82 protein-coding genes, 4 tRNA genes and 2 pseudogenes (1 of these 88 cut by a window edge) are annotated in these 85,482 nt (G+C 47.0%); 6 read left to right on the plus strand and 82 right to left on the minus strand.

All coding sequences use genetic code 11. The features are described 5' to 3' along the window. Positions 1-998 carry the 3' end of a pyruvate carboxylase gene (locus OCV31_RS00570; protein WP_148471602.1) on the plus strand. The gene continues 2,443 nt to the left of window position 1, outside the view, so only the last 998 of its 3,441 coding nucleotides appear in the window; the start codon falls outside the window, past its left edge; the stop codon is at positions 996-998. A gap of 83 nt (positions 999-1,081) precedes the next feature. Here OCV31_RS00570 and OCV31_RS00575 read toward each other — a convergent pair whose 3' ends face one another. From OCV31_RS00575 to OCV31_RS09730, 32 genes and pseudogenes are all read right to left on the minus strand, one after another. Beyond that, a complete protein-coding gene (locus tag OCV31_RS00575) occupies positions 1,082-2,506 on the minus strand; it encodes a sensor histidine kinase (protein ID WP_267303713.1) in 1,425 nt (474 codons plus the stop codon). Further along, positions 2,503-3,180 (minus strand): response regulator transcription factor, encoded by a 678-nt coding sequence (locus OCV31_RS00580; protein ID WP_148471604.1) that lies wholly within the window; start codon positions 3,178-3,180, stop codon positions 2,503-2,505. Before OCV31_RS00580 ends, OCV31_RS00575 begins: the two co-directional genes overlap by 4 nt. A gap of 41 nt (positions 3,181-3,221) precedes the next feature. Then, positions 3,222-4,943, minus strand: a complete 1,722-nt coding sequence (locus tag OCV31_RS00585; RefSeq protein ID WP_148471606.1) for a sensor histidine kinase — start codon at positions 4,941-4,943, stop codon at positions 3,222-3,224. Further along, a complete protein-coding gene (locus OCV31_RS00590; RefSeq protein ID WP_148471608.1) occupies positions 4,940-5,617 on the minus strand; it encodes a response regulator transcription factor in 678 nt (225 codons plus the stop codon). Before OCV31_RS00590 ends, OCV31_RS00585 begins: the two co-directional genes overlap by 4 nt. Before the next feature lies 1 nt (position 5,618). Then, complete coding sequence (gene phoU / locus OCV31_RS00595; RefSeq protein ID WP_148471610.1) at positions 5,619-6,290, minus strand: phosphate signaling complex protein PhoU; 672 nt, start codon at positions 6,288-6,290, stop codon at positions 5,619-5,621. Positions 6,291-6,302: 12 nt separating this feature from the next. After that, positions 6,303-7,061: a phosphate ABC transporter ATP-binding protein PstB gene (gene pstB / locus OCV31_RS00600; RefSeq protein ID WP_148471612.1), complete on the minus strand. Its 759-nt coding sequence runs from the start codon at positions 7,059-7,061 to the stop codon at positions 6,303-6,305. Next, a complete protein-coding gene (gene pstA / locus OCV31_RS00605; RefSeq protein WP_148471614.1) occupies positions 7,062-7,880 on the minus strand; it encodes a phosphate ABC transporter permease PstA in 819 nt (272 codons plus the stop codon). It abuts the gene before it with no gap. Then, positions 7,880-8,737, minus strand: coding sequence for a phosphate ABC transporter permease subunit PstC (gene pstC, locus OCV31_RS00610; RefSeq protein ID WP_148471617.1), 858 nt, complete (start codon positions 8,735-8,737; stop codon positions 7,880-7,882). The genes pstA and pstC overlap by 1 nt, the downstream gene beginning before the upstream one ends. 115 nt (positions 8,738-8,852) lie before the next feature. Next, positions 8,853-9,806: a substrate-binding domain-containing protein gene (locus OCV31_RS00615; protein WP_148471619.1), complete on the minus strand. Its 954-nt coding sequence runs from the start codon at positions 9,804-9,806 to the stop codon at positions 8,853-8,855. A gap of 113 nt (positions 9,807-9,919) precedes the next feature. Further along, positions 9,920-10,378: a glutathione peroxidase gene (locus OCV31_RS00620; RefSeq protein WP_148471621.1), complete on the minus strand. Its 459-nt coding sequence runs from the start codon at positions 10,376-10,378 to the stop codon at positions 9,920-9,922. 178 nt (positions 10,379-10,556) lie between these two features. Then, positions 10,557-10,955 (minus strand): hypothetical protein, encoded by a 399-nt coding sequence (locus OCV31_RS00625; protein WP_148471623.1) that lies wholly within the window; start codon positions 10,953-10,955, stop codon positions 10,557-10,559. 259 nt (positions 10,956-11,214) lie between these two features. Further along, positions 11,215-11,763 (minus strand): helix-turn-helix domain-containing protein, encoded by a 549-nt coding sequence (locus OCV31_RS00630; RefSeq protein ID WP_148471624.1) that lies wholly within the window; start codon positions 11,761-11,763, stop codon positions 11,215-11,217. A gap of 204 nt (positions 11,764-11,967) precedes the next feature. Beyond that, positions 11,968-13,689: an ABC transporter ATP-binding protein gene (locus OCV31_RS00635; protein WP_148471626.1), complete on the minus strand. Its 1,722-nt coding sequence runs from the start codon at positions 13,687-13,689 to the stop codon at positions 11,968-11,970. A gap of 1 nt (position 13,690) precedes the next feature. Beyond that, a complete protein-coding gene (locus OCV31_RS00640) occupies positions 13,691-15,430 on the minus strand; it encodes an ABC transporter ATP-binding protein (protein WP_148471628.1) in 1,740 nt (579 codons plus the stop codon). Next, positions 15,423-16,892: an energy-coupling factor ABC transporter ATP-binding protein gene (locus OCV31_RS00645; RefSeq protein WP_148471630.1), complete on the minus strand. Its 1,470-nt coding sequence runs from the start codon at positions 16,890-16,892 to the stop codon at positions 15,423-15,425. Before OCV31_RS00645 ends, OCV31_RS00640 begins: the two co-directional genes overlap by 8 nt. Then, positions 16,889-17,563 carry an energy-coupling factor transporter transmembrane component T family protein gene (locus OCV31_RS00650; RefSeq protein ID WP_148471632.1) on the minus strand — a complete coding sequence of 225 codons (675 nt, stop codon included), beginning with the start codon at positions 17,561-17,563 and terminating at the stop codon, positions 16,889-16,891. Before OCV31_RS00650 ends, OCV31_RS00645 begins: the two co-directional genes overlap by 4 nt. Then, on the minus strand, positions 17,563-18,156 hold the full coding sequence (locus OCV31_RS00655; RefSeq protein ID WP_148471634.1) for an MptD family putative ECF transporter S component: 594 nt from the start codon (positions 18,154-18,156) through the stop codon (positions 17,563-17,565). Before OCV31_RS00655 ends, OCV31_RS00650 begins: the two co-directional genes overlap by 1 nt. A gap of 67 nt (positions 18,157-18,223) precedes the next feature. Next, positions 18,224-19,201 (minus strand): helix-turn-helix domain-containing protein, encoded by a 978-nt coding sequence (locus OCV31_RS00660; RefSeq protein ID WP_148471636.1) that lies wholly within the window; start codon positions 19,199-19,201, stop codon positions 18,224-18,226. A 5-nt stretch (positions 19,202-19,206) separates the two neighbouring features. Further along, a complete protein-coding gene (locus tag OCV31_RS00665) occupies positions 19,207-19,434 on the minus strand; it encodes a helix-turn-helix transcriptional regulator (RefSeq protein WP_148471638.1) in 228 nt (75 codons plus the stop codon). A gap of 295 nt (positions 19,435-19,729) precedes the next feature. Continuing rightward, on the minus strand, positions 19,730-20,659 hold the full coding sequence (locus OCV31_RS00670; RefSeq protein ID WP_394800623.1) for an IS3 family transposase: 930 nt from the start codon (positions 20,657-20,659) through the stop codon (positions 19,730-19,732). Next, on the minus strand, positions 20,572-21,156 hold the full coding sequence (locus OCV31_RS09725; RefSeq protein WP_394800619.1) for a transposase: 585 nt from the start codon (positions 21,154-21,156) through the stop codon (positions 20,572-20,574). The genes OCV31_RS00670 and OCV31_RS09725 overlap by 88 nt, the downstream gene beginning before the upstream one ends. A 230-nt stretch (positions 21,157-21,386) precedes the next feature. Continuing rightward, a complete protein-coding gene (locus OCV31_RS00675; RefSeq protein WP_148471640.1) occupies positions 21,387-22,721 on the minus strand; it encodes an MATE family efflux transporter in 1,335 nt (444 codons plus the stop codon). Between the two features lie 27 nt (positions 22,722-22,748). Continuing rightward, positions 22,749-24,203, minus strand: coding sequence for an ABC transporter ATP-binding protein (locus OCV31_RS00680; RefSeq protein ID WP_148471642.1), 1,455 nt, complete (start codon positions 24,201-24,203; stop codon positions 22,749-22,751). An 11-nt stretch (positions 24,204-24,214) separates the two neighbouring features. Further along, positions 24,215-24,940 (minus strand): energy-coupling factor transporter transmembrane component T, encoded by a 726-nt coding sequence (locus OCV31_RS00685; RefSeq protein WP_148471644.1) that lies wholly within the window; start codon positions 24,938-24,940, stop codon positions 24,215-24,217. Further along, positions 24,940-25,521 carry an MptD family putative ECF transporter S component gene (locus tag OCV31_RS00690; protein ID WP_148471646.1) on the minus strand — a complete coding sequence of 194 codons (582 nt, stop codon included), beginning with the start codon at positions 25,519-25,521 and terminating at the stop codon, positions 24,940-24,942. Before OCV31_RS00690 ends, OCV31_RS00685 begins: the two co-directional genes overlap by 1 nt. Beyond that, entirely contained in the window at positions 25,487-27,271 is a 1,785-nt protein-coding gene (locus OCV31_RS00695) for an ABC transporter ATP-binding protein (RefSeq protein WP_148471648.1), read from the minus strand. Before OCV31_RS00695 ends, OCV31_RS00690 begins: the two co-directional genes overlap by 35 nt. After that, positions 27,272-28,990, minus strand: a complete 1,719-nt coding sequence (locus tag OCV31_RS00700; protein ID WP_267303724.1) for an ABC transporter ATP-binding protein — start codon at positions 28,988-28,990, stop codon at positions 27,272-27,274. A gap of 4 nt (positions 28,991-28,994) precedes the next feature. After that, positions 28,995-29,594 (minus strand): TetR/AcrR family transcriptional regulator, encoded by a 600-nt coding sequence (locus tag OCV31_RS00705; protein WP_267303714.1) that lies wholly within the window; start codon positions 29,592-29,594, stop codon positions 28,995-28,997. A gap of 250 nt (positions 29,595-29,844) precedes the next feature. Then, positions 29,845-30,114 carry a hypothetical protein gene (locus OCV31_RS00710; protein ID WP_431833751.1) on the minus strand — a complete coding sequence of 90 codons (270 nt, stop codon included), beginning with the start codon at positions 30,112-30,114 and terminating at the stop codon, positions 29,845-29,847. 201 nt (positions 30,115-30,315) lie between these two features. Beyond that, on the minus strand, positions 30,316-30,783 hold the full coding sequence (locus OCV31_RS00715) for a TetR/AcrR family transcriptional regulator (RefSeq protein WP_267303715.1): 468 nt from the start codon (positions 30,781-30,783) through the stop codon (positions 30,316-30,318). A 62-nt stretch (positions 30,784-30,845) separates the two neighbouring features. Continuing rightward, positions 30,846-31,190: pseudogene (locus OCV31_RS00720) on the minus strand (IS3 family transposase); the annotation flags it as partial. Between the two features lie 70 nt (positions 31,191-31,260). Beyond that, a pseudogene (locus OCV31_RS09730) lies at positions 31,261-31,404 on the minus strand (helix-turn-helix domain-containing protein); the annotation flags it as partial. Between the two features lie 499 nt (positions 31,405-31,903). Here OCV31_RS09730 and OCV31_RS00725 point away from each other — a divergent pair. Next, positions 31,904-33,178, plus strand: coding sequence for an ISL3 family transposase (locus tag OCV31_RS00725; protein WP_148471656.1), 1,275 nt, complete (start codon positions 31,904-31,906; stop codon positions 33,176-33,178). Positions 33,179-33,299: 121 nt separating this feature from the next. Here the strand turns inward: OCV31_RS00725 and nifJ are convergent, their stop codons facing one another. The 38 genes from nifJ to polA all read right to left on the minus strand — a co-directional run bounded on the left by nifJ (position 33,300) and on the right by polA (position 69,525). Continuing rightward, a complete protein-coding gene (gene nifJ / locus OCV31_RS00730) occupies positions 33,300-36,824 on the minus strand; it encodes a pyruvate:ferredoxin (flavodoxin) oxidoreductase (RefSeq protein WP_148471658.1) in 3,525 nt (1,174 codons plus the stop codon). Positions 36,825-36,978: 154 nt separating this feature from the next. After that, a complete protein-coding gene (gene hprK, locus OCV31_RS00735; protein WP_148471660.1) occupies positions 36,979-37,923 on the minus strand; it encodes an HPr(Ser) kinase/phosphatase in 945 nt (314 codons plus the stop codon). Continuing rightward, a complete protein-coding gene (uvrC, locus tag OCV31_RS00740) occupies positions 37,913-39,778 on the minus strand; it encodes an excinuclease ABC subunit UvrC (protein ID WP_148471662.1) in 1,866 nt (621 codons plus the stop codon). Before uvrC ends, hprK begins: the two co-directional genes overlap by 11 nt. A gap of 46 nt (positions 39,779-39,824) precedes the next feature. Continuing rightward, on the minus strand, positions 39,825-40,439 hold the full coding sequence (locus OCV31_RS00745) for a ComEA family DNA-binding protein (RefSeq protein WP_148471664.1): 615 nt from the start codon (positions 40,437-40,439) through the stop codon (positions 39,825-39,827). A 16-nt stretch (positions 40,440-40,455) separates the two neighbouring features. Beyond that, positions 40,456-40,830: a RidA family protein gene (locus OCV31_RS00750; protein ID WP_148471667.1), complete on the minus strand. Its 375-nt coding sequence runs from the start codon at positions 40,828-40,830 to the stop codon at positions 40,456-40,458. Continuing rightward, a complete protein-coding gene (gene rsfS, locus OCV31_RS00755) occupies positions 40,827-41,183 on the minus strand; it encodes a ribosome silencing factor (protein ID WP_148471669.1) in 357 nt (118 codons plus the stop codon). The genes OCV31_RS00750 and rsfS overlap by 4 nt, the downstream gene beginning before the upstream one ends. 29 nt (positions 41,184-41,212) lie before the next feature. Beyond that, positions 41,213-42,106: an LCP family protein gene (locus tag OCV31_RS00760; protein WP_148471671.1), complete on the minus strand. Its 894-nt coding sequence runs from the start codon at positions 42,104-42,106 to the stop codon at positions 41,213-41,215. Positions 42,107-42,108: 2 nt separating this feature from the next. Continuing rightward, positions 42,109-42,666 carry a bis(5'-nucleosyl)-tetraphosphatase (symmetrical) YqeK gene (yqeK, locus tag OCV31_RS00765; protein ID WP_148471673.1) on the minus strand — a complete coding sequence of 186 codons (558 nt, stop codon included), beginning with the start codon at positions 42,664-42,666 and terminating at the stop codon, positions 42,109-42,111. After that, a complete protein-coding gene (gene nadD, locus OCV31_RS00770) occupies positions 42,663-43,271 on the minus strand; it encodes a nicotinate-nucleotide adenylyltransferase (protein ID WP_148471675.1) in 609 nt (202 codons plus the stop codon). The genes yqeK and nadD overlap by 4 nt, the downstream gene beginning before the upstream one ends. A gap of 2 nt (positions 43,272-43,273) precedes the next feature. Further along, positions 43,274-43,564 carry a ribosome assembly RNA-binding protein YhbY gene (gene yhbY, locus OCV31_RS00775; RefSeq protein ID WP_148471677.1) on the minus strand — a complete coding sequence of 97 codons (291 nt, stop codon included), beginning with the start codon at positions 43,562-43,564 and terminating at the stop codon, positions 43,274-43,276. A gap of 7 nt (positions 43,565-43,571) precedes the next feature. After that, complete coding sequence (gene obgE, locus OCV31_RS00780; RefSeq protein ID WP_148471679.1) at positions 43,572-44,843, minus strand: GTPase ObgE; 1,272 nt, start codon at positions 44,841-44,843, stop codon at positions 43,572-43,574. A gap of 112 nt (positions 44,844-44,955) precedes the next feature. Further along, on the minus strand, positions 44,956-45,246 hold the full coding sequence (rpmA, locus tag OCV31_RS00785; RefSeq protein WP_108830854.1) for a 50S ribosomal protein L27: 291 nt from the start codon (positions 45,244-45,246) through the stop codon (positions 44,956-44,958). Further along, a complete protein-coding gene (locus tag OCV31_RS00790; RefSeq protein ID WP_148471681.1) occupies positions 45,247-45,576 on the minus strand; it encodes a ribosomal-processing cysteine protease Prp in 330 nt (109 codons plus the stop codon). After that, positions 45,576-45,884 carry a 50S ribosomal protein L21 gene (gene rplU, locus OCV31_RS00795; protein ID WP_108830856.1) on the minus strand — a complete coding sequence of 103 codons (309 nt, stop codon included), beginning with the start codon at positions 45,882-45,884 and terminating at the stop codon, positions 45,576-45,578. The genes OCV31_RS00790 and rplU overlap by 1 nt, the downstream gene beginning before the upstream one ends. A gap of 100 nt (positions 45,885-45,984) precedes the next feature. After that, positions 45,985-47,166 (minus strand): ribonuclease E/G, encoded by a 1,182-nt coding sequence (locus OCV31_RS00800; RefSeq protein WP_148471683.1) that lies wholly within the window; start codon positions 47,164-47,166, stop codon positions 45,985-45,987. Next, complete coding sequence (locus tag OCV31_RS00805; protein ID WP_148471686.1) at positions 47,150-47,833, minus strand: TIGR03936 family radical SAM-associated protein; 684 nt, start codon at positions 47,831-47,833, stop codon at positions 47,150-47,152. Before OCV31_RS00805 ends, OCV31_RS00800 begins: the two co-directional genes overlap by 17 nt. Beyond that, positions 47,811-49,664, minus strand: coding sequence for a TIGR03960 family B12-binding radical SAM protein (locus OCV31_RS00810; protein ID WP_148471688.1), 1,854 nt, complete (start codon positions 49,662-49,664; stop codon positions 47,811-47,813). The genes OCV31_RS00805 and OCV31_RS00810 overlap by 23 nt, the downstream gene beginning before the upstream one ends. Before the next feature lie 25 nt (positions 49,665-49,689). Beyond that, a complete protein-coding gene (locus OCV31_RS00815; RefSeq protein WP_148471691.1) occupies positions 49,690-50,334 on the minus strand; it encodes a hypothetical protein in 645 nt (214 codons plus the stop codon). A gap of 2 nt (positions 50,335-50,336) precedes the next feature. Beyond that, positions 50,337-53,561, minus strand: coding sequence for a penicillin-binding transpeptidase domain-containing protein (locus tag OCV31_RS00820; protein ID WP_148471693.1), 3,225 nt, complete (start codon positions 53,559-53,561; stop codon positions 50,337-50,339). Next, on the minus strand, positions 53,554-54,048 hold the full coding sequence (locus OCV31_RS00825) for a hypothetical protein (protein WP_148471695.1): 495 nt from the start codon (positions 54,046-54,048) through the stop codon (positions 53,554-53,556). Before OCV31_RS00825 ends, OCV31_RS00820 begins: the two co-directional genes overlap by 8 nt. Further along, positions 54,045-54,884, minus strand: coding sequence for a rod shape-determining protein MreC (gene mreC / locus OCV31_RS00830; RefSeq protein ID WP_148471697.1), 840 nt, complete (start codon positions 54,882-54,884; stop codon positions 54,045-54,047). Before mreC ends, OCV31_RS00825 begins: the two co-directional genes overlap by 4 nt. A 3-nt stretch (positions 54,885-54,887) precedes the next feature. Beyond that, positions 54,888-55,601, minus strand: a complete 714-nt coding sequence (radC, locus tag OCV31_RS00835) for a RadC family protein (protein WP_148471699.1) — start codon at positions 55,599-55,601, stop codon at positions 54,888-54,890. Beyond that, the gene (locus OCV31_RS00840) at positions 55,591-56,157 is read right to left on the minus strand and encodes a Maf family protein (protein WP_148471701.1); all 567 of its coding nucleotides are present in this window, start codon (positions 56,155-56,157) and stop codon (positions 55,591-55,593) included. Before OCV31_RS00840 ends, radC begins: the two co-directional genes overlap by 11 nt. Continuing rightward, on the minus strand, positions 56,154-56,657 hold the full coding sequence (locus OCV31_RS00845; RefSeq protein WP_148471703.1) for a Gx transporter family protein: 504 nt from the start codon (positions 56,655-56,657) through the stop codon (positions 56,154-56,156). Before OCV31_RS00845 ends, OCV31_RS00840 begins: the two co-directional genes overlap by 4 nt. A 2-nt stretch (positions 56,658-56,659) precedes the next feature. Next, positions 56,660-57,037, minus strand: coding sequence for a NusG domain II-containing protein (locus OCV31_RS00850; protein ID WP_148471705.1), 378 nt, complete (start codon positions 57,035-57,037; stop codon positions 56,660-56,662). A 339-nt stretch (positions 57,038-57,376) separates the two neighbouring features. Next, the gene (gene rnfB, locus OCV31_RS00855; protein WP_148471707.1) at positions 57,377-58,306 is read right to left on the minus strand and encodes an RnfABCDGE type electron transport complex subunit B; all 930 of its coding nucleotides are present in this window, start codon (positions 58,304-58,306) and stop codon (positions 57,377-57,379) included. A 12-nt stretch (positions 58,307-58,318) separates the two neighbouring features. After that, positions 58,319-58,894 (minus strand): electron transport complex subunit RsxA, encoded by a 576-nt coding sequence (rsxA, locus tag OCV31_RS00860; RefSeq protein WP_148471709.1) that lies wholly within the window; start codon positions 58,892-58,894, stop codon positions 58,319-58,321. 11 nt (positions 58,895-58,905) lie between these two features. Beyond that, positions 58,906-59,499 (minus strand): electron transport complex subunit RsxE, encoded by a 594-nt coding sequence (gene rsxE / locus OCV31_RS00865; protein WP_148471711.1) that lies wholly within the window; start codon positions 59,497-59,499, stop codon positions 58,906-58,908. A 9-nt stretch (positions 59,500-59,508) separates the two neighbouring features. After that, positions 59,509-60,090: an RnfABCDGE type electron transport complex subunit G gene (locus tag OCV31_RS00870; protein WP_148471713.1), complete on the minus strand. Its 582-nt coding sequence runs from the start codon at positions 60,088-60,090 to the stop codon at positions 59,509-59,511. Beyond that, positions 60,091-61,083, minus strand: a complete 993-nt coding sequence (locus tag OCV31_RS00875) for an RnfABCDGE type electron transport complex subunit D (protein WP_148471715.1) — start codon at positions 61,081-61,083, stop codon at positions 60,091-60,093. 12 nt (positions 61,084-61,095) lie between these two features. After that, positions 61,096-62,421: an electron transport complex subunit RsxC gene (rsxC, locus tag OCV31_RS00880; protein WP_148471717.1), complete on the minus strand. Its 1,326-nt coding sequence runs from the start codon at positions 62,419-62,421 to the stop codon at positions 61,096-61,098. Between the two features lie 255 nt (positions 62,422-62,676). After that, a complete protein-coding gene (locus OCV31_RS00885) occupies positions 62,677-62,889 on the minus strand; it encodes an acetyl-CoA carboxylase biotin carboxyl carrier protein subunit (RefSeq protein ID WP_148471719.1) in 213 nt (70 codons plus the stop codon). Then, positions 62,886-64,130, minus strand: a complete 1,245-nt coding sequence (locus OCV31_RS00890; RefSeq protein ID WP_148471721.1) for a carboxyl transferase domain-containing protein — start codon at positions 64,128-64,130, stop codon at positions 62,886-62,888. The genes OCV31_RS00885 and OCV31_RS00890 overlap by 4 nt, the downstream gene beginning before the upstream one ends. A 65-nt stretch (positions 64,131-64,195) precedes the next feature. Continuing rightward, positions 64,196-64,282, minus strand: a tRNA-Leu gene (locus OCV31_RS00895). Positions 64,283-64,391: 109 nt separating this feature from the next. Next, positions 64,392-64,478: transfer RNA gene (locus OCV31_RS00900), tRNA-Leu, on the minus strand. 134 nt (positions 64,479-64,612) lie between these two features. Then, on the minus strand, positions 64,613-66,304 hold the full coding sequence (locus OCV31_RS00905; RefSeq protein ID WP_148471723.1) for an ABC transporter substrate-binding protein: 1,692 nt from the start codon (positions 66,302-66,304) through the stop codon (positions 64,613-64,615). Then, positions 66,291-66,902: a dephospho-CoA kinase gene (gene coaE, locus OCV31_RS00910; protein WP_148471725.1), complete on the minus strand. Its 612-nt coding sequence runs from the start codon at positions 66,900-66,902 to the stop codon at positions 66,291-66,293. Before coaE ends, OCV31_RS00905 begins: the two co-directional genes overlap by 14 nt. Next, positions 66,889-69,525, minus strand: a complete 2,637-nt coding sequence (polA, locus tag OCV31_RS00915; RefSeq protein ID WP_148471727.1) for a DNA polymerase I — start codon at positions 69,523-69,525, stop codon at positions 66,889-66,891. The genes coaE and polA overlap by 14 nt, the downstream gene beginning before the upstream one ends. Positions 69,526-69,877: 352 nt before the next feature. Between polA and OCV31_RS00920 the strand changes: the two genes are divergently transcribed. Together OCV31_RS00920 and OCV31_RS00925 are read left to right on the plus strand one after the other, a co-directional pair. Further along, complete coding sequence (locus OCV31_RS00920) at positions 69,878-70,333, plus strand: Ltp family lipoprotein (RefSeq protein WP_148471729.1); 456 nt, start codon at positions 69,878-69,880, stop codon at positions 70,331-70,333. Positions 70,334-70,665: 332 nt separating this feature from the next. Then, positions 70,666-71,784, plus strand: coding sequence for a Fic family protein (locus OCV31_RS00925; protein ID WP_267303716.1), 1,119 nt, complete (start codon positions 70,666-70,668; stop codon positions 71,782-71,784). 234 nt (positions 71,785-72,018) lie between these two features. Here OCV31_RS00925 and OCV31_RS00930 read toward each other — a convergent pair. The 3 genes from OCV31_RS00930 to OCV31_RS00940 all read right to left on the minus strand — a co-directional run bounded on the left by OCV31_RS00930 (position 72,019) and on the right by OCV31_RS00940 (position 75,388). Then, positions 72,019-72,105, minus strand: a tRNA-Leu gene (locus OCV31_RS00930). Between the two features lie 54 nt (positions 72,106-72,159). Beyond that, positions 72,160-73,503 carry an aminopeptidase gene (locus OCV31_RS00935; protein WP_148471731.1) on the minus strand — a complete coding sequence of 448 codons (1,344 nt, stop codon included), beginning with the start codon at positions 73,501-73,503 and terminating at the stop codon, positions 72,160-72,162. 34 nt (positions 73,504-73,537) lie between these two features. Continuing rightward, on the minus strand, positions 73,538-75,388 hold the full coding sequence (locus tag OCV31_RS00940; RefSeq protein WP_148471733.1) for an acyltransferase family protein: 1,851 nt from the start codon (positions 75,386-75,388) through the stop codon (positions 73,538-73,540). A 151-nt stretch (positions 75,389-75,539) separates the two neighbouring features. On the opposite strand from OCV31_RS00940, the gene OCV31_RS00945 reads away from it, so the two are divergent. After that, positions 75,540-75,615 (plus strand) — tRNA-Lys (locus OCV31_RS00945). 68 nt (positions 75,616-75,683) lie between these two features. Here the strand turns inward: OCV31_RS00945 and OCV31_RS00950 are convergent. The 5 genes from OCV31_RS00950 to OCV31_RS00970 form a co-directional block, all read right to left on the minus strand. After that, a complete protein-coding gene (locus OCV31_RS00950) occupies positions 75,684-76,064 on the minus strand; it encodes a helix-turn-helix transcriptional regulator (protein WP_148471735.1) in 381 nt (126 codons plus the stop codon). After that, positions 76,061-78,430: a glycogen/starch/alpha-glucan phosphorylase gene (locus tag OCV31_RS00955; protein ID WP_267303717.1), complete on the minus strand. Its 2,370-nt coding sequence runs from the start codon at positions 78,428-78,430 to the stop codon at positions 76,061-76,063. The genes OCV31_RS00950 and OCV31_RS00955 overlap by 4 nt, the downstream gene beginning before the upstream one ends. Further along, a complete protein-coding gene (locus OCV31_RS00960) occupies positions 78,430-79,788 on the minus strand; it encodes a 4-alpha-glucanotransferase (protein WP_267303718.1) in 1,359 nt (452 codons plus the stop codon). The genes OCV31_RS00955 and OCV31_RS00960 overlap by 1 nt, the downstream gene beginning before the upstream one ends. Before the next feature lie 74 nt (positions 79,789-79,862). Further along, positions 79,863-81,767, minus strand: coding sequence for an ATP-dependent zinc metalloprotease FtsH (ftsH, locus tag OCV31_RS00965; protein ID WP_148471741.1), 1,905 nt, complete (start codon positions 81,765-81,767; stop codon positions 79,863-79,865). A gap of 38 nt (positions 81,768-81,805) precedes the next feature. Next, entirely contained in the window at positions 81,806-81,961 is a 156-nt protein-coding gene (locus OCV31_RS00970) for a hypothetical protein (protein WP_267303719.1), read from the minus strand. Between the two features lie 50 nt (positions 81,962-82,011). On the opposite strand from OCV31_RS00970, the gene OCV31_RS00975 reads away from it, so the two are divergent. Beyond that, complete coding sequence (locus OCV31_RS00975; RefSeq protein WP_148471743.1) at positions 82,012-82,659, plus strand: GerMN domain-containing protein; 648 nt, start codon at positions 82,012-82,014, stop codon at positions 82,657-82,659. Positions 82,660-82,772: 113 nt separating this feature from the next. Here the strand turns inward: OCV31_RS00975 and OCV31_RS00980 are convergent, their stop codons facing one another. The 4 genes from OCV31_RS00980 to OCV31_RS00995 form a co-directional block, all read right to left on the minus strand. Further along, positions 82,773-83,243 carry a hypothetical protein gene (locus tag OCV31_RS00980; protein WP_148471744.1) on the minus strand — a complete coding sequence of 157 codons (471 nt, stop codon included), beginning with the start codon at positions 83,241-83,243 and terminating at the stop codon, positions 82,773-82,775. 102 nt (positions 83,244-83,345) lie between these two features. Further along, a complete protein-coding gene (locus tag OCV31_RS00985; protein ID WP_148471745.1) occupies positions 83,346-84,422 on the minus strand; it encodes a sensor histidine kinase in 1,077 nt (358 codons plus the stop codon). Beyond that, a complete protein-coding gene (gene vanR, locus OCV31_RS00990; protein ID WP_148471746.1) occupies positions 84,406-85,098 on the minus strand; it encodes a VanR-ABDEGLN family response regulator transcription factor in 693 nt (230 codons plus the stop codon). Before vanR ends, OCV31_RS00985 begins: the two co-directional genes overlap by 17 nt. Positions 85,099-85,277: 179 nt before the next feature. Then, the coding region (locus OCV31_RS00995; RefSeq protein WP_148471747.1) for a transposase at positions 85,278-85,482 on the minus strand (205 nt) is incomplete at its 5' end.

Here is an 85,482-nt window from a genome sequence, read left to right on the forward strand (position 1 = left end):
CGGATCTCAAGAGCGGTACCACGGAAATCTACAAATACGAAATTCCCGGCGGCCAATACTCCAACTTGAAACCCCAAGTCGAAAGCTTCGGCCTGGGCCACAAGTTCAAGGAAGTGAAGGAGATGTACAAAGACGTCAACCAAATGGTCGGCGACATCATCAAGGTTACGCCGTCTTCGAAAATGGTCGGTGACATGTCCATCTTCATGGTTCAAAACGAATTGACCCCTGAAAATATTTACGAAAAAGGCGCCAATCTGGACTACCCGGATTCCGTCGTCACCTACTTTAAGGGCATGATGGGCCAACCTTACGGCGGCTTCCCGGAAAAATTGCAAAAAATCGTCTTAAAAGACGAAAAACCCATTACCGTTCGTCCGGGCAAACTCTTGGATCCCGAGGATTACGAAGCGGACAAGGCCCACTTAAAAGAAATTATGGGCCACGAACCCACGGAACGCGACGTTACCAGCTACTCCCTCTACCCCAAGGTCTTTGACGAATACGCCAAGAACTTCAGCAAATACGATCAACTCTGGCGCATGGGTTCGGATATTTTCTTCCACGGTCTGCAAGAAGGCGAAACCGCCGAAGTGGCCGTCGGCGAAGGCAAGAAAATGATCGTCACCTTAGTCGAAGTGGGTCGCCTGAAAGAAGACGGCACACGCACCGTGACCTTCGATATTAACGGCTCCAGACGCAGCGTCGACATTACGGACAACACCCGCCCCATGCCCACCACCGGCGGCAGCGGCATCTTAATGGCTGATGAAAGCAATCCTCTGGAAGTCGGCGCCTCCATCCCCGGCACCGTTGCGAAAATCAACGTGGCCGTCGGCGACGAAGTAAAGGAATCACAACCCCTCCTCGTCTTGGAAGCCATGAAAATGGAAACCAACATTATCTCCCCCATGGACGGCATTGTGGAACACATTTCCGTCAAAGAGGGCGACAGCGTCGAAAGCGGTCAATTGGTTCTGGAATTAAAAGAAAAATAAATTTGTTTCGCAAGCAAATACAAGAGCCCCCGAAAAATCGGGGGCTTTTCTCATGGAAAAAGCAGCGACATTGAGGCCGCTCTTTATTCTATTTCTTCTGTTTTCTTCGGGCATTTAAAATAAAAGGTGCTGCCGTCGCCGAGTTTCGACTTCACGCCGTAGGTAAAGCCGTGAAGATCCAAAATGTTTTTGCAGATAAACAGACCCAGACCCGTGCCCACCACTTGCCGCTCGTGATTGTCCCGGCCGCGGTAGAATCTGTCCCATATCTTGTCTTGATCCCCATCCGCCATGCCTCGGCCGTAGTCCCGAACGCAGTAGGTGATTTGATCCTTCTGCTCGATCATGTAAATGTCGATCTGTTTTTTGTCCGTGGAGTAGTTTACCGCATTGGTAATAAAATTATAGATGACCTGACGCATTTTGTTTTCGTCGCATACCACCGATCCCTTCCCGTGAATGAGAAAGGTGTAGCCGGTGCGCTCCAGATTTTTAAAGCGGCAAAGCACATCTTCCGTCAGCGCCTTTAAATCCACCGCATCCAAATTCAGCTGCCCCAAGCCCGATTCCACACGGGAAAGATCCAACAGGTCGTTAACGAAGTGGGTAAGGTAGTCCGCTTCTTCGATAATGGTCTGTACGTGTTTGTCTCGAAGTTCTTTATTGTCTCCGGAAATGTCGCGAATCATTTCGCCGTAGGATTTAATGACCGTAAGCGGCGTCTTGAAATCGTGGCTCACGTTGGCGATAAGGTCTTTGCGCATTTCCAGGGCATCGGTTAATTCGCCGGTGGCGTAGTTCAAGGTGCGGGCCAAGTCGTTGATCTCCGTGTAGTCCTGTTCTTTAAACTGCACGTCGTAATTCCCCTGGCCCAGGGCTCTGGCGGTCTTCGCCATGTCTGACAAAGGGCGGGCCAGACGGGAGCTCAGATACAAGGACAGGATAAAGGCCACCATGAGGGAAATAATGCTTACGATAATCAGCTGATCCTTCAGTATTTCCACCGTGGAATCCACGGGATCCACATTGGCGGAGACGGCGAGGAAGTACTTCTGCCCCGCCTCTTCCCCCAGATAAGATACGTATAAAATCGTGGAGGCATTTTCGTTTTTGTAATCAGCCACGTAGGTTTCTTCCGTCTTGTCGTTCTTTAAGAGGGGCTGAAAGTAAGTAAAGAAATCGTCGCCGCTAATGGTGGGTTGGTAAATGTAATCCAGGGGATTTAGGGGAAAGACCAAACCGCCCCGATCGTTGTACACCTGAAGGCTCAGGTTTTTTTCGAAGCTGTAACGCAACAAGGTATCTTCGAAATCTTCCTTGCCGAAGAGGCGGGTCACGGTGCGGCCGACTTTTTCCGTGTCGCGGATTTTCATGGACTTGTAAAAAGAATTGATAAATACGATTTGCAACAGCCACAAAAGGAGCAAGATAAATAAGGCCATACCGGAAAAGTACAGCCAAAATTTTACGCGGATGCTCTTTTGATCCACGATGGTATCCCGTGTCACGATTCGTCCTCGCCGACAAATTTATAGCCCACGCCGCGCACGGTGACGATGTAGCGGCGATAGGGTTCGATGCTGTTTCGAAGCATTTTAATGTGGGTGTCCACGGTGCGGTCGTCGCCGTAAAAATCGTAGCCCCACACTTTATTTAAGAGCTTCTCCCGGCTCAAGGCGATGTTTTCGTTTTCGGCGATAAAAACCAAGAGGTCGAATTCCTTCGGCGTCATTTCCACGGGCTCGCCGTCTACGTAGACTTCCCTGCCGTCCAGGTCGATGGAAAGCCCCTTAAAGTCCAGCACGTGATTTTCCTTTACGCTGCTGTTGCGCTTGGCGATGACCGAGAGGCGGGCCATAAGCTCCTTCGGCGAAAAGGGCTTCACCACGTAATCGTCGATGCCGATTTCAAAGCCGTAGAGCTTGTCGTACTCCTCCCCTCGGGCGCTGAGCATTAATACGGGAATATCTTTATCTTTTTTTATTTCTTTATAGGCGCTGAAGCCGTCCAGGCGGGGCATCATAACGTCCATGACGATGACGTCGAAATCATCGCTCTTGCACATTTCCACGGCTTCCATGCCGTCGACGGCTTCCGCCACTTCGTAGCCTTCAAATTCCGCGTAGGTTCGGATCACTTCTCGAATCTTCGCTTCGTCGTCTACGACCAATAGTTTATACATAGGCACCTCTTTCCGATACCTATTATACTATAAATCCTGCCTTATAACTTTGAGGAGTAGATTCCCTTTTTCGGAAAGCGCAGGCGGAAGGTACTGCCGTGGCGAAGTTGGGACTTCACGTCGATGGTGCCCTTTAGGCTGTCCACATTGTGTTTGACGATGGCGAGGCCCAGGCCCGTGGATTTCTCGTTGTAGCTGCGGGATTTGTCCGCCATGTAAAAGCGCTCGAAGATGCGGCGCTGATCGTCGTAGGAAATGCCGATCCCCGTGTCCTGAATGGTGACGACAAAGCTGGATTCGTCCTTTCCGTCCAAAACGATGCGCACATTGCCGCCTTTGACATTGTAGGCGATGGCATTGTCCACTAAATTGCCGATCAGCTCCCGCATAAGATCCGGGTGGGTGTAGAGGCGATTGTCCCGATCCGGTTGAAAGCCCAGATGGATGTCCTTCGCCGCGGCGTCGGGCTCGTAGGATTTCAACACGTCTTTTACCAACACTTCCATGTCCACGACGCGATACTCTTCCGGGCGATTCTTCTCTTCCAGGCGGCTCATGCTGATAATGGCGTTGATCAGCTCAAAGAGCTTGTTGGACTCGTCGAGAATAATGTCTAAAAATTTGTTTCGATCTTCCTCCGCCACCATGCCCGAACGCAAGAGCTCCGCGTAGCCGGAGATGGAGGTGAGGGGGGTTTTTAATTCGTGGGTCACATTGGATGTAAATTCCCGACGACTGCGCTCGGCCAAGCTCTGTTGGGTCTCGTCGATCATTAGGATCAACATGCCGTAAAAGGCGCCGACCTCGTTAAAGATGGGATCGAAGAAAAACTTGATCACTACGCCCTCCATGGCGATTTTTTGCATGTCGTCTTTTTGATTGTCGAAGGCCCGGGAAAAGGCATCGTAAAAATTGCGCTCCCGGCACAAATAGAGCAGATCTTTCCCCTGAAAATTAATGTAGAGGGAGGCATTTAACAGCTTGACCGCCGCCTCGTTTATGGAGAGGATTTTTCTGTCCTCGCCCACGAGGATCACGCCCTCGGTCATGTTCTCCACCATGTCGTTTAAGCCCGTGAGCCTGGAAGTCAGGCTCTCCAATTGATGGCGTTCCCTTGAGGCTTCTTTCTTCAGGGCCTCTTCATAGGTTTCGTGAAGAGGGCTCAGTTCCAACTTGAATTCCGGATCCTGAACGTAATGGCGGTAATTTTGAATGAGAAAAACCCCTTCTTCTTCCTCTCGCTCCATGCGATAAAGGATGAGCAGATAGAGAGCCATGCCGCCGGCCACGGTGGCGATGATGGTGTAGGACAGGTAGTGGAAGGTGGAGGCCATCATGCTGTCGTGGGCCATGAGAATGATGAGCATGCCGCCGTCTTCAAAGACCGTGGTCTGAATGTATTGGGTTTCGAGAAAGCCCTTGTGGTACACTTCCCAGCCGGCGCTTGTCCTCTCTTTAAGGGGGCTTTTTTTCGCGTAATCCGTCAAGGCATCGGTGCGCTTGGAAAGGCTGTTGGTATAAAGCACCTCGCCCTCGCCGTTTAAATAGACGAGGTTGTCGTCTTTGTCCGTAGCGTGAAGATTTAATTGATGGAGGCGGGCGGCTTCGTTGTCCGCTTTTTTTAAGTTGCCCGTCAGAGCCTCGAGGCTCTTTTCGTTATAACGAATCCCTCGATTGTGATAGTCGAGGGATGCGGAAATTTGAAATATAAAGGCGACCATAAACGCCATTAAAAAGCTGAATCGTCGTATCTTTTCGTTCATTCCTTGTATCCTACTTTGTAGCCGATGTTTCGCACGGTTTCAATGAGCGAGGCCTTGTCTTTCAGCTTGTGCCGCAAAGAGGCGATGTGCACGTCAACGGTGCGAGACTCTCCTTCGAAATCGTAGCCCCAAACCTGGGCCATAATGGTCTCCCGATTCAGGACGATGTTTTTGTTTCGGAAAAGGTAATACAAAAGCTCGAATTCCTTATAGGTTAGGGTAATGGGTTCGCCGTTTACAAGCACCGTACGCTTTTTGTTGTCGATGACGACGCCGTCGATGGCGATGGACCGGCCGCTCTCTTCCTTCGGGCGGGCGCGGCGCAAAACGGCCTTCACCCGCGCCACCAACTCCAGCACGCTGAAAGGCTTGACGATGTAGTCGTCCGCCCCCTTGTCCAGACCCACGATTTTATCCAGCTCCGAAGATTTCGCCGTGAGCATAATGACGGGAATATCTTCCGTCGTAGGATTTTCGCGGATCCGACTCAAGATCGAGAGCCCGTCTTCCCCGGGGAGCATAATGTCCAGAAGAACGAGTGACGGCACTTTTTCGCGCATGGCCTCAAAGAGTTCTTCGCCGGATGCGAAGCCCTGCACGTCGAAATCGCTGTTTTTTAGGGCATAGACGATTAAATCCCGAATGTTGCCCTCGTCTTCTACACAATAAATCATATTACACCCCGAATGTTTCTACGCCTAAGTAATCCTTGTGGTGACCGGTGAGGGAGAATACAACCCACTCGCCGATGTTTTGTGCGTGATCCCCGACCCGCTCCAGGTATTTGGCGATCTGCAAAAGATCCACCGACTCTTCCGGATCATCCTGTCCGTTTTGAAGTTTGTGGATGAGCTTTTCCCGCACTTGAACGAAGAGATCGTCCACCACATCGTCGTGATTGATGCATTGGGTGGCCAAGTCTTCGTCTTTTGTAATGAAGGCGTCGACAGCCATTTTAATCATGGCCGTGGATTCTTCAAACATGCGCGTGATTAAATCCGTGGTGACGGACAGGGGTTTGTCGTCCATGGTGAGGGAAATTTCGCAAATGTCCTGTGCGTGATCGCCGATCCGCTCCAAGTCCGTAATGATCTTTAAGGCCGCGGAAATAAAGCGAAGGTCCCCGGCCACCGGTTGCTGCTTCAAAAGGAGCATAAGGCACATGTCCTCGATCTGCCGTTCCATGCGGTCCACGTCCCGATCGTTGTCGGATACGGAAATAGCCAGATCCTTGTCACGGTTCTTTAAGGCCGTCATGGCATCGGAAACGGCTTGTTCCACCGTGGCCGCCATTTTTATAAGCAGGGTATTTAATTCGTCCAGTTCTAAATCGTATTGTTTTCTCATGTCATCCCCCTATTAACCGAAACGACCGGTAATGTAATCTTCCGTCCGCTTATCCCGCGGATTGGAGAACATTCGCTCCGTCGAATCCATCTCAATGACTTCTCCCGTAAGGAAAAACGCCGTCTTGTCCGACACCCGCGCCGCCTGTTGCATATTGTGAGTGACCATGACAATAGTATAATCCTTTTTTAAATCCTGTACCAGTTCTTCGATCTTTAATGTGGAAATCGGGTCCAGCGCCGAGGTGGGCTCGTCCATTAAGAGCACTTCCGGTTCCACGGCCAAGGCCCTGGCGATGCAAATCCGTTGTTGTTGCCCGCCGGAGACTTCCGTGGCCCGTTGGTGGAGCTTGTCTTTGACTTCTTCCCAAATGGCGGCGCCCTTTAAGGAGCGCTCCACGATTTCGTTCAGATCGTTTTTGTTTTTTATGCCGTGGGTTCTTGGACCGTAGGCGATGTTGTCGTAGATGCTCATGGGAAAGGGGTTCGGGTTTTGAAACACCATGCCGACCCGCTTTCTCAAAAGATTCACGTCGTAGCCGGGGTCGTAAATATCCTGACCGTCTAAGAGCATGTGGCCCTCAATGCGGCAATCTTCCACCAAGTCGTTCATGCGGTTCAGGCACTTTAACATGGTGGATTTCCCACAGCCCGAGGGGCCGATAAACGCCGTGATCTCATTGCTCTTTATATCCAAATTGATCTTCTTTAACGCTTGAAAATCGCCATACCACAAATCCACGTCGCTGACGAACAGTTTTGTCTCACTCATTTAATTGCCTCCTGCTAATTTCGATCCGATTAAGGAACTTAATGCGTTAATTAAAAGGGTTAATACGATCAGAACAAAGCCCGTGGCAAAGGCCTGGTCCACAAACAACCCTTCCGTAGAAAGGACGTACATGTGAAGGGAGAGGGTGCGGCCCGAAGACAATAGGCTCGTAGGCATATCGGTGGTCGTCCCTAAGGTAAACATTAATGCCGCCGTTTCGCCGACGCAGCGGCCGATGGCCAAGATGACGCCGGATAAAATCCCCGGCACGGCCACGGGAAGGACGACGCGAATAATGGTGCGAAGTTTTCCCGCGCCCAGGGCGAGGGAACCGCTGCGCAAGCTGTCGTTTACTGCCATTAAGGCCTCTTCCGTAGAGCGGATAATTAAGGGCAGAATCATAATCGACAAGGTAAATACACCGGAAAGAATGGAATAGCCAAGCTTCAGGGCAATGGAGAAAAACAACATGCCGAAAAGGCCGTAGAGAATCGAGGGAATCCCGGAGAGGGTTTCCGTGGTGAGGCGAATCACTTCAACGATGCGGCTGCCTTTTTTCGCGTATTCCACCAAGTAAAAGCCGGTGAAGACGCCTAGGGGCGTTGCGATTAAAAGAGAGAGCACCACGACGATCAGGGTGGTGATAATGGCGGGGAACATAGACACGTTCTCGGTGGTGTAGGTCTTTTCAAACATGGCCGGATTTAAATGAGGTACCCCTTTGAGTACGATGTAGCCGACGAGAACGATTAAGACGGCAAAGGTAATAAAGGCCGACGCGAGGATAAGCCCGCGAACGATGGACGAGCGCGTTTTCATTAGTCCATCCTCCTTTTTACAACATTAAAGATAAGATTGATCAGCAAGATAAAGATGAAGAGAACCACGCCGGTGGCGATCAAGGCTTCCCGATGGGCGCCGGTGGCGTAGGCCATTTCCAGGACGATGTTGGCCGTCATGGTACGGGTGCCCATTTTTATGCTCTCAGGCACAATGGGTTGGTTTCCGGCGATCATGATGACCGCCATGGTTTCGCCGATGGAGCGACCGATGCCTAAAATAATCGCCGCCAAAATCCCCGACTTCGCCGCCGGTACCACCACGCGCATTAAGCTGCGTTCGTGGGTGGCGCCCAGGGCGATGGAGCCTTGGTAGTAGGACGTGGGCACGGAGCGCAGAGACGATTCGGAGAGGCCGATAATCGTGGGAAGAATCATGATCCCCAAGAGCACCGATGCCGTAAAGACCGTCATCCCCGTGCCGCCCCACCAGCCCCGCACGATGGGTACGAAGACCATCAAGCCGAAGAAGCCGTAAATAATCGAAGGGATCCCGGCCATGAGGTTCACTGCGGGCTTTAAGATTTTGTAAAGCCGACTCGGGCAGTAAAAAGCCATGAACACGGCGGTGAGCACCCCGATGGGCACGCCGACGATAATGGACCCGATGGTGACGTAGACGGAGCCCACGATCATGGGCAGAATACCGAAGGACGGCGGCGCGGCCGTAGGCTTCCAATCCGTTCCCATTAAGAATTTGGCGATCCCCGTCTCTAAAATAAAGGGCACGCCGTTTTTAAAAATGAAGTAGCAAATAACGATAATGGATAAAACCGAAATAAGGGAGCACAGTAAAAAGATAAACTCCCACGTTTTTTCAAAACCTTTTGAATGCATGGTTCTCCTCCTTTTCATGGCTACTTTACCAAGCTATTCTTAGGAAAAGATATGGCTTATGTAAAGTCTATGTAAACAAAAAAACAGGTGTCCGAAGACACCTGTTGTGATTTGTTTATTTTGCAAGATCGCCCCATGCGGTCATGTCGCCTTTGAAGATGTTCTTGATTTGTTCCATGGTAATGTCTTCAGCCGGATTGTCTTTGTTGACGATAACGGCGATGCCGTCTTGTGCCAAGACCGTACCTTGTACTTTATCTTTTTCTTCATCTTTGAGATCGCGGGAGCTCATGCCGATTTGTGCCGTACCTTCGGCTGCTGCGGTAATCCCTGCGGAAGAACCGTTGGATTGAATTTGAATGTTGGCGCCGCTGTTCACTTTCTTGTAGGCTTCAACTAATTTTTCCATTAAGGGGGTAACGGATGTGGAGCCTGCTACAGTGATTTCGCCGCTGACATTGCCGGGGGTGTAATCTTCCGCTTGTTCGTTCTTTACATAGCCTTCTTCTTCAGCGATGGCTTGACCGTCTTTCGAAAGAACGAATTTCATGAAGTCGGCTTCCAGGGAACCTTCCTTCGGTTCACCTTTGGTAACCAAGAGGAACGGACGTGCCAGTTTGTATTCGCCGCTTAAAATGTTGGCGGGGGTTGCTTCTACGCCTTCCAAGGTGAGGGCTTTAACCGTTTCGTTTAAAGAGCCCAGGGAAATGTAGCCGATGGCCGAGGGGTTGCCTGCAACGGTGGTCATAACGCCGTTGGTGGAGTTTTGTACCGAGGCCGATGCCGTGGTGTTGTCAACTTCTTGATCGCCGTTCTTTTCTAAAAGACCGGTGATTTCAGTAAAGGCGCCGCGGGTACCGGAGCCGTCTTCACGGGTGATGACGGCGATTTGACCCAGCTTATCCAGATCGCCTGCTTCCGCGCCCTTGGATGCGTTGGCAGTGTTTTGGGTGTTGTTTGCTGCTTGATCGTTGCCGCCCTTGGCGTTGTTTCCGGAGCCACCGCAAGCCACAAGACTCAGTGCCAAAAGAGATGCTCCAATGGCTAATTTTACGTTTTTAAATTTCATCGTTTGATTCCTCCTATAAAAAATCTTCATCAACTAAATGCATTGTATCGGCTCCCTATTAAACCGATATGATTTCAATGTAAAGACGATGTAAATCTTTTCAGAGGCGGAATTTATAAGAGTTCGTCGATGTCGTGAATAATGTCTCTCGGCTCCATGTCCGAAGGGAAACGTCCGCGCAAATGGCCGTCGCGGTCGATGAGGAATTTTTCGAAATTCCAATGGACGGGATTGTCCCCTTCCGTTAAAGCGGCAAAGAGCGGATGGGCATTGTCCCCCACTACGTCGACTTTAGAAAACATGGGAAAGGTAATGCCGAAGCGGGATTTTACAAATTCCTCGATTGCCGACTCGTCTTTCGGCTCCTGAGACCCGAATTGATTGCAGGGAAAACCGAAAACGACAAAGCCGTCGTCTTTGTAGCGCTCGTAAATGCGCTGGAGCCCTTCGTACTGATGGGTGCATCCGCAGAGGCTCGCCGTATTCACCACGAGAACCACCTTGCCCTCGTAATCGCTGAAATCGACGGTCATACCGTGAATGTCTTTGGCGGAAATTTCGTAAAAATTCATCTAATCCCTCCCTTCTATTTAGTATACGCTAAATCAACACCTTTCTCAATTAAAATGCAAACATTTTCCGCCATTCCCCATACAATTAGCATCTTTTGATGCTTTGAGACAAAAAAGGAACCCGGCTTTCGCCAGATCCCCAATAATCAACATCACAGTCAAATGTAGCGACTCTATATCACCGGATTAAACCAAGACTAAGGACCATCAGATAGGCTCGAATCGCAGATACGATGCCTTGATACAAACTTCCCTCGCCGAGGCCTAGGCCTGTAAAGATTAACAAGAGGAACACATGGGGTGCCGATAAAAGAATTAGTATGACCCCTATGAGGAGATTTTTAGGCGTAAAGAGCAAACCCATAATCATGGCGATAAACGATATTAAGAAAAAAATGGACCAGAGAAGATCGCCTTGATCCATCACGACACCTCGTGCTAATAGAGAGGTTTTGGACAGGTCGCTTTCGGGGTAAAACCATGCCAGGACAAACAGCCCCGCTGCCAATAGGCTAATGGCGTAAAAACAGCGTCTTTCTAAGGCGAATTTTTGGCCAAGTCTATTTTTACTCTTCATACGCCGCCTCCAATCATTTCGATTCCCTTATTTAAAAATGGAACCTTGCCGTCTGAGCTGTTTTATTAACCGACATGATGGGAATGGTTCGATTCATGTCATCGATCCATGGTTGACTGCCTTCACAATTGTTTTCTATGAGCCGTGGCAACCTCTATGGATTTAGAATCCTCCATTCTCCCTGTTCTCTTATATCGATTCCCCTTGCGTGTAGGCACCGGCCTTTCTCCCCACCTGATAATATTATAATAATTTGGCTCTATAATATCCATTGACTTTCCTCGATACTTCGACCCAGAATCCGCTTGTTTGCACGATTCCGTTCCTTTTTGGGGGATCGAGGGAGTTTCTCGGGAAGATGGATGTTCCTGATGCCGAGCAGCCCGAGATCCGTGTAGCCGTAAAGCGTCTTTGTGTAAACGATCTGATCTCTGGTAAACAGACCTTCCTTCAGAGCGTAGCCGACACAGGCATCCAGCGACCACCCGTCTTCGAAGAACTTTCTCTCAACAAACGAGAAGAAATCGGCTTTCTCGAGAAACTTGTAGTGCCTGCAGCACACCTGGCGGTTTTTCTTATAAGTGGCTTGTCCGGCGGCGGCTTTATAGGGGAGGATGTTTCCTTTGTACAGTACCACTGTTCCCCCCTTGATCTCATTGCGGACAGTGTTCGGCGCGCAACTAATCTCTCCGGCGATCCTGTTGACGCTCCAGCCGTCCTTGAGACGGGTCTGTATCAACGCCCTGTGCTCAAATGAAAGATGTTGTCCCTTCCTGTGCTCAGTTGTGGTAGAATGCAGGCGGTCCATAGGGCTTGACTCCTTGTGAATGTGGTTTGTGCTATTACATTTTACCAAAGAGCTGCCTCATGGGCTCTTTCTTGCTACATGCTCAACTTGATTTTACAATCGGCCTATTTATTTTTTCAAATAGATACATAAACTTTTCCATGTTCTTCCGCCATCTATGCTTTCAATTACATAAATTTTCCTCTCTTTTCCATTTCAAAATATTCACGCACTCATATCATATAATTTTTTGTAATATCCATTTTTCTCTAATAATTTTTCATGCGTACCTTGTTCAACAATTCTCCCCTTATCAAAGACTAAAATATTATCGCAATCTTTGATTGTATTTAATTTATGAGCGATTACTATAACTGTTTTGTCTTTGGTTATATTGCTAATTGCTTTCTGTATTAGGTTTTCATTTTGAATATCTAATGCTGAAGTAACCTCATCAAGCAAAACAATTGGGGCGTCCTTAATAATTGCTCTTGCTATTGATATTCTTTGTTTTTCACCACCCGATAGCAGCTTCCCGTTTTCACCGATTGTAGTCATATATCCATCAGGTAAATTTGATACAAAGCTATCGCAATTCGCTAATTTTGCAGCCTCTATTACTTCATCATCCGTTGCGTTTTTATTTCCCAGTCGAATGTTATCCATGATTGTTCCATCAAACAGTAATACATCCTGAAAAACTACGGAATAATATTGCAATAAGGATTCATCATCTACCTTTGAAATATCAGTTCCCGCTAAAAGTACCTTGCCTGATCTTGCTTTATAAAATCCGGCGGCTAACTTCAATACAGTCGATTTACCGGAACCTGAAGAACCTACCAATGCTGTTTTTGAACCAGATTTTACTGTAAATGTAGCATTTTGAAGAACATCTTCATCCTCATATCCGAAAGTTACATTATCAAACTTAATGCTCATATCATCTTCTTTTGCATAAAATGGCTCAACATTGATATGCTCTTTTTTTATATCATCAATTCTTTTAACGAATACATCTGTAGAGAAAATCTCTGTTAAAGAATTCATCAATGCGTGAATAGGATCATATATTAAACCAGCAGAAAACAAGAAAATAATGTATGTGAATAAATCAATTTCTCCATGCAACAGCAAATAAGCTCCTACCAAAATTACGGTTGCTATACCTAATTTAAGAATCATCTGTGCTGACGCTAAAATTGTTGCAGAAAACAATTCAGATTCTCTCTGTTTCTTTTCAAACGCATCCAACTGAATTTTTATAGATGTTTTCTGTTTTTCTTCCAAAGAAAACGACTTTATCTCCTTAATCATTTCAAGTGTTGTTTGTATTTGATCAGACGATGCCAGCTTTTCACTTTTAAACTTTTCATTGTATCTCTTTTGAAGTTTTCTGGATAATAGAACTACTGCAAAAGCAATCGGTATTACCCAAAATAATGACATTGCCATTTTAAAGTTAAATATTAACATCGACAGAAAAATCACTATTGTGGACAACAATGTTCCATAACACTGAGGAATAACATGAGCCAAAGCATGTTCAATCCCCGATGTATCTGTCATTACTACGGTAGTAAGATCAGAAACATCTCTTTTTGCAAAAAATTCTAATGGAAGTTTTCTTAGAAATTCTGAAATACTAACTCTTCGATTTGCACTTTCTTGATAAATATCAATAAAGTTTTTTGTGTATTCTACATACGATAGCAAAATCATAAGTAAAATTACTATCGCAGATACCCCTAAATACATTACAATAGGCAATTCGGCACTATGATTTTTATTTGTAATGATTGAATACATTTGCAATAATACATAAGCACATATTCCAACAGGCAGCATTTTAGAAATATTGGATAATGCGTTAAATAGTATACCTTTTTTAATCAGCATTGCTTCAGCATCAGACAAAGAGTATTTTTCTTGTATTTTATCGAACATTTTATAGCCTCCAATCTGAAGCACTCTGATATTGTTTCCACATATTTGCGTATGCTCCATTGTTTTCAACTAAATCATTATGAGTACCTTGCTCAACGATTTTCCCTTTTTCCATAACAATTATTTTGTCAGCATCAATTACAGTATTTAACCTATGAGCTACCAAAATTACTGTTTTATTCTTTGAAATTTCCGTAATCGCTTTATTGATATAAAATTCGTTTTCAGCATCACAACCTGATGTTGCTTCATCAAAAACAATAATTGGAGAATCTTTAACAAAAGCTCTTGCCAGCGCAATTCTCTGTCTTTCTCCACCAGAAAGGAAAATACCTTTACTACCATAAATACTATTTATACCGTTCGGAAGTTTATCAATAATACTTTGACACTGTGCAATTTTTATAGCTTCATCAATTTTTTCTAACGGTACATCAGGATTGCCTACTCGTATATTTTCAAGTAATGTTCCATTAAATAGTTTGCTGTCTTGGAAAACAAAGGAAATGTTTTTCATAAGTTCACTATTTCTTATTTCATTTATATTCTTGCTACCAATCGTTATCGTTCCTGAGTTAGCCTTAAAAAATTTCCCTATTAAAGAAAGAATGGTACTTTTTCCAGAGCCTGATAAACCAACAAAAGCAACCTTTTGATTTTTTGAAATTTCAAACGATACATGCTCTATAACATTTTTTTCTTGCTCAGGATATGAAAAACAAACATCCGAAAAAACAATTTCTGTATTTTCAGGAAATTCATCACTACCATTTTCTATATATGAATCATCACAGATAATTGTTTCAATTCTATTTAAAGCTTCCTTTGCTTGAATTAAGTTCTCTCCAGTCATCATCAGCCTCATCATTGTTGTAGAAATTAAAGGGCTAAGTAATATGAAAAAAATCAAATCCAAAAATACTGCGATTGGATCGCTTGCTGAATTAAATAAAACTACAGCTACAGCTATCAAAAACACAAAAAAACTATTTAACATAACCCCGAAAATAGTTTTAGGCATACGACAAGCTTTTGCGTAGCCTGTCACCAAATCTCTATAACTCATAATCGTATTATGAAATTTTTTGAAGCTAAATACAGTTTGCTGAAATACTTTGATAATCGGTATACCACGAACATACTCAACAGCTTCTTTGTTCATCTGCTCTTGCAATGTCATGATTTTACCCATCATAAATTTATTTTCTCCGCCCATCATCATCTTTATACATATCACAGAAATGATTAACGGGATAAAGCAAGCAGCACCTAATCTCCAATCAAAAAAGAAAAAACTAATTACAATGATAAGTGGCATAATTGCAGTCGCCGCAAAATCCGGTAATTTATGTGCTAAAAAATCTTCTGTTAAAATGGTGTTTTCATCAATAATTTTTCTAATCTCACCTGTAGACCTCATTTCAAAAAAGCCTAATGGCATATCTATCACTTTATTAATTGCTTGTGATTTCAAATTTTTAGCAACTCTAAAAGCAGATATATGGGCTAAAGACAATGCCACAAAATACAAAGCAATGCCTAAAACAGATGAAATCACAGCGATTTCTCCATAATGCATAATACTTTTCGTACTTAAGTTTTCGACATATAATCTTATAATTTGATAGATACAAACTAACGGAACAATTGAAATTGCAGCACTCAAAATGGATAGTACACACGACAAAACAGTTAGATATTTGTACTTGCCGGAATACTTTAATAATCCGCTATTAATCATAGTTCTTCACCTCACCTTTTAATATTTCCAATATTTTTTCTTTATCATTCTCCGCAGAAAACTCTTTAAATGATTGCCCGTCTAAATATAATACTTTGTTGCAAGAAGTCATTAGAAACTCATAATCATGTGAAATGATAAGTATGATTTTCTGTTTTTCTTGAAGTTCTTTCATTCTTTCAGAAATAATTCTCATATTATTTCCATCTAATCCACTTGTTGGCTCATCAAACAAAAATACATCTCTTTTTAAAAGTTCTGCTGCTGCAATAGTCAATCTCTGTTTCTGACCTCCTGACAAAATTTGAGGATGTAAATCTTTAACAGTTTCCAAATGGAACTGATGCAAGATGAAATCGATATCTGCCTTTGAATCATTTAATTTCAACTCATCTTCGAGAGAAACCTCAAATAAATTACTATCAGGATTGTTTGACAGATAGTATATTCTTCTCTTTCTTTTTGTTTTCTTTATTTTTTCGCCATTTATCAATAAATTGCCTTTCTGTTCTTTCAATAATCCACTTAAGATTTTAAATAATGTGCTTTTACCTACACCGTTATCTCCCATGATTCCATACACATTTCCACTCTTAAATGAATAACTTAACTCACTTATGATCTTCTCATTCTTGTATGAAAAGCATATTTTATCTAACTCCATCGAATTTACTTCTTTTATTTTCTTTGTTTTTGGTACAACGCATTCTAAAGAATATGATCTTAACCCCGCTGTTCTAAAAAAGTCATTACAACATGAAAGATTACAACATGAAAGAAGTTCTTTTTCTGAAAATGAGTTTCTAATCTCGCCATTTTCAAGATAGTAATATTTATCAACAAGATCTTTCAAATAATAAATTCTGTGTTCGGAAATCACCATCGTTTTCCCTTGTGTTTTCAATGACAGCATCAGTTTTCTTAAAGCTTCTACACTTTTCATATCAAGATTGGCTGACGGCTCATCAAAAACATAAATTGGTGGATCAAGAGCATTGATGGAAGCAATTGCGATTTTTTGTCTTTCTCCACTTGAAAGATGAAATAAGCTCTTATCAATTAAATTTTCTCCATTGATTGAGGAAAGTGCTTCTCTAATTCTTCTCGAAATTTTTTCTCGGTCTACACCATAATTTTCCAATCCAAATGCAATTTCATCTTCTACATTTTCCGTAAAAAATTGACTTTTAGGATTTTGAAAAATTGAACCCACTCTTCTTCCTATTTCATACAATTCTTTTTCACATGGATTTATTCCATCTATTGTAATGTTTCCATTTAGCTTTCCGCCATAAAACTTATACGCAAGTCCATTGATAATTCTTGTCAGCGTCGTCTTTCCACATCCGCTGGCTCCAATAAAGGCTACAACTTCTCCCTTTTTAATTTCTAAGTTGATATTTTCAATAATATTTCGGGAGTCCTGATTATATGAAAAGCTCACATTTTCAAATTTAATCATTTCATCATTACTCCTTCCATAAAGTACAGACCCACTGTTAACAGAACGGTCAATATGATTACAAGAAAATCAAATTTTCTAAATTTTATTTCCCTCCTTGATGTATGTTTTCCATTGGCAGAGATTCCTCTTACTTCAGATGCCGCAGCCAATTCCTCAGCAATTTTAGAAGAAGAGAACATCATAGGTACAAATAAATACTCCATTGTAATAAGCGGCTTTCTAAAAGAAATTAAGCCTCTTAATTTTAATGAATCAATGATCTCTGAAAATTCACTTCTTACTACAGGAAAAAATCTCATCATAAAAATAAGTGGTAACGCTATATTCCTATGTACTTTCATTTTCTTCATCACAGCCATCAATTCACCCGGAGGTGTTTTTATAATCGGTATTACAGATAAAATAATAACCAATGTCCTGATAACTATAAAAAGAAACATTTCAGGAAGCATAACGCCAAATCCGTTTCCTTTTGAAATCAATCTCATAATGCTAATGATTGTTATCGCAAGCACAATTTTTACGGTAGATTTGCTATATCCTAGTGCAGCAACATATAGTAATAGGATGACGGTCAGCAAAAAAAATACAGTATCTTTGGACAATACCGAAGCCAAAAATACTGTACTAAAAAATACCGCAACTTTGGAGCGCAAGTCCAAATGCATTACTTTATGATACCTGTTTTTCTAAAGTGCTTTTCTGTCATTTTATTCCCTAAATAGCATCCAATTGCAGCCGCCACCACAGTTAGTGCTAAAGAAATAATGACCCATTTTGCATCTGTATAGTATTGTGTTTGAACTTGAACTTGTTCTGGAGACACTCCTGTTTTAAGAAACGCATCTTTAAAGAACCATATTTCACTCATTCCATGAGCAGCTCTTGTAAGAGATGTAATAATCCAAGCAATCGTAATTCTTTTTATATTTCTATAACTATCAGTGCCTATCATAGATAATTCTGCGATGATACCGCCACCTACGAACCATGGAATCATAAACGGTCCCATAAACACAGTTGCCAAAACTGCTTGTAAGATATTATAAATTAGAGCAACTCCGGGCTTTCCAACTTTCATCGCCATATAAACGAAAAATGGTCCCAAAATTAACGCTGTAAATACCGCATTAAGAATCATGTTAAAAAATAAAGATGCTCCTGTGATCATCGAAAAAGCGATAAAGACCACAATCATAATTGCAGAAAAGATTCCTATAGTAGCCAGGTCTTTGACTGATAATTTTTTTGTACTTTCCATAAATGTTCCTCCTTTTCTATAAAGCTACACTTATGTTAGCACCATCTAACCAAAAAATCTTGCTCAATCAGACCGAACGTGCTGTTTTAGATATTCTTTTATATTCAGAAGGTGTGAGGTTATATTTCTTCTTAAATGCATTAGAGAATTTAGAATGATCAGTATAACCCACATTAAGAGCAATTTCAGAAATAGAAAGGGAAGATTGTCGTAATAGATTTGCTGCAACTGCCAATCGCTTCTTTATTATCGTATCATTAACTGTTTCACCAAAAACATTTTTATAGCAGTTTTTCATTGTTGTGATTTTTATATTAAACTTTTCAGACAATTTTTCATAAGTTATTGTTTCACTATAATTTTGTGATACATATTCGTTGATCTTTTTTGCAATCTCAATATTACTTTTACCAAAATATTGCCTACTACAATACGGAGCATTATTTTTTACTGTTGTAAGATACAAGAATAATTCTTGAAATTTTACTTTCAAATATCCAATCACAATATAATCAGGAACTTTATATATTTCAGCAAAAATATGTTCTATCTCTGATGTGGCATGTTGTATAAAAAGGTTATTATTACTACAAAGTTCTTTTAAAATATCTTCGTAGCTAATTTCAAACATTTTTTCTAATAGTTTTAATTCTTCATCAAATTCTGATGGGGTTATGCAAAAGGTTACCCCATGATAATGACTTATAGGAAAAAATGATTCTTTAGCATTATTGCTCATTAAGTTAATCGCAAAATCTCCAGCCTCCATATAAGTAGCTGTTCCATCTCTCAATACACACTCAAATCTTCCTTCTCTGCAATGATTGATTTCATATCGCATGTCGTTAAATGATGTTTCAGATGCATTACTTATTATTTTTGATGTGTGTATGTCATTATAAAACACTCTAACTCCCTTAAAAACTTCATATTCTGTAATTATGTATTTTTCATTTTCCAAGTTACAGTATTGATGAATCCTGCCCTTTGAATTCTCAATTATTTTTTTCTTATTTCTTCCATAAAGATGGCTCATATAATCCATATTATTTACCTTAAAACCTCTTTCCTATCATTATCGTAATTTTCTTCAAGACAAAATATTTTTTCTATTGGACATCCAAATATTAAGCTACATTTGTAAGCAACCATTATAGAGGGATTAAATTGTCCCTTTTCTAATGAGATTATTGTTCTCGTCGAAACTCCAAGTTTAATTGATAACTCCTTTTGAGTCCAATTTTTACTTTCTCTTAATTCTTTAAGAATGTTTTTCATAAATCCTCCTCACAAAATGTGAAGTATACTTCGTATATGAAGTATACTTCACATATGTGAAAAAGTAAATGTCATTTTCCACTACAACGATCCCTATATTTATGCTACAAAAAAAGAAATTTAAAATATGCTTAATACTTGATCTACAATCATTCTTTTGTAGCAAGCACAGTAAGTTTACGGACACTTACGAAAAAATTAATGAAGCAGCCCTCTGGGTAGAGTGACCCCATAAAGTTGGACTTAATCGAGTAAGCATTTCGCTTGCTCGATTTTGTTTTACATACTCTTCTTTTTATGCAGATTCCATGCGTTCACGGTACTCTTTTGGACTCATGCCTCCTAGCTTTTCTTTGATTCGGTCGTTGTTATAGTAGCGGATAAAGCGCTCGATAGATCGCACGAGTTCTTGCCGGCTTCGGTAGACGTAGCCATCGTAGATTTCTCTCTTCAGGACACTGAAGAAGTTTTCCATGGGTGCGTTGTCGTAGCAGTTGCCTTTTCTGGACATGCTTTGGAAGATGTGGTGTTCTTCCAGCATGGCTTGATAGGCGGTCATTTGATAGCCCCAGCCGCGATCGGAGTGGAAGGTGCGGCGGTAGGGGCAGCCGTTGGTCTGTTCGATGGCTTCTTCTAAGCCTCGTAGCATGGTGACGCCGTTGGGTTGATCGGAGAGGACGTAGCTGATGATTTCCAGATTGTACATGTCCATGTACGGATCGAGGTAGAGTTTCTTTGTTTGAAGTTTTCCTGTTTGATCTTCGACGTAGTATTTGAATTCCGTGGTGTCGGTGGTAATTTTTTGGTAAGGAACGGAGGTGTTGAAGCGGCGGTTGATTCGATTCTTCTTGATTTTGCCGACGACGCCTTTGTACGAGTTGTACTTCTTGTATTTCCTGCCATAGGCATGGACTTGAAGGCCCATGACCTGAACCAGTCGTTGAACTTTCTTTTTGTTGATCGCCCAACCCCGGTTCTTCAGCTCCAGATGGATCCTTCGGTAGCCGTAGTCTTTGTGTTCGCGTCGGATGGACAAGATTTCATCTTTCAAGGCTTGGTCTTTGTCTTCTTCGTTCCACTTTTTCTGCCAATACATGAAAGTGGATTTTGGAAAGTTAATGGCGGCGAGGATCTCGGTTAGTTGGAATTGTTCTCGGAGTTTGGCGACGATCTTCGCCTTTTGTTCGTTGCTTCTTCCCTCTCCAAACTCCTTAATTGCTCCCAGAACATTTTTTGAATGGTAAGTTTCCGATTCTCAGCTTCTAATTCTTTGATGCGATTTTCCAATGCCTCCCGTGTGGAAGCATCAAGATCTTCACTCGACTTTGAAGGATTTGGTGCTTGATTGCGGTCGTCTTTCTTCGTCACAGGTCTCCCTCGCTTGTGTGGTCGCAGACCCTCAATGCCCTCCTCTCGGTATTTCCTGCGCCAGTTAACAATCATGGATGGATTTGTTAAACCGAGTTCAAGGGCCAATTGTTGGTAGCTGCATTCGCTCGTTTCGTAGCGTGTGATGGCTTCTAACTTAAACTCTACACTGTACGCACGTTTATTTCTAGAGCGCATTAACCCTTCATCGCCAAAATGTTTGTAATTGTTCACCCAGCGTCTGATCTGTGAATAAGCAATTTGATATTTATCCTCTAAAACGAGATAGCTTGACTTCCCGGACAAGTATTCTTCAACGATTTTCTTCTTCAATTCATAACTATATTTTGCCATTAAAAGACCCCCAAAGGTTGGATTTCTTGGTCCAACTTTTGGGGGTCAGTGCAATTCTCTGCCAAGTTTTATTAATTTTTGGGATTCTCCCAAACCCTATTTAAACACTTTCTAGACATTTAATTTTTTGTGTTCTATTGCTTTTTTACTAGCTAAAGTTAAAACAATACCTAAAATTGTTAATCCTATTGCTAAGCTTTTCTTTTTCATTATCTTCTCCTCTCACGTTTTCATGCTTGATAAAAATTTCGAATCGTCTTTTTATATTTCCAAAGTCCAATCAAAAATACAATGAAATCTGGTATTGGTTCTGCTAACCATACACCTGTAAGTCCAAGTAATTTTGGAAGTATAAATACAGCAGGCACAAATAAGATGATTTGCCTTAGCATAACTAACAACCCTGCTGATTTTCCATTTCCTACTGCTTGGAAGAATGTGATACACATAATCATAATGCCATAAGTTATAAAAGCACTATAAAATATTCTAAAACCTGGTATTCCTTGAATCAATACTTGACCTTCTAATCCAAATAAGCCTAAAAGTTTTCCAGTAAAGATTAATGACGGAATCCAGAATGTAGCTGCCAAAATAGTTGCATTAATAGTGAAAACTTTGAATATTTCTTTTACCCTATCATAGTTTTTAGCTCCAAAGTTTGCTCCTATAGCTGGTTGTAAACCTTGACTCATACCCCATAATGGGATAAATGAGAAAGAGAACACTCTAAGAGATGCGGCAATAATTGAGCCAGCACTTTCTCCACCATTTGCAAAAGCGGAATTATACAAAAGAGTTTGTTGCAATATGGATAATACTTGAAACAGCATAGCAGAAACTCCAACTCCGAACATCTCATTATAGATAGCCTTGTTTGCTTTTATGCCTTTTATTTTTACTGTCTTGTTTTTCTTTTTGAAATAATAAATTGTCATGAGAGTTTGGATAACCTGTGCTATAACGGTAGCGATCGCTGCTCCTTCTATTCCACTATCACCCATTGCTCTCATAAAAATAGGGTCTAGCACAATATTTATCAAAGCACCTGTTCCCATTATTATCATGGCATCTTTCATCAGGCCCTCACCACGAAGTACCATGTTGGAAGCCTGCGTAAAGTTTACAAACAATGAGCCTATGAAAATAATTTTCATATATCTAACTGCAAGAGTCTGTATATCTGGTGTTGCTCCCATAATAGAAAGCAATTGGTTGGTAAATACAAGCCCCAGTACAGTAACAATGGCTGATAACAAGACAACCCAAAACAGGAGATTGCTCATTATCTTATCTATTGTTTGCTGATCTTTACGCCCCATAGCTCTGGACAATATTGATGCTGAACCTACTCCTATTAGAGTGGATATCCCTGAGTTGATATAGGTCATTGGCATAGCTATGCCTACAGCTGTCATAGCCTGTTGACCTAATATCTGTCCAGCAAATATTCCATCCATTAGAGGGTATAAGCCAATAACCACCATACCGATAATAGCGGGAACAGAAAGTTCTAACATAAGTTTAAAAGGTTTTTCTTTTAATAATTTATCTTCTTTTTCCATTAGATTTCTCCTTAAATTTGAAAGTAATTATTGATTTTGTGTTTTAAAGAAATCATTTAATTTGTGGATATTTTCTTCAGTATAGTTTCCTGACCATTCCACTTGTCCGTTTTCCAAAAAAATAAAATAATCACAACACTCCTTTAGTAATTCAGGATCATGAGTGATGAGGAAAACAGTTTTATCTTTCATCTGCTTTATACTTTGAGCCACATCTAACATATTATGATAATCCAGACCAGAGGTAGGTTCATCTAATATTAGTATGCGACTATTTGAAGCAAGGGCACTAGCTAAAGCTACTCTTTGCTTTTGTCCTCCGGATAGCGACATGGGATGGAACTCTTTTAATTCCAACAAATTAAATTGAGCTAAAATCTCATCTACTTGTCCACTTATTTCATCTGAACTAAGGCTAAGTGAAATTTCCTCTTTGACACTTTCTGTAAAGAGTTGGTGATTCACATCTTGCATGACCATATAAGAAATCTCAAGCCTTTCTTTGCTATCGTAGCTTTTTCCTTCTAAGTTCATTATCCCTGTTGATTCATCTGCAATACCACACAGACAATTGGCAAAGGTAGATTTTCCAGCACCATTTTTCCCAAGAATTCCTATTATATGTTTTCTAGGAAGATCTAGATGATTAATTTCTAATCCAACCACTTTATTGTAATATACACAAAAATTCTCAAGTGCTATTTCATTGGTATACTCAATGTCTTTACTCTCAAACTTAGGAATATTAGAAGATCTTAATCCCATCTCGTGCAACTTCTTGTCTGAAATATCTTTAAATTCCTCAATGCTATAATTCTTGCTAATTCGACCATCTTTCATATAAATAACTCGGTCGACCAAATCCATTAAATAAAATAACCTATGTTCAGCTATGATAATCGTTTTGCCTTGTTGTTTCCAATATTTAAGTATATTTTTTAAATCATCAATGCTTTCAATGTCTAAATTTGATGAAGGTTCATCTAAAACTAAAATAGGGGCTTCCATCACAGCTGTAGATGCACAAGCAATTTTTTGCTTTTCACCACCTGATAAATTAAATAGATTCCTATCTAACAGTTCATGAATGTTTAATGCATAAGCTACCTTTCCTATCCTGTCACGCATCTCCATTCTATCAACACCCATATTCTCAAGTCCAAAAGCTATTTCACTTGTAGAATCCACATTAAAAAATTGTGATTTTGGGTTTTGAAATACAGAGCCGACAATCTTTGAAAGTGATTGAATACTAGTTTGTCCTACTTTTTCTCCATTGATCTCCACTTCACCTTGTAAATCTCCCGTATAATATTCAGGGGAAAGGCCGTTAATTAGTCTCGTTAGAGTAGTTTTTCCACATCCAGACTCACCTGTTAGTAGTATAAATTCTCCTTCTTCAATGGATAAACTTATATTAAAAACGCCAACTTGTCTTTCTTTGCTCTTATAGGTAAAGCTAGCATTGTTAAATTTTATCATCTCTTTCCCCCTCATACTAAAGCCCAAACTAGCAATCCTATCATCAATAGAAAAATCAAAAAATCATATTTTCTAAATTTAACCTCAACAAGGCTCGTTCTGCCTTGAACATTATCTAATCCTCTTGTTAATGCTGATGCGGAAAGTTCATCACCTATTTTGACAACAGAAAACAGTAGTGGGATAATTCTGTACTCTAAAAATAGTGATGGATTGGCTTTTGTTTTTTTACTATTAAATCGTATCCCCCTCATTCGCATAGCATTTGATATTGCCTGATTTTCTTCATTTAGAGTAGGTATGAAACGAAATACTACAGAAACAGGAATAATAAACGCCTCTGGTATCTTCCATTTTTCGAGAGCTGATATAAATTCATTTGGTTTGGTGGAACTAATCGTATAGTATCCCATCATGAAAATAGGAAAAAGCCTTATGACTAATGAGTTGAGCAATACATTAATCATGTTTAATATGGATGGTAATTCATACATATTTTTAGTTTTGCTTGAAATAACAGCCAAAACAAATAAAATTCCATATATGGTTGCAGTTTTGTAATTTTTATTAGATACAAGCAAGAATATAGCGATAGAAACTATCGCTATATCTATACCTATATTGTCATAGACAAAAAACATTATAGTGCTAATGAATACCATGAATAATATTTTTGTTCTCGGATCTAAATAAAAGCCTCTCTTTACTGGGGGAATATAAGTTTTGTAAGCCTCCATTAAGCAATTCCAGTTCTTTCAAAGTGTTTTTTCAACATTTTCTTTCCTATATTAGCACCTATCACCGCTCCAACAAACATGATGCCAATTGCAGCAATTCCCATCCATGGTGGCATATATTTCGCTAAATCGGTCGCAAATTGCTCTCCCATTTGTTGTTTTACTCCTTCCATATAGGTATCTGCCATAACCCACATTGGCATCTGACAGCCTAACTCGGCACATGAAAACAACCAGAATCCTATTGTATTAACTTTAAAACTTTTATACTTTTTAGTATTCATAACTACATCAGCAATAATTGCCATTGGAATATACACGACTGGTGCTAGCCAAGTGTAACCCATAAAATACCAAAATACTCCTAAAATGATTCCCATTAGAGATACCATTCCAAACTTTTCTACCTTGGTTAGAAATAGCATAAATGGAATACCTGTTAATATTGGGGTCAATATAAATATGGTGGGATAAAGTATTGGCACCGCCCCTATCATTCCTGTTACGAAAAATATGACTAAGTAAATAGCCGTATAAATTCCTACGTTAATTAAATCCTTTGCTGTTAATCGATTCTTCATTGAAATCCTCCTTATTATGTTTAATCTTCCAGCTTTCTGTTCCTTCTCTTGCTTCTATAAATTTTTTATAAGTGCCTTCTTTTCTAATTAAATCTTCATGCTTTCCATTCTCCTCAATTATCCCGTCTCGCAAAACAATAATTTGATCTGCATTTCGAATCGTTTTTAATCGATGGGCGATCATAATCACGGTTTTGTCCTTCGTTAAACTTTCCATGGCGTTCTGAAGCTTATCCTCATTTTCAGGGTCTACATTGGCCGTTGCTTCATCAAAAATAATGATGGGTGCATCTTTTATCATGGCTCTGGCAATAGATATTCTTTGTTTTTCTCCGCCTGAAAGAGAGGTGCCACCTTCGCCTATGATGGTTTGATAGCCTTCCGGCAAATTCATAATAAAGTCATGGCATTGAGCCTTTTTTGCTACTTCTATGACTTCTTCCTTCTTAGCTTGTGGTTTGCCAAATTTTATATTATTTTCGATGGTATCTTGGAAAAGATAAACATTTTGGAATACGGTGCTAATTAAATCCATTAAGGATTCAAGCGTGTAGTTTTTAATATTGACATCTCCAATCGATATGCTGCCTTGATCCACGTCCCAAAATCTAGAAATAAGCGAACACATGGTGCTCTTACCAGATCCACTTGGTCCAATAATGGCTGTCATAGCCTTTTCCGGAATATGAACGGAAACCTCCCTTAAAATAGGTATTTTATCATAAGAAAAGCTAACATTATTGAATTCAATATCTGTATGATGAGGCGTAATCTTCTGGCCCTCAATATCCATCTGAGGCATATTTTCTGTTGTTTCTACTTGTTCTATAGAACTTGTTGCAACTCTTAATGTCGCCATGGCGGATCCTGCGGATTGAATACTTGCAAACACCAGGAATGACATGATGATACACATAATTGCTTTCAATAAATCCATGGTGCCATTGATATAAAAATAAAGTGAAAGGACAATCATGGCAACACTGGAAATTCTTAAAACGAGCTCTTGCCCGATGGTATAGGGTGTAAATAATTTCTCCAAGGCTAGATTGGCTGAGCGACTTTCTTCTAGTGCCGAGCGTACGGTTTGGTCTCCTTTTCCTGTTAAATTAAAGGATTTAATGATCGGCATTCCCTGGATATATTCCAAGATCGTTTCTACTAAAAGAGATTGTGCCTCTTGCCTTTTTGGAGCAAGTGTCCTCGACTTTTTTTCCATGACAGAAGTAATATATAGATATAAAACCGTTCCTGCTATAACAATCAGCCCATTTCTCCACTCGAAAAATAAAATCATCAGGGTGAACACAAATGAGTTAATGAAGCCACTCATCATAACAACTAAAACCATAGGAGCTGTATTCTCAACGTCATCTAGAACAGTTGTTAAAACACCAGTCACTTTTCCAATATTATTTTCATTAAAGAATCCCATTGGAACCGTCTTCAGCATTTTTCCTATACTTATTCTTCGATTAGCTACCATAAAATACCCAGCATGCGTTTGATCTAATTGAGCAAAATAGTTGGCAGAAGACCTTCCGACAATACTTACCAACAGCATAAGAAAAACCTTCAGTGCTATAAAGGAATTAAAATCTTTTGTCACCAAGGCTTGAAGCACAAAGTAAATGGCTCCTATTTGCAACATATTGAAGATGGCATACACAAATTCAAAAATAACAGACTTGTTTAAATTTATTCGTTCCTTATCTGCAAATGCCCATATCTTTCGAAGTCCACTTAACATCTAAGCCACCTCCTTTCCACCGATATGTGCTTCCCACATGGCTTGATAAAGTTTATTTTCTTTAAGAAGTTCTTCATGATTGCCACTTGCTACAAGTTTGCCATGATCAATGAGATAAATCTGGTCTGCATTGGTTATTGTTGATAACCTATGAGCAATCATAATGATAGTTTTTCCCTGAATAAGCTTATTAATTGCATTTTGTAAAACTTGCTCATTTTCAGGATCAATATAAGCCGTCGCTTCATCTAATATGATAATTGGAGCATCTTTTATCATGGCTCTAGCAATGGTGATCCTCTGTTTTTCACCGCCTGATAAATGGTTTCCTCCACTCCCTACTTTGGTCTGATATCCATGCTCTAAAGACATAATAAAATCATGACAACCAGAAGCTTTGGCAATTTCAATCACTTCTTCATCGCTAGCCGAAGGCTTGCCCATTCGAATATTTTCCATGATTGTATCGTTAAAAAGGAAAATATCCTGCGAAACAAAAGAAACTAAGTTATAGAGTTGTTCAAGTGGAATATTGAGTAAATTAACTCCACCAATCGATATTTCTCCCTGTTCTACGTCCCAGAAACCAGCAATTAACTTGGCAATGGTTGACTTTCCTGAGCCACTTGCCCCAACAAAGGCATTTAAACTTCGCTCTTGAATTTCCATATCGATTCCTTTAATAACTTCTTCTCCCGATTCATAGGAGAAATGGAGATTCCTGATAGCAATGTCATGATTTTTAAAATGAACTCTTTTTCTACGATGAACTTGTTCTGTCCCATTTAAGACTTCATCAATTCGTCCGACGGTTGTTCCTGTTTGAGCTAAGGCATCGACAAAGTTAATAGCCGCTAGTAAAGGACCGGCTATACCAAAGGAAAGGATGATGGTCGTAATAAAGGTTGACATCTCTAAACTTCCATTAATAAACATAAGCCAACCAACAGGTAATACCGTAATCAAAGTGGTTGGTGAAATGTTCTTGGATAAGGACACCGGTATTTGACATTTTTTCATCCAATGATAATAAAATGAAGCATTAGCTATCACTTTATCGGTGAATTTCCCATAGGATTTTTCGCCTTGATTAAAAGTTTTAATCACTTCAATTCCGCCAACATACTCAACAATGGCTTTATTCATTTCGGTATTGCTCGCAACCGATTTACTATAATCTTCTGCATAATCTTTCATAATTAATGACATAAAAAACATACCTGCCGGAATTGAAACGAGTGACAATAAAGCCATTCTCCAATCTAAAATTAATAGATAGATGAAGATGGATACAGGCCCTAAAATATTCGCCGTCATCTCAGGCAATAAGTGAGCCAAAGGTCGTTCCATTTTTTCTACTTGATCAACAATGGTTGTCTTTAAATCACCACTATGGGTATCAATAATCGTACCAAGAGGCATTCTAGGCAGCTTTTCCAAGAGCATGATTCGTACATTCCTTAGAACAGAGAAAGTTGCTTTATGGGACTCTGCCAAGGCCTTGGCATAAAAAATTGGTTTTAAGCAATAACCAATCAAGATTAGAAAACACCAAGGTAGGTAGAAGGAAAAATCTTTATTTCCAGCAAACAAACCATAAACAATTTTGCTCACGCCAAAATAAGGCAACATACCTAAAAGAACCCCAGTAACCGCCAAGAAAATGGAAAGCTTGAGACCTTTATGTTCTTCTTCTGCCAGCTGCCATAGACGTTTCATATAATTATTTTTCAATGGAAGCCTCCTTTCCTTTTTTCTCAATTTTTGCAAAATAACTTTCTAACATAAGAAGCAAATACTCTCTATTTTTTAGATAATTCTCTCTTGCATTTAAAATTTCACATCCCAATAAACTTGAATTAATAATGTTCGTCAGAAAATCAAATTCTTCCTCCGTTGGTGGTATATAGTTTAACTTCCTTAAAAGTTGACTAAATTCTTGTATCGTCATTGCTTTTAATTTTTTATATAGCTTATTAAGTTTTACATCATTTTTTATTTCGCACAAAAACATGACATATACAGGAATATATTTATTATCTGCTATCATTTTATCTACCCATATCTCTGCCATAATCTGTGGATTGATTGTATTTCCAAAGCTTTCAACAGTCTTTTGAATACTTTTCCCTCTTAAGACACTTCCATCTTTCATAATGTCATATAGAATTTCATAGGTGGAAGAATAATGATGATATAATCCTCCTGCCGATAAACCACTTGCTTCTCTAATTTCATCCATCGTCGTGTTCTTAAAACCTTGCGATAAGAACAAATCTAGGGCATAATTCTGAATTTGCTTTTTTCTTTCTTCCTTGTTCATCCTAACCCTAGACATGGAACATCTCTCCTTCTTCACTTTTATATACCGAGAGCTCTCTCTGTATGCATGTTACTCTTCTCTAACTATTTTGTCAAGAACTATTATCAGTATCAGTTGCTGTTATATACGCTCCCAAGAGATTGCAACATCTCACTTAAGTCGACTCTTATATGAAATTCATTCGCTATTAAAGTCTTTTAGTACCATAACCTTTTATGAAGTTCCAATAAGCTAATAATAAAAAATTGTTTTATACCAAAGGCATCTTTGGTAATTTATCAAGCATTCTTAAACGAATATCTTTCAGTACGCTAAAAGTAGCTTTTTGAGATACAGATAATGCCAGAAAATATAAGATTGATTTCAAAATATACGATAACAAACCTATTCCAAGCCAAAGCAAATAAACCTTACTCTCTTCAATTCCATTTAATAAATTAACTAAAATACGACTTACGCCAATATACGGAACAATTCCCGCTATAACACCCATACTTGATATAAATACAGATGATTTCAATTTTGAATGTTCCTTATACGCAAGCTCCCACAATATTACAGCAGGATTTTTTCTTTCATTTCAGCACCTCCATATATAAATAACTTTGTTCGCTAACTTAGTTATCATCAAGTTGAAAAAATAAAGGCTTAAAAAGCCTTTGCCCTTATATTTAAAAACCTCGTAGTTTTTCCCATCCATCATAAAAAACTTTGAAATAATTCAAGTGTTTGTTTTAACTTCTTCTTCAGTATTAGAATGTATCACAATTTCACATAAAGCATTAATATAAGCATGGTTTAACAAATGCATTGCTTCTTTAGGGATTTCTGCTTTTATATTCTTTTTCTTTGATATAAGTTGAAATGCTTTATGCCTGTTTATATCTTCCTTTTCTACAAGAAGTTCTATAAAATTGTCATATTTCATTCCATATGCTTTGTATATCAAAAGATTAAATAATTCTTCCTTACTAAACGTATAGAGTGTAGATTCAATTGAACCCTCAAAATTGATTTCTGCTAAATCTCGTCCATAATTTTTTTCTATATCTCGAAAAGATTCATCTTCGATCTTATCATAAAAACCTGAAAGTTCTTTTGGCAATGGTGCAACCAAACTGATAAATAAATCTTCTTTATCATTAAAATGTCTATAAAAAGCTCCCGTAGTAACTGGAGTGACCCCCATAAAGTTGAACCTAATCGAGTAAGCATTTCGCTTGTTCGATTTTGTTTTACATACTATTACTTCTATGCGGATTTCATGCGTTCACGGTACTCTTTCGGACTTAAACCTCCTAACTTTTCTTTGATTCGGTCGTTGTTGTAGTAGCGGATAAAGTGTTCGATGGCTTGGACCAGTTCTTGCCGGCTTCGGTAGACGTGGTCTGCATAGATTTCTCTTTTCAGGACGCTGAAGAAGTTTTCCATGGGTGCGTTGTCGCAGCAATTGCCTTTTCTCGACATGCTTTGGAAGATGTGGTGTTCTTTCAGCATGGCTTGATAGGCGGTCATTTGGTAGCTCCAGCCACGATCGGAGTGAAAGGTGCGGCGGTAGGGGCAGGCGTTGGTAGCTGCATTCGCTCGTTCCGTAGCGTGTAATGTCTTTTATCTTAAACTCTACACTGTACGCACGTTTATTTCTAGAGCGCATTAAGCCTTCATCGCCAAAATGTTTGTAATTGTTGACCCATTTCAAAATTTGCGAATTACCAACATGGTACTTTGATTCTAAGACACGGTAACTTGTCTTCCCGGACAAGTATTCTTCGACGATTTTCTTCTTCAATTCATAACTGTATTTTGCCATTAAAAGACCCCCAAAGGTTGGGTTTCTTGGTCCAACTTTTGGGGGTCAGTGCATGCCGTATGAGCTGCTTTTTTTACCGACATGATGGGAATGTTTCGATTCATGTCATTGATCCATGGTTGACAGCCTTCACCATTGTTTTCTATGAGCCGTGGCAACTCCTATGGATTTAGAATCCTCCATTCTCCCTGTTCTCTTTTATCGATTCCTCTTGCGTGTAGGCACCGGTCTTTCTCCCTACCTGATATTATTATAATAACATTTTTCAATTCCATTCTATCTTTATAGGCTTCGCTTGTCAAAATTTTGTTTGATATGATTCCACCATCTTTCTCTTATTAAGTTCAAACTGTTTTATTCTTTTTATGCTATGCTGTTGCTTCACGTTTACGAACTGACGTGGCACATGATAGAAGAACATGCATTTAATCAATTGTCAAACCCGATTTTGCCCATCAAAAAAGGGGCTCTATAATATCCATTGGGGAGTAATTCCTCAATGGATATTTTTGTGCAAAAAGATAGCACTTGTTTTCCCTATCACCTAAAATTAAATCACCACAACATAATAAAGGGGGGCAAACAAGTGCAAAACAATATTACCACATTACTTTTAGGAATCCAAGACGTCGAGGTTACCGCTGTTTTAGAAGAAAGACGGCTCATTACCATTGACTGCAAACCCGTTCATGATCGGGTTTGTCCTCACTGTGGCTCGACCCACGCTTGGGTCCACGATCACCGGAAGCAAGTGCTTCGGGACGCACCGATGCGCCGAAAGCACGTACTTCTGCGGGTTAAGAAGACACGGTATGATTGCAAGGATTGCGGGGCGCGCTTTGAGGCACCTCTTTCCTTTGCCGCCAAGGGCAAGCAGATGACAAAGCGTTTAATTGCTTATGTGGTGGATGCTTTTCGGGATATTCGTTCTGTGTCGGAGTTGGCGCGGGAAGTGGGCATTTCAACGACGAGTATTTTCCGTATCGTGGCTTGTCTGTTTGTGCCCCGTCAACGGCTGCCTCGCGTCTTTTGCATCGACGAGTTTAAGGGCGATAGCGGCGGAAGCAAGTACCAAACCACCTTGGCCGATGGAGAGGCCCATCGAATCATCGATATCCTTCCGACGCGCTACGGCAAGGATTTAGCCGCTTATTTCTCTTCCATTGATCGAGCGGAACGACGCGGCGTCGAGATCTTTGTCAGCGATATGTGCGGCACCTTTAAAGGCGTGAGAGAAACCTTCTTTCCACAGAGTACCCATGTCATCGACCGCTACCATTTCATCCGTCAAGTCCATTGGGCCTTGGAAAATGTGCGGAAGCGGGAACAGAAACGGATGACGGCGACGGAAAGAAAATGGTTTAAACGAAGCCGCAGTCTACTGAAAAAGCCGGCTAAAGACCTTACAGAGGCGGAAAAAGGTCTCGTCGCCACCATGCTCGAAAAGAGTGATGCCATTCGAACCGCCTACGTCCTAAAAGAAGGCTTTTACACCTACGTCCTTTCTCGGAACGACAAAGAAACCGCCGCCACCGCTCTTTCAAAGTGGATGGAAGAGGCAAAGAAAGGCGGGCAAAAGGAATGGCGCTACTGCTTACGTGCCTACAACAACTGGTTTGAGGAGATCACCAACAGCTTTGATTACCCGTGGAGTAACGGCTACGTAGAAGGAACGCACAACAAGATCAAGACCGTGAAGCGCGTCGCCTTTGGGATGCAAAACTTTCATCATTTTCGAACCAAATTACTCTTCGTTTGTTCAAAAGATCGGTGATGGATGGCTTTTAGGAAAACAAAAAGGAGCCTAGTTTTCACTAGACTCCCCAATGGTTGACATAGAACCAAAAAAGGACCAAGCCTATGGCCTGGTCCTTTTTTGATCTATTGGAATGAGATTAGCCGTTTAAACGTTCGTAGCTTTCGTAGCGTTCTTTGGCGTTTCTTTCAGCTGCTTCGTAGAGTGCTTCTGCACGTTCGGGGAACAGCTTCTTCAAGGACGTGTAACGAACTTCGCCTTCGAGGAATTCTCTGTAAGGTTTCGTCGGTGCCTTGGAGTCTAAGCTGAAGGGGTTCTTGCCTTCATCTTTGAGGGTCGGGTTGTATCTGTACAGGTGCCAGTAACCGGTATCCACTGCTTTCTTTTCTTCTGCGATGGAAACGCCCATACCTTGGCGAATGCCGTGGTTGATACAGGGTGCGTAAGCGATTACTAAGGACGGTCCGTTGTAAGCTTCAGCTTCCTTAATGGCCTTGAGGGCTTGGTTCTTGTCGGCGCCGATGGCGATTTGTGCGACGTAAACGTAGCCGTAGCTGGTCATCATGAGGCCTAAGTCTTTCTTGCGAACTTCCTTACCGTTGGATGCGAATTTTGCAACTGCAGCCGTCGGGGTAGCCTTGGAGGATTGACCACCGGTGTTGGAGTAAACTTCGGTATCGACAACCATGACGTTGATGTTTTCGCCACTGGCCAATACGTGGTCTAATCCGCCATAGCCGATGTCGTATGCCCAACCGTCACCGCCGAAGATCCATTGCGACGGTTTGATTAAGACGCGTTTCATGCTGTTGATGGAAGCCAAGAGCTTGTCTGCTTCAGCATTGCCGGTCTTCTTGTCGAGTAAGGGAAGAATCTTGGCAGCAGCTGCCTTGGTCACTTCGTAGCTGTCGGAGTCTTCTAACCAAGCGTCGAATGCTTTGGCGATTTCTTCGTCAGCGCCTAATTCCTTGAATTCTTCCATGTGTTTCTTAATGGTTGCTCTTTGTTGATCCACTGCAACCTTCATGCCGTAGCCGTATTCTGCGTTGTCTTCGAACAAGGAGTTCGCCCAAGAGGGACCTTGGCCCTTGTCATTGGTGCAGTAAGGCATACTCGGTGCGGAACCGCCCCAGATCGAGCTACAACCCGTTGCGTTTGCAATCATCATGTGATCGCCGAAGAGTTGAGTCACTAATTTGATATAGGGAGTTTCACCACAGCCTGCACAAGCGCCGGAGAATTCCAGGTGAGGCATGTGGAATTGCGAGTTCTTAACATTGTCTGCAGGAATTTGATCTTGTTTGGAAGATACGGTTTCTGCAAATTTCCAGTTGGCTTCTTGTTTTTCGAATTCTTCTTCGAAGGGTACCATGACAAGTGCTTTTTCCTTTGCGGGGCATACTTGTGCACAGTTACCGCAACCGGTACAGTCGAGGGGAGAAACTTGAATGCGATATTCGAAGCCTTCCAGACCCTTACCGTTGGGTTTCTTCGTTTCGAAAGCTGCCGGTTTCTTTGCTGCTTCTTCTTCGTCTAATAAGAAGGGACGAATAACAGCGTGGGGGCAGACGAAGGAACATTGGTTACATTGGATACAGTTATCGATTTGCCATTGAGGAACGTTCACTGCGATGCCGCGTTTTTCGTATCTGGACGTACCGGACATGAAGGTACCGTCTTCCATGCCTTGGAATGCGCTGACGGGAAGGTCGTTACCTTCTTGGCGCGTCATGGGAACGAGGATGTCGTTAATGAATGCCGGTGCACCTTCGATTTCGTGGGATTCGGTTTCGCTTAAGCTTGCCCATTCCTTCGGATAATCTACTTTGTGCGCAGCGTTCATACCTGCATCAACGGCAGCGTAGTTCATGTTGACGATGTCTTCGCCCTTGTGGCCGTAGTCTTTGACGATGGCTTCTTTTAATTTTTCTGCGGCAACATCTTCGGGAAGTACTTCGGAAAGTTTGAAGAATGCTGCTTGCATAACCATGTTGGTACGGTTGCCCAAGCCGACTTCGCCTGCGATCTTGGTTGCGTTGATGATGTAGAAATCTACCTCATTTTCAGCAATGGAACGTTTTAAGCTTGCGGGAAGATTTTCTTCCAATTCAGCTTCATCCCAGGTGGTGTTCAATAAGAAGGTACCGCCTTTTTTGATGCCGCGAAGCAGGTCGTATTGGTGTACGTAGGATTGCTTGGAGCAGGAGATGAAGTTTGCGGAAGTCAACAGGTACGTGGACGTAATCTTGTTGTTACCGAAACGTAAGTGAGACATGGTAACGCCACCGGATTTCTTCGAGTCATAGTCGAAGTAACCTTGTGCGTACATATCGGTGCCGTCGCCGATGATCTTGATGGCGCTCTTGTTTGCACCGACGGTACCGTCAGAACCGAAGCCCCAGAATTTGCAACCGATGGTTCCTTCCGGTTCGGTTTCGATAAATTCGTCGACATCCAAGGATAAGTTGGTGACGTCGTCAACGATACCGATGGTGAAACCTTCTTTCGGTTCGCTAGCACGCAGGTTCTTGTAAACTGCGAGGATTTGAGACGGGGTGGTGTCCTTGCTGCCTAAGCCGTAGCGGCCGCCGATGATAACCGGGCGATCGTCGCGGTCATAGTACATGTCTTTAACATCGAGCATTAAGGGTTCAGCCATTGCGCCTTTTTCCTTGGTGCGATCTAAGACAGCCACTCTCTTGACGCTCTTCGGCATGATGTCGAGGAAGTGTTTCTTGGAGAAGGGACGATAGAGGTGAACTTTCAGTACACCGACTTTTTCGCCCTTTGCATTTAAGTAGTCGACAACTTCTTCAATGGTTTCGGTGACGGAACCCATTGCTACGATGACGTCTTCTGCGTTTTCATCGCCGTAGTAGTTAAACAGTCCGTAGTTTCTGCCGGTTAATTCGGAGATTTGTTTCATGTAATCTTCCGTAATACCGATGATGTCCGTGTAGAAGTGGTTGGAAGCTTCTACTTCTTGGAAGTAAATGTCGGGGTTTTGTGCCGTACCGCGTACTTCGGGATCTTGGGGAGCCAAAGCACGTGCTCTGAATGCATTGACTGCGTCCATGTCGACGAGTTTTGCCAAGTCGTCGTATTCGAGCACTTCGATTTTTTGGATTTCGTGGGACGTACGGAAACCGTCGAAGAAGTGAACGAAGGGGACGCGGCCTTTGATTGCGGACAAGTGAGCAACGCCGGCTAAGTCCATGGCTTCTTGTACGGAACCGGATGCAAGTAATGCGAAACCGGATGCGCGAGCAGCCATAACGTCTTGGTGGTCACCGAAAATGCTCAGCGCGTGGCTGGCTAATGCACGAGCTGCAACGTGGAATACGCCGGGAAGCAATTCCCCTGCAATCTTGTACATGTTCGGGAGCATCAGGAGAAGACCTTGAGATGCGGTGTAGGTCGTGGTCAAGGCACCTGCTTGAAGTGCACCGTGTACGGCACCTGCTGCGCCGGCTTCGGATTGCATTTCCTTTACAGATACTTCGTTGCCGAAAATATTCTTTCTGTGATTGCTTGCCCAGGCATCAATATGTTCTGCCATCGGGGATGAGGGCGTGATCGGGTAGATGCACGCCAGGTCAGAGAACGCATAAGCCACGTGCGCGGCCGCTGTGTTCCCGTCCATTGTTTTCATCGTCTTTGCCATTTGAACCTCCTAATTTAACAACATTTTCCTATGACTCAATTATATCAGTCATAAATTGAAATTCAAGTCGTTGACCGAAGTATTCAATATTTCGATATGTTAAAAAACAAACAATTAGTTTTTCGCTAAATGTTGTTGCCGGCGCAATAATTTTTTAATGGTTGAGTTTATTTTTTTCGATGGAATCCAACACCCTTTGATTCAGTGCTTCCGCCGCATTGTAGCCCATTTCTTTCTGTTTGAAGTTCCTCGTTGCGATTTCGATAATCATGGATGTGTTGCGGCCGGTGCGCATGGGGATTTCGATCTTGGGCACGGATTTTCCCAAGATTTCAATTTTATCGTCTTCCATACCCAATCGGTTATAATCGGCGAAATCATCCCATTGGGTCAGTTCGATAACTAGTTCCACTTCTTTTTCCTCCATGATGCAACCGATACCAAAGAGGCGCTCCACGTCGATGATGCCGATGCCCCGGATTTCCATAAAGTGGCGGGTGATTTTCGGCGAGGTGCCGATGAGGCGATTGTCCAACATGCGGATGAGGACGGAGTCGTCGGCGATGAGTTTGTGGCCGCTGACGATGAGATCCAGGGCGGTTTCCGACTTGCCGATGCCGCTTTCGCCGGTGATTAACACGCCCACGCCGTAGATGTCGAGGAGAATGCCGTGTTTTCGAATGGAGGGAGCCAGAGCCCGCTGCATATAGGTGATGATTTTGTAAAGGGCGATGCTCGTGGAGTCGGCGGTGCGCAAAATGGTGCAGTTGTTTTTGCCGGCGTAGGTCAGCATTTCCGGGAAGACTTCTTGGTTTTTGGTGATGATCAGCACGGTGATCTTGTGTTCGAAGAAGGTCTTCAGTCGCAAATCCCGCACTTTCGGATCCAAGCCTTTTAAATAGCACCACTCGGCGCCGCCGATGACCTGAATGCGATCGGCGACAAATTTCGTGTAGAAGCCGCAGAGTTGCAGGCCGGGTCGATTGCATTCCGAGGAATACAGGCGGACGGTGCGGGTATTGTCCGCCAGTTGAATGACTTCGTAGTCGTTGTCTGCGATCAGCTGTTGCACGCTGACGCTTTGTTTTTTATTGCTCATCTTTACCTCCGTGAAAGTGGTCGTACAGGGATTGTGCCGCAGCTTTCGTCATGCCGTCCACCGACGCGAGGCTCTCCACATCGGCGGCTTTTATTTTCGAAAGGGATTGAAAGGCCTGCATCAGGGCCTGTTTGCGCTTGGGCCCGATGCCCGGGATTACGTCCAGCTCCGACTGAAAGCTCGACTTGGACCGCAGGCTCCTATGATAGGTAATGGCGAAGCGGTGGGCTTCTTCTTGAATTTGGTAGGTGAGGCGATAAATCGGGGAATTTTTTGCCACGCGAATCTCTTCTTTATTGAAGTAAATGCCCCGGGTCTTGTGAAAGTCGTCTTTGACGAGGCCCGCCACGGGAATGTCTAAATTCAATTCTTCCAAGACGCTTAGGGCCTGGGTCACCTGCCCCTTTCCTCCGTCCATAAAGATCAGATCGGGGAATTTCGCGAAGCCTTTGCTCTCCCCGAGGCCGGCCTTTTCTCTCAGGCCCCGCTTAAAGCGGCGGGTGAGCACTTCCCGTAAGGATGCGTAATCGTCGGGCCCCACCACGTCTTTTATGCGAAAACGGCGATAATCCGTCTTCTTAGGCAAGCCGTCTTCAAAAACCACCATGGAACCCACGGATTCCACGCCGGAAATATTGGAGATATCGTAGGCTTCGATGCGCTGAAGGACGCCTTCCATACCCAAGGCTTCCTGCAATGCTTCCAGTGTATTCTCCACGGTTTTTTGTTTCGTGCGCATTTGATCGGAATGCTTGTCCAACATGTCGATGGCGTTTTTTCTGACCATGGTCATGATCTGCTTCTTCTCGCCGATTTTCGGCACCACCACATGGACATTGGCGCCTTTTTTCTCCGTGAGCATGGCCTCGATTAATTCCCGCTCGTCGAAGTATTCGTGAACGTAGAGCTTGCCGGGAATGTAGGCGGTGCCGTGGTAAAACTGGGTGATAAAGGCTTTTAAAAGTTGCCCCGGGCTGTCGCCGTAGGGATTTTCCATAAAGAAATGTTCCCGGCCCATGTTTTTTCCCCGGCGGAAGAAGAAAATTTGGATGCACACGTCCCGTCCCTGTGCCGCGAGGCCAATGACGTCGAATTCGTCGTCTTTTCCCGCCGCCGTAATGCGCTGCTTTTCCGTCAAGGTATCGAGGGCCTGAAGCTTGTCCCGAATGGCCGCCGCCTTTTCAAATTCCAGGGCCCTGCTTGCCGCTTTCATCTCCTCTTCCAATTCGTCGATAAAAGGCACTTTCTTGCCGTCGAGAAAATCCTCGATGCCTGAAATGTAGCCGGTGTAATCGTCGGCGGATACGGCGCCGATGCAGGGGCCGGCGCAGCGATGAATGTGGTAGTTTAAACAGGGTCGCACCACGGGATTGGGCTTGGACAGATCCAGCTTGCAGTTTCTTAAGGGAAAGCGCTCGTGGAGAATGTCGATGGCGGAATTTACCGCCAAGACGTCGGGAAAGGGACCGTAGTAGCGGGCGCCGTCTTTAAGAATGCGCCGCGTCTTCATGAGCCGGGGAAAGGGCTCGTTGGTTACTTTAATGTAGGGGTATTGCTTGTCGTCGCGAAGCAAGATATTGTACTTGGGCAAGTATTCTTTGATTAAATTGGATTCCAGAATCAAGGATTCCAATTCGCTTGAGACGATGATGTATTCGAAGTCTTCGATGTGGGCGACCATGCTTCGCACTTTCTTGTCTTTTTTCCCGTAGGACCCGAAGTACTGCCGCACCCGTTTTTTTAAATTTTTCGCCTTTCCCACGTAAATAATCTGATCCAGTTTGTTCTTCATTAAGTAGACGCCGGGATCGTCGGGCAAGGTCTTTAATTTTTCTCGTATGGCTACCTGACTCATGACACGCTCCTGGAAACTAGCAAAAAACTGACCCCGTCGGTCAGTTTTAAAGTTGAATATTATTTTTTAAGCTTTCAAAGGTCTTGTCGCCGATGCCCGGCACTTCTTTTAAATCCTCCACGGCGGTAAATGGATGGGCCGTGCGGTATTCGATAATTTTATCGGCGGTTTTTTCGCCGACGCCGGGTAAGGTCATCAGGTCCTCTTTCGAACCGTTTTGTATGCTCACCGGTCCTTTTGCGGCGGGAGATGCCCCGGGCGCAGAAACGGCCGGAGCTTGTTCGCCGACTTTAGGGATGTAAAGTTTTTCCTCGTCATTGAGCTTTTTCGCCAGATTAATTTGCGAGGTGTCGGCATTTCCCACGATGCCGCCCGCCGCCGTGATGCCGTCTTTTACTCGGGCGCCTTTTTCCAGTTCGTAAAGGCCCGGATTTTTTACGGCGCCGCCGATGTCCACGTAGATGGCGGAGCCGATGCCTTCTTCCGCAGCAGGGGCCGCCTCTTTCTTAAAATTGGCCCGGGAAACTTCGTCACTTTCAATGACGAAGGACGGTTCATCGGTCCCCTCCGCCTTCAGGCGAAAATGGTAATAGGACACGGTGAGGACCAGCAAGCAGAGGAAAACAAAGGCCAGCACCTTTTCCCGATCGGTGAGCTTCATAAGATCTCCGTGGGCGTTACTTTACGCGCGCAATGGCTTCGGCTTCGATGACCACGTTTTTCGGAAGGGCGGTGACGGCGACGCAACTGCGGGCCGGCTTGTGATCCGTGAAAAATTCTCCATACACTTCGTTGATATCGGCGAATTGGCCCATGTCCAAAATAAAGAGATTCACCTTCATGACGTGGTTTAAATCGGAACCAGACGCTTCGAGAAGATTCTTTACATTCGTAAGGCATTGGCGGGTAGCTTCTTTAATATCGGTTTTGACTTCTCCGGTTTTCGGATCCACGGGAATTTGGCCCGATAAGTACACGACGCCGCCGTCTTCTACGGCTTGGGAATAGGGGCCGATGGCCGCCACGGTCTTGTCCGTTTGAATCATTTTCATTGCTCTTCCTCACTTTTTCGATTGTCTTTGCTCCACAAGCGTTCCAAATTGTAGAATTCACGCATATCCCGGTGGAAAATATGCACGATCACGTCGCCGTAATCCAAAATAATCCAGCGGGACTGGCCGTTGCCTTCGTGATGGTAGGTGTGGTAGCCCGCCTCGGCCATTTTGTCTTCCACTTCTTCGGCGATGGCGTTTAATTGAGGTGTCGAGCCGCCACTAATAATGACAAAGTAATCGGCGATGGCCGTCATGTCCCGAATATCCAGGGTTTGAATATCCGCACCGCCTCTGGCATCGGCGCTTTTTTCGATAATATCTAACATGGCTTGAATATTGTCTTTGCTCATAATTACCTCCTTGTTCTATTCGTACCCTATTACTTCTGCTTTACGTTCATCTTGTAGAATAATTGATCCGTGCCGTCGAAATCCACGATGTAGTAGCTCAGGCCGCCAATCATATCCGCCGTGCCGGGGATCGTCGCCGTTTGGAGATTTTCCTCGCCGATGGAGACCATGGTCAGCCCCATGCGGGACACCTTCGACATGGGCATATTGCTCGTCGTGTTGTCCATGTAGCTTACCAGAAGAGACGGCGCGTGGAGTACGCCTTTGGAGCTTTTCACCTTTTGTATAAAGGCGGACATAAAAGCCTGTTGCGCCTTCACGCGATCCAGGTCGGCGTTTTTATAGCCTTTTCTGAAACGCAGAAATTGCATGGCCTGATCGCCGTTTAAATGTTGCCGGCCTTCTTTCAGATGAATGGAAAGGGGCGGATCCGCCGAGGGATCTTCGTAGTCCATGTCCATGGGCACGTAGACGTCGACGCCGTCCACGATGTCCACCACGTCTTTGACGAAGGCGTAGTCCACGACGATGTAATAGGGAATGTTCAAATCAAAGTTTTCATTGACGGTTTTAAGGGCCAGGTCGGCCTTGCCGTAGGCGTAGGCGTGATTTAATTTCGTCTTGCCGTGATCCTCGATTTTTACCCGGGAGTCCCGAGGCAGAGAAATCAACGACGCCGACTTCTTCTCCCCGTCCACGTCCAAGACCATCATCACGTCGCTTCGTGTATTTTCCGCCTTCTTCGAATTCAAACTGTCCACGCCGATTAAGAGAACCTGGAATTTTTCGTTGCTGTTTTTTAAATCGCTGATCCAGGTCTTCGCCTCGGAATCGTCGCCCATGCTGGTGTAAAAATTCAGGGCGAGGACGCCGACAAAGACGATCAGCAGCGTGAGGAAAAATCCTCGAAAGAAACTCTTCATCTTCATTTCTCCATGTAATCATTGTAACAGCGGACGGTGTCTAAATGGACGGCGGTGCCTTGCTTAATGAGAAAAAGTAAATTGCCCTGCAAGGACGCGGCCATGGCTTCTTTAAGATCGGCCTCGGCTTTTTTTCGCAGGTCGTCTACGCCGTCGAAATTTCGCATGGGCTCCAGGTAATCAGCCAAAAACACCACCTCTTCCACCGGCGACATGTTCTCCGTGCCCGTGGTGTGGTAGCGAATGGCCCGAAGGATTTCTTCATCTTCGATGCCGTAGTCGACTCGCGCCGCCTCCGCCGCCACGTAGGCGTGGAGCACTTGAGGAAAGGCTTTAAAGCTATCCAGATCCTTTACGTTCAGGCGCTCGGCCTCTTTCCACAAACGCGCATTGTCTTTGTATTTGCAAATGTCGTGAAACAAAGCTGCGGTGCGGGCCTTTTCCACGTCCACGCCGTGAATTTTCGCGAGCTTTTCCGCCGTTTCCGTGACGCGAAGAATATGCTTGTAGCGTTTTTCGCCGATGGCATCGACGATTTGATCAAATGCAGGCGCTTTCAATAGATGTAAAACCTCTTTTTCCTAATGTAGGCCATGACATTGTCGGGAATAAAATACTTTACCGACTTGCCTTGGCGTATGCGATTTCTCAACGTTGTGGACGATATCTCCAAGAGGGGCGTGTCGATTAATACCACATTGGCGTTATAGGTCGTCTTCAGGTAACGAATCTCTTCGCGAATGGCCTCTTTTGTAATGGCCCCGTCCCCCGGGCGCACGGCCACGGCGAATTGCGTCAGCCCCGCCAGGTCGCCGAAGCGCTTCCAGGTCTTTAAATCCTGTAAAATATCGGATCCCAAAAAGAAGTAGAATTCCGCATCCGGATAAATTGCCTTCAGCGCCAAGAGGGTGTCCACGGAATAGGTAGTGGTTGTCTTTGTCACTTCCAGATCCGACGTTTCGAAATAGTAATTCCCCGCCACGGCGAGATCCACCATTTTCAGGCGCTCCTTGGCGGTAACGGAGTAGTCCCGCTTGTGGGGGGCGTTGCCCGTAGGAATAAACAAGACCTTGTTTAAGCCCAAATGGGCCCGCATGTACTCGCTCATCATTAAGTGGCCCATGTGGATGGGATTAAAGGAGCCGCCCATGATCCCGATTTTCATACTTACTCCAGAACGATCACGGGGTCATCTTTGGCGGGGCGGTAGAGGGTGAGCTTGCTGCCGATGCCCTGAACGAATTCCGCATGTAAGGCCTCGGTAAGTACCGCTGCCGCTTCATTTAAATCCACCGCCGTATTTTGCAAGAGGGCGATTTTCACCAACTCGTGGTCTTCCAGCAATTGATCGATCTGCTCGATCACACCTGGCGTAATGCCGTTTTTTCCGATTTGCATCAACGGCTTCATGCCGTGTGAAAGGCGCTTCAGCTGCGCCCGTTGTTTTCCTGTAATCATAAACTCCCTACTCGAAAAATTCAAATTCATAATCCGCAATAAAAACGGACTCACCTTCTTCTATGCCCAGCTCACGAAGCTTGTCGATGACGCCGTTTTTCCTGAGGTTTTCTTGGAAATACCGCAGGGAATCCCGGTCGTCGAAGAAGGTGGAGCCCAAGAGGCGCTCGATGTACGGCCCGTCCACGATGTAGCGGCCGTTTTCTTTTCTCACCGAAATGCCCGGTTCCCGCTCTTCTTCTTCCACATAGTATTCTTCGTCCAAGCTGTCGTATTCGATGTCCGTGTTTTGAAGCACCTCATAGACTTTAAAGAGCATGGGCTGAATGTCTTTGGTGGTGGCGGCGGATCCGGAAAAGACGGTGTAGCCGCGCCCTTCCAATTCCTCCCTGAGCGCAGGTTCTCTCTCCTGTGCCTCGGGCAGGTCCATTTTATTGATAAAGACGATTTGTGCCTTGTCTTTTAAGGCGATGTTGTACCCTTCAAGCTCCCGATTAATGGCCTCGAAATCCTCCAGAGGATCCCGATAGTAGGCGCCGCTTCCGTCCAAAACGTGAATCAACACGCCGCTGCGCTCCACGTGGCGCAAAAAGTCGTGGCCCAGGCCCACGCCTTCCGAGGCCCCTTCGATGAGTCCCGGAATGTCCGCACACACGAAGCTCTTCCCCGGGCCCAAGTAGACCACGCCTAAATTCGGCGAGAGCGTCGTAAATTCGTAATTGGCGATTTTCGGCTTCGCACTTGAAATCACGGAAAGCAAGGTGGATTTGCCCACATTGGGAAAGCCCACCAGGCCCACGTCGGCGAGAAGCTTCAGTTCCAAAACGATGGTTCGCTCCTGGCCTTTAAAGCCCATTTGCGCAAAGGTCGGGGCCTGACGGGTGCTGGTCGTATAGCGGGCGTTGCCCTTGCCGCCGCCGCCCCCTTGGGCGATGACGAAGCGTTGGCCCGCTTCCTTCATGTCGACGATGATTTTATTCGTCTTTTCGTCCCGCACCAAGGTGCCCACGGGAACATTTAAAATAATGTCTTCGGCATCGGCGCCGAATTGTTTTTTGCTGCGGCCGTTTTGTCCATTTTCCGCCTTGTACACGCGCTTGTAGCGAAAATCCATGAGCGTCCGCATATTCTCATCGGCAAAGAGCACGACACTTCCGCCGCGCCCGCCGTCGCCGCCGGCCGGTCCCCCGGCGGGAACGTACTTTTCTCTGCGCCAAGCCACGGCGCCGTCGCCGCCATTGCCGGCTTTTACCGTAATGGTACATAAATCGACAAACATCTCACACCCCCAGTATGATTGGTATTATATCACAGTCCGTTTTATGAAAAGATCTCCCATGTCTAAACTCTGTATAAGAAAAAATAAACCGCAGATTTCTCTGCGGTTTCTCTTATGCTAATTCTTCTACGGGAAGAACGTTAACTACTTTTTTCTTTTTTCCACGACTTTCAAAGGAAACGCGTCCGTCGGCGGTGGCGAACAATGTGTCGTCGCTACCGATTCCTACGTTTAACCCGGGATGAATCTTCGTGCCTCTTTGGCGTACGAGAATGTTGCCGGCTAATACGTGTTGACCGTCGCCTCTCTTCACGCCGAGACGTTTCGATTCGGAGTCGCGACCGTTTTTAGAACTACCCATTCCCTTCTTCGAAGAGAAGAGTTCAAGTGTAAACAGAATCATCTAAACCTCCTGAGTCTCTATTTTAATGTAATTTTCGTATGCACCTTCGATGGCATTTAAGCCTACGACCATAGAACGAAACAAAAGCTCCGTTTCATGGGACACAACCTCCTCCGGCAGGCGGATGCTGACATAAGCTTCCGACTGTTCGAAGGCCATGGTGTCTTCGTCGATAGAAAGCAAATCTTCCATGGATAAAACACAGGTCAAGGTGAGGGCACTGACGCCGTGACAGACGATTTCGCCTACCTCGTCTCCCTCTCCCGCGTGATTGTTCGCCGAAAATCCGAGGATTTTTCCGCGGCGGACAAATAGAGTGACCGTTGTCATTACGCCAAGGATCCGATTTCTACCAGTGTATACGGTTGACGATGGCCACGCTTAATGCGTTCGTTTTTCTTCGCTTTGAATTTATAAACAATAACCTTTTTGTCTTTGGCTTGTTTTAAAACTTTCGCTTCGACTTTGGCATCGGCGACGTAGGGCTTACCTACATTCACACTGCCGTCTTTTGCGACGAGAAGCACCTTGTCAAAAGTGACGGCATCTCCTTCGTTGGCATCGAGCTTTTCTACTTTCACCAAGTCGCCTTCGCGAACGGTGTATTGCTTTCCGCCGGTTTCAATAACTGCGTACATTGTAGCACCTCCTCTTTACAAGACTCGCCCCGATAGGTGCTATGCTTTTTACCTATAAGGTGCGGTTACATCAGAGTATATTACCACATATGGTAGTGAATTACAATTCTTTATCTCGTTTTAATTTATTTTTTACGGCTTCCCTGTGCCTTTCTTCCGCAACTTGAAGCTGTTGCTCAAAGGGCAGTTCTTTTCGCTCCCGGGCGATTTCGAAAAGGCCCATGGCGCTGAAGCCGTAGACCGTGGTAATCATGGCATCTTCCGACAGAGCTTCTTTCATAAACGTCGTGAGATCTTCCATTTGCGCTTCGCTCATGCCATGGACGAAATCCACCACGATCATGCCGCTCAGATTTCTGAGATGAATCTGTTTGGCGATCTCTTTTGCCGCTTCCCTGTTCACTTTCATGCGCATGGCGTCGAAGGAACCCTTCTTTTTCACCGCCGCCATATTCACATCCGCTACATAGGCGCCTTCCGCGGCATCCATGACCACATTGCCGCCGGAGGGAAGGGGCAGGGTCTTTTGAAAAATGGAATTCCACTGGCTGCGCCACTTGGCCGTGGAGCGAATGCTGAAGGACGGGTCCACGACGCAGTTTAAGTAATTCGGCAGGCGGTCAATCAACTTTTTGTCGTTGACCACCATGGGAAGGTCTCTGTGGCGATTGAGCACGTCCATGCCCCGGTCCTGCGTCAAAAGAAGTTGGCTCTTCGGAAGAAAGTTGACGGAGCCTTCGATTTTTTCCATTAATTGCCGCAAGTGTTCGTATTCCATAGCCATGTGGGCCGGCTGACAAGATGCGGCTTCCGTGCGAATAATCATGCCCGCCGAGGCATTCAGTCCATGGGCCCAATCCGTGAGGCGCTTTCTTATCTCTCCGTCGTCGATGCGCTTGGAAATGCGAATCCCCGAGGATTTCGGCAAGAGGACGATGTTTTCGCCGCGAAGGCTGTAGTCCATGGAAAGCACGGCCCGTTTTTGATCCAAGGGTGACTTTTTTACTTCCACGATAATGGAGTCGCCACCTTTAATTTTTTCCCGGTACGCTTTGGGATAGACGTTTTTCATGGGCAGGTACCCGTTTTCGTCTTCCCCGAAATCCACAAAGGCGCAGTCCATGGCGGGCAAGACATTTTTCACGTAGCCCCGGTAAATATTTCCCACCTGGGAGGGATTGGACAGGAGATGAATCGCCCGTATCTCGCCTTCTGAAATAAGGCCCATGATCTTCGGTTCTTCTCCGTCAGCAAACAAATAGTTGTTAGAGCCGTACTTCATGATCGTCACCGTCCCAACTTTTGATCCGACGAATTTGAATGTAGTCGATATCCACGCCGCGGGATTCGAACAGGCCCATTAAAAAGCGGTCAGGCCGCAGATTGCCGTTGGCCCCCGCACGCAAGACGGCGTAAAGGGAGGTTCCGGATGCCTCTTCTTTCCATTCCAAAGAAAAGATGCCGTCTTTTATGTCTTCTTCCACGACGATGCGCTTCTTGCCTTTTTTCTTCCGCCGACGAACGAGGATTTCGTCTTGTTCCATGGCATCCTCCGCCATTTTTTTCAGTTCATCCGCGCTGCCGTAATGGGCCGCGGGAAAGAAAAAGCGGTATTGGGTCTTGGCGATGCGCTCAAACACCGATTTCGGGTCGAAATCTGCCGTGGCTTCGATGATCTCCATGCCCTCGGGCAAGGCTTCATTGAGCATGGCTTTAATCTTTTCGGGATCGGCGCCGTCTTCCACTTCCAGATCCATGACCTCGAATTCGCTCTCCATGCCCACACTCAAGGGCTGGGCGATGGACAGCTTTTGATGAGGATTAAAGCCCTCGGACCAGAGGATGGGCACGTCGGCCCGTTGAATAGCCCGATTGAAGAGGCGGATCGTGTCCAAATGGGAAATGAATTTAATCATGCCCGTCTTTTTAAATGCCATGCGCAGTTGCATGAAATTCACCCCACATTTCGCAATTTTCGATGCCGCAACCGTTGCATTTTTTGCGGCAATCCGGCGTGGTCAGCGCCGCCTTGGATTTTTCGTACTCGTTCCACAAATAGGCTTTCTTCACGCCGATGTCGATGAAGTCCCAGGGAAGGATTTCGTCCTTCTCCCGCAGACGATTGGCGTAAAAGTCGCCGTCGATGCCCGCCTCCTCCATGGACTTGACCCACACATCGTAGCGGAAAAATTCGCTCCAGCCGTCAAAGATTTGGCCGTTTTCGTAGGCCCGCAAGATGAGTTTGCCCACGCGCCGGTCGCCTCGGGCCAGGATCCCTTCCATGCGAGAAAGGTAGGGCTCGTGGTATTGAAATTTCACTTTCGGATCCCGCACCGCCCCTTTCACGGCGTGGATCTTTTCGAAAAATTCGTCGATGGTGTCCTGCCTTTCCCACTGAAAGGGCGTAAAGCCTTTGGGCACGAAGCAGGAGGCGGAGGCGGTGACGCGGAAATTCCCCTGAATTTCTTCTTTCGGTCGATTAAAGAAGGCGTCCTTCACCTTGTAGGCCAAGTGGGCGATGCCCAAGACGTCCTCCATGGTTTCGCCGGGTAGGCCGATCATAAAGTAGAGTTTGATTCGACTCCAGCCTTCCTTAAAGACGGCGTTTACGACACGCATCAAGTCCTCTTCCGTAACGTTTTTGTTGATTACATCCCGCATGCGCTGACTCCCCGCCTCCGGGGCAAAGGTGAGCCCGCTTTTGCGCACTTTCTCGATTTCTTTCAATACGTCCACGATAAAGCTGTCCAGGCGCAGGGAGGGCAGGCTGATCCCCACGTTTTTTTCCTCATAGGTGTAACTCAGCTCCTGCACCAAGGGCATGAGGTGGGTGTAGTCGCAGGAGGAAAGGGACGTGAGAGAAATTTCGTCGTAGCCCGTATTTTTTAAAATGGATTCGGCCATGTCCGTTAAGGTGTCCACGCTTCGCTCGCGAATGGGCCGATACATCATCCCCGCCTGACAGAAGCGACAGCCCTGGGTGCAGCCGCGGAACAATTCGATGACCGCCCGGTCGTGCACCGTCTCCAAAAAGGGCACGATTTGCCGATCCAGTTGGAAGGTGGCGTTCATGTCGTGGAGGCGCACCCGCTTGATCAAGGGCTTCGCTTCGGCCGCCGTGGGCGCGTGGTTTTTTATTGTGCCGTCTTCGTTGTAGGTTACTTCGTAAAGGGAGGGAACGTAGACCCCTTCGATGGTAGCCAGGGAGCGGAGAATTTCTTTCCTGGAAAGGCCCGCGTCTCTTCCCTCTTTGACCTTGTCCATGACCTGAATATTTAAATGCTCCCCTTCGCCGATTAAAAAGCAGTCCATAAAATCCGCCAAGGGCTCCGGCGTCGTGGCACAGGGCCCGCCGGCCATGACGAAGGGTTCTTCTTCCCCGCGCTCATTTGCAAGGAGGGTGATCTGCCCGAGATCCAACATATAGAGAATGTTGGTGTAGCTCATTTCGTATTGCAGGGTAAAGCCCACCACGTCAAATTCCGAAAGGGGCCTCTTCGTCTCCAGGCTGTAAAGGGGAATGGCTTCGTTTTTCATGGCCTCCGCCATGTCCGGCCAGGGAGCGAAGGCGCGCTCGCAGGCGTAGTCCGTCTCGTTCATGGCGAAATACAAAATCTGCATGCCCAAATGGCTCATGCCCACTTCGTACACGTCGGGAAAGCAGAAGCAAAAGCGAAGGGCCGCCTCTTCTTTCACCACACTATTTAATTCGCCGCCGATGTAGCGGGCGGGCTTCTCCACTTTTTTTAAACATTTTTCCAGTCGTTGCGCGTCTATCATGGAAACCTCTTTCTAAAAATCGTCTCTAGCGGCCTTTAAGAAAGGACCAGAAGGACTTCTTCTCCCCACCATCAGCCCTTCCGCCTTTCAGGGAAAAGGAAGGCTTTTGCACTTCGTTAAAATAAAGGGCGTCGTCGAGATACAGGTTTTCGATGCCTTCCATCGCTTCTCTGTCTCCGGGTTTTAAACGATTCAATACTACTACCACCTTGGCGGGGCATTTGTTCCTTCTCAAGATAAATCGGATGCGGTCCAGATTGCGAATCGAGCCCGGACGATTGACCACGACGCAGTAGATCACGTCGGCGACCTTGGCCCAATTCAGAAGATCTTTCTCTCTGTAACGGGACAGGTCCACGAAGACATCGTCGTCACCGAAATTATCTACCGCCTTGAAAAAATCATCGTCGTCGATTTCTTCCAGATCGTGAAAAATATTCCCCTGAATGAAGTCGTAGCCGTCCCCTTGGATCACCACGTCGCAAAGGGGCTTTCCCCGAAGAAAATCCATGTAGTCTTCAATGGCGTCGGTTGCCTCGTCTAAAAACAAATCCTGCACACGGGTGCGGTTGGAAGCCTCGATTAAAAGGCCCTTCGCCTCTTTGGCGAAATCCCGAGCCATGGTGCTCGTGCCGCAGCCGCCAACCGTTGAAATAATGACAGTGATCATACTTACTCCGTTTCCAATCCCGTTTCCGTCGGGAGGGTTTCATCTTTGATTTCTTTGTAGAAGCCGAAATACTGGGCCAATACTTGTTGCATAATGGGCCCGCAGTTGGCGCCGTTGCCCCCTTGGAACAAGACGACGGTAACGGCGATCTCGGGATCCTCCGCCGGCGCGTAGCCTACTTGCCAGGCGAAGGCGTCGTAGCTTTCCTTGGTGTAGGGATTCACCCCGGCCCGCTCGGCGCTCCCCGTCTTCATGGCCACTTCCACGGGAAACTTTTCAAATAAATTTGCGTTCAGACCCGACAGGGCCACGAGCTTCATGCCCTCGCGCAGATCCTTGTAGTACTTCGGCTTTAAGCCCACGGATTTCACCGCGTCCTTCTTGTGGTCTTTCCCAGTCAGCAAGGTGAGGGGATACAGGTCGCCGCCGTTGGCCAGTGCCATGGCGTAGCGGGCCATTTCAACCGGCGTGTAGGCGTTGGAGCCCTGGCCGATGACCACGTTCATGGTATCCGCCATGGTCCATTTGGATTGGTCGATGTAGGTGTATTTTAAGAGATCGGCCAAAGACACCCGCTGACCCTTGCCCTTCTTCTCTCCGTCCACATGCAAATCTTTTAAGAAGGTGTAGACCTCGTCGCGGGTCATGGGCGTTTCGTCGTCCAGGGAATTGACAATGGCATCCACCGCTTTGTCCCGTTCCTTGTCGGAATGTATGTCCGCCATGTAGACGGAGCGATTTTCGTTTAAGTGGCGACGCAACAGGGCCTTCAATGTTTTTTTCTTCGACTCGGGATCGGGAATGGTACCTTTGCTTTCTCTCGGAATGGCGATTTCCAGGCCCGTTCGATCCCCTAAGCCGTAGCGTTTGGCCATGGCTGCGATTTCATCGGGCTTCACTTGAATGCCCAGATCCACGTTTCGTCGTTGATCTTTGCCGAGACCCAATGAGTAAAAGTAATAGTTACAGGAATCCCTTAAGGCGTAGGCCAGGGTCTCGTTGCCGTGCACCTGTCGGTTTTGATTCCAGAGCCAACAGCCGAAGGTCCTGCCGCCGATGTCCACATAGCCGCCGTCGGGAATTTCCATGTCCGGATCCAGACCCTTTTCCAGAGCCACGGAGCCCGTTACCATTTTAAAAATACTCCCCGGCTGAATCGCCGATTGCATGGCGATATTATACAAAGGCCGCGGGGCCAGTTGATTGTCTTCTTCTTTCGGCTTTAGGCTTTCCCAAGCCGAGGGATTGATCCCCTTGGCGAAGAGATTCGGGTCGTAGGATGGGTAATTGGCCAGGGCCAATACTTCCCCTGTGTGCACGTCGGTGACTACCACGGCGCCGGATTGGGCGTTTTTAAAAGCCGTGCCTTTTTCCCGACTGGTCAGGTATTGGAAAGTGCCCCAGGGGGACACATAGGGCGTGGCGGTGCGAATTTGTTGAAGCGTCGAGGCCAAGCTTTCCTCCGCCTTTTTTTGCAGCTCGATGTCGATGCTCAGGCGCACGTCGCCCCCCGGCTCGGGCTTCACTTCGCGGATCACACCGGTGGTGTTTCCCGAAGAATCCACGGAGACGGTTTTTCTGCCGTCGGTGCCCTTGAGCCTGTCTTCGAATACCTGCTCCATGCCGGTCTTTCCGATGAGATCGTTGCGATTGTAGCCGCCCTTTTTAATGTACTTCTCGATTTCCTTGTCTTGGGCGATGTTTCCGATGTAGCCCAACACGTGGGCGCCTAGATTCCCCTCGGGATAATAGCGAATGGGCTCCACGGAAATGTGAATTCCCGAGCGATTAGAAAGCTTCTCTTCGATTTTCGCCACGGTTTCGTCTTGAATTTCGTAGGCGTAATTAATGGGCATGTAGGCGTAGCTGCCCTGGCTGCCGATGGCGTCGTAGACATTTAAAATGCCGAAAACTTCGTAGGGGCTCAGGGTCTTGTCGATGTCGAAGCGGTCGCGACGCGCCTCGAAGATTTCTTTCGACGAGGCGGCGCCCTTAAGCCCCGCCCCCTTCGCCAGGTCGATGGCGTTGTTTAGCTGGGTGTAGGCGGGCTCCTCCCCGCTGACGGAAATGCCCGTGGCCATGCCCTCGTCGATTAAGTAGCCCTGTACAGCCTCGGCCATGCCATCGAGGGCGGCGAAATCTTTTCGATACTTCTTGGCGGTGATCAACTTCACCAATTGTTCGTTGGCTAAATTGCCCTTTTTATCCACTACCACGGTCTTGTCGTTTTGCTTCGTTACCTCCAGGTCCGCGCCTTTTTTTACGGCGAAATCCACACAATCATTTAAGACCTTTTCGTCGGAGAGGAGGAATTTTTCCGGATCCCGCTCCTTTAATACGGCGATTAAATCCTCAGCCGCGGTCGAAGACCAGCTCACGTCTTTGGACACATCCATGAGACGCACTTTCGCCTGAATGTAGCCGTCGTAGTATTCGTTGCCGTAGCTTCTTAGTCCCACCGTAGGCACGTCGCTTTTCACGATGTCATAGGCCAGCTTTCGCCCGATTGGATGGGCCAGAATTTCTTCCACATACATGGGGTGATCCAGCAAAAACGCGATTAAATCTTCCTCGGCACCGGTGGCCTGAGCCAGGCCGTAACGTTCCTTAAAGCGGGCGGCCTTTTGCGGATCGGTGTAATCCACCCGTCCGCCGACGCGGACCATGCCCCCTTCTTGAAACACCCGTTGACGAAGAAGCTGATTGATGACGGAATAGCCGTAGTGGCCCCGATAGGGCTTTTTCAGGCGGCCGCCGAGAAAGGCTGCGAGCTTGTCCTTGTCCATAAGGGCATCGAGGACCGCGGAGGCGGGCTTTTCGCCACTTTTGTAATCGTTTAAATCCTTGTAAACGAAGCTGTTTAAAAGAATCGGATTGGCCTTCATATGGCCGGCCCCGTCTTCTTCCAAATAGCGGCTCAGGAGCAAATAGGCGTCATTTTTCTCCTCCCGAGTGAAGCGATCCAGCTCGTCTTTTCGAATTTGCACGGCAAAAACAGGCCGGTTTCCCGCCAAAACCACGCCGTTTCGGTCGCGGATCTTGCCTCGCTGCGCCGTAATGGCAATGTCTTTTACCCGTCGCTCGTCGGCGAGCTTGCGGTACTTGTGGCCCTGAATCAAGGTAATATGAAAGAGTTGCAACAAAAGGAAGATAAAGAGAACGGCCATGATCGATGTGAAGATCTTGTAGCGATCCCATTTCTTCGCTTTTTCCCAAAAATTATGCATCGCTATCCCTTTCGAGGACTCTGTAATCCGTCATATCTTTTAAGAAGTAATGGCTCATGAGGGCGGCGTAGATGCCCGTGGACAGAGGTACAATGAAAAATGCGGAAGAATCCGCCATGCTCACGTCCCAACCGAAGATCACGAGGAGAATAAAAAAGACCAATTCCGCCACGGCCGCCGTGACGCCTACGGCCACACCCGTAGCCATCGGCGAAGGATGGGGAATGAGGCGCATCCACAAAAATGCCGCGGCAAAAAACAGGCCGTGCAAAAGCACATAAGGCCCGATGGCCGCCGCAATGGCCGCATCCATAATAAGGGCCGACAAAAAAGCAAAGGCCAGCGCCTGATTTTTACCGAGGCGGAAGAAAATAAAAATCGCCGCCGCCGGCAAGTAGCCGCGAAGAATCGGCGGCAAACTTTGGAACAAGGGCGACATGTAAATAAAGGGCGTGAGAAATAAAAGCACGTAGCTTACTCGTTTCATTTCCCACCTGCCAGTACGAACACCCGGTAGATGTTGTGGAAATTAATTCCGCTGTCCACCTTAATATTCTTCACCATTTTGTCTTCATCGGTGCTCACTTCGCTGACGGTGCCGATGTACATGTCCGGCGCGTAGCCGTCGCCGATTCCCGTGGTAAAGAGGGTGTCTCCCACCACGATGTCCGCGTAAAGATCGAAGGCATAGCCCTCCAATCGTCGGTTGACTCCGCGGAGCACCCCGCCGTCGGAGGTGCGAATGCTTCTGAAGCTAATGGCGTTTTCCTCGTCGATAATGCTGCGCACCTGAGCGGAATAGGGCGTCACCTTGGTCACATAGCCGATGACCCCTTCCGCCGAAGCGTCGTCGCCCTTAGTCATGGCGGCGATGACCGTGTCGCCGGCGGAAATCCCCGCCTTGGAACCCTTGTTAATGGTAAAGCGGTGGAAATACATGCCCGAGGACTTGGCCGTCACCCGCGCGTCCACGGCGCCCAGCTTTCTATTGTTTCGAATGGCATAGGCGTTGGACAAAAAGGTGGAGCGATTGACGATGTCTTCCAGATTTTTGTTTTCTCTTTTCAGTTCCGTCAGTTCTTTTTTCATGCGCTTGTTCTCGGCACTTAGAGAAGTGACGTGAATGAGGCTGCTCGCCCCTTCCCCCACGTAATTCAGGCCCGTGCCCAAAGTATCGGTGACGGGGCTTGCGGCGGTGGCCACGGCAAATTCCACGGCCCGCAGGGCATCGGCGCCGAAGGAGGTGAAGCCGAAAAACAAAAACAAAAGGACGAGTACCCCTCGCTTTATCCAATTTTTCTTTAATTCTTTTAAAGGCTTCATGGCCTACAACGCTCCATCTTCTAAAAAACTGTAAAAACTGTGATCGCCGACGATAATGTGATCCACCACGGGAATGCCTAAAAGCTCTCCCGCCCGCTTCAAGCGCTCGGTGAGGCTCCTGTCTTCCGAGGAAGGCCGGGGATTTCCCGCCGGATGATTATGTACCAAGGCGATGGAATGGCATTTCTTCCCGATGGCCCCTTGAAAGACGTCGCGTGGGTGCACCACGGTGCAGTCCAAGGTGCCTCTGGAAATGCACTCCACAAACTGCAGCTCTTTCTTTACATTGAGGCCGATGACGCGAAATTCTTCGTGCTGAAGGCCCATTAAATCCGGCATGACGAAATCCGCAATGGCTTTCGGCGTGTTAAGCGGCACGGAACGGCCCATGGGCCGACGCATCCTGCGCGCCATTTCCACCATACCCACGAGGCGGGCGGCCTTGCTCTTGCCGACGCCTTTTATGGAGAGAAAATCGTCGTAAGTACCGGTGAAAAGAGAGCTCAGCCCTTGCCGCGACGGGGACTTTCGCTCCAAACTGTCGATAATATCCTGCGCCACCTCGATGGCCGTTCTGCCGGTGGTGCCGGTGCGCAGAAAAAGCGCCAACAATTCGCTGTCGGAGAGGGCCTCGGCGCCGTAAGTCATGAGCTTTTCTTCCGGCAAAGTGGCGTGATCGTAGTCCAAAAGTTTTTTCTTTTCCCCGTTATCGCTCACGGTCCGCTCCTTTCATTCCCTTTAATTGCGCTTCGATGGACGCCACATGCATGCCGATGACCGTATCCATGGCGCCCTCCACCGTAATTTGAAATTCGTCGATTTCCTGCACGCCATAGGCTCCGGCCTTGTCCATGTAGGTGTTTTTATCCAAATACGCTTTCATCTGCGCCTCGGTGAAATCTTCGAAGCACACAAAAGACTGATCGTAGTCCACGTACTTCTCATCGCCTAAAACGGCGTAGGCGCTGATCACCCGGTGCGTCCGCCCCTTCATGGCCCGGAGCATTTCCTCGGCCTCGGCGCGGTCCTTCGGCTTTCCTAGGATCTTATCGCCCAACACCACCACCGTATCCACGGCGACGATGACATCCTCCGGCCGTTTTTCTTTCACGCTCATGGCCTTTTGCAGGGCCAGCTGCATGGTGTAGATCTCCGCAGGCGACAGGCGCAAATGCCTTTCGTCGTAGCTCGGTTTTTCAATTTCAAAGGTAAATCCCCCATCTTCCAACAACTTTTTTCTGCGGGGAGACGAGGACGCCAAGACAAGACTCATAAACGCACTCCGATCTTTTCTAAGTGGCGGCTCGCATAGCTTGCCGCGAGGCCGACGAAATAGCCCGTAAACAGGCCCAATAAAAGCAAGAGAGGCAAGTAGGCCAACAGGCCCATATTATGGACCATGACGATGGCCGTGGCGATCTGGCCGATATTGTGAAAGAAGGATCCGATAAAACTGATGCCGATGAGTGAGGCGCTCTTAATTGTTTTTAAAGAAACGATCATGGCCACGGAAGAGAGAAGGGCGCCGGTGCCGCTGTAAAAAAAGCTTGTCACATTGCCGGTGACCAGCATCAAAAGCACGCTTTTCAATATCGCCACGACGAAACCCTCTTTCGGTCCGAAGACCACGATGGTGGTTAGAATCACCACATTGGAAAGACCCAGGCGCGCCCCGGGTAGAGGCACGGGCAAGGGAATCATAGTTTCGATAAAGCCGATGGCCACGGCCATGGCGACCATTAATCCTAAAAATACTTGTTTGCGAATATCCATGCTTACCTCAACAATAGATCCATGGTGGGCGTCTCGTCGCTTTTGATTTCCGCGATGATCCGGTGGGGAAGACAAACGATCATTTCTCCCTGCCGCTTAATGGGCGCCATCTTCAGACAAATGCCGTCGGGGCAATCGGATTCCGTCATCCTTGCCCCTTTTTCGTCGATGATTAATTGATTCGTGCCGCCGTGGGCGTGGAAGGTGTAGGTCTTTCCCCTATGGGCGTCGTCCATGGGAATTTTTTTCACTTCTTTGCCGTCGATTTGCACGCTCACGTAAGCGTGGGCCGGTTCTTTTTTCGGAATCAACTGTGTCGCCCCGAGGCCCAAGGCGACGACGAGGATGACAAAGGCTATAATCACATCGGTTTTATTCATGGCTCCCCCTTTTTCAACAGTTAATTATATCATAGATAAGCGGCCGAAAAAGAAGCACGGTGGGGGAAAAAGCAAAAGCCTCGGATTCATTTTTCCGAGGCTTCATGGTTGTTTTCTGCTGAAGAAATGATTTACGATTAAATCTATTTAACATCACGTAAATCCCCTTCTCGCCCGATTCCTTGATTCGTTTTCGCACATCGCCCTGTTTGCCCTACACTTCTTTTATCCTTATCGAGCCAATTACCGAATCCGATTTCACAGAGCGTTTACGGCGGATGCTTTCGATTCCATAAAAATAGTGCCGACGAAATTCGCCGACACTACTGTCTTAAAAGCTTATTGCACTTTGCTGTTGTCGTCTGCGGCGACGACTTTTTCTTTTTCAGCAGGCTTTGCTGCGGCTTTCTTTTCTTCCGCTGCTTGAAGCTTCTTTTGTTTTTCTTTTTCTTTCATCTTTTCGACGCGTTCGGGATATTCTACGAAGATCGCGCCGGTGGGGCACTTGGATGCGCAGATACCGCAGTTAATGCACTTCGAGTAGTCGATGCTTGCCAAATTGTCTTCGACGTGGATGGCGTCTTTCGGACAATTCTTTTCGCAGAGACCGCAGGCGATACATCCGATGGAGCAATTGGTGCGTACAATCTTGCCCGGATCGTGGGTCGAGCATTTAACTTCGGTTTGTTGTTTGTAGGGCATGAGACCGATAATGTTTTTCGGGCAAATCTCGATACATTTCTTACAAGCAACACATTTTTCCTTGTCGACGGAAGCGATGCCGTTGTTGACGTGGATGGCGTCGAATTCACAGACGCTCACGCAGGTGCCGCCGCCCAAGCAGCCGGAAGCACAGCCCTTGGATCCGCGCGCGTAGTCGCCGATCAAGCGGCAGTCAACCAAGCCGTTGTATTCGTATTTGTTTTTGGACTTGTCGCAGTCCCCTTGGCAGCGAACGACGGCAACTTCTTTTTCAACGTCGCCGGCCGCTTGGCCCATGATCTCAGCTACTTTTTCAGCAACTTCTTGTCCGCCGATGGCGCATCCGTTAACCGGTGCGTCGCCGGCTACGATGGCATCGGCCATCCCGGCACAACCGGGGAAACCGCAGGCCCCGCAGTTTGCGCCGGGCAGTGCGTCCAATACATTAACCACGCGGGGATCCATGTCCACGGCAAAGACCTTGTCGGCAAATGCCAACACAGCGCCGAGGATAAGCCCCATCAAGCCTAAAATAATGACTGCATAAATAACGTTTTGTGCATTCACGTGAATCGCCCCCTATACTAATCCTTGGAATCCCATAAAGGCGATGGCCATTAAACCGGCACTGATCAGCGCAATCGGGACACCTTGTAACGGTTTCGGAATCGGCATGATTTCCATGCGTTCACGAAGGGCACTTAATAAGAGCAGTGCAAGGGTGAAACCGATGGATGCACCCAAACCGTTAATGATGGCTTCGAAAAGATTGAATTCACTTTGAATGTTCAATACGGTAACACCCAGTACCATACAGTTGGTGGTAATCAAGGGTAAGAACACGCCCATAGCCGAGTACAAAGAGGGAGATGATTTTTTAATAAACATTTCGACAAATTGTACTAAGGAGGCGATAACGAGAATGAACACGATGGTTTGTAAGTATTCCAAGCCGAATGCGTCTAAGACGAAGCGTTGGAGTAACCAGGTTACGGCCGATGCGATGACGACGACGAAAGTAACGGCGACGCCCATGCCCTTGGCAGTTTCAGTTTTGGAGGAAACGCCCAAGAAGGGGCAGATCCCGAGGAACTTCGCGAAAATATAGTTGTTAACTAAAATGGTCGATATAAGAATCGTTAAAATCGTTGACATAGTCTACCTCCCTACGCTCTTTTAGCCATGATGCCGCGGTAGAGGGCAATCCACAGACCTAAGAGAATAAATGCACCGGCGGGGGAAGTGAAGATTCCGATACCGGGATAGGATTCGGGGAAGATTTGCATATCCAACAGCGTGCCGTGACCGAAGAGTTCTCTTACGACGGCCATAGCCAACATCGCCATAGTATAGCCGATACCTGTCCCTAAACCATCGACGATGGACGGAACGACTTTGTTTTGATAAGCAAAACCTTCCGCTTCACCTAAGATACAGCAGTTAACGACGATCAAGGGCAAGAAGATACCCAATGCATTGTAGATCGCAGGGCTGTATGCGTGCAGTACCATTTCGACTAAGGTTACGAAGGCTGCGATGACGACGATAAACGCGGGAATCCGAACGTTGTTCGGGATGACGTTTCTTAAGAGACTGACGACGGCGTTGGAGCAGATCAGTACGAAGGTTACTGCAATCCCCATGGCGATGGCCGAGGAGACGGCGGTACTGATTGCCAATACCGAACACAAACCGATCATTTGCATAAAGATCGGATTGTTTTTAAAGATACTGTTCGAAAAAACTTTTCCTAAATTCATGACTACCCCCTACTTTGCGCTAATTTCTTCGTAAGCGGGAAGAATGGAATTAATTCCCTTGAGTACGGCGGTAGATGAAATAGTCGCTCCGCTGATCATCGGAATTTCATCTTCGGCTTGCGGATCTTTATTCCCTTTTACTTCGCCGTTTTTAAAGGACTTGCCTACAAATTGTTCGAAGTAGGGAGCTTCGGTAATTTGCGTACCGATGCCGGGCGTTTCGGCGTTTTGAATGTTTCTGAAACCGGCAATGGTTCCGTCGTTCAAAAGACCGATAGCGTTGGTCATGGAGCCGCCATAACCGTTGCCCGTGTGGTTAATGCCGTAGCCGACGATTTCGTCGCCTTTTTTCGCTACGAATACATCTTGAATCTCTTTGTATTTTTCAACGAGGGCTGCTTTCTTCGCTTCGTCCAAAGGTTCGAATTTGTCGGCTTTGTCGCCGTAAATATCTTGGTACGCCTGAACGGATTTTTCGAATTCAGCTTGTGCGATAACTTCAGAGGTAAAGCTGTTTACTACAGCCAAAAGTCCTGCCGCTACTGCGGAAATAACCAAGAGGACAAGACCCGTCTTTAAATAATTCTTCATTTACTTCGCCTCCCCATAAGCTTCCGTTTTTGTCAAACGTTCGATCAAGGGGCTTGCTACGTTCATAAGAAGGATGGAGTAGGATACACCTTCGGCCATATTGCCCTTCATACGAATGACGGCCGTTAAGAGACCACAGCCGATGGCAAAAATGATTTTGCCCTTATCCCCTTGGGGTGTGGAACTGTAGTCCGTCGCCATAAAGAATGCACCGAGGAACAAGCCGCCGCCGAGAAGTTCGTAGGGAAGCAGTTCCGTGCCGACGCCGAAGATCAAAAGGAATACGGCCGTCGTTGCGATGTAGATCACGGGGATCTTCCAGTCGATGACTTTGCGAACCAATAAGTAGCAGGCACCGATTAATAAGAGAAGGGCGGATGTTTCACCGATTACCCCGCCGATGTTACCGAGGAACATATCCTTTAACGGAGGAAGGGCATCCAGTTGTTGACCGGCCTTGATGATGGTAAGGGGCGTCGCTGCCGATGCGGCATCGGCGGTTTCAGCCACTTTAGCCATGGCAGGTGCCGTGTAGGTTGCCATTAATGCGGGCCAGGACAACATTGCCATGGCACGACCGGCCAATGCCGGGTTGACGAAGTTGCCGCCGATGCCGCCAAAGGCTTCTTTGACGATGACGATGGCAAAAATCGAGGAAATTGCGGGAACGTACCAGGGTACGCCTGCGGGCATATTCATGGCGAGCAGAACGCCGGTTACGATGGCGGACAAGTCGCCGATTTGAGATTCTTTCTTTGTGATCTTTTGGAACAGGAATTCACTGCCCACGCAGCAGATCACGCTGATCAGATAAATTATAAGTGCTTGCATTCCGAAGAAGTACACACTTCCCACGACGGCCGGTGCCAAGGCGATGAGCACGTCGCGCATGATCTTGGTGACCGTGTCGTTGGAACGAATATGGGGCGCTAATTGTACGAAGCGTCCGTCTCCTTGTAAACTAGGAGATTTGGTTTTTACATTGTTTTCCATGACTACCTCCTATTATTTACGAGCATTGGCGCGCACTTCGCGTTTGGCGAGTTTTGTCGATTCGCTTAAATAGCGCTTTGCGGGACATACAAACGAGCAAATGCCGCATTCCATGCATTGATCCGCATGGTATTCCTGACATTTGTCAATTCGATTTCTCAAAATTGATGCGTTAATACGCGTCGGGTTAATATTGGCCGGGCAGTGATCCACGCAGCGTCCGCATTGGATGCAGGGACCTTCTTCCATATCATCGATTTCTACATCGGTGAAGGCCAAAATACCGGAGGTCGTCTTGGTGACGGGCGAATTAAAGTCGAAAATGGACTTCCCTGTCATGGGGCCGCCGCAGATGTATTCGACGACATTATCTTTCACGCCGCAGTAATCCAGAATATCTTGTACCGGCGTACCGATGCGAACCAAGAGGTTCTTCGGATTTTCGATGCCGGAACCGGATACGGTAAGGATCCGCTCGATGGAGGGCATGCCCTTGGCGATTAAATCGTAGTAGGCTTTCGACGTTTGAACATTGGTCAGGAAGACGCCGACGTCGTTGGTTACGCCGTTTTGCGGAACGATACGGCCGCAGATGGCTTCCGATTGACGCTTGGAGTCCCCTTGCGGGTACTTGGTCTGCATCGTGGCGACCTTTAAGGTCGGGTATTCGGTTTTAACCATTTCGTTGGCCTTTTCAATGGCGTCCGGTTTGTTTTGTTCGATTGCTAAGTACGCTTCATCGGTTTGATAAAGGTCTTGGAACAGTTTTAACGATGCGAATAATTCATCGGCTTGTTCCAACATGAGACGGTGGTCACAAGTCAGGAACGGTTCACATTCAGCGCCGTTCAAAATAACGATGTCGAGTACCGGATCATCGCTCTTCAGTTTTGCGTGAAGCGGGAAGCCGGCGCCACCCATACCGACGATCCCTGCGTTTTTAACCAAGGATACAATTTCGTCGATACTCATGTCTTTGTAATTTTCTACCGGTTTGACGGAAGGATCCAAATCGTCCTTGCCGTCGTTTTCGATGACGACCATATCTGTGTACATACCGTTAGCGGCATAGCCTTTTTCAATGGCTATAACTTCGCCCGATACACTGCTATGTACGGCCGCGGAAATAAACGCGTCGGAATTACCGACAATTTGCCCTCTCAGTACGTGATCGCCTACGGCAACCGTAGGTTTACACGGAGCACCGATGTGTTGGCTCATAGGAATTCGAACCAACTTCGGTGAAGGCAGAACTTCAATAGCGACTCCTTCTGTCAGCTCTTTGTGTTCATCAAAGTGAACGCCGCCCACAGAAAAAGTGAGATTCGTCTTTGCCATTCTTTCACCCCTTGCATTCTAAGAAATGAATCGCCGGGCAAGCGTTTTGCCTGCAACTACAACGAGCGACCGTTTTGGTTTCCCGTCGTTCGGCTCTTCAGCTTTCATCTTTCCCTATCTTATCAAAATCGTTATAAAAAATCTAGTATTTGTCTAAAACGAACGTATAAAATACGGCTCGCAATCCCTGTAACGGGGCAATACCGAGGATCGTCGAATTTTTCATACAAAATAAATTTTTTTAAAAGGGAAATTTTATCGCGGATTCACGGCGGTAATGATTTCCTCTCTCATCACGACCGCCCCTTCGTCGACTTTCCACTGCAGCACACCCCCCGTCGGTGCGGAAATGGAAATTTGCATTTTCATGCTTTCGAGAATGCAAAGCACGTCGCCTTTTTTCACTTCTTCCCCGGACTTAAAGCAGAGCCTGAGAATTTTTCCCGGCAGCGGGGACCGCAAAATCATCGCAGCACCTCCGATAGTTTCCTTCTCAACGATTCGACGGACAGGATTTCGCCGACCAGGCCGCTCTTTTTCGCCGCCTCGGCGGAAAGATGCATGGCTCGGTAGCTTGCCAGATTTTCTTTTTCAAGATGCAAAATATCCGCCGCAAGTTCCGCGCCCATGACACCGATTTTTGCCCGCTCCAAGGCGAAGTAGGCGTCGGCGCCCATTTCCCTGCAGCCCATGGCCATGTAAGCGCCGCCGAGGACATTTCCCACGGCCACGGTGATTTTTTTTGCGTCGTGATCCAGGTAAGCTTCCATCATTGCGGCACCCGCTCCCATAACGCCCTCTCCTTCCGAAGCACCTCCGGGCAAAAAGCCCGGCGTATCCGCCAAGCTGATCACCGGCAATTGCAGGCGCCGGCACAGTTTATAGAAGGCCGCGGCCTTTAGCGCCGCCTCTTTGTCCAGTACCCCCGCCGCCACCTCGGGATTGTTGGCAAATACCCCTACCCGCATGCCGTCGATGCGCGCGAGGAGGGCCGTGGCATTTTGCGCCCACCGGGGCCACAAATAAATGGCGCTATCTTCGTCGACAACGGCGCGAATCACATCCTCCGTTTCCCCCTCAGCCCGCGCCTTACGCGGCGGGAGGGCCGCCACCTGCTTCTGTCTTAAAAAAGCCATAAGGGTGCGGCAATGGGCGATCATGGCTTCTTCCGTTTCGGACAGGAGATGAACGCCGCCCCGTTCGGCCACGACTTTCGCGCCGCCCATGGCCGCGAGGCTCGTCTCTTCGTAAATGGCTCGCGCCACGATTTTCGGGCCCGTGAGGCAGAAGGCCGATGCATCCTCAAGGGCGAGAACCACATCGCAAAGGCCGGCCATGTAAGCCGCCGCGCCGATGCAGGGACCGTAAGAAAGATACACCCGCGGCGTATCCAATGCTTTCAGGACGCGAAAAACCGATCCGGCGCCGGAAAGAGACAGCTGGCCGCTAACCATGTCGGCTCCGGCAGATTGACACAACAATACGAGTGGTGCCTGCCCTTCCCCGGCCAGCTTAACGGCCCGAACAAGGGATGCGCCTTCGAAATAGCCAAGAGCACCGCCTTTTTTCGTGGGATCGAAGGCCGCCAGCACCACGGGCTTTTGGGCGATCTTCGCCGCAGCCACCGCCACCGCCGATCGGTTTTTTTCTATGTAGTGAATACTTCCTTCGTCGGCAAGGGCTTCCATGCGCCGAAAAACTTCTTTCATGACACCACCTCTTTCATTTATTTATTATACGCAAAAAGCCGCACGATAAACGTACGGCTTTAAAATGGTGCGGGAAAAGGGACTTGAACCCCCACGTGCATACACACACATGATCCTGAATCATGCCTGTCTGCCAATTCCAGCATTCCCGCTCACGATAAGATATTATAACACGGCTTTTTCGAAATGTAAACGGGCAGTTAAGAATTTCATAAAATAAAAAAACCGCCGATGGCGAACCACCGACGGTCTTTCATTGCATGGTGCGGAGAAAGGGACTTGAACCCTCACGTGATGACTCACACATGCCCCTCAAACATGCCTGTCTGCCGATTCCAGCATCTCCGCTCATCACAGGAATAAATTATAACACAGGCTTTTTGCTTTGTAAATCACTTTTTACGAATTTTCGCAGGTCTTTTCCATTTGCGGGAAAAGGGCCTCGCCCGACGCCTCGGGCGGGGTAATTTACTTTTCCTACTTTACTTTTCCGCGGTTTTCGCCCTATCTTTTCCCGCCAATGTCACATCGTCGATGCCGTTAAAGACATTGAAGGCGTTGGGACGCATGCGCCCTTTTACTCGCGGCCCGGTGACCAGGACATTTTGCTTAAATACCAGGGGAATGTAGGGCACGTCGTTGCGAAAGATTTTGTACGCGGCGTCGGTGGCTTCTTTCCGCTCTCCTTCCTCTTGGGCATGGGCCAATTTCTGCAGGGCCTCGTCCATGGCGGGATTGCTATATCTGCTGATATTCATGCCGCCGATACCACCGGATGAAAGCACCGAGGAGAGATTGACCACGGCGGAAAAATCCATGCCCACGACGGCCAGCTGATAATTGCCGCTTTGAAGGGCGCGGGCAAATAGATCGGCCTCAGGCTCGGTCTTCTTTTGTCCCTCTTCGCTCGCTGTGTCGGCGGCGTCTTTCACACGGGAGCGGATACCGATTTTTTTCAAATCTTCCGACACCAGTTGGGCCTCGGTTTTCAGGCGATGGTTGACCCCGTTTGTGAGGATGGTGAGATTTAATGCTTCCCCGTTTTTCCCTTCGCGGAAACCGTCGCCGTCCACATCCTTGTAGCCGGCCCTATCCAGCATATCCATGGCGCCGTCCACGCTTAAATAGGACTCTTCTTTGGCAAAGGTGCCGGCGGATAGCTTCGGATTCACAAAAAAGTTTGCCATAGTGCCTTGAGACAGATACAGGCTATCGATGATGCGCTCTTTGTTGATGGCAAGGTCCAGGGCCCGGCGCAGATCCGGATCACTTAATAGGGGATCCTGCGTGTTCATGCTCAGCACTTCCACCCGCTGGGTTTCGTAGGGCTCCACGGCGCTCTTCTCGTCGCTTTTGTAGCGATCCCATGTGTAGTCGTCCACGACAAAAAGATCAATCTGTCCCGCGTCGTAGGCCTGTTGAATGGCTTTATTGTCCGACAAAATCAAGCCCACGATGCCGTCGATGTAGGGCAGATTTCCGTGGTAGTTTGGATTTTTCTCCAGATAAATCTTTTTGTTCTTTTCCCATTTTTTCAGGAGAAAAGGCCCGGAGCCCACCACGGCGAAATTTTCGGCATCGAGCATGGCCTCTTCCGAGTAAATGTGGGCGGGCAATATGGGAAAGCTCAAAAGTTCCGGGTAATTGCCGTAGCTTTGATTGAATTCAAAATCGATGTTTCGATCGTCGAAGATTACGGCCTTCGCCACCGTATCCAAGTCGGTGCCGGCGCCGATCCCCGGCGTACGGTGAAAGAGCCTGCTATAAGGCGAGTCTGCCGGCGCATGTTTCACCGCAAGAAACGTCGCGGCCACGTCTTTGGTCGTAATGGGCGTGCCGTCTTGCCAGTAAATGCCTTTTCTCAAGGTGACGGAAACGCGCCGTCCCTCGTCGGAGGTCTCCACGTGTTCCGCCAAAGAAGGCACCAGGCGGCCGCTGCCTTCGTACTCGAAAAGCCGATCGAAAAGCAGATGACTCAAGTGGAAATACGAACGGTTTTGCGTCAAAAGCGGATTTAAGGTGTCGAAGTTCGTGAGGGGCACGGTTAGGGTGCCGCCCCCTCCGGCGCCGTCGTCGGTTCCCTTTTCTTCCACCACGGTTTTGGATCCTCCCATGCCGCAGGCGGTTAAGAGCATAAGGCACAGGGCGAGGATGATCCCCTTACATGTTTTCACCGGGCAGAGCCTCCAATGCGTCGTCCACTTGATTGTAGAGATTCATTAAATCGCCGGAATTGTCGAAGACCACGGTGGCCAACTTTTTCTTTTCCTCCAAGGGCATTTGCGAGGCGATTTTTTCCTTGGCATAGGCTTCGTCGATCCCATCCCGCGCCATGAGGCGGGCGAGCTGCACGTCCTCGTCGGCGTCCACGAGCCAAATGGCGTCGAATTCCAGGCCGCTTTCTTTTATGTCGTCGATCTGCTCAAAGAGCAGCGGTACGTCGTAGAAAACGAGGCCGTGGAAATTCTCCGACAAATCGAGCATGGCGCGAACGATGGCCGGATGCATGATGTCGTTCAGTCGGTTGCGGGCGTCTTCGTCTGAAAACACGCGTTTGCCCAATTTGTCCCGGTCCAGGTTGCCGTCCGATAGGATCATGTCTTCTCCGAAGATATCGGCGATTTCCTTCAATGTTTCCGATCCCGGATGGACCAGATCCCTGGCAATGGCATCGGCGTCGATGACCGGAAAGCCCAAGCCCAACAAGTAGGCGGTCAAGACGCTTTTTCCCGAGGCAATGGAGCCCGTAATGCCGATTTTATTTTGTTTCATACCAATTTTCCCCCGTTTCCACTTCTACTTTTACGGGAATCGCCAGTGGCAAGGCCGATTCCATGGTTTCAACCAACAATTTTTTTACCCGCTCCCCGTCTTCTTTGTCCGCCTCGATAATCAATTCGTCGTGGACTTGTAGCAGGAGCTTCGCCCGAAGGCCCTCGTCTTTTAATTTTCTGTAAACGGCCACCATGGCTTTTTTCATCATGTCCGCCGCCGTCCCCTGAATGGGCATGTTCAGCGCCACCCGCTCGCCGAAGGAGCGGACACTGAAATTTTTCGCCGCCAGCTCGGGAATGTAGCGTCGGCGATGGAACAGGGTTTCCACATAGCCTTGGGCCTTCCCCGTTTCCACGATGTCTTCCATAAATTGGTGGACGCCGCTGAATTTATTCAGGTAATTGTCGATGTATTCCTTGGCTTCTTTTCTCAGAATATCCAGGTCTTGAGATAAGCCGTAATCGCTGATGCCGTAGACGATGCCGAAGTTCACGGCCTTGGCCCTGGAGCGCATAAGGCTCGTCACATCCTCAGGATCCACGTGAAAGACTTGGGATGCCGTGGTGGTGTGAATGTCGGCGCCGTCCTTAAAAGCTTTTTGCATGACCGCATCCCCGGAAATGTGCGCCAAAATCCGAAGCTCGATTTGGGAATAGTCCGCGTCGATAAATTCCGCCCCTTCCCGCGGCAAAAAGGCCTTTCGAATGCTTCGGCCCACGTCGGTTTTAATGGGGATATTTTGAAGATTGGGGTTGGTGGATGAGATCCTCCCCGTGGCCGTAATGGTCTGTTGAAATTGGGAGTGAATCTTTCCGTCCGGGGCGATTTCCGCCTTGAGTCCCTCCACGTAGGTGGATTGAATTTTCGCCAACTGGCGATACTTTAAAATGTCCTCGACGATGGGGTGTTCCTTGCGAATTTTCTCCAACACGTCTTGACTGGTGCTGAAACCGGTCTTCGTCTTTTTTATGGGCGTCAATTTCAAATCTTCAAAGAGCACTTCCGCCAACTGCTTCGTGCTGTTGATATTGAATTCCCTGCCCGCGTCCTCGTAAATGGAGGCCTCCAGGCCTTGGATTTCTTCGGCCAGGGCGTCGCCGATTTCATCCAGTACCTTTTCGTCGACGATAATCCCCTCGTGTTCCATGGAAGCCAAAGTTTCCACCAAAGGCATTTCGATGGCGGAAAACAGTTCCCACATATCCAAATCCTTCAGCTTCTCTTCCTGCGCCGCCATAACCTTGGGCAGGAATTTGTGCAGTCGCGATAGGTAACCGACGACGTCATCTTCCGCTTCGAGAAGGGTTTTTTTGCTCTTGCCCTTCCCTAAAAACTCTTCCGGCGCCGCAATGGTTTGGTTTTCGTAGAGACCGATTAAGTGGGACGCTTCGTAATTGGATTTCGTGGGATCCAGCAAATACTCGGCCACGGAGGCATCGAAGACGACATTTGCAGGCTCGATGCCGTAGTGGAATGCGAATAAAAAGAGCTCTTTTAAATCGCTTCCCACAATGGCCACGGATGTGTCTTCCAAAATGCCTTTTAAGCGCAAAAATTCCGCCCTATCAGGCGACTTGACGATGTAGCCCTTGTCCGCGGCGGAAAGAAGCAAATAATCCACCTTGCCGTCGAAATAAGGGCGACCCTCCGCCATCAGGTGGATCATGACCTTCTCGGCCCCTTCCAGGCCCTTGACGGCCTCGTTCATGGACGCGAGGGGCAAATCCTTTACTTCGGCCTCTTCCGCCTCCTCTTCACCGGGAAGACGCCGCATAAGGGTAAAGAATTCGTACTCACTGTAAAGAGCCCGCAGGGCGTCGAGATCGTAGGGCTTGCGCTCGAGGGCGTCGATGTCGAAATCCAGGGGAATCGTCGTAATAATCGTGCCGAGCTTTTTGCTTAAGAAAGCCTGTTGCTTAAAATTCTCGAGATTTTCCTTTCGCTTCTTCCCGCTAACGGCATCGAGATTCTCGTAAACCCCTTCAATGGACCCGTATTCATGGATCAACTTTATGCCCGTCTTTTCGCCGATCCCCGGCACGCCGGGAATATTGTCGCTGGAATCCCCCATAAGCCCCTTCAGGTCGATGAGCTGATCCGGCGACATGCCGTATTCTTCTTTGATGCGGGCCACATCGTAGACTTCCAGATTCGTAATGCCTTTTTTCGTCATAAGGACGTCGATGCCCTCTTCGATTAATTGAAAATAATCCCGATCGCCGGTGAGCAAATAAACTTTTTTCCCGGCGGCGCGGCCCATTTTCGCCACGGTGCCCGCCAAGTCGTCGGCTTCGTATTCCGGGGAGTCCACGGTTTTTATGCCCATGGTCTTTAAAATTTTCATGAGATAAGGCCACTGCTCGTCTAATTCCGAAGGCGTCTTCTGCCGCGTGCCCTTGTACTCCGCGTAAAGATCGTGGCGGAAGGTGCGCCCCTTTTGATCAAAACACACAAGCAAATAGCCGGGATCGATGCGGTCCACGGCATTTTCCATCATGGACACGAAGCCGTAGACCGCATTGGTGTACAGACCCCGCTTCGTCTTTAACAAAGGCAAGGCGTAAAAAGCCCGAAAAAACAAACTGCTTCCATCTATTATCAAAATCGTATCTTTATTCATGGGTCCTCCTTGCCTTTATTATACACGAGAAGCCGCGGAAAAGCCTTTATAACCATTTTCCGGATGCTTGTTACGCATTTCTTTTTCGGGCCCTGCTTTTTGAATTTATGCCATGCCAATGCTAAAATATAGCCAATAAGGCGATCGATAAGCTTAGCTGAAATTGAAACCTAAAAAGTAATTCACCTCAATCGAAAATATGAGTTTGGCAAATCTTTGGACGACTCCCCTTTCCGCATCCTACTTGAAAGAAAACCCGCGTCCTTCGCCGGGTAAAGTAAACGACGACAGCGCCCACGCGCTTTTAGATAGATGTACGCAGTCCGCCTAATCACTACATAAGGAGGAAACCATGAAGAAATTAGCAATCGCCATCTGTGCTCTACTTTTGCTTGTCGGATGCGGATCAGATGCATCCAATGATGCAGTTCAAAACGAACAGAACACAAATCAACAAGCTGAGATTCAAACAGAAGAGAAAGAAGCGGAATCCAACGTGCCTGCTGAATACAAAGCGGCCCTCAAATCTGCTGAAAATTATGCAAAATTGATGCACATGTCCAAAAAAGGAATCTATGAACAACTCATTTCCGAGTATGGCGATCAGTTTCCCGAAGAGGCAGCCCAATATGCCGTTGATCATTTAGAAGGAATCGATTGGAATAAGAACGCTTTGGAATCGGCTAAAAATTACCGTGAAACCATGTCTATGTCTAATCAGGCCATCTACGATCAACTAGTATCTGAAGCAGGCGAACAATTTACTTCTGAAGAAGCGCAATACGCCATCGACAACTTGCCACAATAATCAATCCCGCTGACATAGCGAGTGTACATACTTAGTGCCGATAAGCTCACAAAAATCGTAGCCGTCGAACAGATTCAGTGGAAAAGAATTTACTTGATTAAGGAGTCATCACCGAAGAAGAATTTGAAAAAAGAAAATTTGGAATACATAAGTAGGCGGTATTCAGGCCACATAAAATTATCAATTTGTTTTGTTCCAATTCATTCCAACTTAATGGAATGCTGTTCGCTTATTCCAATTTATTTCGATTTATTGGAATACTGTTTGCTTATTCCAATTTATTTCGATTTATTGGAATAACTGTTTCAAGATGATCGAGAGGAGACCAAACATTGACCAAAAAAACTCCGGAGCCATTCCTGCCTAATAAACTTCCCTTGGACGATCTTAATGATTTCATTCTAAAACCGGATATTATTGACAAAATGATAGAAGCTTCAAACGCGATGGGCATCTATAAGGGTTTTCTGTATAACACGCCAAATCCAATGCTGCTCATTTCTCCTCTATTGATCCAAGAGTCCGTTTTGTCCTCCAAACTGGAAGGAACGCACGCAACACTGGAAGACTTCTTAAACTTCGAAGCAGGCAATGATACCCCGATAGAAAAAGATGAAATGACAGAAATTGCGAACTATAGAACGGCTTTGTACGATGCCTTAGACACGATGGGAACGATAAATAATGATGATCCCGGTAAGCTGCCGCTCTCCAATCGAATCATTAAAAACATGCACAAAATCCTCTTAAATAACGTGAGAGGCAACACGAAAAATCCCGGTAACTTTAAACGAGCACAAAATTATATAGGTAGCTCAACGGAAATTTCATATACACCGGTCCCACCGTCACATACCGAAGAGTACATGGCTAATCTTGAAAATTATATTCATTTCGATGAAAAGAAAATTTTAATTCAGTCAGCAATAATACATGCCCAGTTCGAAATGATACATCCATTTGAGGATGGAAACGGACGAATCGGAAGATTGTTAATTCCCCTGTTCTTATATTACAAAGAATACCTTCCTTATCCGACTTTTTATATGAGTGAATATTTTGAAGCAGACAGAAACCGTTATATTGAGAGGTTGTCAGATATTTCCTCACACAATAATTGGTTGGACTGGATTGATTATTATTTAGATGGAATCATAAAACAGGCATCGAGAAATACAATAAAAGCAAATCGCCTTTTATCTTTATATGACGAAATGAAGGTTTTGTGTACTTCCAAAGTTAACTCCAAGCATGCCATTAATGTGCTTGACTTTATCTTCAAGCATCCGGTATTTAAATCCGGCCAATTAAAGGATGAGCTGAATGTCGGTTCCTTATCCACAGTCTATAATTTATTAGATAAATTCACAGAACTTGGCATTCTCACGAAGTCAGATGAAAAAAGAAACATCACCTATTATTCGCCGCAAATTATTTTAAGTACAGAGTAAGTTATGCTCCAATGAAGATAAAGGACGAAAAACCCCCTACCCTATTGCGACAGGATAGAGGCAAATGATATACCTACGACGCACAATCGTTTCCGTTCTCGATTACAGCATCGTCTTCAGACGCGAAGGATCGATCCGGAAAAAGTAAAAGCACGTAAGGCGAAGAGCCCTACGTGCTTTTAAAATGTGCATTTTTACACGTTTTATAACGTTGTGTAAAAACACTAAATTGTATGGTGCCGAAGGCGGGACTTGAACCCGCACGGTGTCGCCACCGCTGGATTTTGAGTCCAGTACGTCTGCCAATTCCATCACTTCGGCCAACTGATACTTCGATAGTATAACATATCTGTTAGCCGTGTGTAAAGGATAATTTTATTTCATGGTCAAAAAACTGCTGTACGCTTTGTAGGTGGAGTAGATGTCCGCCTTGGATGCCACTTCAAAGGGTGCGTGCATGGAGAAGAGAGCCGTACCCAGATCCACCACTTCTGCGCCGGTTTCGGCGAGGATGTAGGCCACGGTACCGCCGCCGCCTTCGTCGACTTTGCCCATTTCGCCCGTTTGCCACAAAACATTGTCCTTGGCAAACTGATCCCGAAGGGCAGCGACAAATTCCACATTGGCGTCGTTGGTGGAGCTTTTGCCTCTGGCGCCGGTGTATTTCATCATGCAGACGCCTTCGCCCAAGCGGGCGGCGTTTTTCTTGTCCATAACTTCGGGATAGTTGGGATCCAAGGCCGCGGTGACGTCGGCGGAGAGGACCATGCTGTTGGCCAATGCCCGGCGCACGGCGATGTTGGAATCCACGCCCAGTTTGTAGAGCACTTCTGCCACGGCGTTTTCAAAGTATTTCGCGCTCATGGATGTGTTGCCGACGGAGCCGATTTCTTCTTTGTCGGCAAAGACGGCGACGCAGGTTTTCGTGCGGTTCTTTCCGTCCAGTTGCGCTCTGAGGGATGCGTAGGCGCAGACTTTGTCGTCTTGCCCATAGGCCGCCACCATGCTTCGATCCAGGCCTATATCTCTGGCGTTAAAGGCGGGCACCACTTCCAACTCCGCCGTTTCGAAATCATCGGTATCCATGCCGTATTTTTCTTTTAAAAGGGCTTTCGCGGCTTCTTCCACGGAGCCGTCCAGGGGCTTGTGGCCGAAAAGGACGTTTAAATTTTCGCCGATGATGCCTTCGGCCAAGGTCTTTTTATTTTGGGACTTGCTTAAATGGGGCAAGAGGTCCGTTACGGTAAAGACGGGATCGGCAGCGTCGGAGCCGATATTCACTTCGTGCTTCTTGCCGTCTTTGGTCACGACCACGCCGTGCATGGCCAAGGGAATCGCCGTCCATTGGTATTTTTTAATGCCGCCGTAGTAGTGGGTCTTTAAGAGCGCCACATTTTCCTCTTCGTAAAGGGGCGTCGCTTTAATATCCAGGCGCGGCGAGTCGATGTGGCTCGCCACAATGGCCATGCCTTCTTCAAAGTCTGCGGCCAGGTCGAAGAGCACTACGGACTTTTCTTTATTCAAGAAGTAAATTTTGTCGCCGCGCTTTAAGCTGTCCATGTCGTAGAAATTTTTATAGCCCGCTTCTTCTGCCAAGCGGACGATTTCTTTCGCCGCCATGCGCTCGGTTTTTGCCCGGTCCAAAAAGGCCTTGTAGTCTTCAGAAAATGCCATAATGGCATCGTGATCGTCTTTTCTTTCCCAATAGCTTTTTTCCATTGTGATCGAATCTCCTTTCAGTTCTTTAAGATAATCAATTGGAGTCCCCTACATCGGGGACGTCGTCGTTTTCTTTTGCCGCCAAATTTTCTTCCGTCTTGGCGTGTTTGGCTTTGTCTCCGTCGTCGGGCTTCACCACCGCCTCAGGCATATTGTAGAGTAGGCAATGGCCCAACATATGGGACATGAGGCGCTTCGCCGGATCTTTCATGTGCCCTTCATCGTCGTAAAAATCGCTTTGATTTTTGGCATCTTTATACCAGTCGATGAGGGCCACATTGGCGTACTTGTCGGCGACGCGCTGCAAAATATCGTTGTTTTTATCTTCGTAGGAAGGATCGGCCACCACATTAAACAAGAACAGGGGGCGTCCTTCGGCAGTTTTTACGATTTCGTCCACGGCATCGAAGGTGAGAGCACCGTCGTTTCCGATTTGCAGAATAATGGGCCCGTCATCGGTGTATTCCTTTATTCGGCGCACATACCAAGAGGGATTTAGATTCTCGGATCCGATGACCTGCAGATTCGGCATAAGGCGCAAATAGGCTTCCCGCGCCGATTGGGCGGATCCGTCGCCTAAGAGCAGTCCCTTTTGATTCTGGAGCTTGCCCAAATCCTCGTTGGTTAATTTGTAATAGGGCTTTTGCGCGTTCACCTGTTCGATGGCCGCCGCCAGCTCGTTGGAAGGCTCGAAACGCTCCGTCAAAGATGCCTTCTTTTGTTCCCCCTCGTCTTCCTTCGGCTTCACCGTCTTCACCACGGGCTTCGTCGGCGCCTCGCGCTTCATGACTTCCGGCCCTTGGGTGGCGTAGGTCATGATCATGAGTCCGCCGAAAAGCGTCGCCAACATAGCGTATACCCATTTGTTGCTCAGACCTTTCACTTGAAACACATAGTAGGAACCTTGGGCAACGATCAGCAATAGGATGAGGGCCAGAGGAATCCACAGGCCGCCTGCGAGCTGAAGGCGCTCCGCCAAGGCTTTTGTAAAGAAAAAGGTCGGCATGCTGTACAGGTAGATGGAATAGGCCCGCTCCCCGATAAAGGTAAAGAGGGGAAATTGAAAGACGCTTTCGAAAGCGTTGCCGTCGCGAAACAAAAACAAAATAAAGAAACTTAAGAGCAGACTGGTAAGAAAAAGGCCGCCGAAATACGCCGGTCCGGCTTCCGCCATAAACAATAACAAAATGACGAAGACGATCATGATCCCGAGCATGGCCATGTCCCGATTCGCCACTTTTCCCCGCCCTTTTCCCATGAGCTCATAGAGGACGGCGGGAAACAGGATAAAGAAACTGAAGAGCCGACTCTCCGGGCTGTAAAAGATTCTGGCTTCGGCCAAATCCAAGCCGCCGAAGATGCCCATCATAAGGGCGGAGATCAAGCTGATGACGCCGCCGAAAAAGGCCACGGATATAATTTTCTGCCGCGTCTTTTTCCCTGCAATGGCCAGAGTAAAAATCAAATAGCATTGCATAAGCAAGGACACGAACCACAAGTGTCCGAAGGGCGAGGGCTGTTCGATGCTCAACGGATGCCCGGCGAGGCTTTGGAAAATATTATTGGCGAACAGCAGGGACCACAGGGCCTGTCCCCGCACCAGGGGCATATCTGCATAAAAAAACAGGGCGTAGATCGCCGTGACCACGGCAACCATGGCGAACAGTTCCGGCCAATAGGCCCGCACCTTCTCCACCAAAAAGGGCCCGGGGTATGTTTTTTCCCGAATGTAGCGCCTGAAGGTCTCGTAGCCCATAAGGGCGAAGAGCATTTGATAGCCTAGGTGGCCGCCTAAAAAAACGCGGCTGAAAGCCATGTATAGTAAAATAAAGCACAGGGCAAATCCTTTGACGCCCTCTGCCGTCTTTCTTTCTTTAATGGACATAAACGACTCCTTTATTTAATGGTAATATTTTACCACAAACGGGGAAATTTAGCCTGCGCTTTACTCGGCGGAGATTTTTGTAAAATTCTTTTAAAAAAGCACTGGACAAATTTCTTCTGAGGCTATATAATTATCTCTGTTATCGACGTTTGCATCTTTAGCTCAGTTGGTAGAGCAACTGACTCTTAATCAGTGGGCCCAGGGTTCGAGTCCCTGAAGATGCACCAGATACGCGGAGCTTCGGCTCCGTTTTTTTATGCCCGTTTTTCCTTGCTCATCAAAAAAAGAGCGGCGCTTACACGTCGCTCTTGTCTTTGTTTTTCCAGTAGAGATCCCAAATCTTTTTCATCAGAATGTCTCTGTCCCGCTGCCCGATCTTCTCTGAAGCCAGGGCTTTTTTTATGCCGTTTAAAGACTGGCGCAGGATTTTGTAATCGTCGTAGGCCGCATCATCTTTTTCAGGCATGGAAAACCCCTCGTCTTCGTGGAGCAAATCATTCACATCCACGTCGAAGATGCGGGCCATTTTTTTGTAAATGAGTCGGTTTTTCGGGTAGCTGTCGCCGGATTCGTAATTTTTCACCGTGCGCACGCTCACCCCCAAGGCGTCGGCCAACTCTTGCTGAATCCAGCCCTTTTCCGTGCGAAGGGTTTTTACTTTTTCCGCAAAGGTCATCGAACCACCTGCTCTTTCACATTCCAAATCATGTTTGCGTAGGTCATGATGCTTCGATCCGCGGTAAATTTCGAGGCGCAGGCCATGTTCCAAAAGCTCTTTCTGTACCAGCTTTTTTCATCCTTAAAATCATCTTCGATGCGATTTTGCGTGGCGATGTAGTCCCTCAAATCGTAGAGAATATAGTATTCGTCATTGGGCCCGCTCTTGTTGTCCATCAGAGCGTCCCTAAGGTCGAGGAATTTAAAGCTGCCTCCGTCGTCTAAAAGCCCGTCCGTTAAACTGTCCACGGCTTCTTTCGCCAAGGAGTCCTCTCCGTAGCGGACGACGGGATCGTAGCCCGAGGCTTCCATTTCTTCCACGGAGGTGCCGAAGACGTAGTTATTTTCCGCGCCGGCCTCTTCAAAAATTTCGATATTGGCCCCGTCCATGGTGCCTAAGGTCACGGTACCGTTCATCATAAATTTCATATTTCCCGTGCCGCTTGCTTCCTTGCCCACGGTGGAAATCTGCTCGCTGACATCGGCGGCGGAAACCAGAAGTTCCGCCCAGCTCACGTCGTAGTTTTCGATAAAGACCACTTTCAGCTGATCGCCCACGTCGGGATCGTTGTTGATGACCCGGGCCAGTTCCGTAATGTATTTAATAATGCCCTTGGCCCGGTGGTAGCCCGGTGCGGATTTGCCTCCGAAGATGCAGGTTCTCGGCGTGCGCGCCCTTTCGGGATCGGCCTTGATTTCCTTGTACAAATGGTGAATGTAAAAGCCGTACATCAGTTGGCGCTTGTACTCGTGGATCCGCTTGATTTGAATGTCGTAAATGGAATCGGGATTGACCCGTACGCCGAAGGCCTCCTCGATTCGCTCCGCGAGGCGCACTTTGTTTTGACGCTTAATGGCTTTGAATCGGTCGATGACCGCCTCGTCATCCGCCAAATCTTTTAACTTCGCAAGCTCCGAAAAATCCGTCCGCCAGCTCGTGCCGATCCAATCGTCGATGGCTTCGGACAAGAGGGGATTCGCCGCCATTAAAAAGCGCCGCGGCGTGACGCCGTTGGTGACGTTCATAAATTTGTCGGGATAAAGATCGGAAAAATTCTTTAGCTCCCGCTCTTTTAATATGCGGGTGTGAAGCTCGGCCACGCCGTTTACCTTCGAGGCCACGTGAATGCCCAAGTGGGCCATGTAAATGGTTCCCTTGTCCACAATGGCCATTTTGCGCACCGCCGATTCGTCCAGGCCCCGCTCCCGCATGAGACGGGCGTAGTGATCGTTCAAGCGATAGATCACGGCCAAGGTGTCGGGGCAGACATCTTCCATGATGGCGACGGGCCACTTTTCCATGGCTTCTTGTAAAATCGTGTGGTTCGTATAATTAAAGACGTGCTCCGCAATTTGAAGAGCTTCTTCGAAGGAAAAGCCCAGCTCGTCGACCAATATCCGTATGCCTTCGGGGATGGCGATGACGGGATGGGTGTCGTTGAGTTGAATCGCCAGGGCATTCAATCGAGCCGCCGGTGCCATGGATTTTAAATCGCCTTGGCGCAAAAGGTCCCGAAGGGTGGCCTGTGCAAAGAAGTATTGCTGCATAAAGCGGAGCAGCTGCCCTTCCCTGCGTGCGTCGTTGGGATAGAGGACGCGGGTGATGTTTTCGGCGATGGCGCGCTCGCTCACGGCGCCCAGGTAATCGAAATTGTTGAATTTTTGAAAGTCGAAGTCGTTCATGGCCTCGGCCCGCCACAGGCGCAGGCGATTCACATTGTTCGTCTCGTAACCCGGCACGATGTAGTCGTAGGGAATGGCTTTTAATGTAAAATCTTTAAAGTGCACGGGCACCATTTCGTCGTCGTGGCGGCGGCCCCACATGTCCCCGTCTTTCAGCCACTCGTCCCCCACTTCCACCTGAAAGCCGTCTTCGATTTTTTGCGCGAACATGCCCTTTTCGTAGCGCAGGCCGTAGCCGCGAAGGGGCACGCCTTTTGTGGCGGCGGCATCCATAAAGCAGGCGGCCAAACGACCGAGGCCGCCGTTTCCCAGGCCCGCATCGGGCTCAAAGCGAAAGAGATCTTCCACCTCCACGCCGTAAAGTTCGGGCACCAATTCACGCACCAGGGCCTCTTCCGCCGGGCCCAGCGCTTGAAGATGGGTCTTTAAGCTCTTGCCGATCAAGTATTCCAGACTCATGTAACAGGCGATTTTTCCCTTTTCGTAGGCACGATGGGTGCGAATCCTCCGGTCGTGAAAGGCGATGCGTATGCAGGTGGCCAAGGCCCGGGCCTTCGCCGCCATGCTCGCCTCGTCCACGGATTTCGTTGATTCCAAGTACATGGTGGCCATTAAATTATTGATCCAAGTCTGTTTGTCCATTACTTCGCCCTTTCTTTTAAGCATAATTCGATGCGTTTCGCCGCGTCTTCATTCATTGCATCAGGCGGCAGCATCCATTGCCAATTGCCGCGGCAGGTGCCCGGCCGATTGATGCGCCCGGGATTTTCCAAAAAGTCGCCGTGCTGGAAAAATACCGTCTCTTCCCGCCGACAAACGGCGTAGTTTAAAAGATTCTCTGTGCTGACTTCGGCGCCCATCGCATCTTCCCAGAGACGCTTCGTCTTCTCGTCCATATGTTTTACATAAAGAGGCACAGGATCCGTGTCGTGATTGCCCGTGTAGTATATTTGCGGCCGATCACCCCAGCGACTCGGCCCTTCCAAGGCCATGACCCTCATGCCCGGCCAGGGAAATTTGTCCCGAAAGCGGTGAAAATCCTCGTCCAAAAAGCCCAGGTCCTCGATTAAAAACCGCTTATCCTCTTTCCACGGCGCGAAGAGGGTTTCGCCGGGCACACTTTCCCAGTGCCCTGCGGCGGGCTTTTCGCCGCGAGGGATGTGGTAGATCTTTTCATAGCCCCTGAAGTGATCCAATCGCAGGCGATGATAGCGACTTAAGGCGTTGTCGATGCGCTTTCTGAAATAGGCAAAATCCTCCGCCGCCAAGGCCTTCCAGTCGTAGACCGGCGAATTCCAAAGCTGGCCTTCGTCGCTGAAATCGTCGCCGGGCACGCCGGAAACGTACCTGGGCTCGAGATCATCATCCAAGAGGAAGTGCTCCGGATGGATCCAGCGCTGGACGCTATCGATACCCGGATAATAAGGCAGATCCCCGACAATTTCAATGCCACATGCTTCGGCGTAGTTCAAAATATTTTTCCACTGCTTTTCGAAGAGATACGACAAGGCGCAGTAAATACGCACGGCCCTATCGCCTTTGTGTGCGTCTCGAAAGCCTGGGAAATCTTTCTTTACCTCCGCGGGCCAGTGGCGAAAATGGCCGTAGCGGCCCATGGCCAAATAAAATAGCCCGGCGGCCTCGGCTTCTTCCCCTTTTTCCTCCATGAAATCCTGAAAACAGGGGCAGTCTTCCGTTTTTCTTAGATTCAAATTGCTGCACAGAGCGGCGATTTTTTTCTCATAAGGCACTTCTATCGCGGAAGAAACAAAGCCTTCCTTTTCCAGTGCGCCCACATCCAAAAGCAGAAGATCTCCCGCCGACAAATCCGGCGAGGCATAGGGGCTCATGTAAGCGTCCACGGGATTGATGGGCAAGATCTGCCAGTAGGAAAAGCCCGCGGCCCGCAAAAAATTTAAATAGGCCTCGGCCTGTGAAAAATCTCCCCGGCCGCTCGGGGAAGGCAGAGAAAAAATCGGCAAAAGCATTCCCGCATCCATGGCATCCTCCAAAAAAAAGCCCTGCAAAAGCAGGGCATGCATTGTATTTATTGTCCTAGAAAAAAGCCAGGCTGTCAATGAAGATCTTCTTCCCCTTCTTCCTCTTTCGGTATTTCAGGGGTGGCTTGCGCTTCATTTTCGGCGCGATTTTTTTCTAAAATTTCCATAAATTCCGCGCCGGTAATGGTTTCTTTCTTCAAGAGGTAGTGGGCGATGGCATGAAGGCTGTCCACATTTTCCGTAAGGATTTCGTGGCTCTTTTCCTGAGCCTTGGTAATAATGGCGCTCACGGCCATGTCGATGTCGAAGGCTCTTCGGTCGGAGACGGCCAAAGTGGTGTCGCCGCCTAAATAGCGATTGGTCAAGGTTTCCATCGCCACAAAACCGAACTCGTCGGTCATGCCGTAGCGAGTGATCATGGAGCTGGCGATCTTCGTGGCCTGCTCGATGTCGTTGGATGCGCCGGTGGTGCGGGTGTTGAAGATCAATTCTTCCGCCGCCCGACCGCCGGTAAAGGTGACGATTTTGTTGAAGGCCTCTTCCTTGCTGATCAGGAATTTTTCTTCCTCATCCACCTGCATGGTGTAGCCTAAAGCGCCGCTGGTTCTGGGAATAATAGTGATCTTGTGCACCGGCGCCGATTCCTTTTGCATGGCGGCGACCAGGGCGTGGCCCACTTCGTGGTAGGCGATGATTTCTTTTTCCCTTTGGCTGATGACGCTGTTTTTTCGTTGATGGCCGGCGATGACCACTTCCACGCTTTCCATTAAATCTTCTTCACTCATTAACCGGCGACCGTTACGAACGGCGCGAAGGGCCGCTTCGTTCACCATATTGGCGAGATCCGCCCCGCTGGCGCCGGCAGTTGCCTTGGCCACGGCATTGTAGTCGATGGCCTCTTCCGTCTTCACGTCTTTCGCGTGAACCTTTAAAATGGCTTCGCGACCGGCGAGATCCGGAAGCTCCACGGGAATGCGGCGGTCGAAACGGCCGGGACGCAAAAGCGCCGGGTCCAGGGATTCGGGACGGTTCGTGGCCGCGAGAATGACCACGCCGCCGTTTCCTTCAAAGCCGTCCATTTCCGCCAAAAGTTGATTCAACGTCTGTTCCCGCTCGTCGTTTCCCGAAAAACCGGCGCCGTCGCGCTTCTTGCCGATGGTGTCGATTTCGTCGATAAAGACGATGCAGGGCGCTTTTTCCTTGGCCTGTTCGAAGAGATCCCGCACCTTGGCGGCGCCGAGGCCTACAAACATTTCAACAAATTCCGAACCGGAGATGGAGAAAAAGGGCACGCTGGCTTCTCCGGCCACGGCCTTGGCCAAGAGCGTCTTCCCGGTGCCCGGCGGCCCGACGAGGAGGGCGCCCTTGGGAAGCTTTGCGCCGATTTCCGTGTACTTGCTCGGGTTGTGGAGAAAGTCCACGATCTCCGTCAAGTCGTCCTTGGCTTCGTCCTGACCCGCCACATTGGCGAAGGTAATTCCCTCCACGCTCTGATCGTAAATCTTCGCGTTGCTCTTTCCGAAGCTCATGGGGCCCACGCCCCCCTTGCCGCCCATGGATTTCGTCATGGAGCGCAGGAAAATTTGTCCCACGGCCACCATGACCACCACCATAAGGGCGAAGCTCAAGAGGCTTTGCAAAATAGGATTCATTTCGCTGGGGTACTTGCGGTCGAATTCCACGCCGTTTTCGTAAAGGCGATTGACCAAGCCTTCGTCGGGGAAACGGGCCGTTTCGTAGCGCACGTCCTTTTCGCCCTTAATGGTAAAGGCGATTTGCTTGTCTGCAATATGGGCTTCCTTTACCTTCTTTTGGTCCACGTCGGCCAAAAATTCGTTGTAGCTGACGCTCTTAATCTTGACCGGATCCTTGAGCATCTTCGGCATGAGCATAAACGAGATCAAAAAGACCAGCACGATGCCAATGGCGTAATATAGAAACATCGGTTTATTTATATCTCTTTTCATCGACTCCTCCATTTCATTCTATCTTTCATGTATATCCATAAATTAATAACTTATGCAATCAGGCGATGGATAGATCTTACCACAAGGAGGAAGACCTCAATCGGAAAGATAAAAAACTTATCATCATCTTTGCCTTTGGCCCCAATAGTTAAGTCTCGTATAGAAATGCCGCCCAGCGGGCCGCGATTTGTTTCAATGATCGACACCTGTGGTAAAATAACAAACAACGACGACTTTAGAAGACAGAGGAGGAATTATGAAAAAAATAAAATTAATCGCCGTAACGGGAATCTGCCTGGGCCTACTTCTCGTGGCCACGGGCTGCGCCAAGAACGCGGCACAGGCGGAAGAGGCGAATAATCAGGTGGAAGTGGTTGAAAATCAAAAGACTTCGGAAGATTTAAACAGAGAAGCCGAAGAAAACGCGGCCAACGCAGCGGAAAACAACAAGGCAAAAGATGCCGAGGACAAAGATAAAAAAGACGGCGAGGAACAAAGCTACAAAGTTACCTTGACCTACCCCTCCTCCGACTACATTGTAAACGGCGACGAGGAAAACAAAAAAGTCACGAAACAAGTAGCCATCGACGCATCGAAAGACGACATCGTCAAGAAAGTATTGGAACAATTGGCTCAAAGCCCGAAAGCCGAAGGCGCTGAATCCGTGGGCTTGGATAAATTCGACTTCTCCAAATCCAAATTAGACGGCACCACAGCGGTCGTGGATCTTGCCGGCGATTTGAACGGTGGGTCCTTGGAAGAAGACGTGCTGGCCCGCTCCATCGTCAACAGCCTCCTTTCCGTGGACGGCATTAAGGCCGTGGAATTTACGGTAAACGGCGAAAAGGCCGAAAGCCTCATGGGCCATGTGGATATTTCCGAGCCCTTTACGAAAAATCTATAATCGAATCATCACTTGAGTCCGGAAAATACCGGGCTCTTTTTTTAGCTCTTCGACGCCTCTTGAAAATCTTTCCTTCAAAAACAAAAAAGCCAAAGGGATTTCTCCCCCCGGCTTTAAGACGTCGGTCCATTGAGTTTTAAATTTTCTTCTACCGCCGACGGATCGCCGGCCTTTGCCTTGTCCAGCATCTCCTTAAAATAGCTTCGTGTCGCGTCGTCACACTTGGCGGGACTCATGTAGTTCATCGTCGGTGCCTTTTCCAATTCTTCGATGGCTTTGTCGGCCCGTGCTTTGTCCGTCTTGTAATTATCCAACCATTCCTTTTCCCAGGCTTCTTCCCAATATTGGGACGCCCGCGTGTCGCCATAGCCCGCTTCGTAGGAGGCTTCTTTTTCGCCGTCCAATTCCGTAGGCACGGTATAATTGTCGGGCCAGTCCATGGCGGCTACCGTTTCTTTGAATTCCTTATTTGCAATGTCATAGGAATGAAAGCCTTCCATATTGCTCTCATGACAGGCAGAGAGGCCGAGAGCCAGGGCGAGAATCAGGGAAACGCACAGGATTTTTCTTAATTTTTTTCTCATATCAATCTCCTTTTCAATGTAAAAGCATCTCTACATCTCAAAGAATAGCATGGCTCCCGTTGCGAGTTTTTAATTCCCTTCTACGATATTCTTACTTTTTTCCTACTTTTTGAACCTTATCCGAAAACACACTTTGTTATCTGCGCTTCCCGCTGTGATCTCCGCCCCGTGGGCGCGGAGAATTTCTCGTGCGATGGCAAGGCCCAAACCGGATCCGCCGGCGGAATGCCGCGATGGATCCAGACGGTAAAAGGGCTCGAAAATATTTTCCAAGGCTTCCGGAGGAATGGTCTTGCAGTCGTTGATAAAATCGACGGTCACATCCTCCTCCCCTTCCGTGACGGTGACATGGACGGCGCTGCCCCTATCGCCGTACAAATAAGCATTTTTTAAAAGATTGCCGAACACCCGAGACATCTTGTCAGCGTCGCATGAAAGAATCACATTCCCCGGCACGTGAAGCGCACAATCCATGTGCTTTTCGTCGAAGAGCGGTTTAAATTCAAAAATAACCTGCTCCAAGAGAAGGCTCAAATTACATTCTGCCACGTCCAATTTCAAGTCGGATAAATTAAATTTCGTCATTTCGAAAAATTCATCGATTAAGTCGGAAAGAGCCTCGCTCTTTCTCAGGACCACGGCAAGGTATTTCTCTCGCTCCTCATCGGACAATTTCACATCGCCGCTTAATAAATTTAAGTAGCCGACGATGGATGCCAAAGGCGTCTTCAAATCGTGGGCCAAGTTCACGATTAAATCATTTTTCTGCTTTTGCCTCTGTGCCGCCAAGGTCTCGTTTCGAATCGATTCAGCCTTGAGCGCATTGATTTTCTCGGCAATGGCAGCCAGTTCCGGCGACAATTCAATGGTACCCGCTTCTTTATCGAAAAGAAGACTCGTCGCTTCCTGCAGCTCATCCACGTAGTAAACCAATTGCTTAAACAATCGGTAGGTAGTGAGCATGATGAGAAGAACCCAGGTTCCGAGGGCCGGATAGAGTAAGTAAAGATCCCGGTAATACAAATAATTGAAGGGATCATGACCGTTCAGCCATCGGCGCAAACAAAAACTTACAAAAAGCGTGGCAAAAAACACCGCAGCGGTAATCGCGATGGCTTGAATCACGTAGCGCTTTAAAATCCCGCGAAGCAAGAGGTCGTTGTTATTTTTCGATGACATAACCTACGCCCCAAACTGTTTTAATGTACGTTGCATGTCGGCCGGAATCATTCATCTTTTCCCGAATTCGCCCGATGTGCGCCATGACCGTGTTGTTGTTATCCATGTATTTTTCCCGCCAAATCGCTTCAAAAAGTGCTTCAGAGGAGACAACCTCCCCTAAGTGCTCGCACAAATACCACACAATTTCAAATTCGATGGGCGTCAGGGAAAGGGTCTTTTCATTTAGGGTGCATTTGTGCTCCCTTTTGTTGATGACCAAGCCGCGAATGGAAATCTCTTCCTCCGCCCCGCCGCTTCCCTGATTGTATCGGCCGCTTCGGCGAAGTTGCGTCTTTACTCTGGCCACGACTTCCAGGGGATTAAAGGGCTTGGTCATGTAATCGTCGGCCCCGATGGTCAGGCCCAAAATTTTATCTCCGAAATCGATTTTCGACGTCAGCATAAGGATGGGAAAAAAGTAGTTTTCGCGAATCTTTTGGCACAGACTGAAGCCATCCAGGTCTTCCAACATAATGTCCAAAATCATAGCATCCGGCGGATCCGCTTTGATTTTTTCCAGGGCTTCCTCGCCGTCATAGGCCGTTTCCACAACGTATCCGTCGTTACGAAGATAAATCTCGAGCAGTTCACAAATTTCTTTCTCATCATCGACGATAAGGATTTTTTCTTTCATGATTTGTCTCCATAAGTCTTAAAAATTCTTCCGCTTATTTGACTTCACTATACCACGAATCCGCTTTTTTTATGGCAAGGATTTATTTAAGAGGTTTCTTTACAAAAAAAGGTTCTATGTCAACCATTGGGGAGTCTAGTGAAAACTAGGCTCCTTTTTGTTTTCCTAAAAGCCATTCATCACCGGTCTTTTGAACAGACGAAAAGCAGTTTGGTTCGGAAATGATGAAAGTTACGCATCCCAAAAGCGACGCGCTTCACGGTCTTGATCTTGTTGTGCGTTCCCTCCACGTAGCCGTTACTCCACGGGTAATCAAAGCTGTTGGTGATCTCCTCGAACCAGTTGTTGTAGGCGCGCAAGCAGTAGCGCCATTCCCTTTGCCCG

This window comes from Aedoeadaptatus acetigenes (genome assembly GCF_025566985.1).
GTDB lineage: Bacteria > Bacillota > Clostridia > Tissierellales > Peptoniphilaceae > Aedoeadaptatus > Aedoeadaptatus acetigenes.

What these genes read in the sequence shown, in the direction of transcription:
- OCV31_RS00890 (WP_148471721.1), bottom strand. Translation starts at nt 64,130, where the DNA reads ATGAAAGAAGTTTTTCGGCGCATGGAAGCCCTTGCCGACGAAGGAAGT.
- hprK (WP_148471660.1), bottom strand. Translation starts at nt 37,923, where the DNA reads ATGAGCAATAAAAAACAAAGCGTCAGCGTGCAACAGCTGATCGCAGAC.
- uvrC (WP_148471662.1), bottom strand. Translation starts at nt 39,778, where the DNA reads ATGAGTCAGGTAGCCATACGAGAAAAATTAAAGACCTTGCCCGACGAT.
- OCV31_RS00815 (WP_148471691.1), bottom strand. Translation starts at nt 50,334, where the DNA reads ATGATCACTGTCATTATTTCAACGGTTGGCGGCTGCGGCACGAGCACC.
- OCV31_RS00810 (WP_148471688.1), bottom strand. Translation starts at nt 49,664, where the DNA reads ATGATAGACGCGCAACGACTGGAAAAATGTTTAAAAAAAGTGGAGAAG.
- OCV31_RS00750 (WP_148471667.1), bottom strand. Translation starts at nt 40,830, where the DNA reads ATGAAAATGATTCAAACGGACAAGACCGTGGCGGCCATCGGCCCCTAT.
- OCV31_RS00585 (WP_148471606.1), bottom strand. Translation starts at nt 4,943, where the DNA reads ATGAACGAAAAGATACGACGATTCAGCTTTTTAATGGCGTTTATGGTC.
- OCV31_RS00655 (WP_148471634.1), bottom strand. Translation starts at nt 18,156, where the DNA reads ATGGAAAGTACAAAAAAATTATCAGTCAAAGACCTGGCTACTATAGGA.
- OCV31_RS00675 (WP_148471640.1), bottom strand. Translation starts at nt 22,721, where the DNA reads ATGGAAAAAGAAGATAAATTATTAAAAGAAAAACCTTTTAAACTTATG.
- OCV31_RS00580 (WP_148471604.1), bottom strand. Translation starts at nt 3,180, where the DNA reads ATGTATAAACTATTGGTCGTAGACGACGAAGCGAAGATTCGAGAAGTG.
- OCV31_RS00690 (WP_148471646.1), bottom strand. Translation starts at nt 25,521, where the DNA reads ATGAAGAATCGATTAACAGCAAAGGATTTAATTAACGTAGGAATTTAT.
- rsxA (WP_148471709.1), bottom strand. Translation starts at nt 58,894, where the DNA reads ATGTCAACGATTTTAACGATTCTTATATCGACCATTTTAGTTAACAAC.
- OCV31_RS00640 (WP_148471628.1), bottom strand. Translation starts at nt 15,430, where the DNA reads ATGATTAATAGCGGATTATTAAAGTATTCCGGCAAGTACAAATATCTA.
- nadD (WP_148471675.1), bottom strand. Translation starts at nt 43,271, where the DNA reads ATGAAAATCGGGATCATGGGCGGCTCCTTTAATCCCATCCACATGGGC.
- OCV31_RS00825 (WP_148471695.1), bottom strand. Translation starts at nt 54,048, where the DNA reads ATGAAACGAGTAAGCTACGTGCTTTTATTTCTCACGCCCTTTATTTAC.
- OCV31_RS00875 (WP_148471715.1), bottom strand. Translation starts at nt 61,083, where the DNA reads ATGGAAAACAATGTAAAAACCAAATCTCCTAGTTTACAAGGAGACGGA.
- phoU (WP_148471610.1), bottom strand. Translation starts at nt 6,290, where the DNA reads ATGAGAAAACAATACGATTTAGAACTGGACGAATTAAATACCCTGCTT.
- OCV31_RS00745 (WP_148471664.1), bottom strand. Translation starts at nt 40,439, where the DNA reads ATGAAGCTCACCGATCGGGAAAAGGTGCTGGCCTTTGTTTTCCTCTGC.
- rsfS (WP_148471669.1), bottom strand. Translation starts at nt 41,183, where the DNA reads ATGAGCAAAGACAATATTCAAGCCATGTTAGATATTATCGAAAAAAGC.
- OCV31_RS00665 (WP_148471638.1), bottom strand. Translation starts at nt 19,434, where the DNA reads ATGAAAAACATTCTTAAAGAATTAAGAGAAAGTAAAAATTGGACTCAA.
- OCV31_RS00845 (WP_148471703.1), bottom strand. Translation starts at nt 56,657, where the DNA reads ATGGATATTCGCAAACAAGTATTTTTAGGATTAATGGTCGCCATGGCC.
- OCV31_RS00960 (WP_267303718.1), bottom strand. Translation starts at nt 79,788, where the DNA reads ATGGATGCGGGAATGCTTTTGCCGATTTTTTCTCTGCCTTCCCCGAGC.
- OCV31_RS00685 (WP_148471644.1), bottom strand. Translation starts at nt 24,940, where the DNA reads ATGGAGGCTTACAAAACTTATATTCCCCCAGTAAAGAGAGGCTTTTAT.
- pstA (WP_148471614.1), bottom strand. Translation starts at nt 7,880, where the DNA reads ATGAAAACGCGCTCGTCCATCGTTCGCGGGCTTATCCTCGCGTCGGCC.
- mreC (WP_148471697.1), bottom strand. Translation starts at nt 54,884, where the DNA reads ATGAAGCCTTTAAAAGAATTAAAGAAAAATTGGATAAAGCGAGGGGTA.
- OCV31_RS00680 (WP_148471642.1), bottom strand. Translation starts at nt 24,203, where the DNA reads ATGATAAAATTTAACAATGCTAGCTTTACCTATAAGAGCAAAGAAAGA.
- OCV31_RS00940 (WP_148471733.1), bottom strand. Translation starts at nt 75,388, where the DNA reads ATGTCCATTAAAGAAAGAAAGACGGCAGAGGGCGTCAAAGGATTTGCC.
- OCV31_RS00725 (WP_148471656.1), top strand. Translation starts at nt 31,904, where the DNA reads ATGGATATTTTTGTGCAAAAAGATAGCACTTGTTTTCCCTATCACCTA.
- OCV31_RS00615 (WP_148471619.1), bottom strand. Translation starts at nt 9,806, where the DNA reads ATGAAATTTAAAAACGTAAAATTAGCCATTGGAGCATCTCTTTTGGCA.
- OCV31_RS00955 (WP_267303717.1), bottom strand. Translation starts at nt 78,430, where the DNA reads ATGGACAAACAGACTTGGATCAATAATTTAATGGCCACCATGTACTTG.
- yhbY (WP_148471677.1), bottom strand. Translation starts at nt 43,564, where the DNA reads ATGATTACAGGAAAACAACGGGCGCAGCTGAAGCGCCTTTCACACGGC.
- vanR (WP_148471746.1), bottom strand. Translation starts at nt 85,098, where the DNA reads ATGAAAGAAAAAATCCTTATCGTCGATGATGAGAAAGAAATTTGTGAA.
- ftsH (WP_148471741.1), bottom strand. Translation starts at nt 81,767, where the DNA reads ATGGAGGAGTCGATGAAAAGAGATATAAATAAACCGATGTTTCTATAT.
- rplU (WP_108830856.1), bottom strand. Translation starts at nt 45,884, where the DNA reads ATGTACGCAGTTATTGAAACCGGCGGAAAGCAATACACCGTTCGCGAA.
- rsxC (WP_148471717.1), bottom strand. Translation starts at nt 62,421, where the DNA reads ATGGCAAAGACGAATCTCACTTTTTCTGTGGGCGGCGTTCACTTTGAT.
- OCV31_RS00695 (WP_148471648.1), bottom strand. Translation starts at nt 27,271, where the DNA reads ATGTTAAGTGGACTTCGAAAGATATGGGCATTTGCAGATAAGGAACGA.
- OCV31_RS00840 (WP_148471701.1), bottom strand. Translation starts at nt 56,157, where the DNA reads ATGAGTCTTGTCTTGGCGTCCTCGTCTCCCCGCAGAAAAAAGTTGTTG.
- OCV31_RS00650 (WP_148471632.1), bottom strand. Translation starts at nt 17,563, where the DNA reads ATGCATTTGGACTTGCGCTCCAAAGTTGCGGTATTTTTTAGTACAGTA.
- OCV31_RS00800 (WP_148471683.1), bottom strand. Translation starts at nt 47,166, where the DNA reads ATGAAGTACGGCTCTAACAACTATTTGTTTGCTGACGGAGAAGAACCG.
- nifJ (WP_148471658.1), bottom strand. Translation starts at nt 36,824, where the DNA reads ATGGCAAAGACGATGAAAACAATGGACGGGAACACAGCGGCCGCGCAC.
- OCV31_RS00625 (WP_148471623.1), bottom strand. Translation starts at nt 10,955, where the DNA reads ATGAAGAGTAAAAATAGACTTGGCCAAAAATTCGCCTTAGAAAGACGC.
- OCV31_RS00660 (WP_148471636.1), bottom strand. Translation starts at nt 19,201, where the DNA reads ATGGATTATATGAGCCATCTTTATGGAAGAAATAAGAAAAAAATAATT.
- coaE (WP_148471725.1), bottom strand. Translation starts at nt 66,902, where the DNA reads ATGAAACAAAATAAAATCGGCATTACGGGCTCCATTGCCTCGGGAAAA.
- OCV31_RS00630 (WP_148471624.1), bottom strand. Translation starts at nt 11,763, where the DNA reads ATGGACCGCCTGCATTCTACCACAACTGAGCACAGGAAGGGACAACAT.
- OCV31_RS00590 (WP_148471608.1), bottom strand. Translation starts at nt 5,617, where the DNA reads ATGATTTATTGTGTAGAAGACGAGGGCAACATTCGGGATTTAATCGTC.
- OCV31_RS00760 (WP_148471671.1), bottom strand. Translation starts at nt 42,106, where the DNA reads ATGAAGAGTTTCTTTCGAGGATTTTTCCTCACGCTGCTGATCGTCTTT.
- OCV31_RS00935 (WP_148471731.1), bottom strand. Translation starts at nt 73,503, where the DNA reads ATGGAAAAAAGCTATTGGGAAAGAAAAGACGATCACGATGCCATTATG.
- polA (WP_148471727.1), bottom strand. Translation starts at nt 69,525, where the DNA reads ATGAATAAAGATACGATTTTGATAATAGATGGAAGCAGTTTGTTTTTT.
- pstC (WP_148471617.1), bottom strand. Translation starts at nt 8,737, where the DNA reads ATGCATTCAAAAGGTTTTGAAAAAACGTGGGAGTTTATCTTTTTACTG.
- OCV31_RS00850 (WP_148471705.1), bottom strand. Translation starts at nt 57,037, where the DNA reads ATGAATAAAACCGATGTGATTATAGCCTTTGTCATCCTCGTCGTCGCC.
- OCV31_RS00975 (WP_148471743.1), top strand. Translation starts at nt 82,012, where the DNA reads ATGAAAAAAATAAAATTAATCGCCGTAACGGGAATCTGCCTGGGCCTA.
- OCV31_RS00700 (WP_267303724.1), bottom strand. Translation starts at nt 28,990, where the DNA reads ATGAAACGTCTATGGCAGCTGGCAGAAGAAGAACATAAAGGTCTCAAG.
- OCV31_RS00705 (WP_267303714.1), bottom strand. Translation starts at nt 29,594, where the DNA reads ATGAACAAGGAAGAAAGAAAAAAGCAAATTCAGAATTATGCCCTAGAT.
- OCV31_RS00980 (WP_148471744.1), bottom strand. Translation starts at nt 83,243, where the DNA reads ATGAGAAAAAAATTAAGAAAAATCCTGTGCGTTTCCCTGATTCTCGCC.
- OCV31_RS00950 (WP_148471735.1), bottom strand. Translation starts at nt 76,064, where the DNA reads ATGACCTTTGCGGAAAAAGTAAAAACCCTTCGCACGGAAAAGGGCTGG.
- OCV31_RS00985 (WP_148471745.1), bottom strand. Translation starts at nt 84,422, where the DNA reads ATGTCATCGAAAAATAACAACGACCTCTTGCTTCGCGGGATTTTAAAG.
- OCV31_RS00805 (WP_148471686.1), bottom strand. Translation starts at nt 47,833, where the DNA reads ATGCAACTGCGCATGGCATTTAAAAAGACGGGCATGATTAAATTCATT.
- OCV31_RS00620 (WP_148471621.1), bottom strand. Translation starts at nt 10,378, where the DNA reads ATGAATTTTTACGAAATTTCCGCCAAAGACATTCACGGTATGACCGTC.
- OCV31_RS00645 (WP_148471630.1), bottom strand. Translation starts at nt 16,892, where the DNA reads ATGATTAAATTTGAAAATGTGAGCTTTTCATATAATCAGGACTCCCGA.
- OCV31_RS00885 (WP_148471719.1), bottom strand. Translation starts at nt 62,889, where the DNA reads ATGATTTTGCGGTCCCCGCTGCCGGGAAAAATTCTCAGGCTCTGCTTT.
- pstB (WP_148471612.1), bottom strand. Translation starts at nt 7,061, where the DNA reads ATGAGTGAGACAAAACTGTTCGTCAGCGACGTGGATTTGTGGTATGGC.
- OCV31_RS00870 (WP_148471713.1), bottom strand. Translation starts at nt 60,090, where the DNA reads ATGAAGAATTATTTAAAGACGGGTCTTGTCCTCTTGGTTATTTCCGCA.
- OCV31_RS09725 (WP_394800619.1), bottom strand. Translation starts at nt 21,156, where the DNA reads ATGGCAAAATATAGTTATGAATTGAAGAAGAAAATCGTTGAAGAATAC.
- OCV31_RS00820 (WP_148471693.1), bottom strand. Translation starts at nt 53,561, where the DNA reads ATGCATAATTTTTGGGAAAAAGCGAAGAAATGGGATCGCTACAAGATC.
- OCV31_RS00635 (WP_148471626.1), bottom strand. Translation starts at nt 13,689, where the DNA reads ATGTTCGATAAAATACAAGAAAAATACTCTTTGTCTGATGCTGAAGCA.
- OCV31_RS00790 (WP_148471681.1), bottom strand. Translation starts at nt 45,576, where the DNA reads ATGACAACGGTCACTCTATTTGTCCGCCGCGGAAAAATCCTCGGATTT.
- OCV31_RS00715 (WP_267303715.1), bottom strand. Translation starts at nt 30,783, where the DNA reads ATGGGGGTCACTCCAGTTACTACGGGAGCTTTTTATAGACATTTTAAT.
- OCV31_RS00920 (WP_148471729.1), top strand. Translation starts at nt 69,878, where the DNA reads ATGAAGAAATTAGCAATCGCCATCTGTGCTCTACTTTTGCTTGTCGGA.
- obgE (WP_148471679.1), bottom strand. Translation starts at nt 44,843, where the DNA reads ATGTTTGTCGATTTATGTACCATTACGGTAAAAGCCGGCAATGGCGGC.
- rpmA (WP_108830854.1), bottom strand. Translation starts at nt 45,246, where the DNA reads ATGATTCTGTTTACACTTGAACTCTTCTCTTCGAAGAAGGGAATGGGT.
- rsxE (WP_148471711.1), bottom strand. Translation starts at nt 59,499, where the DNA reads ATGAATTTAGGAAAAGTTTTTTCGAACAGTATCTTTAAAAACAATCCG.